Below are 111,315 nucleotides of genomic sequence, written 5' to 3' on the forward strand. Positions count from 1 at the left end.
GAACGGGCAACGTTCAGTTCGATTGCGATTTCGACTTCGCCGTGCAGGGCCAGCGTAACGCTGTGCAGGCCGATGGTCTTGATCGGGGTGTTCAGCTCAACCTGGCTGCGGCCGATGTTGAAGCCTTCTGCAGCGAGGATGTCGACGACGTCGCGAGCAGCGACCGAGCCGTACAGCTGGCCGGTTTCGCCAGCCGAGCGGACAACGTTGAAGGACTTGCCTTCGAGAACGTCGGCAACCTTCTGGGCTTCGCTCTTGCGCTCCAGGTTACGGGCTTCGAGCGTTGCGCGTTCAGCTTCGAAACGGGTCTTGTTGGCGGCGTTGGCGCGAAGAGCCTTGCCGAGTGGCAGCAGGTAATTACGGGCAAAGCCGTCGCGGACTTTTACGGTCTCGCCCATCTGGCCGAGCTTGGGAACGCGTTCGAGAAGAATGACTTGCATCGTGGTATCCTTTCAATGTCAGGTTTTTGGATCGGGTTTGTTCGAGGCATTCGCATCCTTGTTCGGGGTCAGTGCGATCGCCTTGCGGGTATCGGACAGGCCGAGAACGAGGATGAAGAAGATTGGCAGCACCATGGTGGCCGCCAGGTAACAGAGGATAAGGACCGGCAGCTGCCAGTCCTTGCCGCGTGTCTTGAAGTGGAGCGTCGAGAAGCCGGCGAGCACGAAGCCGGCGCCGAAGGCTCCGAACACGGTTGCGCCGACCATGGCAGGAATTCCGCCGGCAAAGCAGGCAACGAGGCCGGCCAGAAAGATGAAGATCGCATTGCGGTTCATCCTGAGCGCCGAAGGCACATCCTCCCGCGGCCGGAAATTGCGGCCCGAGGCGGTGACGATCCGGGTTGCAATGTAGTAGGCGGCAAACAGCATGATGACCCAGATTGCCGCCTGCAGGGCGGGCAGCATCAGGACGATCAGCGATTTTGTCTGGGCGGTGGCATCCGGGTCCGGCTGGAAAGACGGCTCCTGTGCCGAAAGCGCCGTCATCAGCGCATCCACCATCTTGTCGGTGAGCTCAGGTCCGTAGCCGATCATCACGCCGACGGCGATGACGCCGATGGTGACGAGCCCGCAGAGCTGCACCAGCATGTCGGAGAGAGGATACCAGGCCAACAGGTGGTCCGGTCCGCCGAGTTCGTTGGCGGGGCGGGCAAGATTTGCCAGATGGCTGATCCAGCCGGCCGGCACCAGCGTCACCAGCGCCATGACGAAAGCAAACGATGGCGATATGGCGACCGCGCCGAGCACGAAGGCGGTAAGGATCGAGACGATGGCGGCAATATTGCCCCAGCCGAGGCCGGCAATCAGAATTGGGAGGGCAGACGCAGCGTAAAGGACAGCACTGAATGACGGCTGCGCATTCGCGGCCAGCACAAGCAGGGTCGCGGTAATGCCGGCGAGCACGCCGGTCAGCATCAATCGTGAGTTCAAGGTCTTCAAGTCGCTGTCCTGCTTGTTCAAGCAGTTAGAGGTTCGTAACTGAATAAAATCTCAGCAGCGCAGCCCCAACATGGGTTTCAAACGGTTTCGATCCACGCCCACCGTGGAAGGAAGAAGGGAAGGCATCGCTGCCTTCCCTCATGTCTCGATCAGTCAGCCGCGATTAAGCGACGACGTAAGGCAGCAGGCCGAGGAAACGGGCGCGCTTGATGGCCTGGGCCAGTTCGCGCTGCTTCTTCTGGGAAACGGCCGTGATACGCGAAGGAACGATCTTGCCGCGCTCGGAAATGTAGCGCTGCAGAAGGCGAACGTCCTTGTAGTCGATCCGCGGTGCGTTGGCACCGGAGAACGGGCAGGTCTTGCGACGACGATGGAACGGACGACGGACCTGCGACGAGGAGGAAGCTTCAGACATATTCAGATCTCCTTAAACGCGGTCTTCGCGCGGACGGCGCGGACGGTCTTCGCGATCACCACGATCCGGGCGCGGGCCACGGTCGCCGAAGCCACCACGATCCGGACGGTCGCCATCACGACGCGGACGATCGTCACGGTCGCGCTTCTGCATCATGGCAGACGGGCCTTCCTCGTGCTTTTCGACGGCAATCGTCATGTAGCGCAGGACGTCTTCCGAGATGCGCATCTGGCGTTCCATTTCCTGCACGGCGGCAGGAGGAGCGTCGATGTCCATCAGGGCGTAGTGAGCCTTGCGGTTCTTGTTGATGCGATAAGTCAGGGACTTGAGGCCCCAGTTCTCGATACGCCCGACTTTGCCACCGTTAGCTTCGATGACACCCTTGTACTGTTCTACGAGGGCATCAACCTGCTGCGCGGAAACGTCCTGTCGGGCAAGGAATACATGTTCGTAAAGAGCCATGATGAGCTTTGCCTTTCTTGCGTTTGTGAAACCCGGTATCGGCGGCTAAGCCTCAACGACTGCTCCTGTAAGGGCGAACCCAAGCAAGAAAGCGTTAATCCGAGACGGTCGAGAGCGGAGACACGGGAGGCTGGAACGCTTCCGTTCCGAACGATTTCCATTTGGAAACCGGCCCTCCGTTCAGCCACCAGCCAGATGACCGGGTTTGCGAACAGGGCGGCTTATACGGGATTCTGGCGGAAAGGCAAGGGAGAGGTGAAGGAATATGAGGAAGTGGCTGTGTCTCCTTCTCCCCGCCGGGGAGAAGGTGGCCCCGAAGGGGTCGGATGAGGGGGCGCTCCTCACGCGGTACACGGTATGCCGCGCGTCCCCCTCATCTGCCCTGGCGGGCATCTTCTCCCCCGGTGGGGAGAAGAGAAATCTTCAGATCGGCATCGGGTATTGGCGATGAACCTTGGCTATCTCGGCCAACACCCCGGGCGACAGCGTCAGGTCTGCGGCGCTGATATTAATCTTCAGCTGCTCCATCGTGGTCGCCCCGATGATGGCTGCTGCCATGAACGGGCGGGTAAGGCAGAAGGCGATGGCCATCGCCGACGGATCGAGGCCGTGCTTGCTGGCGATTTCGAGATAGGCCTTGACGGCCGGCTCCTGGAGCGGCTGCAGGCGGCCGCCGAGATCGCCATTGATGGCCGCGCGGGAGCCCTCTGGCTTGGCCCCGCCGACATATTTGCCGGTGAGGAGCCCGGCTGCGAGCGGCGAGTAGGCCAGCAGCCCGACATCTTCGTGATGCGACAGTTCGGCAAGGTCGAGATCGAAATGGCGATAAAGGAGGCTGTATTCGTTCTGGATACTGGCGACGCGCGGCAGGCCCTTCTGTTCGGCCAGCGTCAAATATTTCTGCGTACCCCAGCTTGTCTCGTTGGAAAGGCCGATTGCGCGGATCTTGCCTTCCTTGACGCATTCGCCAAGCGTCTGGAGGATGTCCTCGATGTTGGTAATGACAGCGGCGCGGTCCTGGGTGAAGGGATTGTAGTTCCAGCTCTGGCGGAAGTGGAAATGGCCGCGGTTCGGCCAGTGGATCTGGTAGAGGTCTATATAGTCGGTTTTCAGGCGCTTCAGGCTGGCCTCGAGCGCCAGGCGGATATTGGCGGCGTCGGCGCCCTGGCCTCCGCGCAGATAGGAACGTCCGTTTCCGGCAACCTTGGTGGCGAGCACGATATCCGTGCGCTTGCCGGTCTTTTCGAACCAGGTGCCGATATGCTCCTCAGTGCGCCCCTGTGTCTCGGCAGACAGCGGGGTAACGGGGTACATTTCAGCAGTATCGAAGAAGTTGATGCCCTTCTCGACGGCGAAATCCATCTGCTCGTGGGCCTCGGCTTCGCTGTTCTGTGTGCCCCAGGTCATGGTGCCAAGGCAGATTTGCGAAATCGAAATGCCTGTGCGGCCTAAATTCTGATATTTCATGGGAAAACCTTGGATCTGGCGGGGATGCATGTCCGGGAGGACGGCGGGAATTTAGGTCTAATTCTCGCAAGTGCAAGAAAAATTCGTGAGCCTTAGCATCCGCAAAAGCCCGGTGCCGTCAGGCCTGCGCTCTTGACTCCGGGGGCAAGAATGCCGATTGGGAAGCCAAACAAGGACGCCAAACAATGACTGTTGCTTTCACATTCCCGGGTCAGGGAAGCCAAGCCGTCGGCATGGGCAAGGATCTGGCCGAGCAGTTTCCCGAAGCCCGCGCGGTCTTTGCCGAGGTCGATGACGCCCTTGGCGAGGCTCTTTCCGAGACGATATTCAACGGCCCCGAAGACAAGCTGACGCTGACGGCCAATGCCCAACCGGCGTTGATGGCCGTATCGATGGCCGCTTTTCGGGTTCTGCAAGCCCGGGGACTCGATCTCAAGGGTAAGGTCGGCTATGTCGCCGGCCATTCGCTCGGCGAATACTCGGCGCTCTGTGCTGCCGGCACCTTCACGCTCGCCGACACCGCCCGTCTTCTGCGCATCCGCGGCAACGCCATGCAGGCAGCTGTTCCCGTCGGCACCGGCGCGATGGCTGCCATCATCGGGCTCGAGCAGGCGGACGTTGTTGCCGTCTGTGAGGAAGCATCGGCGCTCGGCGCCTGCCAGATCGCCAATGACAATGGTGGCGGCCAGATCGTGATCTCGGGCGAGAAGGCAGCCATCGAGAAGGCGGCGGCACTGGCGACCGAAAAGGGCGCCAAGCGGGCGATCCTGCTGCCTGTCTCCGCACCCTTCCATTCCAGCCTGATGGCACCGGCCGCAGACGCGATGCGCGAAGCGCTCGCCAACGTCAAGATGTCCGATCCTATCGTACCTGTCATCGCCAATGTCCGTGCTGCTCCCGTCACCGATGCCGGCGAGATTGCCGCGCTCTTGGTCGAGCAGGTCACAGGCCAGGTTCGCTGGCGCGAGACGGTTCAGTGGTTTGCCGCAAACGATGTGACGACGCTCTATGAAATCGGTGCCGGCAAGGTGCTGACCGGGCTTGCCAAGCGCATCGACAAGTCTGTGACCGGCATCGCCGTCAATTCGCCCGCTGATATCCAAGCAGCGCTTGCCGGCCTCGTCGGCTGACCGAGTGCGCTACCAAGCACGCAACATCCAGGAATGAGGAAACTCACATGTTTGACCTGACTGGCCGCAAGGCCCTGATTACCGGCGCCACCGGCGGTATCGGCGAGGAAATCGCCCGCACGCTGCACGCCCAGGGTGCCATCGTCGGCCTGCACGGGACTCGTGTCGAAAAGCTCGAGGCACTGGCAGCCGAACTCGGCGATCGCGTCAAGATCTTCCCGGCCAACCTTTCCGACCGCGCCGAAGTCAAGGCGCTCGCCGCCAAGGCCGAGGCAGAACTCGAAGGCGTCGATATTCTCGTCAACAATGCCGGCATTACAAAGGACGGCCTGTTCGTGCGCATGAGCGACGAAGACTGGGATAATGTCATCGAGATCAACCTGACCTCGACATTCCGACTGACTCGCGAACTCACGCATCCGATGATGCGCCGCCGCTACGGCCGCATCATCAACATCACGTCGATCGTCGGTACGACCGGCAATCCGGGCCAGGCGAACTACTGCGCCTCAAAGGCCGGCATGATCGGCATGACAAAGTCGCTGGCCCAGGAAATCGCCACGCGCAACGTCACCGTCAACTGCGTCTCGCCGGGCTTCATCGCCAGCGCCATGACCGACAAGCTGAACGACAAGCAGAAGGACGGCATCATGGGCGCCATCCCGATGAAGCGCATGGGCACCGGTGCCGAGATCGCTGCGGCCGTCGCCTATCTCGCATCCAGCGAAGCTGCCTACGTGACGGGGCAGACGCTGCACGTCAACGGCGGCATGGCCATGATCTGAAATGGAAATTGCGGTTGGGGAGAGAATTTGTCCCCAACAGCTTGTCGGGCGGGCCCGTGGGGTTGATTTTCAGGCTTTGCGACAGAGATAAAGCATGTTAATCGGGCCATGACTGTGAACAGTCGTCCCGAATACGCAGATTCTACATGCCGTTATTGCGCGGTTTTGTGGTATCTCAAGCCGGGTTGAACGGGTTTGCCAACGGTGCTCCGATTGAGTGCTGCAGGTTGAAAACAGGGTAGGGGTGCCAGACGGCATTCTGATCAGGAAATAAGGTCGAGGAAACCGACATGAGCGATATCGCAGAACGCGTTAAGAAAATTGTTGTTGATCATCTTGGCGTCGACGCCGACAAGGTTGTTGAAGGCGCCAGCTTCATCGACGACCTGGGTGCGGACTCGCTCGACACTGTCGAACTGGTCATGGCATTCGAAGAAGAATTCGGCGTTGAAATCCCGGACGATGCTGCCGATTCCATTCTGACGGTTGGTGACGCTGTAAAGTTCATCGAAAAGGCCCAGGCTTAACAGCTTGGCAATATCAAAGGGCGGGCTCATGGTGTCCGCCCTTTTTCGTCCGGTCATGCCGGACTTTCCATATATTATGCATGGCATGCGCGAAGACAGGGGCTGAGGGCGATGAGACGTGTCGTTATCACGGGTACCGGCATGGTATCTCCTTTGGGGTGTGGCACGGAGGTGTCCTGGACACGCTTGCTCGCCGGCCATAACGGCGCCCGTCTGATCACCGAATTCGAAGTTTCCGACCTGCCTGCCAAGATTGCCTGCCGGGTTCCCGTCGGCGATGGTAGCGACGGCACGTTCAATGCCGACGACTGGATGGAGCCTAAGGAACAGCGCAAGGTCGATCCCTTCATCATCTACGGCATGGCCGCCGCCGAAATGGCGCTGAACGATGCCGGCTGGCACCCGAAGACCGACGAGGACCAGATCGCCACCGGCGTGATGATCGGCTCCGGCATCGGTGGTCTTGAGGGTATCGTCGAGGCCGGCTACACGTTGCGTGACAAGGGGCCACGGCGTATCTCACCGTTTTTCATTCCCGGCCGTCTGATCAACCTCGTGTCCGGTCAGGTGTCTATCCGCCACAAGCTGCGCGGCCCCAACCACGCCGTCGTCACAGCCTGTTCCACCGGGGCCCATGCCATCGGCGACGCCGCCCGTTTCATCGCCTTTGGCGATGCCGACGTGATGGTTGCCGGCGGTGCCGAGGCTCCTGTATGCCGCATTGCAATGGCTGGATTTGCCGCCTGCAAGGCGTTGTCGACCCAGCACAACGACGATCCACAGAAGGCTTCGCGCCCTTACGACAACGACCGTGACGGCTTTGTCATGGGCGAGGGTGCCGGCATCGTCGTGCTCGAGGAACTCGAACACGCCAAGGCGCGCGGCGCCAAGATCTATGCGGAAGTGGTCGGCTACGGCCTGTCCGGCGACGCCTACCACATCACCGCACCTTCCGAAAACGGCGAGGGCGCTTTCCGCTGCATGACATCTGCCCTGAAGCGTGCGGGCGTCACGGCAGCCGATGTCGACTACATCAACGCCCACGGCACATCGACCATGGCCGATACGATCGAGCTTGGCGCCGTCGAGCGACTGGTCGGCGCCTCCGCTTCTAAGATCTCGATGTCGTCCACCAAGTCGGCGACCGGACATCTTCTCGGAGCGGCCGGTGCAATCGAGGCGATTTTCTCGGCGCTGGCGATCCGCGACAATATCGTGCCGCCGACGCTGAACCTCGACAATCCGGAGCGGCCGACCGCGATCGATCTGGTACCGCACACCGCGCGCAAGCGCGATGTCAACATTGCGCTGTCGAACTCCTTCGGATTTGGCGGAACCAACGCGTCGCTCGTTCTGCGCCGCTATGAGGCATAGAGGCAGGTAACGGCTGATTTTTCGCGCGCGACGTGTGCGCGGAAGATCCTGAACCTGTTTTTGCCGCATTGCTTGGTCAAGAGCGGACAAAGACAAGAAGAAGGGACTGCCGGTGAACGACACGAACCAGAACGGGGATACGCCGGCGGGGCAGAAGGGACCGATCATTCCTAAATCGCCAAACGAGGCATTGCGTCCCGAACGCGTGCCGGAGCCACCGAAGCGGTCCCGCAAGGCCCGCAGCCAGATGGTCATATTCCTGAACTTCCTGATGACGCTAGTCGTATTCGTCATCGCGCTGGGCGTTATCGGCTTCTACTATGTCGTCTCGACCTACCAGTCTCCCGGACCGCTGACCACCAATGCCAACTTCATCGTCCGTAACGGAGCGGGTCCATCCGAAATCGCTTCTCGGCTGGAGGCCAGCAACATCATTTCTGATGCGCGGATATTCAAATATCTGGCGGCCCGTCAACTCCGCGACGGCGATACGCTGAAGGCCGGCGAATACGAGATCAAGGCCGGCGCGTCCATGAAGGACATCATGGAGTTGATGGAGTCCGGCAAGTCCATTCTCTATTCCGTCACGCTGCCGGAGGGCCTGACAACTCGCCAGATCTTCAACAAGCTTCAGGCCGATCCCATACTCGAGGGCGAACTGCCGTCTGCCCTGCCGCCGGAGGGAAGTCTCGAGCCGAACACCTACAAGTTTTCTCGCGGCGCGAAGCGTGCCGAGATTGTCGACCAGATGGCTGCGGCCCAGAAGAAGCTGGTCGACCAGATCTGGGAAAAGCGTGACGCCAACCTGCCATTCGCCAGCAAGCAGGAACTCGTCATACTGGCGTCGATCGTCGAAAAGGAAACCGGCCTTGCCGACGAGCGTGCACATGTAGCGTCGGTATTCATCAACCGCCTCGCCAAGAACATGCGCCTTCAGTCTGATCCAACCGTGATCTACGGTCTGTTTGGCGGGGACGGCAAGCCGACAGACCGGCCGATCTACCAATCGGACCTGAAGAAGGAAACGCCGTACAACACTTACATCATCAAGGGTTTGCCGCCGACGCCGATTGCCAATCCCGGACGCGATGCACTCGAAGCCACGGCCAACCCCTGGAAGTCGCAGGATCTCTACTTTGTAGCCGACGGCAGTGGCGGGCATGTCTTTTCCGCGACGCTGGAAGAGCATAACGCCAACGTCAAGCGCTGGCGCAAGATCCTGGCCGACAAGGGCGTAAACAGCACCGATATCGTTGTCGATGGCCAACCTGAAGAAAATGGTACTGTGACGCCGGCAAAGAAGAAGTAACCCGAAGCAAAGCACGGAGACGCTGATGGCACTGCAGTCCATGACAGGATTTGCCCGGCGTGAAGGCACCAGCGGTCGCTACCGCTGGGCCTGGGAACTGCGCTCGGTCAACGGCAAGGGGCTCGACTTGCGCCTGCGCCTGCCGCCCGGCTTAGAGCGTCTGGAACTCGACATCCGGCGCCTTGTTCCGCTGCAGTTTTCCCGTGGCAACATTCAGGCAAGCCTGTCGATCTCGGCCGACGAGAACCGCTTCGAGGCGGTCGTCAACCAGGCAGCGCTCGCCACCGTACTTGCCATGCGCGATCAGCTGGCCGGCATCATCGATCCCGCGCCGCTGAAGCTCGATACGCTGATGGCGATCCGCGGCATCATAGAGTTTCGCGAGACCCCCGAGGGTGACGATGCAGTCGCCAGCCGCGACGCCGATATCATGGCGGGGCTCGAGGGTGCGCTTTACGACCTCAAGGCCATGCGGGAACAGGAAGGGCAGGCGCTGGCCCGAGTCCTGCTAGATCAAGTGGCCACCATCGAGACGCTGACGGATACCATAGAGCGCGATCCCTCGCGGTCGCCGGCTGAAATCGCCACGAGGCTTGCAGCCCAGGTCGCCTTGTTGATGGATGCAGCCTCCGGGCTGGATCGCGACAGGCTTCACGCAGAAGCGGCGCTCATCGCCACAAGAGCGGATTTGCGCGAGGAGATCGACCGGCTGAAGGCCCATGTTGCCGCTTCTCGCGAATTGATGAGGAAAGGTGGCCCGATAGGGCGCAAGCTCGATTTTCTTGCACAGGAATTTAACCGCGAATCGAATACCGTCTGTTCGAAATCGAATGCCGCAGCCGTTACCAACGCCGGCATCGAATTGAAGGTGGTCATCGACCAGTTTCGCGAACAAGTTCAGAATTTGGAGTGAACGATGAATACGGCGACCTCGCCATCGTTGCCAATCGCCCGACGCGGTCTGATGCTGGTCATCTCCTCGCCATCGGGCGCCGGCAAATCGACGATTGCCCGCACGCTGCTGGCAGACGACAAGCAACTCAGCCTTTCCGTCAGCGTCACCACGCGCCAGCGTCGCCCGAGTGAAATCGCCGATGTCCACTATCACTTCGTCTCGCAGCGCGAGTTCGAGCGGATGCGGGATTCCGATGCACTTCTGGAATGGGCAGAGGTTCACGGCAATTTCTACGGCACGCCGCGCGAGCCTGTCGAGACTGCCATGGCCGAGGGCCGCGACATGCTGTTCGATATTGACTGGCAGGGCGCCCAGCAGTTGCAAGACAAGATGGCGGCAGACGTCGTCTCGGTCTTCATCCTGCCGCCAACCATGACGGAACTTCAGTCCCGCCTGCATCGCCGTGCCGAAGACTCGGAGGCGGTGATTGCGACGCGGCTGCAGAATTCCCGCGCCGAAATCGAGCACTGGCGCGAGTACGATTACGTTCTGGTCAACGAGGATCTGAACACAGCCTTCGATTCGGTGCAGTCGATCGTCAAGGCCGAGCGTCTGCGCCGCGACCGTCGCCACGGTATGTTCGATTTCATTCGGGGCTTGCTGGAAGAAGTGCCGAAACTTTAGAGGCAGTTCGCCAGCCGGCAGAACTCTTCCACGGACAACGTTTCAGCCCGCCTTGTCGGGTCGATGTCGGCGCGCGCCAGCAGCGCTTCCCCACCGAGCGATTTGACACTCTGGCGCAGCATCTTGCGGCGCTGGCCAAAAGCCGCCTCGGTAACACGCTCGAGCTTTGCGACGGAGCAGGGGATCGGGTTTTCGCGCGGTGTCAGGTGGATCACCGACGAGGTGACCTTGGGTGGCGGCGTGAAAGCCTGCGGCGAGATATCGAAAGCAGCATAGGCCTCCGTGCGCCAGCCACAGATCACGCCCAGTCGTCCGTAATGATTGTCGCCCTCGGCAGCGACGATCCGCTGGCCGACTTCCTTCTGGAACATCAGTGTCAGCGATTGCCAGAACGGGGGCCAAACGGCTGGCAGCAGCCAGTTCAGCAGCAACTGTGTGCCAACATTGTAGGGGAGGTTGGCGATGACGCGCACGGGGCCATCTGTCGCCAGCGCGGCAAAGTCGATCTTCAGCGCATCGCCTTCGATCACCTCCAGCCGGCCGGGATAATGGGCAGCAATCTCGGCTAGCGCCGGCAGGCAGCGCGGGTCGCGCTCGATGGCTATGACCTTCTTGGCACCGAGCGCTAAGATTGCCCGCGTCAGTCCCCCGGGACCGGGCCCGACCTCTATGACGGTAATGCCCTCGAGGTTACCGGCCGTCCGCGCCACGCGCTGCGTCAGGTTGAGGTCGAGAATGAAATTCTGTCCCAGCGCCTTGCGTGCATCCAGCCCAAACCGCTCGATGACGTCGCGAAGGGGAGGCAGCCCGTCGAGAGCGGCCATCAGGCAGATATCCTGTCGACACGGGCAAGGTCGGCAGCAAGCTTCAGGGCCGCCACGAGACTGTCCGCCTTGGCAATGCCCTTGCCGGCAATGCCGAAGGCGGTGCCGTGGTCCGGCGATGTGCGAACGAAGGGAAGGCCGAGCGTCACGTTGACGGAGTCGTCGAATCCGAGCGCCTTGGCCGGGATCAACGCCTGGTCATGATACATGCAGATAGCCACATCGTAGCGATGGCGTGCGTCGTCGTGGAACATTGTGTCGGCCGGCAGCGGCCCGAAGGCGTCGATACCCTCGGCGCGCAGCACCTCGATGGCGGGGTGGATGATGTCCTTGTCCTCGCTGCCGAGCGTCCCGTCCTCGCCGGCGTGAGGATTGAGGCCGGCCACCGCGAGCCGGGGGCGGGGAATGCCGAAACGGGCCTTGAGATCCGCGTGCGTGATCCGGCAGGTTTCGATGATGATGTCTGCTGTCAGCGCTGTCGGCACATCTTTCAGGGGAATGTGGATGGTCACAGGTATGGCCCGCAATTTCGGGCCGGCCAGCATCATCACGGGCATGAAGCGCTTGCCGCTGTGGCGGCCTGCAAGGTCCGCAAGAAATTCCGTATGACCGGGAAAGCCGAAGCCAGCCTCGTATAGCACGGACTTGGCAATCGGGTTGGTCACGACAGCCGCAGCCTCTCCGGCCATTGTCAGCTGTACGGCAGTCTCGATCGCAGCGATGGTGCCGCGCGCGGTCGAAACATGCGGCACGCCAGCAGCCACGTCCACACCCGAAGCCACCGGCAGAACCGGCAGCGCGGTGGCGAAGATCGAGAAGGCAGTCGCAGCATCGCATTCGCGAAGGGGAATGTCCCGTCCCAGCAACCGGGCGCGCACTGCAAGGGCAGCCGGGTCGCCGATGAACAGGAACGGCGCCAGCCCCAGCTCCGTGCGGCGCATCCACGCATCAAGCGTTATGTCGAGGCCTATGCCGGCAGGGTCGCCCTGGGTAAGCGCCAGTGGCCGGGTGTGGAGCGCTGTCATCCGCAGAGATCAGCGGTAGATGATCTGCGCCTTGGAGCGCAGTTCATCCACGTATTTCTTCTCGTTGCCGGTGGCCTCGCCCTGGGCGTTCTTGCCAAGATCTTCCTGGCGGAAGACGGCGGCGGCGGCGACATCGTCGCTGACCTGACGCTTGGAGCAAATGGCCAGATACTCGACGCCACGGTCCGTGACGATGGAGGACGTTGTGTTGCCGGTCGCGCCCTCGACCAGCGGCTTCCACTGGGTTGGCAGTTCCGGCGCAAGAACGCGGCCGAGGTCGCGCACCGAGACGTCATGCATCGTGGCGGCAAACACCTTGGCCTGCTCGCATCCCGGGAATTTCGCGCGCGAGGCATCCGCCTCCGCCTTGCGCTTGGCTTCCATCGTTCCCTTTTTAGCGGCGGGCACCACGAAGATGACCTGCTTGAGGAAATATTCCGTGGTCGACGTGTTGTTCTTGTTCTGCGTCATGCGAGTGATGAGCTCGTCGGGCGAGAGCTTGCCGCTGGCGCCGAAACGGGCATTGAGCACGCGCGGCCAGCTCATCTGGATGGCGATATAGGCTTTGAAATGCGCGGGCGTGACGCCGGTCTTTGTGAGGACCTCGTTCAGCTGTTCCGTCTTCATCTTGTTGCTTGCGGCAAAGCGGGCATAGGAAGCATCGACATCCGTGGTAGACACCGACATGCGAACGCGCTGGATTTCCTGGCGCTTCAGCAGTTCCGTGACCAGCTGCTCCTTGGCGAGCTTGGGCAAGTCGCCCGTCTGGTGCTGCAGGCGCATGAAGTTGATACGCTTGGCGATGTCGCCGCTGGTGATGACTTCATTATTGACGAGGACCTTGACCTCGCTGGTGCCCGATGCGACGGCCGGAGGAGCGCCCCGCTGTTGTGGCGCAGCCTGGCCCGAGATCGGCAGGGATGTGGCAATGGCCAAGGCGACAGCGCCGGTTAAAATGGCGCGTACCGGGTTCTGTCCAGCAAACATCGACTATCCCTCTCAAAGGTCCCAGCGGTTGGCCGCTCCTGTCCCGGACGTATCCGGACGGGCCAACATTTCCTGCCGACCATCTACAGCAAGGCTATGGAATTGCACAATCCTTGCGGCGAAACAATGACACGGATTTTGCACGGAATGGGATCTTTGGGCGGCGATATCACGGTGACCGGATGGAAATCCGGTCACCGTGCGCTTGCTGCTAGAAGGTGGTGTCCGACGCGCTGCCGACATTGATGTCGCCGAGGGTGCGGAAGGTGATCTTCGCACCGATAGACCAGTCGCTGGCAGTCTGGTCCACGCTGTCGCTTTTCGACAGGTAGGAGATGCTGAAGATCGTGCATTCGTCGCTGTAGGACAGTCCGACGCCGCGACGGGTCACATCGTTGTTGTTCAGGTCGTAGCTGACTGTCCCGAAGATCGCCCAGTAGTCCTTGAAGTTGATCTGGGCGCGTGTCTGGATTTCGTCGTTGTCGGAGGTGAAGCCGTATTCGGGCTGCGCCTTGATATGCGTGTAGGTTACCGAGGTCTGGAAGTCGGCATTCGCATACCCCAGCGTCGAGTCACCACGCTTGAACGACATGTCCTTGTGATCGAGGCGGTAGGAGCCCGTCAACGACAAGCCCTGCGGTGTCGATAGAGACGCCATGGCGACATAGTCGGAAACACTGTCTTCGAGGCCAGACTCGGCGCCGGCGTTTACAAGATCCGCCGTGTCGAAAGAGTTCTGTCCTGCCAGCTGGTAGGACTGGCCGACAATGCTCGTCAGCTTGTAACCGCTGTCGAAGCTGCCGGTGTAGCGGATACCGAGATTGGCGCGCGTGCCGCCTTCGATCCGGTCAAAGCCCGAGAATTTGTCGCGATTGAAGAGGTTGCTGGCGTCGAAGACGAAGCTCTGCGCGTCTTCATTCGGCAACCGGCCTGCCAGCGTTTCGTTCGGACGAACGTAAAGCTGTGCAATCGGCTCGAACACGTGTGTGCTGTTCGCCGTCGAGACCATGATCGGATATTTCGCTTCGATCCCGGCCGTCAGCATGCCCTGTGCGGCCGTGCTGCTGTCGTCGTAGTTGCCGGAATAGCTGTAGTTGGTGCCGATCGAATTCGGCGAGTCCATGCCGAGGCCGTACGCATCGCCGCGTGCTGCCATCAACGGGGTGAGGAGGAGGCCACCCTGCGTCGCGAAAGTCCGCTGCCATTGCAATTCGGTCGTCAGGCGGCTGGTGTCGCCCTTCAGTCCCTCAAACCGATCCTTGGTCGTCAGGTCGCTGAGGTCGCGCGCAGCTACTTCCTGGCGTGAGATGTTGGTGAAGTTCATCGTCGCCGAAAGTTCACCGCCGTAGACAGGCTTGGGATCGACATAGTGGTAATCGATGACAGGGGCAGCGATCGCCTGCTGCTTCTCGCTGTCGCTGTTTTCGGTGGCGTCCTGCACGTCGTAATAGAAGCCGCGCATGTCGAAATAGTTGCGCTTGCCGAGGCCCGTCAAATAGACCTCGTTGGTGTGGGTGCTCTGGTTGAGACCCTCGATGCCGTAGGTACGGGCAAAGTTGTTGTCCGTCTGCGCCATCACATCCCAGCCGAACGTCCAGCGTGGATTGATCTGGAAGTCGCCCTTGGAGGCGATCAGCGCACGGGTCTTGGATTCCGCGTCGCTCGTGCCTGCAGTGAAGGCATCGGGCTTGTTCTGGTCGATGCCGGCAGCCCGGATGGTATAGGTGCCGTTTTCAAGCCGCTGGCGGAATTCGCCTTCGAGCAGGAAGCCCTGCGTGGTGTACCCCGTCGCACTGACGGTGGCGTCCATGCTCGGCGATATGACGTAGTAATAGGGAACCTTGGCGCCGAAACCGAGGTTTTGCGAGACGCTGAAGGTCGGGAACAGGAAGCCAGACTTGCGCTTGACCGTGTTGTCCGGAACTTCGATCCAGGGAATGTAGGCAATCGGCAGGCCGAACAGTTCGAACCGGGCGTGCTCCAGGCGAACCGTGTGCGTCACGCCATTCTGCACGACGCGCTGCGCCTTCACCTGCCACAGCGGTGCCTTGCCGAGCTTGGTGCAGGCGAGGCAGGCCGTGTAAATGCCTTTGGTCAGGATCATCTGCGTACCGCCAACCCGCTCGGCCTTTTCGGAGGCAAGGCGGGTGTTGTCCGGCATTTCGATGCGCAGCGAATCGACGAAGCCATCCGAGAAACTGTCGGTAACGTCCATCTTGTCGCCGTACATGCGATTGCCGTCGGGCGTGATGAGCTCGACATTGCCGAGCGCCATCATCCGGCCGGTCTTCTGGTTGTAGACGACCTGCTGGGCGACCATCTTGTAGCCGCCATAGTTAATCTGCACCGCGCCGTTAGCGGTGACGACCTGTGTGTCCTTGTTATAGATCAGCTCGTTCGAGGACAGCACCAGCTTCGAATCAGCCGGTACATTGACCTTCGCGGTTTTCATTGGCGAGCCGTCCTGGCCGAATACGGCAGGCGACGTCGCGACGTAGGCACTCAGTGCTGCCAAGACGACAGCCGAGAGCTTTCTGATCTGTTTGCGGTTAGTGACCGCCACTAGCCATCCTCCTGATGAAGCAGGATCGTTGCGCCCAAAGCCAAGGCGACGACCACGGGTATCCATGTCGCCACGAAGGGAGGCACAACGCCACTACTTCCGAATGCCTTTACAAGCACGTTGACGACATAAAGCACGAAGCCTGCGAGTATTCCACCCAGAATCACGGAACGTGACTGGTTGAAACGGCTGAATTTTAGAGACACGGTTGCGGCAATGAGAGTCATTGCCACCATGAGGAAGGGTTGTGAAAGCAGGGAGTTAAACTGCGTCTCCAACGCCTTGGTAGATATACCAAAGCTTCGTGCGATCTCAATTCGATTAGAAAGATCATAAAAAGCAATGGTTTCAGGCTGCGCCAGCCGTTGGGACACGAAATCCTGTTTCAAATTCGTACGGACGCGCACCGTAGCCTTGTGCGCAGGGATCTCCCCCGGAGCACGCTCCACAACGCCGGTAAGAAGCCAGTAACCATCTTCCAACTTAGCCGAGTTTGCGTCCTGCCGAAGCACCACGTCGCCCTGTGGATTGAAGTGGATGAAAACGGCGTTCATCAGCGTCATGCCGTTGTCGACAACGGTTTTCGCGCCAATGATGACATCGTCGTCGCGGGCGATCTGGCGCAGCCACGGCACGGAGAGCCGGTTGTGATAGGAGGGGTCGCCGCGCAGGTCCGCCTCGAGCGCATCCGCCTGTCGCTGGCCGGCCGCCGCTATCGGGTTGAGCACCAGCATTGTCAGCAGCCCGACGATAAACGCGCCGAAAATGAACGGCGCCATGAATTGCCAGACGGAAATGCCGGCGGCGCGGGCAATCACCAGTTCGTAGCGACGATTGAGCGCGATCAGCGTCGTCATGCCGACGAACAGCACGAGAAACGGCATCGTCTGCTGCAGGATGAGCGGCAGGCGAACGGCAGTCATCAGCAGCCCGATGGCGACGGTGTAGCCGGGAAGGCCGGACAGCCGGCCGGCATTTTCGCTGAAATCGGCGAGGAAGACGATGGCCGTCACACCGACGAAGAACCAGCCGGTGGTGATGGCATAACGGAGGAAGAAATAGCGGTTCAGGGTGCCGAAAATCATGCGTTGCCTCCGCTCGATTTCCCACCGGATGCCGGCATTTTCGCCTGCGCCCGCAGCCACCATCCGCTGATGCGATTGCGCAAGGTCGTTGGCATGGTCCGCTTCTTCGTGCGTGACAGCAGGAAGATGCAGATCAGGATCGAACCGATGTTGATTGCATAGAGAACGCCGATGAAATAGGGCGCGGCTTCGATCTGGTTGGCGGCATAGAAATCCGCCCAGCGCAGGCCGAACGAGATGGTGAGCGCAGACACCATCGGATGCAGGCGTGCCTCACGATGGGACCGGGCATCGCCGGCAATGACGAGGGAGATCAGCGCAAAGATCGCCGGCAGCATCCAGTCCGTCAGGCGGCGGTGAAGCTCGGCGCGGTAGCCTGTCGGCTTCGCCTTGTAGTCGGCATCGTTTGGATCTGGATGCAGCAGGAATGGCAGGCTTCTGTCGCCGGAGCGAAGATTGGCCTGGCCACGGCTCTGGCTAAGATCCGAGAGGTCGAATGAATAGCTGTCGAACTTGATGACCGAGACGTTGCCGTCGACGGTTTTGCGGTGCACTTCGCCGTCATGCATCAGCAGCGACTTGCCGCTCGGATCGACGGCGCCTTCCTTGGCGTAATAGATAAGGTCGAAGGCCGGGTCGCGGGAATCGGCGACGAACAGGCCCTTGAGGATACGCCCCGACATCCGCTGAGAGATCTCGACATAGAGACCGTCTTCGATGCGGCGGAAGTTCTTTTCCTCGATGACCGTGGACAGAAGGTCGGCATAAGCTGCAGCGACCATGTCGCGCGCCGCGACACGCGCCTTTGGCTCAACCATATTGTCGACGGCAAAGGAGAAAATGCTGACTGCGACGGCCAGAAGCATGATCGGGCGGATGATCACGATCCGGTTGGCACCCGCAGCCTCCATCACCGTCAATTCCGAATCGGTGTTCATGGCAGTTAGCGTCTGCGTGATGCCGATCACCAGGGCGAAAGGCAGCACGACGGGAATGATCGTTGGCAGGATGAGGGTGGCAAGCGTCGCGAACGACCCCATCGACTGGCCGCTGTCCGTCACCAGATTGATGCGCTGCAACACCTGAGTCGTCCAGATGATGGCAAGAACCGGCAGCAGCGCCACCAGAAACATCAAACCGACACGCCGGGTAATATAGGATTCAAGTAGTTTCATGCCGGCCCTTGATGCGACGCGTCTCCGAAAGCCCTCAGGCCTCGCAGTTCCAATTCCTCTACGCTGTTTGTTATTTTTTTGCGACAAGCGGCACGCGAAAATTTCGTTAATTTCTCGAAATATTTCCATGGTGTGTCGTTTGTGATCGGAGGTGGGCGACAGCCGCTTTGCAGACCCGGCAACCATCCCCTTCGCGCTGCCGATTTCCCATGGATATAAAGTGTAGGGGTATGGGGCGTGCTACGACTGGTACGCGCAGTTTGCTGCGAACTAATGCAGGCTTTGTGGCCCTTAAGCTTGTATTCAATGGGGAAACCCTAAATGATCCCACATCAAAGACCCGGCATCGGGCACATCGTGGAGCTGACATGTCTGTGAAATTCGAAATCTCCTTTGCACCCTCGGCACGGCCGACGACGGGACTGGCTGTCCTCCTCCAGGGTATCGGCAGCGAACGACCGGCCGGCGCGGAGCACGTCGATCCTGCTAACACCGTTGCCAAGGCAACCCGCATCGCCGGCTATTCTGCAAAGTCGCTGAAGACCCTCGATATCGTCGCGCCGGAAGGGTCACCCGTCGAGAGGATCCTGGTGATAGGGACGGGCAAGCCGGCCGATACCACGCCGCATGACTGGTTGAAGCTCGGCGGCGTCGCTGCAGCGCGCATGAAGAAGGTCGAGACCGTGACGGTTTTCGTCGACAGCCCGGGTGCCGACGTCACCCCGCAGAATGCTGCCGATTTCGCGCTGGGCATGCTGATGCGCGCCTACAGCTTCGATACCTACAAGACCCGCAAGGGCGAAGACGACGAGAAGACCAGCAAGGCAATCAAGGTGACCATCGTCACTGCCAAGGCTGCGCAAGCCGATGTCCTGTTCGGCGATTCGGAAGCGATTGCGGCCGGCGTCAACCTCGCCCGGGACCTGGTCAACGAGCCGCCAAACGTCCTCGGTCCCGTCGAATTCGCCGCCAAGGCCATGGAGTTGGAAAAGCTCGGCGTTAGTGTCGAAATCCTCACCGAGCGCGACATGCGGACCCTCGGCATGGGCGCGCTGCTCGGCGTAGCCCAGGGGTCCGTCCGCCCGCCGCGTCTGGCGATCATGCAGTGGAACGGCGGCACGCCCGGCGAGGCACCGATCGCCTTCATCGGCAAGGGCGTCGTCTTCGATACCGGCGGCATTTCCATCAAGCCATCGGCCGGGATGGAGGACATGAAGGGCGACATGGGCGGCGCCGCTGCCGTTATCGGCCTGATGCACACGCTGGCGGCACGCGGCGCCAAGGCCAATGTCGTCGGCGTCCTCGGCCTGGTCGAGAACATGCCCGACGGCAACGCCCAGCGCCCCGGCGACATCGTCACGTCCATGTCCGGCCAGACGATCGAGATCATCAACACCGATGCCGAAGGCCGCCTCGTTCTCGGCGACGCCATCTGGTACACAAACGACCGGTTCAAGCCGCAATTCATGGTCAACCTGGCGACGCTCACCGGCGCCATCGTCGTCGCTCTCGGCAGCCAGCATGCAGGCCTGTTCTCCAACGACGACACGCTTGCCGAACGCCTGACGGCCGCCGGTCTTGCCACCAACGAGCGCCTGTGGCGGATGCCGCTCGGCAAGGATTACGACAAGCTGATCGACAGCAAGTTCGCTGACATGAAGAACAGCGGCGGCCGCCAGGCCGGATCGATCAGCGCCGCCCAGTTCATAAAGCGCTTCGTCAAGGATACGCCTTGGGCCCATCTCGATATCGCAGCCACCGCCCTCGGTTCGCCGCTCGACGAGATCAACCAGTCCTGGGGTTCCGGCTTTGGCGTCCGCCTGCTCGACGAACTCGTGCGCCAGCACTACGAGCAGTGATCGGTAGAAACGGGATCGCCCGATGACCGAGGTGCTGTTCTATCATCTGACGGAATCAAAGCTGGAGGACGCCCTGCCGCCATTGCTCGACAAAAGCGTCGAGCGTGGCTGGCGGGTGGCGGTGCAAGGTCGGGACCCGGCGCGGCGCGACCTGCTCGACAGCCATTTGTGGACATTCCGCGAGGACAGTTTCCTGCCTCACGGCACCGATGCCGGCGAGGCGCCGGAACACCAGCCGGTGCTGCTGACGCTGTCGCCGGACAATGTCAACGATGCCAAGGTCCGCTTCTTCGTCGACGGTGCCGAAGCTGAAGAGATCGACACCTACGACCGCGTCGTATTCATGTTCGACGGCTACGACCAGTCACAACTGGAAGGTGCCCGGGCCCAGTGGAAAAAGCTGAAAGCCGAGGGCCACAAGCTCACCTACTGGCAGCAAACCCAGGAAGGTCGCTGGGAAAAGAAGGCCTGACCTGAAGATTTAGGTAGTCGAGGCGAGGGGTCACCCGTTCCCGACTACCTTGTCGATGAAAGCTTTCTTCGCGTCCGTATAGGCGGCGCGGTCCCCGGAAAATTTGGCTGCAAGAGAAATCTTAAGATCTTCATACTCAGACGCCAGGACGGCATTGGTGCGGAGTTTGTCGCGAAACAGCAGGTTTCGCCTCCAATGAAAACCTTGATGTTCTACAATATGCACGAGATGGGTGCGCGTCTGCTGCTTGATACCACGTCCGAAAATATGGTCATCCGGAACGATATCTGCACCGGCATAATCGTAGCCAATGGATTCCATCGGCTTGATACACTCACTACCGTCTTCGAAACGACGGATGCCGACGATGATATCGATAACGGGCTTCGCTCTGATGCCCGGTATCGAAGTGCTTCCGAAGTGTTGGATATCGATCGCCCGTACGCCCAGGACGAGCCGTATGCTTTCGGCTTCCTCGGCGTAGGCCTTAGGCCATCGGTCGTCGGGTTCCGCGAGCACGACGAGCTTATGTTTGACGCCAAGACCGTAGGCTGATTCTTCATTCCGCTGCATTTTCGACCCCGGAATTAATGCGAACACTACCTCTTATTCAAGCGCCTTCGCACGCATCTGGAACCCGCAGATCAATCGTGGAACGCTTCCACGAACTTGCGCTTGCCGAGCATGAAGGCGTCGGCGACGTGGCGGAGGGGGGCGAGATCGACGTCTGATGTTCCGGCCCTGACGATTTCGGCAAAGCGGCGGTACAGCGACGGGTATTCCGCCTCCGGTTCGGCGAGCTTCAGTTCTTCGTCGACGAAAAGCTTGGCGCCGCCATCGGCCAGCCGCATCGTGCCGGCCTCCGTCTCGACGATGATATCCCAGCTCTGCTTGCCGGTCTGGCGCCAGTCGAATTCAGCGTGGACGGGCACTCCGGTGGCATCCTTGAAGTGCAGGTCGGCAGCGATGGGTGCGTCGCGGTTTTCCGGGAACTCTAGGGTTGCGCCGGTGAGGAAGATGGCGCGAGGCAGGATGTGGGTGACGATCGACAGGGCGTTGATGCCGGGATCGAACACGCCGAGCCCGCCGGCCTGCCAGATCCAGTCCTGGTTCGGATGCCAGTGGCGCACGTCTTCCTTCCAGATGACATGCATGCTCTTGATGGTCGTCGCGGCAAGAAAGTCCTTTGCGGCCTCGACGCCCGGTGCGTAGCGCGAATGCCAGCTTGCAAACAACGACACGCCCTTGGCCTTCGCCAGCGCTTCGAGATCATGGACTTCGCTCAGTGTCGCGCCCGGTGGCTTCTCGAGAAACACGTGCTTGCCCGCCGTCAGCGCGTTGTGGGCGGCCTCATAGCGGTATTGCGGCGGCATGCACAGCGACACGGCGTTCATCGCAGGAACAGTGGCAATCATCTCGTCGATGGTCGTGAAACTCTGGATGCCGTCGACAGTGCCGTTGCGGCTGGCCGTGGCGATCAGGTTGTAGTCCGCATTGGCCGCGATCGACGGCAGATGCTGGTCGCGGACGATCTTGCCGACGCCGACGATGCCAAGCTGGATGGGGGCGGAGGGATTGGAAGACATGGGCTTGCTCGCGTTCCGGTGTTTCACTCAAAAGTATGATTATTTTTGAGGTGTTTGTATCAGAATGCGGGCCGCGAGCAAGGCCGGGCTTGGTGCGAGCGGCGCCTAACGGCTCATTTTCAGATCGGCCATGGCAATGACGTTGCTTGGTGCCGCGTCACGTCCGTAACGGAGCGTCACCACCTTGTAGCCCTCCTTCTCAAGTCTGTTGAGCAGGCCCGGCAGCATGATCGCAGTACGTTGGTGGATATCGTGCATCAGGATGATGCCGCGACCGCGCCGATGCAGCTCCTCCATGGTCCGCTCGAGGACGATAGCCGGCTTGACGGTGAAATAATCCTTGCTGTCGATATCGACATCCATGACGATCATGTCGCGCTGGGCAATCGCCGAGCGCAGGCTTTTCGTGTCGGCGAGATAGGGGAAGCGGAAGAAGTTGACATCGGTACCGATGGCCTTCGAGACGGCATTCTCGCCTTTGACGACCTCGGCTATGGCCATGTCGAAGCTCATCCTGGCGAGATCCGGATGGCGGTAGGTATGGCTGCCGATGGCATTGCCGTCGTCGAGAACCTTGCGGGCAATCGCCGGATGGGCGGCGGCCATTTCTCCGACCATCATAAAGGCACCCTTGACGCCGAACTGGTCGAGTGTCGCAAGAATTTTCTCGGTCTTTCCCGGCATCGGGCCGTCGTCGAAGGTGAGGATCACTTCCTTGTCGGCAAGCTTGAGGTCGTGCAGGGACGAGACCGTCAGTGTCCGACCGGCAAGATGGTGCCAGTAGCCTCCCCAGGCGGTCGGCTCCATGGCAATGGGATCGTGGGCCTTGAGCGGTGCAGTGACAGTAGCGCCCGGCGCGTAGGAGGTTTTCAGCGACATCTCTGTCGTCGGTTTTGTCGCGCAGCCGGCGAGCATCAGGCTGGCCAGAAGGCCGGCGACAACGGGACGTGAGAACATGGGAATCGCTCAATCAAGGGAGGAATATTGAGACGATATTTTCTGATTATGGTTAACGAGGTGTTGACGAAGGCGGTTCGCCCGCAGATGCCGTCGTGGTCCCGGCGCGCATGTTGGCGACTGTTGCCGATCGGCATCAACGTTGGGTTGATCGCGACCGTGAGCCGAGCAATCCGTCCTTTAGACAGGGGACGGAGGCGGGAAAGCAAACAGGCTACATCGAGGTTGCGCCTGCTTGCCTGGAGGAAATACGACGCTGGCGGTCAACCCGCCATCGCTGCCTCGTATTCGTCCGAGAGCAACATCCACTGCTCTTCGCTCTTGGCAATCTTGGCCATCAGGTCGGCGCGTTCCTTGACCTTGGCTGCGGCCTTCTCAGGAAACTTGTCGTAGATCTCCTGATCTTCCAGTTCGCGGTCGAGAGCCTGAATCTGCTTCTGCAGTTTCTGGGTCAAAGCCTCGACATCGTTGATCTTTTTCTTCAACGGTGCGTTTGCGGCGCGCTTGTCGGCATTGGCCTTGCGCTGTTCGGCCTTGTTGGCCTTGTCCTCGGGGCTGCTCTTGCCCTTGCCACCCTTGCCGCGCGATGCGGCGACGATGGTGTTGCGATAATCCTCGAGGTCGCCGTCATAATTCATGACGGTGCCGTCCTTGACCAGCCACAGCCTGTCGGCGGTGGCTTCGATCAGATGGCGGTCATGCGAGATCAGGATGACGGCGCCGGAATATTCGTTCAGCGCCTGGATCAGCGCGTTGCGGCTGTCGATATCCAGATGGTTGGTCGGTTCGTCGAGGATCAGCAGGTTCGGCGCGTCGAAGGCGGCAAGCCCCATCAGCAGGCGTGCCTTTTCGCCACCCGACAGATCCTTCGCGGCGGTTTCCATCTTGGCGGTGGCAAGCCCCATCTGCGCAACGCGCGCCCGCACCTTGCCTTCGGTGGCGCCCGGCATGCGGCGACGCACGTGCTCGACAGCCGTCTGCTCGGGAATGAGGTCGTCCAGCTGATGCTGGGCAAAAAAGCCGATCTTCAGGCCGGATGCGGTCTTTACCGAACCCGGCGAGCCAGGAAGGCGGCCGGAGATGAACTTGGCGAAGGTCGACTTGCCGTTGCCGTTCGAGCCGAGCAGCGCGATGCGGTCGTCGGTGTCGATGCGCAGGGTCAGGTGCTGCAGGATCGGCTTGCCCGGCGCATAGCCTACGGAGCCGCTCTCGATGGCGATGATGGGGGAGGCGGCTTCCTTCTCGGGATCGGGGAACTTGAAGCCCTGGACATTGTCCTCGATGACCGAGGAAACGGTGCCCATGCGCTCCAGCGCCTTGACGCGGCTCTGCGCCTGGCGGGCCTTGGAGGCCTTCGCCTTGAAGCGGTCGATGAAGGACTGCAGATGCTTGCGCGCCGCATCGTTCTTGACCTTGGCCTTCGTCTGCAACTCGTTGGCTTCGGCCCGCTGGCGCTCGAACTGGTCGTAGGAGCCGCGATAGAAGGTCAGCTTCTGCTGGTCGAGATGGACGATGGCGTTGACGGCCGTGTTGAGCAGGTCGCGGTCATGGCTGATGATGATCACGGTGTGCGGATAGCGGCTGATATAGTCTTCCAGCCACAGCGTGCCTTCAAGGTCGAGATAGTTGGTGGGTTCGTCCAGCAGCAGCAGGTCTGGCTCGGAAAACAGCACGGCGGCAAGCGCCACGCGCATCCGCCAGCCGCCCGAAAAACTCGAGGCCGGACGCATCTGCGCCTCGGCGTCGAAGCCGAGGCCGGCAAGGATGCTGGCAGCCCGCGATTCTGCCGAATGCGCGCCGATATCCGAGAGCCGCATGTGGATTTCGCCGATACGGTTGGGGTCGGTCGCGGTCTCGGCTTCGGCTAGCAGAGCTTCGCGCTCCTTGTCGGCCTTCAGCACGATTTCCAGCAGAGGCTCTTCCGTACCCGGCGCTTCCTGCGCGACCTGGCCGATGCGGGCATTCTTCGGAATGGAGACGTTGCCCGTCTCGCTTTCCATGTCACCGGTAATGATCTTGAAGAGCGTCGACTTGCCGGCACCGTTCTTGCCGACGAAGCCGGCCTTGATGCCGGCCGGCAGGGCGATGCTTGCCTGGTCGATGAGAAGGCGCCCGGCGATGCGGGCGGAAATGTTGTTGAGCGTGATCATGGGGCGGTTTTGACCGAACTTGCCCTTGAAGGCAAGAGTGTGCGCTGCAATACGGCTCGCGCGATGGCAAACAGTCGGTCGAGGGTTTAATGGCGCGCGTCGTGGCTGAACAGCTGTATCGGCTGGCGGCGGTTGCCCTGCGCGCGGGCGAGTGCTGCTTCTGCATGGGCCATCAGCTGGGCTGCCGAGGGAGCGTCGGTGCTGAGCGCAATGCCGGTAGAGACGCTGAGACGGCCCGGATCGCTCTTGTCGGAAGTCGCATAGACCAGCGTTTCCTCGACCGATGTCCGAAGCCTTGTAGCGATTGCCCGGGCGCCCTCGGTATTCACGTCTGTCACCAGGAAGCAGAAGTCGTCGCCTGTCATGCGAACGACGAGATCGTTCTTCTTGATGCTCTTGCGGAAAAGGCCCCCCAGCTTCTTCAGCAGGTGATTGGCGGCCTGCGGCCCGAACCTGGCGTTGAATGCACCGAAATCGTCGATGTCGACCATGATCAGCGCAATCCCCTGGGCGCTATCCTCGTCGTACAATTCTATCAGCCGGTTGATGAGGGCGATCTGGTTTGGCAGCCCGGTGATGCGGTCTGTGGCAACGGCGGTGCGCATTGCCGCGTTGCCCTTTTCCATTGTGTCGATCCTGTCCATCTGGTCGGTCAGCTTTTCCGTCAGCCCGGTCTCGTAGATCATCAGGTTGGTCAGCGAGGCGTTGAGGAAATCCATCTCGGCGGAAAATGCAGCAAGGCTCTGCATCGGGTCTTCGTTGACAGACTGTGTGATCGTTTCGACGGCTTGAACGAAACTCTGCTTGTGCCTCAGGCCCTCGGCCAGTTGCCCGGCGACGTCGCGCAGCATCCGTGCTGTCTCTGACTGGGTATTCTCGGCGACCAGTCCGCAATGGCTGACAAGGCGGTACCTGAGGCCGATCTCGTCGAGCATGGCCTGCGAAGGGTGGCTGCCGAGAAGAGCGATCTCGTTCGATAGGCTGCGGTCGGCGCCGAACAGTGCCTCATGGAAAAGCTGGTAGTTGCGCGGCAACCCGCGGACGTTGAGCTTGGCCATGGCGTGGCCGACCTTCTGGAGATCGACCGGGCCGAGCATCGAATTGGCCGGAGTAGCGACAGCGCCTGGCGTCGGGTGTTTCATCGCTCTGTCCTGTTCGAGGTCGCCCTGCGCCCGTCCGTTTGGGAAGTCGCCCTCGATTTGCGGCCTGCCGGGTTAAAACGGCTTTAAGGTAGCCCGGCATGGCGCCATTTTTCGAGGGTATCGGCTGGCGGGGTTAACGGGCGGTTGCAGCCAGGCGACTGCGACGGTCCCGTGAAATTGCCGCATCCCCCTTGTTTTCAGGCGGGCAGGCGGGTAAAGACCGCCAACTTTTGCCGTAAAACGAAGGATTTGAACCATGGCCACTGAACGCACCTTTTCGATGATCAAGCCTGATGCAACCAAGCGCAACCTGACCGGCGCGATCACCAAGATTCTCGAAGATGCCGGCCTCAAGGTCGTTGCTTCCAAGCGCGTCTGGATGAGCAAGCGCGAAGCCGAAGGCTTTTACGCCGTGCACAAGGATCGTCCTTTCTTCGGCGAACTCGTTGACTCCATGACATCTGGCCCGACGGTCGTTCAGGTTCTCGAAGGCGAAGGCGCCATCCTCAAGAACCGCGAAGTCATGGGCGCAACCAACCCGGCTAACGCTGCCGAAGGCACGATCCGCAAGCTGCACGCCCTGTCGATCGGCGAGAACTCGGTTCACGGTTCGGACGCTCCCGAAACCGCTGCCGAGGAAATCGCTTACTGGTTCTCCGGCACCGAAATCGTCGGCTGAATCAAGCTCTTGGCATCTTTGCCGAAGTCATTGAAGTAATTGTTGAAAGCCGGGTCGTTCGCGTCCCGGCTTTTTCGTGCCTGCGATCAGCCGGTGGGGCACTTTTCAGGTGAGAAGTCGATGCTGCCATCCGGTCTTACCAGGTCCGGATTGACGGTGTAGCCGGGCCCTACGACCAGCGGCCTTGCTGTCAGCACCGATTGGTCGACATCCGATATGACCTGCGTCTTGATGGTCTGGAATGTTTTGCCGTCGCCATCCACCAGCCGGATGTTGACGGCATAGGGCCGATCCTTGCGGACGCAGTGGACGGCGGGGCTTTGCAGCGTGATCTTGTCCCAGAGCGGAAAGATCTTCTCCCTCACCACCAGCGGATCGCCACCCATCGGGTTTTCGAATTCGGCAATGGCAAAGCTGCCATCCGGGATCGGCGCCTTCAGCGCAAGATTGACGAGGTAGGTCGCAGTCGAGACGCGGTAGTTGAAGACGAAGTGCCGGCCGTTCAATTCGGTCGGACCGTCGCTGTCCTGCCTCTGGCAGCCGCCCAGCGCCAAGAGGGCCATGGTGACTGCGAATATCTCTGTGGTTCTCATGACGGCACCTCCTGCTTCTTGCGCCTGTAGTGCCGGCTGGCCTTTGCCCGGTTGCCGCAGACGGCCATGTCGCACCAGCTGCGGCTACGGTTCTTGCTGCGGTCGACAAACAGCCAGCCGCAATTGCCGCAGATCTTCATGCGGTCCTGTTCCGGGTTCGCGAGCAGCCGCAGCGTCGAATGTACGGTCGCGCTGGCAAGACTGTCCGGCGTGGTGGCACCGCGCAAGCATGTTGCCATGGCCGCGAGCAGATCGGCCAGCAAAGCATCCGATGTCGCACCCAGCACCACCGCCCGGAAATAGTCGTCGATCGCTTCCCTCAGATTCAGGAATGCAGGCGCCTCCGAGGGTCTCAGCGGCTTGATATCGCCGAACAATGCCCGTTCGGCGCAGAACTGCATTGCCGCAGGCGCAAAGTCTTCGAGATGTTCCGGTGTCGCAAAACGGTCGATGCTGCGTGTTGCGTCGTGTCGCAGGATGACACTGTTGGCGACATCGAGCGCAAGGGCGCCACCGGAAAAGCGATGAGGGGTCCAGGAAAAGCTCATGCCGCAAATAATAACTGGTAAAAGCTATTTTGCCAGTTATTATTTTAGCCGTGGGGAGGGGTGGCATGGCCTATCTGTTGCAGCAACTGGCGAACGCTGTGCCGCTCGCGGCACTCTACGCCGCCCTGGCTTTCGGCTATGCCATTGCCTTCGGTGTCACCAGGCGGCCCGATATCACCTATGGCGCGCTGTTTGCCTTTGCTGGCCAGATGCTGCTGCTGTTCAGCGATATCGGCTACAACCGCCTCATCCTCGTGCTACCCGCAGCACTGGCATTCGGAGCGGTGCTTGCCTTCGTCTACACGCTCGGGGCGGGTCTGCTCATTGGTCGCTCCGTTATCCAGCCGCTGGCAAAGACATCGCCGAACACGGTGATCGTCGCTGCCTTCGGTGTCCTGATCGTGCTGATGGAAACCGCGTCGCTGGCGATGGGCGCCCGGCCGCGCTGGCTGCCGCCGTTCCTCAATGCACCGGTGGTGCTCTGGAACGACATCAGCTTCCCGGTGACGCTGACGGAAATCCAGCTGCTGGACACGGCCCTCATGTCAGCGATTGTCCTCAGCGGCGCGGCGGTGCTGCGCTACACCGCCTGGGGGCGCATCTGGCGCGCCGTCAGTGAGGAGCCGCTGGCCGCCCAACTTTGCGGCCTGTCGACCAGCCGGGTCTTTCTCACGGCCTATGGCAGCGCAACTCTGATTGCCACGGTCTGCGGGCTGCTGTCGACATCCTACTACGGCACCATGGATTTCGGCGCCGGTATGATGTTTGGATTGAAGGTGCTGCTGATTGCTTCGGTCGGCGGCTACGGCAATCCGCTGAAATCGGCGGGCGGCGCAGCGGCACTGGCGTTTGCGGAGACGCTGTGGAGCGCCTACGGGCCGCTCCTCTGGCGCGATCTCATGGTGTTCACACTGCTGGTCGTTTTGCTGGTCATCAGCCGGAGGGAGCGGGTCATTCCCTGAGCGTCACCTGTCTGCGGTCCATCTCGTCCGCGCCGCATCATCCGCATCGCGGGCCGCCACCCAGTCTCCGGCCTTGCCGTCGGCGGCATGGTCTTTTTTCCAGAAGGGGGCCGCCGTCTTCAGGAAATCCATAACAAAATTGGCGCCGTCGAAGGCGGCCTGCCGATGGCTCGAGGCGGCAATGACGAGCACGATGTTTTCGCCGGGGAGGATGCGGCCGAAGCGGTGGATGGCCGTCAGGCCGCGCAGTTGGAAGCGTTCAATGGCAGCGGTGGCGATTCTCTCCATCTCGGCCTCGGCCATGCCAGGATAATGTTCGAGTTCCAGCGCCGCGAGACTGGCACCTTCGTCCCGGCAGAGGCCAGAGAAGGTGACGACCGCGCCGATCTCGTGGCGTCCTCGCGACAGCTTCGCCACCTCCGCCTGCAGGTCGAAATCCTCACGCTGGACGCGGATCGTTGGCAGGATGGGAGGAACGTCGGCCATCTCCGTCAGCCGCCTGTCATCGGCGGAAACAACGCAATCTCCCGCGCGCCGACGATGCTCTCATCATGCTCGACATGTTCCATATTCACGGCAATTCGGATGGCATCCGGAAATTCCAATGCCATCTCGTACTCTTCGCCCAGCGTCTTCAAATGATTGAGGAGATCTGCACCGGTAATCACATCGGCGGGAAGAACCAGTTCGTCCTCGCCCCGGCCGATCCGTTCGCGCACCCAGGCGAAATAGACGAGTTTGGTCATCCCTCGTCGTCCACGATGTGCTTCAGCCCGACGCGGAAATAGTCGTAGCCGGAATAGATCGTCAGGATCGCCGAAATCCACAGGAGCGCAATGCCGATCTCGGTCGTGTGCGGCAGGATTTCCTCGCCGGCGGGGCCCGCGAGCAGGAAGGCGATGGCCACCATCTGCGCCGTCGTCTTCCATTTGGCGATACGCGTCACCGGCACGCTGATGCTGACCTTCAACTGCGCCAGATATTCACGCAGTCCCGACACCAGAATTTCGCGGCAGAGGATGATGATCGCCGCCCACAGCGACCAGCCGGCAATCGTCTGGTCAGCTGCGACCAGCAACAGGATCGAGGCGATCAGCAGCTTGTCGGCGATGGGATCGAGCATGCGGCCGATATTCGATGTCTGGTTCCATATCCGCGCCAGATAACCATCCAAGAAATCGGTGATCGAGGCGATGATGAAGATCCACAGCGCGACCCAGCGCGCCGTGTTGCTGATCGAAAGCTTTCCCTCGACGAAAAAGCAGATGACGATGAGCGGCACCGCCAGGATGCGTCCGTAGGTGAGGAGATTCGGAATGTTATATGCGCGCGATGCCATGAAAATCGTTTCGTTTGGAGCGTCCGGGTAGAATGACGGTCATTGTTCTATAGCGTCAATATTGTTTCAGTTTTTCCGCCGTCATTGCGTAGAATTTGCGACCTGCCGCTTTTATTTCGCGGCGTCGTCGTGAAAGTGATTGTAGACGAGCTTCGCCACGGTCTCGGAAATCCCCTCGACGGCGAGCAGGTCGGTGTATCCGGCCCGCGATACGGCCTTTGCCGTCCCGAAGTGCTGCAGCAGAGCGCGTTTGCGGGAAGGCCCGATGCCGCCGATCTCGTCGAGCGGGTTTTTGACGAACTCCTTCTTGCGTCGTGACCGGTGCGATCCGATCGCAAACCGGTGCGCCTCGTCGCGCAGGCGCTGGATGAAATAGAGAACCGGGTCGCGCGGTGGGAGGGTGAAGTTATCGCCGGACGGCGGAAAGAATCGCTCTCTGCCCGCCTCGCGGTCGACGCCCTTGGCGACGCCGATGGCAATGACGCTGTCCGTGATGCCGAGTTCGTCGAGGATGGCGCGCACCGCCGTCATCTGTCCCTGGCCGCCGTCGATCAGGATGACGTCGGGCCAGGCTGGGAAGGGCAGGTCGGCCGCATCTTCGCTGATCGCCTTGGTCCGGTCCGGCAGGCCTTCCTCTTTCAACAGGCGCGAAAAACGCCGCATCATCACTTCGCGCATCATGCCGAAATCGTCGCCGGGGGTGATCTCCGTCGATTTGATGTTGAACTTGCGGTACTGGCTTTTGACAAAACCTTCCGGTCCGGCAACGACCATGCCGCCGACGGCATTGGTGCCCATGATGTGCGAGTTATCGTAGATCTCGATGCGCTGCGGCACATAGGGCAGCTTGAATGTTTCCTTGAAGCCTTCGAGCAGCCGCGACTGCGAGGCGGTCTCGGCCAGCTTGCGACCGTGCGCCTCGCGGGCATTGCCGACGACATGGTCGACCAGGTCCTTCTTCTCGCCGCGCTGCGGCACCAGAATGGCGATCTTGTAACCGGCCTTTTCCGAAAGCGCGGCTGCCAGAAGCTCGATTTCCTCGACGGTCTCCGACAGCAGGATCTGGCGCGGCACCGGCTTGTCGTCGTAAAATTGCGCCAGGAACGAATTCAGTACCTCGGCGCCTGACAGCGACGGGTCGGCGCGCGGAAAATAGGCCCGGTTGCCCCAGTTCTGGCCGGTGCGGAAGAAGAACACCTGGATGCAGGATATGCCGCCCTCGTGGTGGATGGCGAAGATGTCCGCTTCTTCGACGCCGGCCGGGTTTATGCCCTGATGGCTCTGCACATGCGACAAAGCCGAAAGCCGGTCGCGATAGACGGCGGCACTTTCGAAATCGAGGTTCTCGGCCGCCAAGTTCATGGCATCGGCAATGTGCGATTTGACGTTCTGGCTTTTGCCCGAGAGAAAATCCTTGGCCTCCTGCACCAGCTCGCCATAGCCGTCGTCGCTGACTTCGTGGGTGCAGGGAGCGGAACAGCGCTTGATCTGGTGCAGCAGGCAGGGCCGTGTGCGCGTCTCGAAGACGCTGTCCGTACAGGTGCGGATCAGGAAGGCGCGCTGCAGGGAGTTGATCGTCCGCCCGACGGCGCTGGCCGAGGCAAAGGGGCCGAAATAGGCGCCCTTGCGGCTGCGCGCGCCACGATGCTTGAAAATCGCCGGCGCCCGGTGATCGCCGGTAATAAGGATATAGGGAAAGGATTTGTCGTCGCGTAGCAGCACGTTGTAGCGCGGCCGCAGCCGCTTGATGAGGTTGGCTTCCAGAAGCAGCGCTTCTGTTTCGGTGCGGGTCGTAACGAACTCCATGTTCGCCGTCTCGCGGATCATCTTGGCGATGCGGTTCGAGTGGCCACGACCGAGAGCGTAGTTGCTGACGCGCTTCTTCAGGCTGCGGGCCTTGCCGACATAGAGCACGTCGCCCGCCTCGTTGAACATGCGATAGACGCCCGGCGCATTCGGCAGCCGCTTGACGAACTCGCCGATAAGCTCGGCGCCCTTCAGCCCGGTCTCGTTCTTTCCGCCTTCGTTCCAGTCGACGGCCACCGTCAGGGCAGGGACGGCGATGCCGCCGCCCTCGACCTCGATGTCATCGTCGGTATCGTCCGATTCGTCGTAGAGAACGCCGCCCTCGGGCAGCTTTCTGGCATTCATTCAGCAGTCTCCGGTACGTCAGGCGTCTCCCAGGCCAGATGCTGGCCTCCATCCAGGGCAATCATTTGGCCCGTGATCGAAGGCGTGTCAAAAAGAAAGCGGACGGTCCGGCCGAATTCATCGAGCCCGGGGCCTGCCTTCAGCAGCAGCCCGTCGATCTGCGCCTGGAAATCCTCCGGCGCCTGCCGGCTGCTGGCAAGTGTCGGGCCAGGCCCGATCGCGTTTACCCTGATTCGCGGCGCAAAAGACTGGGCGAGGGTTTGAGTGGCCGTCCAGAGAGCCGCTTTGGAAAGCGTGTAGGAATAGAAACGCGGATTGAGAGCCCAGACCCGCTGGTCGATGATGTTGACAATCAAGCCGGGCACGCTGTCCGGGAGTTGTCGGGCAAATTCAGCCGCCAGAATGGAGGGTGCCCGCACATGGACGGCGAAATGCGCCTCAAATGCCTCCGCATCGAAAGCGTCTGCCGTGTCCGAGCGGAAGGTCGAGGCATTGTTGATCAGCAGATCCAGTGGCCCGAGAGCCGAAACCGTCCTTTCGACAAGGGTCGAGACCTCGAAATTATTTTGGAGGTCGGCCTTGACGGCAATTGCCTTGATGCCGCCAAGCCTCAATTCCGCCGCCAGGGCTTCCGCCTCGACCATCGATGTATCTGCGTGAATTGCAATATTGAATCCGTTAGACGCGAGATCCCGGGCCATTGCACTGCCTATCCGGCGGGATGCGCCGGTGATCAGCGCGGTTCGGAGTTTGTTATCGGTCAAAATGTCGCCTTTTCACTGCGTTGGTCGGATTAGCACTTATATAGGGAGCCGATAGACCATAGGAAGCCACTCCGATGCAGGGGCAGGGGCAACAAATGTTCTATGTAGATCTTGAGATATATTTGAGTAAAATTAAGTATAGTCTCTTTAATAATTTGTTATGGTTAACGATTGTCCTGTGGCGTTAAAGCAACATCGAATTTCAGCCATTCGGTTGCCACAATGATTTCACAATTTAGCTCTTCCAAATCCGCAATTGCATTCCAATTTACAGTCATCCGGGAGGGAATATCCAGGAATTGCTCGGACCGTTCGAACGCTAGGACAGTAGGCGACGGAACGAGATTATTAGGAGAATAAAAGTATGCGTAACATCATCACGACCCTCATGGCTTCGGCTTTCGTTATCGGTGGTTTCTCGGCTGCTATGGCTGCCGACGCTGTCGAACAGATTCCTCAGCCTCCCGTCGCTCAGGACGCTCCCCAGGTCAGCAACTGGGCCGGCTTCTACCTCGGCGCGGCTGGCACCTACAACATGGGCAAGATCAAGGGCCAGGGCGGCAGCGCTGACGCTTTTGGCGGCCAGGTCTACTCGGGCTACAACTGGCAGGACGGCCAGATCGTATACGGTATCGAAGGTGACGTAGGTTACTCCGGCGCCGACAGCACGAAGAACGGCATCACAGGCAAGAACGAAACCAACGGTTCGGTTCGCGCTCGCCTCGGCTACGACTTCAACCCCTTCATGCTGTACGGCACGGCCGGTGTCGCTGCTGGCCAGAACAAGATGTCTGACGACACTTCTTCTGACAAGAAGACGGCTGTTGGCTGGACGGTTGGTGCTGGTGCCGAAACGATGGTCACCAACAACATCTCTGCCCGCCTCGAATATCGCTACACCGACTACGGCAAGAAGAACTTCGATCTCGACTCCGGCAGCGTATCGCGCGGCTACGACGAAAATAGCGTCAAGGTCGGTATCGGCTACAAGTTCTAAGACTTGGTCTGATGTTACGGAAGAAGCCGGGTTCGTCCCGGCTTTTTTCGTTTCTAGGCCTGTAGAAAGGCGAGGTCGGCAACGAAACCCTGCCGTTTGCTATCGCGCCAGCCAATCTTGACCGGAGCGGCGGCGTCAAAGCCTTCTACTGCGGCTTCAGTTCCGGAAAGGCCGGGAATCGCTTTTCGAAGTCCCGCAGCCAATAGACCAGTGCCTTGTGATCGTCTTCCCACTCGCCGGCGAATCGCAGTTGCAGGTAACCCAGCATCGCCGCCATGGCAAAATGGCCGCCGTTCAGCTTGCGACCGATCTTCGGCGTGTCCTCGTTGAGGTAGGCAAGCGCTGGCTGGGCTTTTGCCCACTGGCGGTCGATCCAAGGCTGGAACACCTTTTCTTCCGTGCGGAAACGTCGCTCGTAGATGATCGACAGCAGGCAGTCGCATGTGCCGTCGCAAAGGGCCTCGAGGACATCGGCCTTGGTACGCTTGGCCTGGCTGCCGGGATAAAGCCGTTTGCCTTCCATGCGGCCGAAATAATGGTTGATGCCACGGCTGTCGAAGACGGAAAGGCCGTCGTCGGTAATCAGTGTGGGAATTTTACCGAGCGGGTTGTTGTCGAGGAGAATTGCAGGGCCGGCATTGGTGTCGACGCTGATTTCTGTAAGCTTGATATCGAGATAGCGTGCCGCCATCCTGACCTTGGACGAGTACGGCGATGTAGACGAGCAGAGAAGCTTCATGACTGTCTTTCCAAAACGGGAAGGTGAACTCTCAGATGTCTTCGTTGGCATCGGGCTTGCGGCTCGGCTGTTCGCCGCGCAGCCAGAAGGCCCGGTTTGAGGAGAAACGGTCCTGCGCCAGGATATCCTTCAACACCGGCAGCAGGGTGTGCAACTCGTCCTTGAGCGTGAAGGGCGGATTGACGATGATCAGGCCGGAGCCGGACAATCCGGTGAAATCGCGTTCGGTGCGCACGGCAAGTTCGGCACACAGCATCTTCGGGATCTCCAGCGCCTGAAGCGCCTCGTGAAACGCCTTGATCGGCGCATCCTTCTTCAGCGGATACCATAGGCAATAGGTGCCGCCCGGAAAGCGGCGATAGGCGCGCGCCAGACCGTCGACCAGCCGGTCATATTCGCCTTCGATTTCAAATGGCGGATCGACCAGCACGATGCCGCGCTTTTCTTTCGGCGGCAGGTGAGCGCCGAGCGATAGCCAGCCGTCGAGTTCCGTCACGCGCACCTGGTGGTCGCCCTCGAACAGCCGGTGCAGCCGGCTGGCGTCTTCCGGGTGCAGTTCCATCGCCGACAGGCGGTCCTGCGGCCGGAACAGCAGGCTCGCCAGCTTCGGCGAGCCGGGATAGAATTGCAGGCCACCGTCAGGATTGAGCGCATTGACGGCGGTGAGATAGGGCTCGAGCAGTTCGGCTGCCTGCGCTGGCAGGTCGGCGGCCATCACCCGGCCGATGCCATCCAGCCATTCGCCGGTCTTCTGGGCCTCATCCGACGACAAATCGTAAACGCCGATACCGGCGTGGGTGTCGAGCAGCCGGAAGGCCTTGTCTTTCGTCTGCATGTAGCGGACAAGCCGCGCCAGGACCGCGTGCTTGAAGACATCGGCGAAATTGCCCGCATGGTAGATGTGCCGATAATTCATTTTCGGTGATGCCTGCATGAAATGTTGCGATGCACCGGTTTTGCTCTTTTTGCCGGCCTCGCCTTGAAATATACAGTTGCGATGAACATTGCGACCCCCATTCCGGCAAAAGCGAGAATCGGCCACACGGCTTGTCCGCACGACTGTCCATCCACTTGTGCCCTCGACATCGAGATTTCCGAGGACGGCCGCATCGGCCGCGTTCGCGGGGCCGGCGATCACTCCTATACGGCCGGCGTCATCTGCGCCAAAGTCGCCCGCTATGCCGAGCGCCTCTACCATCCGGATCGCCTGATGAAGCCCGTCCGCCGTCTCGGTGCCAAGGGCGAGGGGCGCTGGGGGGATATCTCGTGGGACGACGCGCTGGACGAAATCGCCAACGCCTTCGTCAAGGCGGAAGCCAGGGACGGTAGCGAAGCTATCTGGCCCTATTTCTACGCCGGCACGATGGGCTGGGTGCAGCGCGACTCGATCGAACGCTTGCGCCACGCAAAGCGCTATTCCGGGTTCTTCTCGTCGATTTGCACCAACCCGGCCTGGACCGGTTTTACCATGGCGACCGGCGTGCTGCGCGGTCCCGATCCGCGCGAGATGGGGCGTACCGATTGCGTGGTCATCTGGGGCACCAATGCGGTCGTCACCCAGGTCAATGTCATGACCCACGCGATCAAGTCGCGCAAGGAACGTGGCGCAAAGATCGTGGTCATCGATATCTACGACAATCCGACGATGAAGCAGGCCGACCTTGCGCTGATCGTCAAGCCCGGCACCGACGCGGCGCTTGCCTGCGCAATCATGCATATCGCCTTCCGTGACGGCTATGCCGACCGCGCCTATATGGCGAAATACGCCGACGACCCGGCGGGCCTCGAGGCACATCTGAAGACCCGCACCCCGGCATGGGCCGCCGACATCACCGGTCTGACGGTCGAGGAGATCGAGGCTTTCGGGGCGCTCGTCGGCCGCACGAAGAAGTCCTATTTCCGCCTCGGCTACGGCTTCACCCGCCAGCGCAATGGCGCCATCGCCATGCATGCGGCAGCCTCGATCGCCACCGTGCTCGGCTCCTGGCAATACGAGGGCGGCGGCGCCTTTCATTCCAACAGCGATATCTTCCAGATGAGCAGCGCCGAGCTGACGGGCCGCTCCATGAAGGACGAGGATATCCGGATGATTGACCAGTCGCAGATCGGCCGGGCGCTGACGGGAGATGCCGAAGCCCTTCGCCATCGCGGCCCGGTGACCGCGATGCTGATCCAGAACACCAATCCGGTCAACATCGCGCCCGAGCAGCGGCTGGTGAAGCGCGGCTTTGCCCGCGACGACCTGTTTGTCGCCGTCCACGAGCAATTCATGACCGACACGGCATCGATGGCCGATATCGTACTGCCGGCGACGATGTTCGTCGAGCACGACGACATCTATCGCGCCGGCGGCCAGAACCACATCCTGCTCGGCCCAAAACTGGTCGAGCCGCCGGAAACGGTGCGCAGCAATCTGTTCGTGATCGAGGAGCTGGCCAAACGCCTCGGCGTTGCCGACCGCCCGGGTTTCGGCTTCACCGCTCGTGAAATGGTCGACCGCATCCTGGCCGACAGCCAACTTCCGGATTACGACTATTTTCTCGAGCACAAGTGGTTCGATCGCCAGCCGGATTTCGACAAGGCGCATTTCATCGACGGCTTTGCCCATCCCGACGGCAAGTTCCACTTCCGGCCGGACTGGAGCAATCAGCCGGCGCCGAATCGTCCGCCCAAGTCCATCGGCCTGCTCGGTCCACATGCGGAATTGCCGACCTTTCCCGATCAGGTCGACGTGATCGAGGTCGCTGACGCCGAGCATCCGTTCCGGCTGGCGACATCGCCGGCCCGAAACTTTCTGAATTCCAGCTTCGCCGAGACCAAGACCTCGCGAGAGAAGGAAGGTCGCCCGGAAGTCATGATCAATCCGAGAGATGCGGAAGCCCATGCGATCGCTCATGGCGACCTCGTGCGTATCGGCAATGTCAGGGGCGACATCCACCTTCATGCCCGCATAACCGCAGAGGTCAAACCGGGCGTGCTGATCGCCGAGGGGCTTTGGCCGAACACCGCGCATGTGGACGGCGAGGGCATCAATGTCCTGACCGGCGCCGATCCTGTCGCGCCCTATGGCGGCGCTGCCGTCCACGACAACAAGGTCTGGCTGCGCAGGGATGCCCAATGACGAAATTTGAGAAAGCCGGCGTGGCAATCGTCGCGCAGACCACGCTGTCGAAGGGCTGGACCGAGCTCAGCAGCTATGACATCGACTACACCGCCTCGGATGGCGCGACCCACCGCCTGAAGCGCGAGATTTACCATCGCACCCCTGCGGCGACGATCCTGCTCTACGATCCCCGCAAGGAGACTGTCGTGCTCGTTCGCCAGTTCCGCCTTGCTGCCCATCTGAACGGCGACCCCGGCTGGATGATAGAGACGCCGGCCGGCCTTCTCGACGGGGAGGAGCCGGAAGCAGCCATTCGCCGAGAAGCGATGGAAGAAACCGGATACCGCGTCCGCGACGTCAGATTCCTGTTCAAAGCCTATATGGCGCCGGGTGCCGTAACCGAGGTCGTCCACTTCTTCGCTGCAGTCATAGACACCGGCGATCGCCTGTCGGAAGGCGGTGGACTGGTCGAGGAGCACGAGGATATCGAGGTCATGGAAGTGCCGCTATCGGAGGCGCTGTCGATGATAGAGGCCGGCGCGATCATCGACGGCAAGACGATTATGATGCTGCAATGGGCCGGGTTGAACCGCGACCGTCTCGCCTGAGCGCTCCCGGTCATTCGGTCGCCAACGTTCATGCAACGGTCATCGACCACGGTTAAGGGCTGCGCCTTGACATGCCGGCATACGCCAAGGAGGTTCCCATGTGGCTCAACAATTTCAAGCTCGTCCTTGCCGATGAAGTGATCGACAACGGCGCCGTCCGGATCGACGACGGGGCGATTGCCGAGATCAGGGCGGAACCTGTGGCGGAGGCCACCTTCGAGGGCGGCGGGCGGTTGCTGATGCCCGGATTTGTCGACCTGCACGGCGACATGATCGAGCGCGAGATCGCGCCGCGGCCGAATGCGATGATGCCGATCGATTTCGGCATCCACGAACTCGACAAGAAACTGGCAGCCTCCGGCATCACCACGGCCTACGCCGCGCTGTCATTCGCGACCGAGAGCGTCTACGGCCATATCCGCTCGTTGGAAAATACCCGTACCATCATCGAAGGCATCCACCGGCTGAAGGCCGGCCTGCTGGTCGATCACCGCGTCCATGCCCGCTACGAGATCACCAACCTTGCAGCCTCACCGGTGCTTGAAAAGCTTATCGAGGACGATCTCATTGACATGGTATCGCTGACCGACCACACGCCGGGTCAGGGACAGTACAACGACGTCGAAGCCTATAAGGAGCGGATGTCGGCGCAGCGGGGAATTTCGGCAGAGGCAGCGGCCGAAGTCGTCGCCCTTCGCGTGGAACGCCGCAACAACCCCGAGGTTGACAAGCGGCTGCGCGAGATCACCGATCTATCACTGAAGCACCGCATCTCGCTCGCCTCCCATGATGACGACAGTGCTGCCAAAGTCGTCGAGATGAACGGTTTCGGCATCACCATCAGCGAGTTTCCGGTGACGCTAGAAGCTTCAGAGGAAGCCCGTCGGCTCGGGCTGTGGACGCTGATGGGTGCCCCGAATGCGCTGCGTGGCCTGTCGATGATCGGCAACCTCAGTGCGCTCGACGCCGCCCGCGCCGGGCTGCTGACCATCATCGCTGCCGATTATCATCCGGCCGCGTTCCTGTCGGCGACCTTCAAGATTGCCGATGCGCTGGATGGCGACCTTCCTGCAGCCGTCGCAATGGCAAGCCGCAATCCGGCGCGCGCAGCGGGTTTGATGGACCGGGGAGAGATCGCGGTCGGACAGAAGGCGGATCTGATTGCCGTTGAGCCCGGCGACGTGCCGCGCATCCGTGCAACATTCCGCAATGGCCGCGTGGTTTACAGCGACGGCACGCTGCATCCGCTCCATCTGCATCCGGCGCTGGTCGCCTGAAAGCGGGAAAAGCCGCCTGTCAGGCCTTGTCGGGATCGACCAGCAGGCCGATCAGCTTCTTCAGCGCGGGAGGGATCAGCGTTCCGCCGGCCTCGTTGGTGGTGACGGTGACGCCTTTTTCCATCCGCACCTTGCCCTCGGCAATCAGTCTGAGTGCGAGGGGATAGAGCTGGTGCTCGATGGTGAGCACCCTGGCAGCCAGTGTCTGGGCATTATCGTCGACCAGCACCGCGACTGAACCCTGGCCGATGACCGGGCCTTCATCCATGCCTTCGGTGACGAAATGCACGGTACAGCCGACGATCTTCATACCGGCGTCCAGCGCCCGCTGGTGGGTGTTCAGGCCGGGAAACAGTGGCAGGAGGGAGGGGTGGATATTGATGATCCGCCCCTTGTAGCGCTTGATGAAATCACCGGTCAGCAGCCGCATGTAGCCGGCAAGGCAGATGATGTCCGGTTGAAGCTCGTCGAGCCGCTTAAGAATGGCCGCTTCATGGGCTTCCTTGCTTTTGAAGTCGACACGCGGGATGGCGAAGGCCGGGATACCTTCCGCTTGCGCCTTGGCAAGGCCAGCGGCCTCGGCCCGGTCGGAAATGACGCCGACAATTTCGGCAGCATAGTCAGGCGCCTGTGCCGCCTTGATCAGCGACATCATGTTGGAACCGGTGCCGGAGATGAAGATGACGGCGCGTTTGCGCGTTTCGCTCATAGGGCGAGGGTTCCTTTGTACACGGTGCCTGCCGCGCCCTCGGCACGACCGATCATCCGGCCGAGAACGATGACGCTTTCACCTTCAGCCTCGAGGGCTTGCGTAACGCGATCGACATTCTCTTTGGCAACGACGACGATCATGCCGACACCGCAGTTGAAGGTGCGCAGCATCTCGTTCGCCTCGACGCCGCCGGTCTTGGCCAACCACGAGAAGACGGGCGGCACCCTGACGGCGGAAAGATCGATCTCGGCGGCAAGGTTCTTCGGCAGCACGCGCGGTATGTTTTCCGGAAAGCCGCCGCCGGTGATGTGAGCCAGCGCCTTCAGCGCACCGGTCTCGCGGATCGCCTTCAGCAGCGGCTTGACGTAGATGCGGGTCGGCGTCAGCAGCGCCTCGCCGAGAGCCTTTCCCTCTGCAAACGGGGCAGGCGCATCCCATGCTAGGCCGGACAGCGTGACGATCTTGCGCACTAGCGAGAAGCCGTTCGAATGGACGCCGGAGGAGGCAAGTCCGAGAATGACGTCGCCTTCGGTGATGTCGCGCGTCGGCAACAATTGGTGGCGCTCGGCAGCACCGACTGCAAAGCCCGCCAGATCGTAGTCACCGTCGGAATACATGCCCGGCATTTCCGCCGTCTCGCCGCCGAGCAGAGCGCAACCTGCTTCGCGGCAGCCGGCAGCGATACCTTCGACGATGGCGGCTCCCTGGTCGGTGTCGAGCTTGCCGGTCGCAAAATAATCGAGGAAGAACAAGGGCTCTGCGCCCTGAACGACCAGATCGTTGACGCACATGGCGACGAGATCGATGCCGACGGTGTCGTGATAATCGGCGTCGATGGCGATCTTCAACTTGGTGCCGACGCCGTCATTGGCAGCCACCAAAATGGGGTCGGTGAAGCCTGCGGCCTTCAGGTCGAACAGGCCGCCGAAACCGCCGATTTCGCCATCCGCGCCGGGCCGGCGCGTCGAGCGCACCGCGGGCTTGATTTTCTCGACGAGGAGGTTGCCGGCATCTATGTCGACGCCTGCGTCGCTATAAGTAAGGCCGTTTTTTCCCGACTGGCTCATGCTGCGGTCTCCGGTCGGCGCTCTTGCGCCCTGGCAATAGGGTTTTGACCGGGTCGCCATTGCATGGCAAGTCTCTTTATGCAAGGCGTTGGCGATCAAACCCCCGATTTTCACCGACCGTCGCTCGCTCGCGCCATTGCCCCTTATCATCTTGACGCTAGTTGAGCGGCTATCCTATGTGCTAATTCAACGTCACCAGCAGCAAAGATCAGGAATATCATGGAGCAACAACCATCGAGCGTCACCGATCTGAAGCGGCAGGTCTTTTTCTGGCTCGCGATCCTGGCTTTCTTCATTGCCTTCCTTTTCCTGTTCAGCTCGATCCTGCTGCCCTTCATCGCCGGCATGGCCATCGCCTATTTTCTCGATCCGGTCGCCGACTGGCTTGAGCGTCGCGGTCTCAGCCGAACCATGGCGACCCTCGTCATCCTCGTTGTTTTCGTGCTGATCTTTGCGCTGGCGCTGACGATCCTGATCCCCATCATCGTCAACCAGTTCAACGACTTTCTCCAGCATTTGCCCGGCTACGTGGAGCAGTTCCAGCAGTTCATCACCAACACCCAGAACTCGATCGTGCCGCAGTGGATCCGCAATCAGGCAGGCACGATCAAGGACAACATCTCGACGATCATGTCGGATGGCGTCAGCTTCGTTGCCGGACTTTTCGGACAGCTCTGGAGCTCCGGCAAGGCGCTGGTCAACATCGTCTCGCTGATGGTCGTCACGCCCGTCGTTGCCTTCTACATGCTGCTCGATTGGGATCGCATGATCGCCAAGGTCGATGCCTGGATCCCCCGCGAGCATGTCGGTTCCGTCCGCCAGATCGCCCGCGAGATCGACCAGGCAATCGCCGGCTTCATCCGTGGCCAGGGCTCGCTGTGCATCATTCTCGGCGTCTACTACGGCGTCGGCCTGTCGCTGGTCGGCCTGAACTTCGGCCTGCTGATCGGCATGTTCGCGGGGATGATCAGCTTCATTCCCTATGTCGGTTCCTTGGTGGGCCTGTTTCTCGCCGCCGGCGTCGCGCTGGTACAGTTCTGGCCCGACTATCCCTGGATCGCGCTGGTGCTTGCCGTCTTCTTCACGGGCCAGTTTCTCGAGGGGAATATCCTGCAGCCGAAGCTGGTGGGCTCGAGCGTCGGCCTGCATCCGGTCTGGCTGATGTTTGCGCTGTTTGCCTTCAGCATCATGTTCGGCTTTGTCGGACTGCTGATCGCCGTGCCGGCAGCGGCGGCCTGTGGCGTGCTTGTCCGCTTCGCCCTTTCACGGTATCTTGAGAGCGACCTTTACCATGGACGCACGCTGATCCTGCCGGCGCGCAAGGTTATCGACAGCAACATCGAGAAATAAAGCGACCATGAGCGATGTGAGGAAGGCTGATCCGAGGCGCCGCGGCGCCGAGCAGCTGCCGCTGGCATTCGTTCACGATGCCGCCAGCGGCCGCGACGACCTGCGCGTATCCGCACGGCTGCAGGCAGCCGTTGCCATCGTCGACAGCTGGCCCGCCTGGCCGTCGCCTGTGGTCATCCTCGCGGGTCCCGTCGGCTCCGGAAAATCCCACCTTGCAAGCATCTGGCGCGAGCAGAGCGGCGCCGTCGAGATTCACCCCGTCAAGGGGGGCAATGCCGCGCCTGCAGCGGCTTCGGGACCGGTGATCTTCGAGGATGCGGACAGAGTGGGCTTCGACGACACCGAACTCTTCCATGTTATCAACAGCGTCCGCGAAAACCGCACCAGCCTGATGATCACAAGCCGGTTGTGGCCGATCTCCTGGCCGGTAACGCTTCCAGACCTGATCTCGCGTCTCAAGGCGGCAACGACCGTCGAGATCGGCGAGCCCGATGAGGAGTTGCTGTCGCAGGTCATCGTCAAGCTGTTCGCCGACCGCCAGCTTTATATCGATGACAAATTGGTCCTGTATATTGTCGGCCGCATGGAGCGTTCGCTTGGCGCCGCCCAGACCATTGTCGATCGGCTGGATCGCCTGGCGTTGTCTCGCGGTACCCGCATCACGCGAGGACTCGCGTCTGAGGTATTGAATGAATTGGGCAATTTCGATTCAATGTGATTGACTGTGACAGTTTCTTCGTCAAATTGATGTCCAACGCAGATAAACAGGGGCAAGTGCATATGGAGTCTTCAGTCGCAGAACTTCCGGAGGAAGGCGAACCGGAGATCGTTGCGAAGCCGCCGATCAGCGATCTGATGAACAGCCCGGAGCGCTTTATCAACCGCGAGTTTTCGTGGCTGCAGTTCAATCGGCGCGTCCTTGAAGAAACCCTGAACACCGCCCATCCGCTGCTCGAACGCGTCCGCTTCCTGTCTATCTCGGCCGCCAACCTCGACGAATTCTTCATGGTCCGCGTCGCCGGCCTCGAAGGCCAGGTGCGCCAGAACATCGTCGTGCGCAGTCCCGACGGCAAGACCCCTGCCGAGCAGCTGAACGACATCCTGAGGGAGATCGACAACCTGCAGATGGAGCAGCAGGCCTCGCTCGCCGTCCTGCAGCAATACCTTGCCAAGGAAGACATCCTCATCGTCCGATCAGCGGCTCTGTCCGAGGCTGACCGCCAGTGGCTTGCCAACGAATTCGACCAGTCGATCTTTCCCGTTCTGACGCCCCTGTCGATCGACCCGGCCCATCCCTTTCCGTTTATCCCCAATCTCGGTTTCTCCATTGCCCTGCAATTGAACAGCATGCGCGGCCACGAGGCCATGACGGCGCTGCTGCGCCTGCCGCCGGCGCTTGATCGCTTTATCCGTCTGCCGGACGCCAATGGCGTCATTCGCTACATCACGCTCGAGGACGTGGTGAACATCTTCATCCATCGTCTTTATCCGGGCTACGAGGTGCAGGGATCCGGCACATTCCGGCTTATCCGTGACAGCGACATCGAGGTCGAGGAAGAGGCCGAAGACCTGGTGCGGTTTTTCGAAACGGCGCTGAAGCGCCGCCGTCGCGGTTCGGTCATCCGCATCGAAACCGATTCCGAAATGCCTGCCCCGCTGCGACACTTCGTCGTCACGGCGCTCGGTGTTCCGGACAATCGCGTTGCTGTCCTGCCCGGTCTACTGGCGCTGAACACGCTGTCCGAAATCACCAAGGCTCCGCGTGAAGATCTGCGCTACCAACCTTACAATGCCCGCTTCCCGGAACGCGTGCGCGAGCATGCGGGCGACTGCTTTGCCGCCATCCGCGAGAAGGACATGGTGGTTCACCACCCTTACGAATCCTTCGACGTCGTCGTCCAGTTCCTGATTCAGGCGGCGCGCGACCCGGACGTGCTGGCGATCAAGCAGACGCTATACCGTACCTCCAACGACAGCCCTATCGTACGCGCCCTCATCGACGCTGCCGAAATGGGCAAGTCGGTGACGGCGCTGGTCGAATTGAAAGCCCGCTTCGACGAAGAGGCCAACATCCGCTGGGCGCGCGACCTGGAGCGTGCCGGCGTGCAGGTCGTCTTCGGCTTTATCGAATTGAAGACCCACTCCAAGATGTCGCTGGTCGTCCGTCGCGAGGAGGGCAGGCTGCGCAGCTACTGCCATCTCGGCACCGGCAACTACCATCCGATTACCGCCAAGATCTACACCGACCTGTCCTACTTCACCTGCAACCCGAAGATCGCCCACGACATGGCGAACATCTTCAATTTCATCACCGGCTATGGCGAGCCTGCCGAGAGCATGGAGATCGCGGTTTCGCCCTACACGCTGCGCTCGCGTATCCTCAAGCACATCGAGCAGGAGATCGTCCACGCAGGCGAAGGGCGTCCGGCTGCGATCTGGATGAAGATGAATTCGCTGGTCGATCCAGAGATCATCGATGCGCTCTATCGCGCCAGCTACGCCGGCGTCGAGATCGACCTCGTCATTCGCGGCATCTGCTGCCTCAGGCCCCAGGTGGCCGGGCTTTCCGAGAATATCCGCGTCAAGTCTATCGTCGGCCGCTTCCTCGAGCACAGCCGCATCTTCTGCTTCGGCAACGGCTATCGCCTGCCGTCGGACAAGGCGCTGGTCTACATCGGATCTGCCGATATGATGCAGCGAAATCTCGACCGGCGCGTCGAGACTCTCGTGCCTCTTCTTAACCCTACGGTACACGAGCAGGTTTTGTCGCAGATCATGCTCGGCAACCTGATTGACAACCAGCAGAGCTACGAGATATTGCCCGACGGTACCTCCAGGCGCATGGAAGTGCGCAAGGGGAAAGAGCCGTTCAACGCGCAGCAGTATTTCATGACCAATCCGAGCCTGTCCGGGCGCGGCGAGGCCCTGAAGTCCAGTGCGCCGAAACTCATTGCCGGCCTGTTGTCGCGCCGGAAGTCATAGCTGGAATCGCATGGTGGAATCAGAAGCTCAGGGGCGCCTTCCCGGAATTGCCCCCGTTTCCGTCGTCGACATCGGCTCAAACTCCGTGCGGCTTGTCGTCTATGAAGGCCTGTCGCGTTCGCCGACGATCCTGTTCAACGAAAAGGTCCTCTGCGGCCTCGGCAAGGGTCTTGCCCTGACCGGCAAGATGGACGAGCAGAGCGTGCTGCGCGCGCTGGCGGCGCTGCACCGGTTTCGGGCTCTCTCAGACCAGGCCCGCGCCCGTACAATGTATGTGCTGGCGACAGCGGCTGCTCGCGAGGCCAGCAACGGTCCCAACTTCATCCATCAGGCGGAAACAATTCTGGGCCGCAAGGTGCGCGTGCTGTCGGGCGAGGAAGAGGCGCTTTTCTCCGCCTATGGCATCATCAGCGGTTTCCACGCTGCGGACGGAATTGCCGGTGATCTCGGCGGCGGATCGCTGGAATTGATCGATATCAAGGGAAACAAGTTCGGCCAGGGGATCACCCTGCCGCTCGGCGGATTGCGACTGTCGGAATATGCCGACGGGTCGCTCGCCAAGGCGCATTCCTTTGCCCGCAAGCACGTCCGTACCGCAAAACTGCTGGGCGGTGGCGAAGGACGCACCTTCTATGCGGTCGGCGGCACCTGGCGTAACATTGCCAAGCTGCACATGCAGGTGCGCGATTATCCGCTTCACATGATGCAGGGCTATGAATTGCCGCTCGACGAGATGCTGCGCTTTCTCGATCAGGTGGCCGTCGCCAAGGACAGCAAGGACCCGATCTTCCAGTCCGTCTCGAAGTTTCGGCGCTCGCTGCTGCCCTATGGCGCCATTGCGCTGCAGGAAGTCCTGCTGGCAATGAAGCCGGCGCGCGTCTCCTTCTCGTCGCAGGGCGTGCGCGAGGGCTATCTCTATTCGCTGCTCAACGAGCACGAGCGCCACGCCGACCCTCTGCTGGCCGCTGCCGGAGAACTCGCCATCTTGCGCGCCCGTTCGCCGGAGCACGCGCGGGAGCTTGCGGACTGGACGGGTCGCATGATGCCTTTCTTCGGGGTCAATGAGACCGAGGAAGAAAACCGCTACCGCCAGGCTGCGTGCCTGGTGGCCGACATCAGCTGGCGTGCCCATCCCGACTATCGCGGCCTGCAGGCGCTCAACGTCATCGCCAACTCCTCCTTCGTCGGCATTACCCATGCCGGTCGTGCCTTTCTCGCCCTCACCAGCTATTACCGCTACGAGGGCCTGAGCGACGACAGCGCCACCGGCCCGCTGGCGACGATCGCTACGCCGCTCTTCATCGAGCGTGCCAAGCTGCTCGGCGGCCTTCTGCGCGTCGTTTATCTGTTCTCGGCCTCGATGCCCGGCGTCGTCAGGAACCTCACATTCCAGCGGTCCAAAGATCCGGATGTCGACCTCGACTTCGTCGTTCCCCCGGAATATCGCGATTTTGCCGGCGAGCGCCTCGACGGACGCCTGCAGCAACTGGGCAAACTCACCGGCAAGCGCCTGGCGTTCCGCTTCGAATAGCCCGAGCATCTAACTTCTGCCCTTGCGGGAGAAGTGCCGAGCGAATGCGAGGCGATGAGGGGACGACACTTCCGGACCGTCCCCTCATCTGTCCTTCGGACATCTTCTCCCCGGTGGGGAGAAGGCGGGTTCAACTTACTTCGCGTTCAGGAACTCGCCGACCTCGAGAAGTACGAACTCGTTGTCGTCAGCCTTGCCGAGTGTCCGGCCGGAAGAGAACGGCAGGTTGTTGTCGTTGCCAACGATGATATGGGTCGCATCGACGCGGTCGACATTCTCGATGGTCACGAACGGCATGTCGTAGAAACCTTCGCCGCCGCCCTGGCGCTTCTTGTTGTTTGGGTCGGCGATGTGCATCAAGTCGATATAGCCGATCTTGCGCACGGCCTTTCCGACGTTTTCTTCGGTCATTTCGATCTTGTAGACGCGCTTGTGCTTGGCGGCGACGGCAAAGCAATCGGGCTTTGGCGCCTTCGGATCGGCGCAGACCTTGTCGCCGGTGCCGGCACCGTTGTCGCGTTCGATCACCAGCCCGGTGCTGGCATCGAGCATGTTGAAATCGCCGATCGATTCGCCGCCGGGCGAGAACGGATAGAGCCAGGAACGTCCGGTCCAGTTTTTCGCAGCAACGTCGAGTTCGATGATCCGCAGTGCCGGCTGACCGTCGACCTTCTCCACAGACCCGTCGTCCTGATAGAGCGCGCCTTCCAGCAGAGCATAAAGCTTTGTGCCGTCCGGCGACTTCGCAAGCCCTTCAAAGCCACGCGAGCGAGCGAGATTGAAGGCTGGCAGCTTGAGTGTGGGGTTGGCCGGCAGCGAGATCGTCGGATTGTCGGGGGATTTGACCGGCTTGCCGTTGACGACGGTGGCTATCACGTTGGTCAGTCGGCCCTCGGTGTCGAAATGCAGCATGTAGGGACCGAATTCCTCGCCCGTCCAGAAACCGTCGGCCACGGGCTGGATCGATTCGACGTCGAAATCGGCACCGGTGAGGTAGCGCTTCTCTGCGCCTTCGAGAACGATCGGGAAGGGCGCCTTCTTGTCCGGGTCGGAGAGGAAGACTGTTTTCAGAACCTCGACCTTGCCGCTATGCCAGTCGAATTTGAGGTGGTGATACATTAGCGCTGCATCGCTGGAATTCGCCTTCGAGCCAAATCCGTTGTCGGAGAGGCTCCAGAAGGTGCCGTCCGGCATGGTCTTGATGCCGGAGAAACCCTGCACGGCCTGACCATCGAAGGGCAGCGCGAGATCGGTTTTCACCAAGCCGTCCATGCCGGGGACGCTGCCGAGAACGGTGGCGCGCTTACGGTCGGGAGTGGTGAATTTACCGGCCGTCTTCAGGAAGTCCGGCGCATCGGCAGGCGCTGCAATGATCGTGTTGGCAGGCAGAATGGCCTGTGCGGTCAGGGTTGCCGGAAAGGCCTTTTCCTCGGCGAAAGCCTGAGACGACATCAATAGGGAAAGCGCCACGGAGGCGTAAAGGATTTTGGTCATGATTCTCACCAGTTCCGGTCGGGATTGACGCCCGAGGAGTTACGGCGGGATCGTGTCTGTGAGATTATGCTCGGATTAAGTTTTGATGACAGCGAAGCACAACTTCAGGACGCTTTTCCGAGATTGAGCGAAAGCTGCGATGGCGGGCGCGCAATTCCGTCGCCAAGGTCGGTCAGAGCGACGACCCCGACCTCCCGGCCACGTCCCTTGACCGCGTGGTTGCCGAGATATTCCGCATGGATGCCTTTGGGCAATGTCATGAGGTCGGCAAGGTCGGACGAGATGAGGACATGCCTTTCCAATGTCTTCGAAAGACCCTCGAGGCGGGCAGTGGTGTTCACCGTGTCTCCGAAATAGGTGATCTTGTGACGATCGACGCCGATTTCCGCCGTGATCACCGACCCGCCGTGCAGGGCTGCGCGCAGACGCGGGACCTGGCCGTAGACCTTCAGCCAGACATCCTTGTTCTTCTCGATGTTTGCAAAGATATCGAAAATGCAACGGACGCAGCAGCCGTTCTTGATGCCGCGTTGCAGCGGCCACGTGACGATGGCGGCATCGCCGATGTAATCGTCTATGGCACCGTTATGGCGACGGATCTGTTCGGCGAATGTCCCGAACAGCGAGCCGAGATACTGCTGCGTCCTGAGGTCGCCGTGCTGCTCTGCAAATGCCGTGGAGCCGACCAGATCGATAAACAGAAAGACCCGTTCCTCCGGCACCGGATTACGGTAGCGGCCTGTCAGCAAGCTTATGAAGACATCGCGGCCCAGCAGCTCGCGGACACGCATGATGAAAACCATCAGGGCGGTAACCGACAGCGCATAGACCAGAACCTCGGCGGACAGGATGGTCGCCTCCGCCCAGCTCGTGTTGGTTATGCCCATGATTTTCAGCAGGCTGCCAGAAATCGCATAGCCGACGCTGATGAGCGCAAGGTCGATCAGCAGCGCGATGGGAATATAGGCCGGTGTCGGCAGCCGATGGACGCGATAGTAAAGACCGGGCAGCACCAGTCCACGCTCAAAGACCAGCACAGGCATGCCGGTCGTCAGGGCAAAGATGGCTCCGATATAGAAGTGCGATTCGGGATAGAAAGCCGCGCCGTAAAAAACACCGGACAACGCAACGACGGCAGCGATAGCAAGCCAGTTCAACGCCGTGGGCAGAGTTCGCATGGTTCGTTCCGACAGGCAGATGACAGACGTCTGCCGTTATTGATCCCGCCCAACTGCTGCGGTCAAGCCTTTTCGGTCCGAAGACGGTTCCCGCTAGATGGCGATCGTCTCCACCTTCTTGTCTACAAACCGCAGCGCGACCTCGCCCTTGATGAGTTTCAGCGCGGTATCGCCGAACAAGTCTCGACGCCAGCCGGAAAGGGCCGGTACGTCGGCCTTGTCGCCTTCTGCAGCGATCCGTTCGATGTCTTCGCTGTTGGCGATCACCTTAGGCGCCACGGCGTTCTTTTCCGCAATCAGCTTCAAAAGCACCTTGAGCAACTCGGCAGCGGCAGCGGTCCCTTCCGGGGCCTGCGTATGGCGCGGAACATGCGGCATGTCGGCCTTCGGCATGTCCAGAGCGGCGTTGATAGCCTCCAGCACTGCGCCGCCGGCCGATGAGCGTTCCCAGCCCTTCGGAACGGTGCGCAGGCGGCCGAATGCCTCCACGTCACGCGGCTGCTGCTGGGCGATCTCGTAGATCGCATCGTCCTTCAGCACCCGCGAGCGCGGCACATTGCGGCTGCGGGCCTCGCGCTCGCGCCAGGCGGCGACGTATTTCAGCACGGCCAGTTCCTGCGGCTTGCGCAGCCGCATCTTCAGCCGCTGCCACGCATCGTCCGGATGCAGGTCATAGGTGTCGCGCGATTCGAGGATCGCCATTTCCTCAGCAAGCCAGGAGGCGCGGCCTTCGCGTTCCAGTTCGTCACGCAGGAAAATATAGACGTCGCGCAGGTGGGTAACGTCGGCAAGCGCGTAGTCGAGCTGCTTTTCCGTCAACGGACGGTGTGTCCAGTCGGTAAAGCGCGAGGTCTTGTCGATCTGGATATTCTTGATACGGCTGACAAGCTGGTCATAGGAGACCGAGTCGCCGAAGCCGCAGACCATCGCAGCAATCTGCGTGTCGAACACCGGATGCGGGATCAGGTTTCCGCGATTGTAGATGATTTCGATGTCCTGGCGCGAGGCATGGAATACCTTCAGCACCGAGGTGTCGGCCATCAGCGCGAAAAACGGCGCAAGATCGATGCCGGGCGCCAACGGATCGACAATGACCTCGGTTGTCGGGCTCGCCATCTGTATCAGGCAAAGCACCGGCCAGAAGGTCGTCTCGCGAAGAAATTCGGTATCGATGGTGATGAATTCTGACTTGGCCAGCTCTTGGCAGGCCGCCTCTAATTCGGCGGTAGTTACGATCATTTGGACACATTCATACGAAATTAGTTCTTGAACCTTCCTTTCCCTTTCGCTTCGATATGTCAATAAGCTGACGAGCCCGAAGGCTAAACGACCCGCAGATAGCTGGTCATGCCAGTCTTTTGATGCTCGATGATGTGACAATGCAGCAGCCAGTCGCCGGGATTGTCTGCGACGAAGCCAAGCTGGACCTTTTCGTTCGGCTGAATGAGATAGGTGTCGGAGACGAATGGCTGGACAGCGCCGGTTGTCGAGGAAAGCACCGTGAAGCTCATCCCGTGAAGGTGTATGGGATGGGAGTGCGGCGTCAGGTTTTCCATGTCGAACACATAGCTCTTGCCAAGCTTCAGTTCCGCCAGCGGCGCCGTCGGGTCCGGCGTGTCGCCCGGCCATGGCACCTTGTTGATGGCCCAGAAACTGTAGCCGAGCGAGCCGCAGATGCTGTCGGTCGACGTATCCTCCGCCGTCGCGCTGAGGATGATCGGGATATGCTCCGCGGCCCCGACATCGGCCTTGGCCACCGGGTTTGCGGCCAGCGGCGCCAGATCGCCCATGTCGCGCTTGAGCGAGCTACCGACCGCCTTCAGCGTCGCCAGCGTCTTCGGGCTGGTACCATGGATATCCTCAAGCGTGACAAGCGCCCCTTCGCTGTCCGGCATGCGGATGGCCAGTTCCAGCCGCTGGCCCGGCCCGAGTTGCAGCACGTCGAGAGGAAAGCGCTTTGGCACCGGGTTGCCGTCGATGGCGATGACTGCAGCCTCTGCGCCAGCGATCTTGAAGGAAAATATCCGCGTCACGTCGGTAATCGCCAGCCGCAGCCTGACGAGGCCGCCGGCGGGCGCGTCGTATTGCGGTTCGATCTGCCAGTTGGCCGAACGTACCGTGCCGTAGGTTCCGGACCGTGCCGAGTCGCGCGGCTTGAACTGGGCGATGAACTGTCCGTCGCCACCAAGCCGCCAGTCGCGCAGGTTGACGACGATCTCGGCATCGAATTGCGGATCCTTCGGATTATCGACGACGATCACCCCGGTCATGCCGTGGCCCATCTGGATCAGAGTGTTGCAATGGGGATGATACCAGAAGGTGCCCGCATCCGGCGGCGTGAAGGCATATTCGAATTTTTCGCCGGTATAGACATAGGGCTGTGTCAGGAATGGCACCCCGTCCATCGCATTGGGGATACGCATGCCGTGCCAGTGGATGGTCGTCGGCTCGTCGATGCCGTTGATCAGTCTTGCGGCAAAGGGTTCGCCCTGGCGCATGCGCAACACCGGCGGCATGCCATCGGCGCCATAAGTCAGCACGTCCCTGGTCATCTCGGTGCCGGTGATGTTGGCCTGGATCTTGTTTGATTTCAAGATAACCGGTTCCGGCGCTGCCTGGGCACGTCCGAAGCGACCCGCCAGACCCATGCCGACACCGTAAACGCCGGCTACGGCTGAAGCCTTGATGAGATTGCGGCGGGTGAAAACGGCCATGCTATGCTCCGGACGGGGTCTAACCGGTCCTGTTTAAAGTTGAGCGCACTATTCAGCAATAGCACCTGTTTGGCCAAACTGCCGCAGTCACCTATTGTTTATCGCGCTCGGAAGGCGGCGTGGCGAGCTTGTTGAAATAGGTCGAGGTCCGCAGCAGATTGCGAAACCGCATGCTGCGCCGCTCCGTCGGCACGCCCTCGCGCACCGTCATCCGCTGCAGTGTGTAGAGCATGAAGAAAAATAGCACGGCGGCCATGTAAATAAACAGCACGCGCGGGCCGAACCTGTCGAGCATGAAGGCTGCAAACATCGGCCCGACGATGGCGCCTACCGACCAGAAAAACAGCGTGCCTGCCGAGACCAGGGCATGTTGGCCCTTGGCGGCGTGATCGTTGGCGTGGGCCGAGCAGAGCGAGTAAAGCGGCATGCAGAAGGCGCCGAACATGAAGATGCCGACGAAATTGCGCCATTCGCTGCTGCCCGCGACAAGCGCCAGGAACAGGCAGCCGATCAGCGCGCCAACGGACGAGACGAGGATGATGAGCCGCCGGTCGAGCCTGTCGGAATAGGCTCCGAGCGGATATTGCAGCACGATGCCGGCAAAGATCCCGACGCTCATGAAGGTTGCGATCCCCGTCACCGACAGGCCGATGCCCTGCGCATAGACCGGACCCAGCGAGCGGAACACCGAGTTCGTCAGCCCGACGACGACACAGCCGACAGTGGCGAGCGGCGATATCCGCCATAGCGTCTTGATATCGAAGCGGATGGCCTCAGGTGCGCCCGGGCTCGAGCGGTCGGCAAAGGAGATCGGTACGAGCGACAGGCTGAGCGCCATCGATATGATGGCAAACAGCTGGAACCCGTCGATGCCGACGGACGGGATCAGGTATTGCGCCAGCGTCACCGAGCCCAGGTCGACGAAACGGTAGACCGACAGCGTCCGAGCCCGGTTGGAGTTGGTCACGCGGGCGTTCAGCCAGCTTTCCACAACGGCAAAAAGCCCTGCAAAACACAGGCCCTGCACGAGCCGCATGCTGAACCAGAACCATGGCACGATCAGCAGCACCATGGCGATCGAGGCGGCCGATGCGATTGCGGCCAGCGCAGAGAAGGCGCGGATATGGCCGATAGAGCGGATGATGCGGGTGACATAGACGCAGCCGATGGCAAAGCCGATATTGTAGCCGGTGCCGACGAGCCCGATGGTCGAGGCCGAAAACCCCTCGTGCAGGGCGCGCAGCGAAATGAACGTCGCCTGCAGGCCGTTGCCACCGATCAGGATACCGGCCGTGACGAGCAAGGGAATAAGGGGTCGGATCTGGCTCATCGGGGAGGGCCTGCAAACGAATCGAACCATGACCGCGAGCGGCCCGGCAACATGGCTGTCTTTCTAGGCGGGGTTTGGCTATAAAGACAACCTCAAACGCGACGAGGCGTGGCAAGTCTTGACAAATGAGGCAGGCCATGCGCTTTTCCGCCCGATTTTCTCGACGGGGAGATCGCGGCATTTCGACCGCTTCTGCCACCGTCCGCCAAGCCCAGGAATGATAAAATGCATCGCTATCGCAGCCATACATGCGCCGCTCTCAGCAAGTCCGACGTCGGGTCGACCGTGCGCATCTCCGGCTGGGTCCACCGCGTCCGCGACCACGGCGGCCTGCTGTTCATCGACCTTCGCGACCACTATGGAATGACTCAGATCGTTGTCGATCCGGATTCACCTGCCTTCAAACAGGCTGAACTGGTCCGCGGCGAATGGGTCATCCGCGTCGATGGCCTCGTCAAGGCACGCACCGAGGACACCGTCAACAAGACGATGCCGACAGGCGAGATCGAGCTCTACGCACAGGAGATCGAGATCCTGTCCGTCGCCAAGGAACTGCCGCTGCCAGTGTTCGGCGAGCCCGATTATCCGGAAGACGTGCGTCTGAAGTACCGCTTCCTCGACCTTCGCCGCGAGACGCTGCACAAGAACATCGTCAAGCGCAGCCAGATCATCTCCGACATCCGCAACCGCATGACGTCGGCCGGCTTCGGCGAATACACGACGCCAATCCTGACGGCCTCGTCGCCGGAGGGCGCGCGCGACTTTCTGGTTCCGTCACGCATCCATCCCGGCACGTTCTTCGCGCTGCCGCAGGCGCCGCAGCAGTACAAGCAGCTGTTGATGGTGGCCGGCTTCGACCGCTACTTCCAGATCGCGCCCTGCTTCCGCGACGAAGACCCGCGCGCCGACCGCCTGCCGGGCGAATTCTACCAGCTCGACATGGAAATGAGCTTCGTCACCCAGGAAGATGTCTGGGACACGATGGCGCCGATCATGACATCCGTCTTCGAGCAGTTTGCTGAAGGCAAGCCCGTCACCAAGGACTGGCCGCGCATTCCCTACGATGTGTCTATCCGCAAGTATGGTTCCGACAAGCCCGACCTGCGCAACCCGATCGAGATGCAGGCCGTCACCGAGCATTTCGCCGGCTCCGGTTTCAAGGTTTTCGCTGGCATGATCGCGTCGAACCCCAAGGTTGAAGTCTGGGCGATCCCGGCCAAGACCGGTGGCTCGCGCGCATTCTGCGACCGCATGAACGTCTGGGCCCAGTCGCTCGGCCAACCGGGCCTCGGCTACATCTTCTGGAAGGAAGAAGACGGCAAGATCGTTGGATCCGGCCCGCTTGCCAAGAACATCGGCGAGGAGCGCACCGAAGCGTTGCGCATCCAGCTGGGCCTGGAAGCCGGCGACGCCAGCTTCTTCGTCGCCGGCGAACCGGCCAAGTTCTACAAGTTTGCAGGCGAGGCGCGTACCAAGGCTGGCGAAGACCTGAACCTCGTCGACCGCGACCGCTTCGAGCTGTGCTGGATCATCGACTTCCCGTTCTACGAATGGAGCGAGGAAGAAAAGAAGATCGACTTCGCGCACAACCCGTTCTCGATGCCGCAGGGTGGCCTCGAGGCGCTGCAGACGCAGGATCCGCTGTCGCTGAAGGCCTACCAGTACGACGCCGTCTGCAACGGTTTCGAGATCGCCTCGGGCTCGATCCGTAACCAGTCGCCGGAAGCCATGGTCAAGGCCTTCGAACTGGTCGGCCTCAGCCAGACCGATGTCGAGGAACGTTTCGGTGGCATGTACCGTGCATTCCAGTACGGCGCCCCTCCGCACGGCGGTTGCGCCTTCGGTATCGATCGCGTCGTGATGCTGCTGCTGGGTGCGAAGAACCTCCGCGAAATCACGCTGTTCCCGATGAACCAGCAGGCCCAGGACCTGCTGATGAACGCGCCTTCGTCGGCAGCACCGAAGCAGCTCATGGAGCTGTCCCTGCGCGTTATCCCGCCGATGAAGAAGGACTGATCTCGGTCTTCAGAGCGTTGCAAATTGGAACCCGGTGGCGAAAGCTGCCGGGTTTTTTGCAACAAAAAACCCGGCGATACAATCGCCGGGTTGCATTCAGGCAATCGACACTGACGATCAATCGTTCGCTGATACCTTCAGCCCGATGACCTTCGGGATGGTGTTCGGGGCCCCCATGGCGGCGCCGACGATCATCGGGAAGGGGACCGGCTTCTCCGGGGAGGCATTCAGCGTAAAGCTCTGCGGATTGTCGAGGTAGCTGTTGATCGCGGCGGATACCGAGTTCTGCAGTTCCGGGATGTTCAACTGCGCTAGCATGATTGGCGCCAGGCCCTTCAGCGTGTTGGCCATCTGGGCGCCAGAGACGTTTTGCGTCGAACCGGCATAATCCAGCAGGCGCTTGGTGATGGAGGCGTCCTTGAAGTGGATCTCGGCGCTGTCAAGCGTCAGCTGCTGCATCAGCCCCATCATGGCAAGGCCGGTGGCCTGCTGGGCTGCCTGCTTGTCAGGGTTTGCCTGCGCAGCCTTTGCGGCCTCCTGCAGCGATTTCATGAATTCCATCGTGTAGCCGGAGATCGCCAGCGACAGGTCGAGGCGGCCGATATTGTCGAGGTCGAGGCCGAGATCTTCCACTGTGACGGTGCCGGGCTTGATATCCCAGCTGCCCTTCATCGTCAGGGCGCCGGAAACGTGCTGCAGGGCAAGTTTGTTGATGGTGTCCTGCGATGCCGGGTCCTTGACGTCTGACAGGTCCGCCTTGATGGCGTTGACGTTGCCCGTAAATTCGAAACCGGAATCGTCATGGGTCGGCGTCAGCGCGAAATCCATGTCCTTAACCGACAAGACTTCCTTGCCTTCCTTGGTGACCGCCAGCGGACCCGTATGGGCTTTGGAATAGAGCAGCATTCCGTCGATGCCTTCGGCATTGGCGTCGCCCGGCACTGTTACTCCACCCAGGAACATGTCGCTTGCGGTGTAGGTCACGCCCTCGTTGGTCACCGAAATATCCGGAAACGTCACTTTGTCGATAGCGTAGCCGCCGTCACTTTCTTCCGTGACATCGCTCATCGTCACCTTGCCGAGGGGAACGCCCTGGCCGCCGGACAGCGGCTTGAACGAAGCGCCCTTGAGCGTCACCGTCGTGTCGTCGACATCGACGCTGTCAGCTGCAAGACTGACGCCCTGGATAGCGTAGGCAGCGTTCATCTTCTTCAGCAGATCGTTGCCATCGAGAGCGAAGGCCGAGCTTGCGAGCGAAAGAATGGCGGCGCTGGACAGCATCAGCCGGGTTGTCCGGTAAAAAGTCATGTCGGGCTTTTCCTCATTGGCCAAGTGACAAATAGATATGCAGTGTAGACGTATGAAGCCGGGTTTGTATCGCCCGTGTCTAAAATTCTGGTGAATTGCAATAGGGAAATGCGCTCCAAGTCTCTTCACTGTTGCATTGCGGTCAATCTAGGGCGCTGTGCGGCTTAATCCACAGGCTGATACCCCTGTATTCCTTGCCGGACATCAGCTTCTCCGCTAGGCAAAGCCTATGGGACAAGAGATTTTGCCGCCTTCTGGCGGGGGCGATGACAGTATTCTGCCGATTGATCTGAAGGCGGCGCTCGAGGAGCGTTACCTTGCCTATGCGCTGTCGACGATCATGCACCGGGCGCTGCCTGACGTGCGCGATGGCCTGAAGCCCGTCCATCGCCGCATCATCCACGCGATGAGCGAAATGGGCATCCGCGCCAACTCGTCGTTCAAGAAAAGCGCCCGCATCGTCGGTGACGTCATCGGTAAGTTCCACCCGCACGGCGACCAGTCTGTCTACGACGCTCTCGTCCGTCTGGCCCAGGATTTCTCGCAGCGCTATCCCATCGTCGATGGCCAGGGCAACTTCGGCAACATCGACGGCGATAGTGCCGCCGCCTATCGATACACCGAAGCCCGCATGACCGATGTTGCGACGCTGCTGCTCGAAGGCATCGACCAGGACGCAGTCGACTTCCGTCCGACCTACAACGAGGAAGACAGCGAGCCGGTCGTCATGCCCGGCGCCTTCCCGAACCTGCTCGCCAACGGCACGTCGGGCATTGCCGTCGGCATGGCGACATCCATCCCGCCGCACAACGCCCATGAGCTCTGCGACGCAGCATTGCACCTGATCAAGCATCCGGATGCCACGGTCGAAGACCTGATGGCCGATCCGAACAATCGCGAGAAGGGTGGCATAGAGGGTCCCGACCTTCCGACCGGCGGTATCATCATCGACAGCCGCGAAAGCATCGTCGAGGCCTACAAGACGGGGCGCGGCGGTTTTCGCGTTCGCGCCAAATGGGCGGTCGAGGATCTCGGTCGTGGCGGCTACCAGATCGTCGTCACCGAAATTCCGTTCCAGGTGCAGAAGTCGCGTCTGATCGAAAAGCTGGCCGAGCTGCTCAACGCCCGCCGCCTGCCGCTGCTGGAAGACGTGCGCGACGAATCCGCCGAGGATGTCCGGCTCATCCTGGTGCCGAAGAGCCGCACGGTCGACCCGACGATCCTGATGGAATCGATCTTCAAGCTTTCCGAGCTCGAAAATCGTATTCCGCTCAACATGAACGTCCTCTCCATGGGGCGCATTCCGCGCGTCATGGCGCTGAACGAAGTCCTGCTGGAATGGCTCGCCCACCGCAAGGACGTGCTGATCCGTCGCTCGAAGTTCCGGCTCGCAGCGATCGATCGCCGGCTCGAAATCCTCGGCGGCCTGCTGATTGCCTATCTCAACCTCGACGAGGTGATCCGGATCATCCGCGAGGAGGACGAACCGAAGCCAGCCTTGATCGCGCGCTTCGGCGTTACCGACATCCAGGCCGAAGCCATCCTCAACATTCGGCTGCGCAACTTGCGTAAGCTCGAGGAGTTCGAGATCCGCACGGAATTCGACGCCCTGTCTAAGGAGAAGGCTGAGATCGAGGCGCTGCTTGCCTCCGACGAAAAGCTCTGGGCGACTATTGCCTGGGAGATCGGCGAGGTCCGCAAGAAATACGCCAAGGCCACAAAGCTCGGCGCTCGTCGTACGGTTTTCGCCGATGCACCTGAAACAGATCTTGAAGCCATCCAGCAGGCGATGATCGAGAAAGAGCCCGTCACTGTCGTTATCTCGGAAAAGGGCTGGATCCGGGCGCTGAAGGGTCATATCTCCGACACGTCAACGCTGACCTTCAAGGAAGGCGATGCGCTGCGCCTGGCGTTCCCGGCCCAGACCACCGACAAGCTGCTGATCGTCACGACCGGCGGCAAGGCCTACACGCTCGGCGCCGACAAGCTGCCCGGCGGTCGCGGCCACGGCGAACCGCTGCGTCTCATCGTCGAGATGGAAAACGACCAGGACGTACTGACCGCCTTCATTCATGATCCACATCGCAAGCTGTTGATCGTCTCGACCGAGGGCAACGGCTTTATCGTTCCGGAAGCGGAGATGGCTGCCAACACCCGCAAGGGCAAGCAGATCATGAATGTATCGATGCCGGCAGAGGCCAAGCTGCTGGTGCCGGTCAAGGGCGATCATCTTGCAGTCGTCGGCGAAAACCGCAAGATGGTGGTCTTCCCGCTGGCGCAGATCCCCGAAATGTCGCGCGGCAAGGGCGTACGCCTGCAGCGCTACAAGGATGGCGGCATTTCCGATGTCCGTTGCTTCAGCCTTGCCGATGGGCTGACCTGGGCAGACAGTGCCGGCCGCAGCTTCATGAGATCGAAGGACGACCTGATCGAATGGCTCGGCGACCGCGGCGCTGCAGGCAGAGCCGTACCGAAGGGCTTCCCCCGTAGCGGTAAATTCTCGGGCTAGCGAGGCCACCTGCCGGGGTCACTTTGGCAGGGGCACGCTCATATCACGCAAAAAGCGCGTCGCGCCGTCCTCGTCGATCTCGCCGGCGGCGACGCCGAGGACGAATTCGATTACCATCACCTCTTCAGCTTCGATCAAGTGACCGTTGATGTAAAGAAATGTGAAGGCTGCGAGAAAGCCCGTCCGCTTGTTGCCGTCAGAGAACGGGTGGTTTCTTGTCAGGCCATAAAGGTAGGCGGCCGCCAGAGCGAAAATATCGTCTTCGCCATAAGCCGCCTTGTGAAGCGGACGGGCAAGCGCTGCCTCCAGCGCATTCTCGTCTTTTAAACCAGCAAGCCCGCCATGCTCGGCAAGTTGCTCATGATGCATGATTTCAATGGCTTTGCGGCTCAACCATTTGAGCTCGCTCACTTTGCCAGCTCACGAAGAGCAATACGATATTTCTGCATGCCGATGCGGGCCGCACGCAGTTGCTCAGCTAGATCGGGCTTCTGGTGGACCAACTGGAAGCCGTTTTCGACTTCCCGTAATTCGAGGCTGTCGCCGCTCTTCAGGCCGAGGCTCTGCAGCGCCTCCTTCGGCAGAATCACACCTTCAGAATTGCCGATCTTGCGAATGATGACGTTCATAGCTCTGGCTCCGATGTTGTAACTACGTTATAACACGAACTAAAGTCGGCCGCAACGCCGCGTCTTCATCCAGCCAGCGCTGCTTGACGACCCTTCGTTCGGGCCTGCCAGAGCGAGTGGCTCGCCAGCGCGACCATCATGATGGAGCCGCCGATCAATGTCATCGGGCGCGGTGTCTCCTCAAAGATCATCCAGATCCATACAGGTGCAAGGATGGTTTCGAGGAGGTAGAACATCGCCACCTCAGGACCGGACAGGTAGCGGGGGCCTGTGGCAAGGCACCAGAAGGCGAGCGGCATCATCAGGCCGCCGTCGAGAAGGATCCAGAACGGGTGATCGACAACCAGCCCTGCGGGCAGGGCATAGGATAGCCCGATGGCCGCCGGGATGACCGTCGCCAGCAGCGGCATGAAGCCCATTCCTCGCTTCGAGCCCCGGCCAATGGTGATGGCGCAGGCGGTGGTCAGCGCCGAAATGGCCGATAACAGGTCGCCGAGCCAATGTCCGCCGCCGATGCCATCGCCAACGATCAGCCCTACGCCCACCAGCATGGCCAGCATCGTGGCTATGGTGACGTTCGACGGTCGCTCGCCAATCACGAACCATGCAAGAAGGGCCGCGAGCATCGGATTGAAGGCGAGGATGAATACGACATTCGCGGCGCTGGTGTAATAGACCGCGAGGATGAAGGTGACAGTGCCGATACCATAGAACAGGCCAACCCAGAGGCCGGTTGCGCCCGGCAGCAGCAGGCGCCATGGCCGTCCGCCCGCCCTGAGGACCAGCAGCAGGATAATGCCGACAGAAAGGGTAACGATATTGCGCAGGCCGAGGATCGACCAGGCTTCACCGCTGGAAAGACGAATGAGCGGGATGTCCATCGATAGCGCGAGGCCGCCGATGGTCGTCAGCAGGAGGCCCTTGCCATGGTCGGATAAGGCTGAAAATCCCATTCAGACAGCGCTGGGGTCGAGGGAGGCCGGGTCGAACCGTTCCCATCCGCGCGGCGTCAGATGCTCCTGCGGCTGGTAGCGCGTCTTGTAGTCCATCTTGCGAGAGCCGTTGACCCAGTATCCGAGGTAGACATGCGGCAGGCCGAGCAGCTTGGCGCGGCGGATATGGTCGAGGATCATGAAGGTGCCGAGCGAGCGCTTGTCGAGCGCTGGATTGTAATAGGAGTAGACCATCGAAAGGCCGTCGCTCATCACGTCGGTGAGAGCTGCGGCCATGAGTTCGCCGGTCGGACGCTCCTGCAGGCCAGAACCTTCCTCGCGGCGGCGATACTCGATTATGCGTGTATTGACATGGGTATCCTCGACCATGATGGCGTAGTCGAGAACCGTCATGTCGGACATGCCACCCTGCTGGTGTCGGTCATCGAGATAGCGGCGAAACAGCGAATATTGCTCGCTCGAGGGCTGGGCCGGAAATTCCGTCGCGATGATGTCCTCGTTTGTCGCCACGACGCGGTTCATGGATCGTGTCGCTTGGAACTCCTGGGCGAGGATACGCACGGAGACGCACGCACGGCACGCCTCGCAAGCCGGGCGATAGGCAATGTTCTGCGAGCGCCTGAAGCCGCCCTGGGTGAGGATGTCGTTCATCTCCGTGGCGCGCGCGCCGACCAGATGCGTGAACACCTTCCGCTCCATTTCGTGCGGCAGGTAAGGGCAGGCAGCCGGAGCGGTCAGATAGAACTGCGGAGATGGCGTTGTCTGCGTGTTCATCAGCCGAAAATCGACCTCTCGTCAGTCGTCAAAAGTGTGCCCGTTCAAGCATGGCGAAAGAATGCGAAACGTCAACACCGGGAATTGCTCCCGGCTGACGTTTTGTCGCTTCTGCGAAACAAACTTCAATTCTGCAATGATATAGGCCCGATCTGTCTCAAATCGAGCGTACGGTCACCGTGCCGATCAGCAGGTCGTGCAGGAGCCTGCTGCGATCGGTGAACAAGCCGACGAGCAGCACCAGCGGCGTCAGTACCGAGTTGAGGATCCAGAACAGCACGAGATGGACGATCGCCGTCATGAAATCGATGCGCTGCCCGTCGATGCGGCGCATGCCGATGCCGACCGAGCGCATCCCGAGCGACGCCTGCGCTGGCCCGCCGACAGTCATGCCGAAGTACAAGCCTGCAACGATGACGAACAACGCCGGATACAGGAAGAACCCGAGCCCAAGCGTGGCTACCGAGACGATGAACAGAAGGATGCCGGCCAGAATGCACAGCAGGGCAACGATGAAATAATCGAGGATGAACGCGAACACGCGGCGGCTGAGAACGCCACTGTAGGTGCGCCAGTCGTCCTGTACGGCGGGAATTGGGCTAGGGTTCAACGACATCATCGTGCTCCGCGGTTACGTCGTCAGAGATATGGTATGGCCGCCGGGAAATCGCAAGAGCGCCAAGAAAACCGCCCCCGCAATAAGGGCGAGGATGAGGGGCATGCCCCTCTAGCGTCATCGCGACGCCACAGCAATCAGCGGCCCCTCCCGACAGTCAGACCGCGCTCACCTCTTGGCAAGCGCCTTGGCGACGTCGATGGCGAAATAGGTCAGGATGCCGTCGCATCCGGCGCGCTTGAAGGAGAGCAGGGTTTCCATCATGGCCCGGTCGCCGTCGATCCAGCCGTTCATCGCCGCCGCCTTGATCTGCGAGTATTCGCCAGACACCTGGTAGGCATAGGTCGGCAGGCCGAACGCCTCCTTCAGCCGCCAGCAGATATCGAGATAGGGCAGGCCGGGCTTGACCATCAGCATGTCGGCGCCTTCCTCGACGTCCATCGCCGCCTCGCGCAGCGCTTCTGTGCCGTTGGCCGAGTCGATGTAATAACTCTTCTTGTCGCCCTTCAGCAGGCTGCCCGTGTTGATCGCCTCGCGGTAGGGGCCATAGAACGCGGAGGAAAACTTCGTCGCATAGGACATGATGCCGACCATCTGGTGGCCGTGCGCGTCCAGCGCGCGACGGATCGCCCCGATGCGGCCGTCCATCATGTCTGACGGGGCGATAATGTCGGCGCCGGCATCGGCCTGGACGATGGCCGCCCGGACGATTTGGTCAACCGTCTCGTCATTGATGATCTCGCCATCGCGCAGGATGCCGTCATGGCCATGGCTGGTGAAAGGGTCGAGCGCCACGTCGGTGATGATACCGATGTTGGGAACTTCCCTCTTGATGGCCCTGGTTGCGAGATTGATCAGGTTGTTCGCCTCAAGGCTCTGTGAGCCCGTCTGGTCGCGCAGTGCCATCTCGACGTCTGGAAAGGTGGCAATCGCCGGAATGCCGAGATCGGCGGCCATCCTGGCGGCCTCGACCGCCTTGTCTATCGTCATGCGGTTGACCCCGGGCATGGCCGTGATCGGATCGACGATACCGGTACCTGGAATGAGAAAGATCGGCCAGATGAGATCGTCGACTGTCACCCGGTTTTCCTGCACCATGCGACGGGTCCAGTCGGCCTTGCGATTGCGGCGCATGCGCCGATGGCCGGTGATCTCGTCCACCAGGTGGGTCTTGTCCGACATGTCGGTCGTCCTTTATCTCTGTCCTTGTATAGGCCGCTCATTAGCATGGTGGCGATGCAAAATAAAACCAGACGAAAGGCCGCAGCCATCAAGCCGCTGGCGAGGTGCCGATTGCCTGCCTATGATTTGCCCATGAAACATGATTCTTCCGCCATTCCGAAACGCAGCGTCCTGGACATCCTGTTCATCGTCTTCCTGCGCCTGATCGCCGTGTCCTGCCTATGGTTCGGGCTGCAATACTGGTCGATGCTGGTGGGCTATTCTCTGGCTGGCCAGGGCCGCTTCGATTTGCTGAGTCTGCCCTGGAAGGTCGCCGGAGCAGGCCTTGCCGTCGTTTTTCCCGTTGCAGCCCTCGGCCTGTGGCTGACGGTGTCCTGGGGACCGGTAATCTGGCTCTGCGCTGCGGGCGGCCAAGCGCTGATGTACGGGGTATGGCCGCAGGTGTTCGGCAGCAATCCGCTGGTGATGATCCTGCATGCCGCAGTGGTCATTCTCTACTGCATTTTTCGCGTCATGCTCTACGTGGAGAAGCGGCAGCGCCGCAAAAGTGTAACCGTTGATTTACCCTGAGACACATCGGGCCTTTGGTAAGGTGCTGTTAAGCCTGCAGTTTAAGTAGAATTTTATGTGTATTCGATAGTGTCTGTCTCAAGGCGGGAAGAAAACCAACACCGCCAAACAAAACAGTGAGGCAGTCATCATGAACACGAAAATCAAGCCGCAGGCCGTGTCTCCCGTCCAGGACGTCAAGGTCGAAGCCATCCGCGATCTCTACATGGAATCGCTGCACCTGGTCGAGCGTCTCCACCGCCGTCTCCTCGATGTCATCAAGGACGAGTTCGACCGCCAGGGTCGCAGCGACGTCAACGCCATCCAGGCACTTCTGCTTTTCAACATCGGCAACTCGGAACTGACCGCCGGCGAACTTCGCTCACGCGGCTATTATCTGGGCTCGAACGTTTCCTATAACGTTAAGAAGCTCGTCGATCTCGGCTTCATCAATCACCAGCGCTCGCGTATCGACCGCCGCTCTGTCCGCATCAGCCTGACCGACAGCGGTCAGGACATTGCCGAGACTGTCGCCAAACTCTACGAGCGCCACATCGGCTCCATCGACAAGGTCGGCGGCATCGGCACCGACGAATTCACTCAGATGAACAAGCTCCTGCAGCGCCTCGACCGCTTCTGGAACGACTCGATCATGTACCGCCTGTAAAATCTGCCGGGCCGTTATCCCAGATGGCCCGACCGAGACCTCCAGTTGGTCATGAAGGCGCAATCATGCGGTGACGCACGATTGCGCCTGCTGGCGTTTGTGGGAAAGACGCGATCCCGATAGACTGAGGCCGATGGACTTCGCTGTCAGAGCGACAAGGTTTTCCGTGCCTCCGCGGGCATGGCTGCGAAGATTGCCGAAATGCTTTCTTCGACGGAGAGGCGGGCGGTGTCGAGGCTGAGGTGCGGACTATCCCATGGCTCGTACTGATGTTGCGCAACATCTTCCCAGGTCGGCAGCTTCAATCCTTCGACAGTTGACGGTCGGCTTTCCACACGATGCCGATGCATCTCCGGGTCGGAACATACGACCTCGACCTCGATGAAGCTCACTTTTACCTCTGCTGCGATGTCCCTGAATGCTGCACGGGTTATTTCGAAAGGATTGACAGAGTCGGCAATCACGAATTGGCCGAGGGCGAGATTGTCTGCAGCGAGGCGGTAGCTCGTCAAATAGCCGGCCGGACCCACATCCTTGCCTTGCGGTAAAATCTCGGCAGAACGAATTGCCTGCTCAATGGAGTCTATGCGCAGGTAAACCGCCTTGGTCCGGCTTGCCAAGGCTTGGGCGATGGTGCTTTTCCCGCTGCCGGGCAATCCGCCAAAGATAAAAAACATCCGACAATTCTCCGTCGTTCGCATACGACTCCAGTCGGCCACAGGTCTCCTGGTAGCATTGGCGATATTTACCGCTGCCACTGCGACAGATTTATATCGCCTCTCGATTGTTCGCGAATTCCAAATGCAGCGTTTTACCTTTCGCCGCCAGATCGTCACAGAAACGTAACGAAAACAATGCTATCTCGACGTCGGACTGATCACGTGCCATCTGCAAATTTTGACGGGCCGTTATCCCAGATGACCCGGCAGAGACCTCCAGTTGGTGCCTGAAGGGCGCGGCGGTGCAGGGATGTGCGGTCGCGCCCGCAGGTGTTGACCCGGCGCGACCATCTTTTCGCAAAATGTTATCGGGCAGTCTTGGTCATCAGGGCGCGACCGGCATTGCGGATGGTCAAAGCCGAATCCGCCATCGGTGCGACGAGGCCGGCGGCGATGGCAGACGTCAGGGCTTCTGCGTAATCTTCGCCTTCGAGGCCGTGCTTCTTGGAGTGATTGAGGACAGCGCCGCGGGTGGAGGTCGGCGAGGCGCCGAAACGGCTGTTCTGAAAGGCGTTTACGATGATCAGGTATTTTTCGTCCAGGGTCATGATAGCTCCGATGCGGTTCCGGTGGTGCTACCAGTAAGCGAGGCCAAGCGATACCTTCGTTCTGCACGGGTGGCAGAATTCTTGCATTATCTGGCTGTACGGCCGATTTTTTGTGCTTTTTTCGGCCGGCTCTGACACTGTTTGCCCCAATCTGCAGCTAGCCACGCCGGCGCGATTTCGGTCTGGATGCCAATTGGTCGAGGGCGCCGGAATGGGCTTTTCCCCAGTTATACAGCATCTCGATCGGCTCGACGAACTCGATGCCGAGAGGCGTCAGGCTGTATTCGACGCGGGGCGGGACAACGTCGAACACCTGCCGCGTCACCAGCCCGTCATGTTCCATCTCTCGCAGCGTCTGCGTCAGCATCTTCTTGCTGATGCCGGGCAGGCTGCGCTGCAGAACGCCTGTGCGGCAGGTTCCGCCGTGCAGCGTATGCAGTGCGTGCAGCACCATGCTCGTCCACTTGACGCTGAAGAGCTCCAGCACCCGGCGGGGCGCGCAGTCTTCCTCGTGGGTCGGTATATCGTCTTTCATGGGCACCTCCCGGTGGCTATGGCACTTAACGGTGCCTTCTAGCAGAGCCTGCGTAAATTGCCTATTTCCTCTTCAGCAAAAGGAGTTTGGAAACATGACGAAATCAGCCCTCATCATTGGCGCCACCGGCATTGTTGGCAATAACCTCGCCCGCCATCTCATCGACAAGGGTTTCGAGGTCGCAGGCCTCGCCCGCAATCCGGCAAGCGACATTGCCGGCCTGCGCCCGGTTGCAGCCAACCTGCTCGATCCCGAAAGTCTTGCCTCCGCCGTGCGCGACCTGAAGCCGAGCCATGTCTTCTTCAGCACCTGGTCGCGCCAGGCGACTGAACTCGAAAACATCCGCGTCAACGGCGCGATGGTGAAGAACCTGCTCGATGCGCTCCGGCCACACAAGTCGGTGGAGCATGTGGCGCTGGTCACCGGCCTGAAGCATTATCTCGGACCTTTCGAGGCCTACGGCAAAGGCGTGTTGCCGGCCACACCGTTCCGCGAGGAGCAGGGTCGTCTCGAAGTCGACAATTTCTACTATGCACAGGAAGACGAGGTTTTCGCCGCCGCCAAGACCGATGGCTTTAGCTGGAGCGTCCACCGCCCGCACACCATCATCGGCTACGCACTCGGCAACGCCATGAACATGGGCGTGACGCTTGCCGTCTACGCCTCGATCTGCAAGGCGACCGGCCGTCCCTTCATCTTCCCGGGCTCGCCGATGCAGTGGAACGGCTTGTCGGACATGACCGACGCCCGCCTGCTCGCCCGCCATCTGGAGTGGGCCTCGACCACGGACGCAGCCCGGAACAAGGATTTCAACGTCGTCAACGGCGATGTCTTCCGCTGGAGCTGGATGTGGCAGCGCATCGCCGCATGGTTCGACATCGAGCCACAGCCGCTGCCATCCGAAATGACGACGCTCGAATCGCAGCTCGCCGATGCTGGCCCGATCTGGGCGGACATCGCCGCCAAGAACGGTCTTGCGGAACATGACATCAACAAGCTCGCCTCCGCCTGGCACACGGACGCCGATCTCGGCCGCCCCATCGAGGTGATGACAGACATGAGCAAGAGCCGCAAACTCGGTTTCCTCGACTACCAGGCTACCGACGACAGCTTCACGGACCTCTTCACCCGCCTCCGGGAAGCCCGCATCATCCCCTGAGTGAGGACAGCACCGCCGGGGATGGGCATGGTTTCGCCCCCGGCAGTGCTCTATATCATCCCTGGCCAGGTAGCTTGTAATCCTTGGCCCCGTCGCTCGTCATCCTCGGGCTTGACCCGAGGACCACAACCTCCGAGCATCCTCGGGTCAAGCCCGGGGATGACGAACTCTGGAGGCTCTTCCACCACCATCACGCCACCCACCATCACCGCCCGCGATAGACGAACGGTGGCGGGACCGCCAGCGAATCGGCTTTTGCCTGCGCTGTCAGCTCACCGCGCAATGGAGAGAAGGTGCAGACGGGGTCTGTCGCTGCTGGGTCGCCAGCGAGCGCCATGGCCTGGCAGCGACAGCCGCCGAAATCGATGTGCTTGCGGTCGCATGAGCGGCAGGGTTCCTGCATCCAGTCGTCACCGCGATAGGCGTTGAAGGCGGCGCTGGCGTACCAGATTTCGGCAAGCGGCCGCTCCGTGGCGTTGTCGAAGGTGAGGCCGGCGATGGTCTCTGCCGCATGGCAGGGCAGCACCTTTCCTGAAGGCGTGACGTTGAGGCCGATGCGCGCCCAGCCGCCCATGCAGGCTTTGGGGAAACGCGCATGATGGTCGGCCGGCACATAGTCGATGACCAGCGTGCCTTCGAGCCGCTTGCGCGATGCATCGACGAAGGCGTTGGTCGCTTCCACCTGCTCCAGCGTCGGCATCAGGGCCTGCCGGTTGCGCTCCGCCCAGCCATGGAACTGCACCGTGGCAATCTCGATGCGCCGGGCGCCGAGCGCGATGGCGAGATCGAGCATGCCGCCAATCTCTTCCATATTCTGCTTGTGGCAGACGGCGTTGACCGTCAGCGGGATACCGGCTGCGCGCGTCCATTCCGCAACTGCCATCTTGCGCGCATAGCCACCCCTGTAGCCACCGACCTGATCGGCTTTTTCAGGCGTGATGCCCTGGATCGATAGTTGCAGGTGGTCGAGGCCGGCATCCGCCAGTTCGGCGATGCGAGCCTCGGTGAGGCCGACGCCCGATGTGATGAGATTGGTGTAGAGCCCGAAGCCGGCTGCAGCGCGGGTCAGCTCGACCAGATCGCGCCGCGACGCTGGCTCGCCGCCGGAGAGGTGCAAGTGCAGCACGCCCATCGCCGCCGCCTGGCGAAAGATCTCGATCCATTGTTCGGTGTTGAGCTCCGCATTGGCCCGCACCAGCTCCAGCGGGTTGGAGCAATAGGGACAGGCGAGCGGACAGCGGTGCGTAAGCTCGGCCAGCAGCGCCATCGGCGGTGGAGCTGCAATGCGGCGTGCCTCCGACATCGATTTGTCCGCTGAGAAGACGACGGTCATTGGACGATCTCCAGCATCCGGCGATTGGCGAACTCCTGCGCAAAGGCGATGATGTCGGCCAGAACCTGGTCCTTCGGAGCACCGAAATCGCGGGCAAAGCCGTCAGCGATCTGATCGAGGCTCTTCACGCCATCGAGTGCGCGGACGATGGCGACAGCGATCTCGTCGAGCGCCAGCGCCCGCTCCGGCGCAAGCAGTACCATCTGCTTGCGCACAGGATCTTCATGCAGACGCACGCCGCGTGGGAGCTTGATGACGGTTTCGGCGGTGATGGTGACTGTCTGTCGGTCGCTCACAGGCGCGGTCCTTTCGGGAGGTCGTCATCCGGCGAAAAGGCAATGACCGCCTCGCGGCCATCCCATCCGCCGGGCGGTATGCGGCCGGGCGTTACATAGGCGGAATAAAGCGCGTCGAGTTGAGACCAGAGCACATCGGTCTTGAAGGTCAGTGCCGCTGCGGCCGCATCCTGCTTTTCCAGCGTATCGGCATGGTCGAGTACATAGCCGAGCCCGAAGGCTACCTCCTCTGGTGCTTCGTTGAGACGCTGGCGAAAATAGGCGAGTGCCCGATCGTCGGCAAAGGCATAGTGCTTCAGCAATCCGGCAATGCGGTCGGCGTGGATTTTCGGTGCAAACATCTCTGTCAGCGACGAGGCGACGGCTTCCAGCATCGGCTTTTCGCGCACGAAATGCAGATAGGCGTCGACGGCGAAGCGGGTTCCGGCCAGCACACCCCTCGTCGATGCAACATAATCCGGATCGAGACCGACGGCTTCGGCAAGCTTCAGCCAACGGCGGATACCACCGCCTTCCTCGATGCCGCCATCATGATCCTCGATCCGCCGGCGCCAGGCGCGGCGCAGATCGGGGTTGTCCGAGCGAGACATGAAAGCGGCATCCTTCATGGGGATGCGGCTCTGATAGTAGAACCGGTTGATCACCCAGGCGCGCACCTGTGTCAGGCTACATTCGCCGCCGTGCAGCATGATGTGGAAAGGGTGTTTGTCATGGTATCGCTCCGCGCCGATGGCCCGCAGGCGATCTTCGAAACTGTGTCGGTCAGGTGTTTGTTGCAAGATTGATCTCCATGCCGTCATGGCCGACCTCGAAACCCGCATCATAGACTTTGTCGCGGGCAGGGCCTTGTCGCCAGATCGGATTGGTATTGTTGATATGGACGTAAATCGTTCGTCCGATGGTGACGCTCGAGAGCGCCTCCAGGCTGCCGCCGACGCCATAAATCGGCATATGACCCATGCGCCGGCCGGTCTTCTGGCCTGTACCGCTGACGAGCATCTCGTCGTCGGTAAACAGCGTGCCGTCGAAAAGCAGCAGATCGGCGCCATCGATACGGGACATGAGCTTTTCCGTGAGCGCAGCGCAGCCGGGGATGTAATAGGCGCGCTGGTTTCCTGACTTAAGTTCGATGCCGACGGTCTGTTCGCCTTCGAGGCCGACCTCCGGATTGTCGTCCTCCAGGAATAGCGGCACCTTGCCCGGCACGGGGAACAACTCCGCCGTCAATCCCGGGAGAAGCTGGAAAGGGGTGTCGAGAGCGATCGTTTGCCGCTGGACGAAAGCGGGATCGAGTGCCGAAAAAACCGGATTGCCAGACAGGATGTCGGCCAGGGCTTCCGTCATGAAGAGCCCGAATGCCTGCTTTTCCCGCAGGACAAGCAGCCCTGCGATGTGGTCGATATCGCCATTGGTGACGACAACGCTGCGGATGGGGGAGTGCCGGAGTTCGCGGGGGTGCAGGGCGCGGTTGTCCGCTATCTGCTGACGGATATCCGGCGAGGCATTGAGTATAGCCCAGTTTTCACCGTCGACGCTGACGGCAACGGAAGACTGGGTCTGCGGGCTCAGTCCGGATCCCTTGACCCGGGCCAGCCTGCAGTTTTCGCAGCCGCAATTCCATTGCGGCAGTCCGCCGCCGGCTGCGGTCCCGAGCACGAGAAAGCGCATATCTGTCAAACCCGTGCTCCGGATGCTTCAGTCCTAGAACAGGACGGGTTCGCTGCCGTCGGCCGGAGCGTAACGGTTGATTTCCATGCCGCAGCTAACTTCGATGAATTTTGGTGCATGCCATTTCATGATGGAATCTCCTGTTCGTGAATGTGAGGGCAGGGCAATCTGCTCCCAACCTTAAACTTCGCCCGGCCCGTTTCCGTTCCGAGCGACCGTGTCGAAAAAGGCAGGTCTTTCACCATCTTGGTTCACTTACCCGTGACAGGATTCCAAGTGTCCGGCTGATATAGCGTGACGCCAACGCGCCTGTCGGGTTCTGAACCAGAACCAAAAGACGACTGCCGGTGACAACTCTGACGGCAAGCGATCAAAAAGTAAATTCAAATCGATAGGGAGGCTAATAATGTCACCGCGACGCCTCCGACTTTGCCGGCAGTCCGCTGGCTACTGGAGTATCAACCGTTCTATTCCAGCGCACCGTCCGGCAGTGGGGCAGGCGTTGCCTTCTTCGGCGCGACCTTCTTGCGCACGGTCTTTGCCTTGCTGGCCTTGCTGACTTTCAGCACCCGGCCGGCTGCCTTTGCTTGTTCCAGCATCATCTCGATCTGGATTTGCTGGATCTCGGTCAGCCGCTCCCACTGGCGATTGAGCAGGTGGTCGACTTTTTCATGCAGGTGGCGGATTTCGAGCTCGGCCTTGAGGTTGACCTTGTAGTCGTTGAGCGCCCGCAAGCGGTCTTTTGCCTCCTGCCGACGCTGGCTCATCATGATGACCGGAGCCTGCAGGGCCGCGATTGTCGAGAGAATGAGGTTGAGCAGAATGAATGGATAGGCGTCAAAGGCCTGGGTGGCGCCCATGACGACATTGATGAGCATCCAGATGGCGAGAAACGCGCAGAAGGAGATGATGAAGGTCCAGCTGCCGCCGAAGGAGGCGACGACGTCGGACATGCGATCGCCGATGGACCGGTGGTCCTCGTAGTCCTCTTCGATATTCTCGGCCAGCGTGTCGTGTGTCTTCAGGCTCTCGACGACTTCGTCTTCCAGCGTCGACAATTCGCCGCGCTCGTCCTTCAGCAGTTCGGCGATGTACTGGCCGCGGTATTCGTCCATCGCCTTGCGGCTGAGATAGTCGTCGGAGCGAATGCCCGGATGCTTCTGGCGGACGAAATCGGCGAGCGACGGGCGCAGGTCGTCGAAATGCACGGCGTCCTTCTTCTTCAGGGCCGCGCCGGTAATCGCGTCGATCAGCTTGACGGATTTCGCCTTGGCCTGCGCGAGGCTCCGCGTGTAGTCGTCCATCTCGACGGTCGCGGCTTCACCCTGACCGGCGTCGAAATCAACCATGCCTTCTTCCGTCTCGATCGCATTCTCTTCAGCCATGGCGAATCCTTTCTTCGATTGTTTGTCCGTCTAGACAGGCTTCTGAACAGGATTGTGACCGAAGTCCCTCGTGCGTCAGCTCTTGATACGAGTGATGAGCACGATTTCCAGGCGACGACAAGAGGCGATGCCAACCATTGCCTGCTGTGGATTTTCTGCCACGCCGGCGACCTTGTTTCGAATGCAACCATGAGGGCCGCGCGTCGCTGATTGACGCCTGTGCCGGATGCACTATGAGCATGCGGACCGTCTTGTTTCAGCAACACTGAATGATCATTTTTCGCCGTCGGACCATGCAAGCAAGTTCCGTGCCTGACGACACGAATCGGCCATATTGGTATGACAGCGAAACGGGATGGCAGACGTGCGGCCTCCGGCCCGAATGCCTTGTTTGCCAAGGCTTTGACCTCTCAAAATTGTGATGGTCAAAAATGAGGTTCGGACCGGTGTGGACGCAACAGATCGCTGCGTGCCGCGTTATGCAGTGCGAGTGTTTCCAGAATTTCGCTTTTGGCCGCAGACGATCATCGTCGCCGGCGTGGAATGGTAGGGTTATGTCGAAGAAAAACGGAATTGTAGACTTCTCACGCCGCGCCTTTTTGCGGTCGGCAGCAACCGTCGGCGCCGTCGCTATGGCAGGCCCGGTATTTGCTCAGTCGGCAATGGACGATATCATCAATGCGCCGCGGCGCGGCTCTTGGGATGATCAGTTCGACGCCAAGTCCGCCTCCCGCACGGCCGCCGCAATGGTATCGAACACCCCGATCCTGAGTCCGGACTCGGTTTCCAACATCCAGCAGGCGATTGCCCAGTATCAGGCGATTGCCGCAAACGGCGGATGGCCGCAGATCGACGTCGGCGATAACAAGCTGCAACTCGGCGTTTCCGACCCCATCGTCGAAACGCTGCGGCAGCGCCTTGCCATCACCGGCGACCTGCCGCGCGAGGCCGGCATGTCGCCGGCGTTCGACTCCTATGTCGACGGCGCAGTGAAGCGTTTCCAGGCCCGTCACGGCCTGCCGCCAGATGGCCGTCTCGGCGAATACACCGTCAAGGCACTCAACGTGACGGCAAACGTCCGCCTTCAGCAGCTGAACACCAACCTGATCCGCCTCCAGACCTTCCCGGCAGACCTCGGTCGCCGCCACGTGATGGTCAATATTCCGGCGACCTATGTCGAGGCCGTGCAGGACGGCCAGGTGGCGCTCCGTCACATGGCGATCGTCGGCCGTATGGCGCGCCCGACCCACATCATCAACTCGAAGATCTTCGAGGTGATCCTCAATCCCTATTGGACCTCGCCGCGCTCGATCGTCGAAAAAGACATCATGCCGATCATGCGCAAGGATCCGACATACCTGGCGAAGAACAACATCCGCCTGTTCGACCCCAAGGGCACCGAAGTCGCGCCGGAATCGGTGGACTGGAATGCCGACAAGGCGCCGAACCTGATGTTCCGTCAGGATCCGGGCAAGAACAACGCCATGGCGTCTGCCAAGATCAACTTCTACAACCCGAACAACGAATATATGCACGACACGCCGGAGCAGGGCCTGTTCAACAAGCTGATGCGCTTCGACAGTTCGGGCTGTGTGCGCGTTCAGAACGTCCGCGATCTCGTCGTCTGGCTGCTTGCCGAGACGCCGGGATGGCCGCGCCAGCATATTGAAAGTGTGATCGCCAGCCGTATCAACACGCCTATCAAGCTACCCGAGGAAATTCCGGTTTATTTCGCCTATATTTCCGCCTGGGGTGCGGGCAATGGCGTGGTGCAGTTCCGCGACGACATCTATCAGCTGGACGGCAATTCCCAGCTGGCCCTGGATACGACGCAGGGCATGGAAAAGCCGGTTCAGTAAGCTCCACGATGCAATATCCGACGAAAGCCGCGCTCTCTAGCGCGGCTTTCGTGTTTCTGCGGGCAGGACACCGCGGTTTGCCCAGCAAATGTCGCGGATCGTCTTGCCCTCGCAAGGCCGCGACGCTAAGACGTCATGCATTCCAGATCCGGAGATTTGACGATGACCCATCCTTCCACCGAACCGTTCTTCAATCGCCCGCTGTCCGAGGCCGATCCTGAAATCTTCGGCGCGATCACAAAGGAACTGGGTCGTCAGCGACACGAGATCGAACTGATTGCATCCGAAAACATCGTGTCGCGCGCCGTGCTGGAAGCGCAGGGCTCGATCATGACCAACAAGTATGCCGAGGGATATCCGGGCAAGCGCTACTACGGCGGCTGCCAGTTCGTCGACATCGCCGAAGAACTGGCCATCTCGCGCGCCAAGCAGCTGTTCGGCGTCGAGTTCGCCAACGTCCAGCCGAACTCCGGCAGCCAGATGAACCAGGCTGTCTTTCTGGCGCTGCTGCAGCCGGGAGACACCTTCATGGGCCTAGACCTCAATTCGGGCGGTCACCTGACGCACGGTTCGCCGGTCAACATGTCAGGCAAGTGGTTCAACGTCGTTTCCTACGGCGTGCGCGAAGGCGACAACCTGCTCGACATGGAAGAGGTCGCCCGCAAGGCCGAAGAAACCAAGCCGAAGCTGATCATTGCCGGCGGCACGGCCTATTCCCGCACATGGGACTGGAAGCGTTTCCGCGAGATCGCAGACTCTGTCGGTGCCTACCTGATGGTCGACATGGCCCACATTGCCGGCCTCGTAGCCGGTGGCCAGCATCCGTCGCCGTTCCCTCATTGCCACGTGGCGACGACCACGACCCACAAGTCTCTTCGCGGCCCGCGTGGTGGCATGATCCTCACCAATGACGAGGGTCTGGCAAAGAAGTTCAACTCGGCCGTATTCCCGGGCCTGCAGGGCGGGCCGCTGATGCACGTCATTGCCGCCAAGGCCGTCGCATTCGGCGAAGCGCTGAAGCCGGAATTCAAGGAATACGCCGCCCAGGTGGTGAAGAACGCCAAGACGCTCGCTGAAACGCTGATGGCAGGCGGTGTCGACGTCGTCTCCGGCGGCACAGACAACCACCTGCTGCTGGTGGACCTGCGCAAGAAGAATGCCACCGGCAAGCGCGCCGAGGCAGCCCTTGGCCGCGCCTACATCACCTGCAACAAGAACGGCATCCCTTTCGATCCCGAAAAGCCTTTCGTCACCTCCGGTGTCCGTCTCGGAACGCCAGCCGGCACGACGCGCGGTTTCAAGGAAGCCGAATTCAAGGAAATCGGCAATGTCATCATCGAGGTGCTCGACGGCCTGAAGGTCGCCAACTCCGACGAAGGCAATGCCGTAGTCGAAGCTGCCGTCCGTGAGAAGGTCCTGGCCCTCACCAATCGCTTCCCGATGTACGACTACATCGGCTGAGGGATTTAAATGCGCTGCCCATATTGCGGGACCGAAGACACCCAGGTGAAGGATTCGCGTCCGGCGGAGGATAACACCTCCATCCGCCGGCGGCGCATCTGCCCGGAATGCGGCGGTCGCTTCACGACCTTCGAGCGCGTGCAGTTGCGCGAGCTGATGGTCACCAAGAAGACCGGCCGCAAGGTTCTGTTCGACCGCAACAAGCTGGTTCGTTCCTTCGAGATCGCGCTGCGGAAGCGCCCGGTCGATCGGGACCGCATCGAGCGCGCAGTCTCCGGCATCGTCCGTCGTCTGGAAAGTTCCGGCGAGACCGAGATCTCGTCCGAGCAGATCGGCCTGCAGGTTCTGGAAGCCCTGAAGACGCTCGACGATGTCGCTTTCGTCCGCTACGCGTCTGTCTATCGGGACTTTTCCCATGCCGAGGATTTCGAAAAGGTCATCGCCGAGATCAACGCGAAGATCGCCCGCGATCCACTGGACGGCTGAGCGATGACTGGCCCAAAGTCGGCAACCGATGAATTCTTCATGGCCGAGGCCATCGCCCTCGGGCGTCAGCATCTCGGCCAGACCAGCACCAACCCTTCCGTCGGCTGTGTCATCGTCAAGGATGGCAGTGTTGTCGGCAGCGCGGTGACTGCTCTCGGCGGCCGACCGCATGCAGAGCCGCAGGCTCTGGCCGCAGCAGGCGAGGCGGCCCAGGGCGCTACGGCCTACGTCACGCTCGAACCCTGTTCCCATTACGGTCGCACGCCCCCCTGTGCCAATGCGCTGATTGCAGCAGGCGTTTCGCGCGTTGTCGTCAGCGTCGGTGATCCCGATGCCCGCGTCGCGGGTCGCGGTCTCCAGATGCTGCGGGCCGCCGGCATTACTGTCGAGACCGGCGTATTGGAGACGGAGGGCCGCCGGTCGATGGCTGGCTACCTCATGCGGCAGACTCAAGGCCGACCCTATGTCACTGTCAAGCTTGCAGTTTCCGCCGATGGCATGATCGGCAAGGCAGGCGCGGGACAGGTTGCGATCACAGGCCCGCAAGCCCGCGCCGCAGTCCAGCTTCTGCGCGCCGAGAGCGATGCCATCCTTGTCGGCATCGGCACCGCCATTGCAGACGATCCGCTGCTGACCTGCCGGGCGCCGGGTCTCGAACACCGCTCTCCTATTCGGGTGGTGCTTGATCGGAGGCTTGAACTGCCGCTGTCCTCGAACCTGGCAAAGACTGCCGGGGAGGTACCTGTGATTTCGGTTGGGCTCGTCAATGACGAGGACCGGCGCGCGGCTCTCCGGGATGCAGGGATCGAGATCCTCGATCAGGATCCGACAGATCTGGCGATGCTGCTGACGACGCTCGGCGGTCGCGGCATATCCTCGCTGCTGGTGGAGGGCGGCGCTAAGACCATCCGCAGTTTTCTCGCGGCCAGCCTCGTCGACCGCATCCTGCTATTTCAAGCACCCATCACCATCGGTAAGGGCGGCCTTGCATCGCCGGTTCAAAGCACCGATATCCCTGCAGGCTTCACCCATGTCGGCACCGAAGTCTACGGCGACGATCGCTGCGAAACCTATGAGAGAGACATCTGATGTTTACCGGAATTGTCACCGATATCGGCACCGTCGAAGAAGTTTCCCCCATGCAAGAGGGCATCAAGCTTCGCATCGCCACCATCTACGATCCGCAGACCATCGCCATGGGCGCATCGATCTCCCATTCGGGCATCTGCCTGACGGTGACCGGTCTTCCCGAAGGCGGAAGCAACGATCGCTGGTTCGAGGTGGAAGCCTGGGAAGAGGCCCTTCGCCTGACAACGGTTGGCACCTGGACGGCAGGCACCCGCATCAATCTCGAGCGCTCCCTGAAGATCGGTGATGAGCTCGGCGGCCACATCGTCTCCGGCCATATCGACGGCAAGGCCGAGATCTTGTGGGTTACAGAGGAGGGCGAGGCCACCCGTTATCGCCTGCGCGCACCAGAGCACCTCGCCAAATTCGTGGCGCCGAAGGGCTCGATTGCCCTAGACGGCACATCGCTCACCGTCAACGCCGTCGATGGCACCGATTTCGATGTTCTGCTCATCCGCCACACGCTCGAGGTCACCACCTGGGGCGAGCGCAAGGCCGGCGATTTCGTCAATTTCGAAGTCGACACCATGGCGCGATACGCCGCGCGACTGGCCGAGTTTCCGGCAGCGCAAGCGGGTTGAGGCCTGCGGCCATCATCAAACCGCTACCTTTTCGCTGCATTTTCGTAATCTTGGCGTAAGAAAGCTGCGTTAGGCGCTGCGGGTGCGCGAGATCAACGCGCACTTTTGAAAACTGCGGCATCGATGGGATCCGACCTTTTGCATCCATGTCTGCCTCATCTGCGTCGTAGCGTCGACGCCGTGTAACGGAAAAGCAGGAAATTCAATGTCCATCGAATCCTTGTCACCAGTCCGAGCCGGTCGCGCTATGCGATACGACAGCTGGACCATCGCCCTGCACTGGTTCTCGGCATTGCTCGTCATCGCCCTGTTCGCCTCGGCCATCACCTGGGATTACCTGCCGAGGGGCACGCCGCTTCGTAAATCGCTGCAGTCCCTGCATATTTCGATGGGCATCCTGCTCAGCGTCATCTTCATCGCGCGCGTCTTCTGGCGTTCGACCGGTGGCCGCAAGCTCGCCGCGCTGGAAACCGGTATCCAGCGCATCCTGTCGAAGAGTGTCCACCATCTGCTCTACCTCCTGCTGGCGGCGCAGATTGTGCTCGGCTATCTCTTCCGGTGGGCGCAGGGCGAGCCGTTCATGTTCTTCGGCCTGTTTTCGATCCCCAATCCTATCGGGGAGAACAAGGAACTGGGCCACTGGTATTCCTCGACACATTATTACGTGGGCTGGACGATTATCATCCTTGCATGTGGACACGCCGTTGCTGCTCTCGCGCACCATTACCTGATGCGCGACGGTGTGCTGAGACGGATGTTGCCGGCACGTGTCTGAGCCTTAAAGGCGGCGCGCACGTTCCAGCAGCGTGACCTCGGAGCCGAGGTAGGAAGTGGTGGTGACCTTTTCGAAACCGAGCTTCTCGGCCACCCGCAGGGAAGCACCGTGCTCCAAAGCGATGATGCAGGTCATGCGCTGCTCGGGGAAACGCTCCCGGCCCCAGGCCATCATCGCCGAGACCGCCTCGGTCGCATAGCCCTTGCCATGAAAGGCGGAGTTCAGCACCCAACCTGTCTCCAGCGTTCCCGCGATCGACGGTGTCATGTCACGCATTGCCTCCAGGAACCCGGCTTCGCCGATAAACACGCCGCTTTCTTTTTCTTCGATGGCCCAGAAGCCGAAACCCAGCATCTGCCAACTCCCCGCATAGCGAAGCAGCCGCGCCCAGCTTTGCTCACGCGAAAACGGCACCCCGCCGATGAAGCGGACCACGGCAGGGTCGGCCCACAGTGCGGTACAGGCCTCGAGATCGTCGAGCCGGTGCGCCCGCAGGACCAGACGCTCGGTGACCATCACCGGCACATTGCCATCAGCGGCCGCCATGCTCATGCGCCGGGGTCCCCGTCCCAGTAATCCACATGGCTCTCCTCCCGGCCGACGAAGCGGAAGCTCTTCGTTATGGCGTCGCCGGCCCGCGTCTTTGCCATGAACTTTCCGGAATCGGGATACTCGCAGATCTCGGTCCTCGCCATCGTCGACACAGCGATGAAGACGAGGGGCACGTCGCCGGTGTTGATCAACTGGTGCGCCGTTTCCGGGCCGCCCGCTGGAGCTCCAAGCACGTCGCCGGCCTTGACCGTAATCCGCCGCGCACCGAACCGGTAGTCGCCCTGACCGGACAGGATGATGAACGCCTCGTCCTCGACATGGTGGTTGTGGAACGGGCAGCCGGACTTGCCGGGCGGGACGATGTTGTAACTCATGCCCAGTTGCTTCAGCCCGATTATTGCCCCGAAGGAAGCGTCGCTGCCGCCGTAATATTCGCCCTGTTGCCAGTCTTCCAGCGGCAGCGCGTCGAGGCTGACGGCAACCTTGTCTGTGTCTGTCATACATAACTCCCTGTGGTGGACCAGATTAGCTGAACCCGTTAAGAGCGGGAAGGGCAGTCTTGCGCGGTTCCGGGCGCTCTATTGCCTGTCTGAGACCGAAAAACACTTGCCAACCGCGATACGGCATGGTTTGACGCCCGCCATGTCAGGCGTTCGCGCCACTCAAGATCCAGGTGCCGTATGTCCAGCTCATCCAATGCTCATATTCTGATTATCGAAGCCCGCTTCTATGACGATATGGCCGATGCGCTTCTCGACGGCGCCAAGCATGCGCTCGAAGAAGCCGGCGCAACCTACGACATCATCACCGTGCCCGGCGCGCTGGAAATTCCGGCGACCATCGCCATGGCGCTTGACGGCGCCGACAATGGCGGCACGGCCTATGACGGTTTCGTTGCGCTCGGCATGGTCATTCGTGGCGAAACCTACCATTTCGATATCGTTTCCAACGAGTCGTCGCGCGCATTGATGGATCTGTCCGTCAGCGAGTCGCTCGCCATCGGCAACGGCATCCTCACCGTCGAAAACGACGAACAGGCCTGGAGCCGCGCTCGCCGCAGCGACAAGGACAAGGGTGGCTTTGCCGCCCGCGCCGCCTTGACGATGATTTCCGTCAAGCAAAAGCTGGGTGCCTGAGCGATGAGCAACGAGGAAGTCGAGCGCCCGGTCAAGACCGCCAACCAGCGTGGCGCCGCGCGTCTTGCCGCAGTACAGGCGCTCTACCAGATGGATATAGGCGGCAGCGGCGTGCTCGAGGTCGTTGCCGAATACGAGGCGCATCGCCTCGGACAGGAAGTCGACGGCGAAACCTACCTCAAGGCCGATGCCTCCTGGTTCCGCTCGATCGTATCGGGTGTGGTACGCGAGCAGACGCATCTCGATCCACTGATCGGCCAGGCGCTGCAGGACGACTGGGCCTTGTCGCGTCTCGACAGCACGGTGCGTGCCATCCTGCGTGCAGGCACATTCGAAATCGTCGATCGCAAGGATGTACCGGTGGCCGTCATCGTCACCGAATACGTCGAGATCGCCCAGGCATTCTTCGGCGACGACGAGCCCAAGCTCGTCAACGCGGTGCTCGACCGCATCGCCAAGCAAGTCCGGGTCGAGACGAAGAAGTGATTCTCGCCTGAGTCGCCGTAGTAGTTCGAAAATCTACCCCTGCGCGCCGCTTCTTCGTCATCCCATCCGGCTTTTTCAGCCCTGATTTGGCTCGCTTTGCAGGATCGTCGGCGCTCCCGTGCATAACGACGGCTGTTTTTGCCACCCATGGCTTTTTGCCTACCGCCCGTCTTGACGCGCGGTTGTCCCGCACGCAATCTCGCCTTCCGCAAAGGCCGCTATCCTTGGAGGAGGTGGCGACCGATGCCTTTTGCGGCCGGGGGAGACAAGCGCCGGCTTTTTGGGAGGGAAGATCGAATGCTTATACTTTTTGGCGTCATTGCATGTGGGGTGCTGTCGCTGCTCTATGCGGGATGGGCGACCCGCTCGGTGCTTGCCGCCGACCAGGGCAATGCGCGAATGCAGGAAATTGCCGGCTATATTCGCGAAGGCGCGCAGGCCTATCTGACGCGCCAATATAAAACCATTGCCATCGTAGGCCTCGTCGTCTTCTTCGCCGCCTGGTGGCTGCTTTCGGGCGAGGCGGCGATCGGCTTCCTAATCGGCGCAGTGCTCTCCGGCGCCGCCGGCTTCATCGGTATGCACGTCTCGGTGCGCGCCAATGTCCGCACCGCACAGGCGTCGTCTGTTAGCTTGTCGGCAGGCCTCGATATCGCTTTCAAATCCGGCGCGATCACCGGCATGCTGGTGGCCGGTCTCGCTCTGCTCGGCGTCTCCGTCTACTATGGCGTCCTCACCGGCATTCTCGGTCACGATCCCGGCTCGCGAGATGTCGTCGATGCGCTGGTCGCACTCGGCTTCGGCGCCTCGCTGATCTCGATCTTTGCCCGCCTCGGCGGCGGTATCTTCACGAAGGGCGCCGATGTCGGTGGCGATCTTGTCGGCAAGGTGGAGGCCGGCATTCCGGAGGATGACCCGCGCAATCCCGCGACCATCGCTGATAACGTAGGCGATAATGTCGGCGATTGCGCCGGCATGGCGGCCGACCTGTTCGAGACCTATGCCGTCTCCGTCGTCGCCACCATGGTGCTGGCTTCGATCTTCTTTGCAGGCAGCGCCATCCTGCCGGTCGCCATGGTCTATCCGCTCGCCATCTGCGGCACCTGCATCATCACCTCGATCATCGGCACTTTCTTCGTCAAGCTCGGCCCCAACGGTTCTATCATGGGCGCGCTCTACAAGGGCCTGGTTGCCACCGGGCTGCTGTCGATCGCAGGGCTCGCCGTCGCGACATCGGTCACCATCGGCTGGGGCTCGATCGGAACAGTCGGCGGCGTCGATGTCTCCGGCCTCAACCTCTTCTACTGCGGTCTCGTCGGTCTGCTTGTTACGGCCCTCATCGTCGTCATCACCGAATACTACACCGCGACAGGCAAGCGCCCGGTGGTCTCCATCGCCCAGGCGTCGGTGACTGGTCACGGAACCAACGTCATCCAGGGACTGGCTGTTTCGCTCGAATCGACGGCGCTGCCGGCCATCGTCATCATCGGCGGCATCGTTGCCACCTACCAGCTCGGTGGCCTTTTCGGCACCGGCATCGCCGTCACGGCAATGCTGGGCCTCGCCGGAATGATCGTCGCGCTCGACGCTTTCGGTCCGGTCACCGACAATGCCGGCGGCATTGCCGAAATGGCCCATCTGCCGCCTGAGGTCCGCAAATCTACCGATGCGCTGGATGCGGTCGGCAATACGACCAAGGCCGTCACCAAGGGCTATGCCATCGGATCTGCCGGCCTCGGCGCCCTCGTGCTGTTTGCCGCCTATTCCAACGACCTGAAATATTTCGCCGCCCATGGCGACCTGTTTCCCTACTTCGCCAACATGGGGGCGATTTCCTTCGATCTCGCCAATCCCTACGTTGTCGCCGGACTGCTCTTCGGCGGCATGATTCCCTACCTGTTCGGCGGCATCGCCATGACAGCGGTCGGCCGCGCCGCCGGTGCCATCGTCGAGGAAGTACGCCGGCAATTTCGCGAAAAGCCCGGCATCATGCTCGGCACCGAGCGCCCGGATTACGGTCGGGCCGTGGATATCCTGACGAAGGCGGCCATCCGCGAGATGATCGTCCCTTCGCTGCTGCCGGTGCTGGCGCCAGTCGTGGTCTATTTCGGAGTGCTGCTGATATCGGGGTCGAAGGCCTCGGCCTTTGCGGCGTTGGGTGCCTCGCTGCTCGGCGTCATCATCAACGGCCTGTTCGTCGCCATCTCGATGACATCGGGCGGCGGGGCATGGGACAATGCCAAGAAGTCGTTCGAGGATGGTTTCGTCGACAAGGACGGTGTGCGGCACATGAAGGGGTCGGAGGCACACATGGCCTCTGTGACTGGCGATACCGTTGGCGATCCCTACAAGGATACGGCCGGTCCCGCCGTCAACCCGGCGATCAAGATCACCAACATCGTCGCCCTGCTGCTGCTGGCGGTGCTGGCTCGGTCAGCCTGATACAACAAAAAGCCCGCGGCGCATGAGTGCGTCGCGGGCTTCGTCTTGTTTGGTGGGCTTATTGGCCCGGGTTGACGGTGTTCAGCAGGTTCTTGGCGCCATTGGCACCCGTGCCGCTGCCCATCAGGACCTGCTGCAGGAAGGTCATGTCCTTGCCGCCTGTTGGCGTCGTGCGCGAAATCATGTCGAACGGCTTGCCGTCCTTCAGCGAGTAGTTCGCCCGCTGCTTCACGACACCGTCCGTGTCGAAGTAGATCGCCAGGATCGACTGGGCGACCAGGTGCGGCTTCATGAAGGCCACCGGGCGCGTACGCTTCTGGGAGATGTAATAAAACACCTCGCCGTCGAACGTCGCCGTCGTCGATGGCGTGCCCAGCGACAGCAGCACCTGCTCGCGGCTGGAACCGACCGGCACCAGATCGAGCGACTGCTGGTCGAAGATGTAGCCGCCATTCATGACGTCACCGGTCTGGCAGCCTGCAATCCCTGCGGTGGCAATCAGCAGGGCGATGGTGGCGCCCCGGATGAAAGTTCTGTCCGACTTGAAATCCCGTCGCGTCAACGACATCTCCCTATCTATCAATCCTGCGGCCGACCGCCCGGAACACTTGCTGCGCACATCATTATGGCGTTTCCGCGATATGCGGAAAATCCGGTGATGGACGAATGGCCCTGAAGCGACTGTCGTGGCACCAGGGCCGGACAGATCGGGCGGTTCCCGCAAGGGCACCAACGGCATTGCAATTCGCGCCTGCTTCGGTAAACCAGCTTTTTGACGGATGCAACAAGGGCCGGCGCCATGCGGCGCGCCGAATGGGCCAATTCTGGGAAATTCGATGATCTTCGGGCTCTTTGCCAAAAAGAATCACAATCGGACGATCGTCGAGCGGCAATATGCGGCCCTGACCGCTGCAGCCCGCCAGCCCGGCTTTTATGCCGTGCTGGACGTCCCGGACACGGTGATGGGCCGTTTCGAAATGCTGTCGGCCGTCATGATCCTGTTTTTTCGCCGCACCCGGTCGTCTCGGACCAGCGGCCAGGAGATTGCCCAGGAAATTGTCGATGCATTCTTCCAGGATATCGACTATTCGATCCGGGAACTCGGCGTCGGCGACAACGGCGTGCCGAAGCGGATGAAGAAACTGGCCGGCATGTTTTACGGTCGTCTCGAATCCTACGCTGCGGCGATGGACAGCAACGATCGTGAGGCACTCGCGCAGGCGCTACGCCGCAACATATATCCCGAACCGCGCGACGATGCGCCTGACATGCTGGGATTGGCCGACTGGATGATGTCGGCGGAAAACCATCTGTCGGGCATTTCGGAAGCGGAAATTGCCACAGGCTCGGCGTCACTGCCGGTGCCGGCATAGGAGGCAAAGATGAAGAACAAGACGGCGACAGCCGAAAACCCGTTTTCCTACAACGTCAAGGTTGGGCATATTTCGCTCAATCCGATCGAGGTGCGTCTCGAAGCCGACGAGGCTGAACGCACGGGCCTGGCTGCTCTGTGGAATGTCGTCTCGGTCGACGATCTCAAGGCCGAGCTGAAGATCTCCCGCTGGAAGCGCGATGGCGTCAGGGTGAGGGGCACTGTCAAGGCGCGGATCGTTCAGGAGTGCGTCGTGTCGCTCGACCCGGTCGCATCCGAGATCGACGAGGAGTTCGACCAGCTGTTCGTTCCAGAGGGATCGAAGCTCGCCCGCGTCCCGGTTCAGCCCTCAGGCGAATTGGTGCTCAACCCCGACGGTGACGACCTGCCCGAGACCTTTGTCGGCGATGTCATCGATGCCGGCTCTATCGTCACGGAATTTGCTGCAATGGGCATCGAACCCTATCCGCGCAAGCCCGGTCTGGACTTCGAGGACCATATCGAGGATACCGCCGACAATGACGTCAAACCGTCAGCATTTGCTGCTCTAAAGAACTGGAAGAAGGAATAGGCTTCCGCGGCCCCTTCGGCACAATTCAGTTGTAAGGCAAATGAAAAACGGTATTTTGGCCGAAATTTCGCCAAATGTGGCGGAAAAAAAGGATCAGTCAGGCGTGATCAGAATTTCTCTCGACCTTATGGGTGGCGACTTCGGCCCTGGAGTTGTCATCCCCGGTGCTGCCAAGGCGCTGGAAAGGCACCCGGAAATCTCCTTCCTGCTCTATGGCCGGAAAGACCTTTGCCAACCGCTGATCGACAAGTTTCCCAAGCTCAAGGCAAAGTCCGTATTCTACGATTGCGAAGTCGCAGTCGCCATGGACGAGAAGCCCAGCCAGGCGCTGCGTCGCGGTCGCAATGTCTCGAGCATGTGGCGCTCGATCGAAGCGGTGAAGCTCGGCGAGGCCGACGTTATCGTGTCCGCCGGCAACACCGGCGCGCTGATGGCGATGTCGAAGTTCTGCCTGCGCACCATGGCCAACATCGAACGGCCCGCTATTGCTGCGATCTGGCCGACGCTGCGCGGCGAGAGCATCGTACTCGACGTCGGCGCGACCATCGGTGCCGATTCGCAGCAGTTGCTGGATTTTGCCCTGATGGGCGGCGCCATGGCGCGTGCGCTGTTCGAGGTGGAACGACCGACGGTCGGGCTGCTGAACGTCGGTGTCGAGGAGATGAAGGGACAGGAAGAGGTCAAGGATGCCGGCCGCCTGATCCGCGAGGCCAATCTCGAATCGCTGGAATATTTCGGCTTCGTCGAAGGCGATGACATCGGCAAGGGCACCGTCGACGTCGTTGTGACCGAGGGCTTTTCCGGCAACATCGCCCTGAAGACGGCGGAAGGAACAGCCAAGCAGATCGCCGGCTATTTGCGCTCGGCGATGAACCGGACCCTGATGGCCCGCATCGGCTATCTTTTCGCCAAGGGTGCTTTCGACATGCTGCGTGAAAAGCTCGATCCGAGCAAGGTCAATGGCGGCGTGTTCCTCGGCCTCAACGGCATCGTCATCAAGAGCCATGGCGGCGCCACCGCTGACGCCTTCGCAGCAGCTATCGACGTCGGCTACGATATGGCCAAAAACGGCCTCACTCAGAAAATAGAAAACGATCTCAAGAGATATCATGCCATGCGTCTGCCGCCCATCGGGCCGGAAGCTGTCATGAGCGACGAGGTATAATCAGCATGATCCGTTCAGTAGTCCGCGGCTTCGGGGCAGCGCTTCCGAAGCGCGTGATGACCAATCGCGAAATGGAAACCGTCGTCGATACGTCCGATGACTGGATTGTCCAACGCACCGGCATCCGCCAGCGATACATCGCCGGAGATGGTGAGACCACCGCATCGCTCGGCGAAGCCGCTGCCCGTGCTGCGCTCGACAATGCCGGCCTGACGGTCGCTGACATCGACCTGATCATCCTTGCCACCTCGACGCCGGACAACACCTTTCCAGCGACTGCGGTCAATATCCAGAACCGTCTGGGCATGCACCACGGCTTCGCATTCGACCTTCAGGCGGTCTGCAGCGGTTTCGTCTATGCCGTCACCACTGCCGATGCCTACATACGCGGCGGCCTTGCCAACCGTGTGCTGGTGATCGGTGCAGAGACCTTCTCGCGCATCCTCGACTGGAACGACCGCACCACCTGCGTGCTGTTCGGAGACGGGGCAGGCGCGCTGATTCTGGAAAAGGCTGAAGGCGAGGGCACTGTTGCGGATCGCGGCGTGCTGACTGCCAGTCTGCGCTCTGATGGGGCACACAAGGACAAGCTCTTCGTCGACGGCGGGCCATCCTCGACGGGCTCCGTCGGCAAGCTGCGCATGGAAGGCCGCGAGGTCTTCAAATATGCGGTCGGAATGATCACCGATGTCATCGTTGCCGCTTTCGAGGCCACCGGCACCACTGCCGACGATCTCGACTGGCTGGTGCCGCACCAGGCCAACCGCCGCATCATCGACGGTTCCGCGAGGAAGCTCGGCATTCCGCCGGAGAAGGTCGTCATCACCGTCGATCTTCACGGAAATACCTCGGCTGCCTCCATTCCGCTGGCGCTTGCGACTGCTGCCGGAGACGGGCGGATCAAGAAGGGCGATCTGGTGATGCTGGAAGCCATGGGCGGCGGGTTTACCTGGGGTGCGGTGTTGCTGCGTTGGTAGCGGCCAAACCCAAATTCCGATTCCGAACAAGAGCTTGACCGTTCGGCGCAAGGGCAATACTCTCTCGCGGCGACCACAATTCCAGAACACGATGGGCGGGGAACCATGACCGGTAAGACAGTCACGCGGGCAGACTTGGCAGAGTCGGTGTTCCGGAAGGTCGGCCTGTCCCGTACCGAATCCGCGGAACTGGTCGAAACCGTGATCGACGAGATCTGCAACGCCATCGTGCGGGGCGAAATCGTCAAGCTTTCGTCGTTTGCGACGTTCCAGGTGCGCGACAAGAACGAGCGCATCGGCCGCAATCCGAAGACGGGCGAGGAAGTGCCGATATCGCCGCGCCGGGTGATGACATTCAAAGCATCCAACGTGCTGAAGACCCGCATCCTCAAGGCCCATACGAGCCGCAAGACCAAGGTCAAGCCCGCAGCGCCCGTGGCCTGAACGGGCTAACCGCTTTTGCAGCGGGCATCTTCGATCAATTTTCCAACACATATTTTCGCATAATGCTGGTGTTCATTGTGTAACACCCGCAGACTGCACTTGAAATGCGTGTCGCAAACCTTTGAAATATAGCGATTCGTTACCAGATGGCGAGAATGGTCGTGCAGGGAGAGTGACGTTGGACAAAAGCCCGGATGCTTTCCGCACCATCAGCGAAGTCGCTGACGATCTCGATCTCCCCCAGCACGTTCTTCGCTTCTGGGAAACCCGCTTCCTGCAGATCAAGCCGATGAAGCGGGGCGGCGGCCGCCGCTATTACCGGCCGGAAGACGTCGATCTGCTAAAGGGCATCCGCCATCTTCTCTACGACCACGGCTACACGATCAAGGGCGTCCAGAAGCTTCTGAAGACGAATGGCAACAAGTTCGTGATCGCGGTCGGCAGTGGCGACCTTGCCAGCGTCGAGGCGCTTGCTGCTGCGGTACAGGAGCCGGCTCCGTCCGAACCACGGGTCAGCACCGCCGAGGAAGACCAGATCGTCGGCCGCGCCAAGACTCCGACCAGCCGTCGGTTCTTCAATTTCGGAGGCGGCGAAGAGGGCGCTCCGGAGATTTCACTGGGCGGGTCGACTGTGGGCAAGGAAGATCGTGCGCTGTTGCAGGAAGCGCTGTACGATCTGCTGGAATGCAAGCGTCTACTCGATCAGGTTCGCTGACCGGAGGCCTCAGCCGATGTTGAGGCTGGTAAGGGCGGCTTCCAGCTGGTGTAGCTGGTAGGGCTTGTTGAGCAGCTGACGACCGCTGCCTTCCATGCCCTCGGGCAGGACGCCGTAGCCGGTGGCAAAGATATAGGGCTTGTTCTTCTCATCGAGCAGACGTGCAACCGGCAGCGAGCTCTTACCTGCCAGAGACACGTCGAGAATAGCTGCATCGAAGGCGCCACCCTTCGCCATTTCAAGCGCGTCTTCCAAATCCGCTGCCGTACCGGCAACCGCGTAGTCGAGTTCCGAAAGCATATCTTCCAAAAGCATGGCGATGAGCGCATCGTCTTCTACGACCAGAATTCTGCGGTGTGTCACGAATATGTGTTCCCCTGTTCAACCCTACCAGCAGCTTATTTGGCTTGAAACGACGGGGTGTCAAGGTCCGTTAGCGGACCGTCTGCTTTTTCGGTGGCACACATCTATGTCATGTAGCGGAGCTATGCCCCGCCTGGAACGAAATGCTGAGCCGGAATACCGCCTCGAAAACAAAACGGACGCCTTAGGCGCCCGTCGCAAACTGTCGCGGATTTCACTCTACCGGAAAACCGGGCGCCGCTGGGCGTTCATCAGCAGTTCGTGTTCGAGCGCGAAGGGCCCTAGAAGCGCCAACAACTTGTCTTCCTCAGTCTTGTCCAGCCGGTAGCGCCGGGCAAATTCGGAAACGCTCCACACGCGCCTGTTGGCGGCGTTCTCGATTGTCTTGCTGTCGATATAAGTGCTCATGGTACCAGTCCTCCTGTAGCCCACCTCGCTAACGTCGAATCCTGGGGAATGTTCCTGACGGGAGGCGACGAATTCCCCCGTTGCCGCCGGGCTTGCACCCCGTGGAGGCCTATGGCATCCGTGGACCATGACACTGGAAACTGTAAGACGCTTTTTCGAAGCCAATGCGCCAGACCTGACGATTATCGAAACGGCCGAAAGCTCCGCTACCGTTGCCATGGCCGCTGCTGCTCACGGCGTGGAACCTGGCCAGATCGCCAAGACGATTTGCCTGAGGGTCGGCGACAAGGTCATCCTTGTCGTCATGAGCGGTACTGCGAGGCTGGACAACAAGAAGAGCCGCGAGGCGCTCGGCGCCAAGCCCCGGATGCTGGATTTGGAAGATGTGGCAACACTGACGGGACATCCCGTCGGTGGCGTCTGCCCGTTTGGTCTCGCAACGGACTTGCCCATTTACTGCGATGTATCGTTGCAGGCCTACGCGGAAGTTCTTCCGGCGGCCGGGGCGACAAACTCGGCAGTGAGATTGTCGCCGCAGCGAATGGTAGATCTCACCGGTGCTCAGTGGGTCGACGTCTGCCAGTAATTTGGTTGTTGCCTAGTTAGCGCCAGAAGCGCTGGCGGCTGTTAACGCCGGAAGAGTGTCCGAGCGCGTAGCCGAGACCGAATGCGATGGCACCGATGGTCACCAGCAGCGCAGTCGCCGTGTGCGGGTGTTCGACCGCCGCTGCTGATACGGCGCTTGCCTCGTCCTTCAGGCCAGAAACGACAGCCTTTGCCTTTTCGGCGACGCTGTCGGAAGGCTCTACGGGCGTGCCGGTAAAGCCGGCGTGGAGGTCTTCGTCGTTCTTTGCCATCTTCTTCTCCTGTGTTGCAGAAAAACAGCCAAGTGGCTGCGAAGTTCCGATAGCAACGTCATTCGGCAACGTCATTCGATGGACTGCCCGCGCGAACGCGGGCAGTCCGGGCGATTAACGGCAAACGCGCGTCTTGCGGACTACTAGCTGGCCATGGTGACGCACTTTTGTCACCTTGACGTAGCAGTGACGGCGTGGGGGATGATGCCAGCCGCGGTGCATCGGCCGTTCGCGCGTCGTCACGGTGGTGACCGTGTCGGCATATGAGGCCGGTGCGAATGACACGATGGAAGTCACTGCGATTGCAGCAGCTATGATCAGGTTTTTCATGGGATTTCCTCCATTTGGATTGGCGACGGGAAACGCGGGCCTGGCCTCGTTCGTTCCCCCTCGCGAGTGGATTTTATGCGACGATCTCAGTAGTCGTCGTAGTGGCGGTGGTGGTGCCATCTCCGGTCACCCCAATAGGGTGGCGGCGGGCGATGGTGACCGTAGAAACGCGGTGGCGGTGGCGGCAAACGGCGCCAGCCGTTGCGTCGGCAATCGCCCCACGGCGTCTGGTGGAAGCCGGGACCGCAGACGTAATCCACCTGCACGACGACGGTCGGGGCCTTGGCGATCGAGACCGCAGGCATTGCGCTCGCGCCTGTCGCGAACAAACCGCCGACCAGAATTGCAGAGGCAATAATCATGTTCTTCATCAAACTTCCTCCTATTGGACGGCTTATTTAGCGACCGCAGGTCTGAACGGCTGATGAACCGAGTTAGGCCATTTCCGGGCAAAAATCGGGCATTCTGGGAGCGCCCTGATACGGCTGCCGACAGGAATCTCGCGCCCCTCACAAATTCATTCGGCACCCGGCATTTTTTCGCTTGCGTCCAGAAAGTCGAAAGACTAATCAGACCAAGCCTTTTAGGCAGGTCGGGGCGTAGCGCAGCCCGGTAGCGCACTTGACTGGGGGTCAAGGGGTCGCAGGTTCAAATCCTGTCGCCCCGACCAATTATCTCCTTGATATCCCTGGTAAAATCACAAAAAAACCTCAGGCTGGCTGCTTCACCGTAGCGCGGTCCATGCCATGCCGGCGAGCGCGCAGGCTATCATCGTCGTGACAACGGAAGCTTTGAAGCGGAAAATCGCGATGGCCGCTGCCAGCGACAAAGTCATGGCGGGAATGGCTGCCGAGGCTAAAATCGGGATTTCGAGGCTGACAGGGCCGATGCCTGCCCGGACTGCTCCGAAAAGCGTATGGACGGCAAACCAGATCGCCAGGTTGAGGATGACGCCGACCACTGCAGCTGTTATCGCCGACATGGCGGCGGAAAGAGCGACATTGCTGCGCATGCGCTCGATGAACGGCGCACCGAGGAAGATCCAGAGAAAGCACGGCACAAAGGTTACCCACGTCGTCAGAATGGCGGCCAGCGTTGCCGCGAGCATTGGGTTCAGGCTCCCCGGATTGCGCAGGGCGCCCATGAAGCCGACGAACTGTGTCACCATGATCAGCGGGCCTGGGGTCGTTTCGGCCATGCCGAGCCCGTCGAGCATTTCCCCGGGTTTCAGCCATCCGTAGTGCTGCACGGCCTCCTGTGCCACATAGGCAAGCACCGCATAGGCGCCACCGAAGGTGACGACCGCCATCTTGCTGAAGAAGACGCCAATCTGGGTAAAGACATTGTCCGCGCCCAAGAGGACATGAAGAAGGATCACCGGTCCGAGCCACAGGGTGAGAAAGACGATGGCTATTCGCAAGGACCAGCCGACGTCAGGACGTGCGTGCTCTGGGGTGTCCTCCCCAAGCGCGGAGTCTGCATCCGGCATAACCCGCCCGGAGCCCGATCGGTGGCCGCTATCGATCCGGAACCAGCCAAGTCCCGCCCGTGATCCGGCATAGCCAGCGAGGCCGGCCGCAACGATGATCAGCGGGAACGGCACATGGAAGGCTGCGATCGCCACGAACGCCGTGGCAGCGATGGCGATCATTGCGGGGTTTTTCAGCGCCCGTCCGCCAATCCGCAGGACTGCCTGGACGACGACCGCAAGAACCGCCGCCTTCAGGCCGAAAAACAGGCCGGCCACCATGCCGGCATCCCCGAAGGCGGCGTAGAGATAGCTGAGGCCAAGGATTGCCACGAAACCGGGAAGTACGAACAGCGTGCCTGCGACAAGCCCGCCAGCCGTGCGGTGGAGGAGCCAGCCTAGATAGATCGCCAATTGCTGTGCTTCCGGGCCAGGCAGCAGCATGCAGTAGTTCAAGGCATGCAGGAAGCGCGCTTCACCGACCCAGCGTTTCTCCTCGACGATAATCCGGTGCATCAGCGCAATCTGTCCGGCCGGGCCCCCGAAGCTCAGGGCGGCGATCCGAGCCCACACCAGCAGCGCCTCGCCAAAGGCAATGCCGTGCGCTGGGGGACTGTCGGGAGCCACGACTATGACGCGATCTGCCAAGGTTCAACTCTTCCGGCAGCGTATGGCGATAGAGGTGCCGGCAAGGTGGGACCCTTGTCTCCGCCCAATGATCCAGATCTGCAGGGGTAACGGCATGACGCGTCCTGACGGGATGTGTTTGCCGTGGACATCGCTCCAGAGCACGCCGCGTTGCGTTACGCAGCCCGCACATCAGTGGCAGCGGCACAGGGCGGCTGTCAAGCGGGTGAGGCGTTGCCGGCTCCGGGAGGCTGCCGCTTGCGTGTCACAGGCGACGGTGCGCCGCCTGTAACTTCAGTTCGAGGCACACAAATGCGCCTGAAAGCCTAGACCGTCATGATGACGCGACCGATGCGGCCGCGTTCTTCTGCCCGTCGGTGCGCGGCGGCTGTCTCGGAGAGGGGGAACGTGGCATCGATCGGGACATTGAGGGAACCGTCCTTGGCCATCGGGAACAGTTCCTCGATCAGCCTGCGTGCCTGGGGATCGGTCATTGCCGTACCGAGGAGACAACCGATGATGACGTGGCGGTGCATCAGGATCTGGCCCGCATCGATCATCGTGCTGCGGCCGCCGAAGACGCCGATCAACACAGCCTTGCCGCCGTCCTTCAACACCTTGAGAGAATCGACCAGTGCGTCGCCGCCGACATTGTCGATGATGAGATCGACCTCGTTGCCCCCGAGAAGCGCACGGACGTGTTCGCTCGCCGGCTGGTCAGCGGTGACGATTGCGTCCGTGAGGCCATAGGCCTTGAGCTTTGCGAGGCTCTCTGCCTTGGTGCCGGTGCCGATTACCCGTGCGCCGGCCTTGGCGGCAAGCTGGACGGCGGCAAGACCGACGCCGCCGCTGGCACCGAGGACGAGGACGGTCTGGCCGCTCTGCAAATCACCGAGCTTGAGCGCATAGGCGGCCGTGCCGGGGCCGACCGGAATGGCGGACGCTACTCCTATGTCGAGGCCGTCTGGAACGATGAAGCAATTTGCCGCCGTAACCGCGCGAAGAGTGGCATGCGATCCCTTCCATTGGAAAGTTGCAACGCGCTGCCCGACGGATAGCCCTGTCACAGCCTCGCCAACCTGCAGGATCGTGCCTGCGGCCGCATAGCCGACCACTTCGTCGGCACCCTGGCGCGTCAGCGCCCGGTTGATCAGGTCGCCGCCCTCGATGCTGATAGCCTCGACGCGGATGAGCACTTCGTCGTCGGCTGGAACAGGATCGGCAACCTCACCATAATGAAAAACATCCGGCGTGCCTGGTTCGCTGTAGATTGCAGCTTTCACTGGCTTTTCTCCTTGTGGGATAAGCCGCCATGGGGCGACAGACCGCGCAGATGTAGTGTGCCCTACGCCGCAGACAAGCGCATGAGGACGTCATTGCGTAGCAGGCCTAATGATTTTGGTGGCTTTGTATCGACTGTAGAGGTGGGTGAAGAGGGGAGCGACTGAACTTGAGCGCTGTCTCAGACAGTTGCTGATACTGTACAGCCTGAATTCAGGGTGGAGGCAACTGTGGGTCATCCAAGAGGGGAACGTTATCATAACGGAGTGCGGGGTCGGCAGCGTCGAGAGAAGCGACCGACCCCCGCCGGTCATTTCTGTTCGACTGAAACGCCGTTCTTGCCGATGGTGAGTTCGACACCCTCGGGTTTCTGCTTTTCGTGATAAACATAGGCGCCGAGGCCGATGACGGCGACGATCAGTGCGCCGATAATGAGATAGAGCCCGTTGCTGCGATTCAAGATGTCCCCCTGAGCGTAATGCGGGAGCAGAATGCGCGACTGCCGCTTTTGTTCCGTGCGTTGCAGGAATTGTTGCGCTGCCGTGGAAATTGTGTCGAAAGGAGAAATTCAGTCGTCGTTGGTGGAATTGAGGTTTTCGGGGCGTGTGCCTTCGTCGCCGTGGGTGTGTTTCAGTCTAAGGCCGGCGCCGCCGCCATCCTGGCTACCATCGGCGAGAAACTGTATGCCGCTGGCCTCGAGCGCGGCGCGGATGGCCGAGACAGCGTGGCTGTTGGCGGGTTCAGTGCCGGTTTCGATGGCTTCGACCTCGGCTGAGCTGAGCCTGGCGGCGTCCGCCAGCTGTTGCAGTGAAAGGCCGGTCATGGCGCGGGCGGCGCGGATTTGTGCTGCTGTGATCATGCCTTCAACTCTAGGGCATTCTCCGGCGTTCTCAAGAGGGTGGGCAACTGATGGCCGAGCAATTCGAAATAGATTTCCTCGGTTTCGTCGGCCATCCCTGACAGCGTGTATCGGTTGCGGCGCCGCTGCGCCTCGGCCGTGAAGATCGTTCTGGTCTCCGGCTCTGCAGCGCTGACCATCGCGGCCGCCAACTCTGCCGGATCGTCGCTGTTGGCAATCCTGATGCCGTTGCGGCCGTCTTCGAGCACCGTGCTGACGCCGCCGACGTCGGTCAGGATCAGTGGCTTGGCACCCGATGCTGCCTCCAGCATGACGTAGGACATGGCCTCGTAGCGGCTCGGCATGACGACGATATCGAAAGCGTCGATGGCGACAGGGCCGTGGATGCTGCTGTCGAGATGCGCACGGTTTCCGAGGCCGGCCGCAGCCATACGCTGCCTGACCTCGTCTTCGAGCTCGCCGCTGCCGATCATCAGCAGCTTGGCGGAAGGCAGCTGTTCGGCCACGCGCGCAAAGGCGGCGACAAGCCGTTCCGGCGCCTTCTGGGCCGAAAGCCTGCCGACGAAGCCGAAGAGGATGTCGTCCGGAGCAATGCCGAAGCGGGTACGAATTGCCTGGCGTTCGCCGACCGGCGGTCGGGCGACGCCGTTGTAGACGACCCGTAGCCGGCGTCTCGGAATGCCGATGGAGACGGCATGGTCGTATTCGTCGCGCGAGACGCAGATCACCCGGTCGGAAAAGAACGCGCCGAGAAGCCGCTCGATGCTGCCGAAGACGAAGCGCGGCTTTGCTCCGAGCGAGGGGTCCATCGTCCGGAAGGCGTGCGGCGTGTAGAGCACCGGCGTCTTCGACCACGGGAACCGAAGCCGCGCGAGAGCCCCGGCCTTCGAACTGTGGCCATGGATCAGGTCGAATGGACCATGCGCGGCGATGAGCCGGCGGATTTCCAGCCAGGCGGTGAGGTCGGCCGGGCCGAGAGCCCGCTTCATGCCGACGGAATGCACGGCGGTGAGGCCCATGCCCTCAAGCTCGTCGACGAATTTTTGTTCGGCGCGCACCGGTGAATAGATCGCCGTCACGGCATGGCCACGGTGCTGCATGGCCCGGCAGAGGTCGAGGAAATGCCGGCCGGAGCCGCCGCCGCCGGGCTCGAGGATCTGCAGCATCGACAGGTGCGTAATCGCGGTGCTGACGTTCATGCCGCGATTTCTCCCCGGGCAAGCCGATGCTGGTGGCGAACTTCGAGCGCACCGCAGCCCCATACGATCCCGATCAGCATGTAGAGATGGCGCCAGTGATCCGTGTCGATGACGTTACCGATGCCGACATGGCCGAGGACGACGATCCAGGCAATCATCAGGAACGGCTGCCAGGGCCGTTCCTTCAAAACGTTCTTGAAGCCGATATAGATGGTCCAGCAGATCATGCTCACCCAGCAGAAGAAACCGATCCAGCCGTAGGTCGTCAAAGTCTTCAGCCAGATATTATGTTCGTCCTCGCGGAACATCGTCGCAAACACAAGCGGCCCGATGCCGAGCGGGCGCTGCATCGACAGCAGGAAGCCGATCCGATGGCGCTCGAAGCGCCCGAGGTGCCCTCCATCGTAGTCCTGCACCAGCTGGGTGCGGGTCGAGAACAGGTCGCTGACCTGGTGGAACTGCAGGGCGACCAGGAGGGCTGCGCCAAGCAGCAGGATTGCCGTCAGCGTCATGACCAGGATGCGCAGGCGAAACGTATTGCTGCGGTGCTTGAGCAGCATGAAGAACACCAGCGCCACCGACGAGAAGGCGAACAGGCCCCAGGCGGCGCGCGAAAACGACAGGAAAATGCCGAGTGCAAGGATCGTCAGTCCGATTGCCTTCAGGGGCGCCTTGCGGAGGTCGCCGATGATGACGCCATGGATGAGATAGAGCGTCGGCGCCACCAGATAGGGGCCGAAGACGTTCGGATCCTGGAAGGCACCCATCGCCCGGTCGTAGCGAGTGAACATGCCGGCGCCGGGGAAGGCATGGAAATAGCCGAGAATGCCGAGCAAGGCCGTGATGATGGCGGCAGCCACCCAGACCTTGAACATGAGCTTCAGCACGTTCCCGTTGTGCTCGATGATGGCCGCATAGAACACCGCGCTGAGGGCAAGAAAGGTGGAGACGGCGATATAGATCGGTGCGTCCATTTCTGCGCTGCCGAGATCGCGCATCTGCGTCATCGACAGCATCCCGCCGATGTTGAATGTCAGAAACAGCATGAGCAACGGCGCCACGCTGCGCGAGATGCGCAGGCCGAGCATGAACCAGAGGCCGATCAGCATCGCCATCCACAGTTCGTACGGCGCCGGTTCTGCGACGACGAAGCCGGAGAGGAAGACGCCGAACGCAACGCAGCCGGTGCCGATCAGCCGCAGCGCGGCGAGCTGCGGTTGGGTGACCTGCGGTGATGGGGTGGCGAACGTGCTCATCGGGCTCAATAGGCGTTTTCGGTGTTGAACAGGCGGATCGGCGTCAGGAATAGGATCTTGAGATCGAATAGCAGCGACCAGTTCTCGATGTAATAGAGGTCGTAGGCCGTGCGGAATTTGATCTTGTCGTCATTGTCGATCTCGCCGCGCCAGCCGTTGATCTGCGCCCAGCCGGTAACGCCCGGCTTGACGCGGTGGCGGGCAAAATAGCCCTCGACAACATCGCCATAGGATCGGTCATGGCTGGCGGCGGCAACCGCATGGGGGCGTGGGCCGACCAGCGACAGTGTGCCCAGCAGAACGTTGAACAACTGCGGCAGTTCGTCGATGGACGACTTGCGGATGAAGCGGCCGACGCTGGTAACGCGCGGATCGCCCTTGGTGACGGCATTGCGGGCGGTGGGGTCGCTCATGTCGGTATACATGGAGCGGAACTTGAAGATCTTGATGATCTCGTTGTTGAAGCCGTGGCGCTTCTGCATGAAGAACACCGGGCCCTTGGAATTGAGCTTGATGGCAATCGCCGCGCCGACCATCACCGGCCAGAGCAACAGCAGTGCCAGCACGCTGAAAAACACGTCGAACACCCGTTTTGCGACAGAATCCCAGTCCGGGATCGGCTTGTTGAAGATGTCCAGCATCGGCACAGAGCCGACATGCGAATAGGCGCGCGGCCGGAAGCGCAGCTTGTTTGCATGGGCGGCGAGCCGGATATCGACCGGAAGCACCCACACCTTCTTGAGAAGCTGCAGGATACGCTCCTCCGCAGATATCGGCAGGGCGATGATCAGCATGTCGATACGGGTGACGCGGGCAAATTCCACGAGCTCGGCGACTGTGCCGAGTTTCGGATAGCCGGCGACGACGACGGGCGATCGTCTTTCTCCCCGGTCATCGAAAATGCCGCAAATGCGGATATCGTTGTCGACCTGATCCTCCAGCGCCCGGATCAATTCCTTGGCAGGTTGACCGCCGCCGACGATGACCGCGCGACGTTCCATGATGCCGTTGCGCGCCCAGCGGCGAATGCCCCAGGCAAACAGCAGCCGCTCCGCAAACAGGAACGCCATGCCGATCAGGCACCAGCTCATGATCAGCCGCGGCGGGAAGGTCGGCAGCATCTTCAGGGCAATCGCAAACAGCGGCATTGCGACGAACGGCAGTGCCCAACCGAGAACAATGCGGCGGAGGTGGCGCGTCGGCGCGCGCAGCACCGGTATCTGGTAGGTGTCGAAAACTTGCAGCGAGAGAATATTGATCCCGGCGACAAGCACCGTGATTGGGACCTGGATCAGCGCTTCATAGGTCGGACTGCCGAAACGCAGGTAAAGCAGCAGCAGTCCCAGCGCCAGTAACGACACGAACTCGAACAGCATGAACTGGCCGATGATGATCGACGGCGTGTAATTGCCTTCGCGAAACTGCTCGGCGATCTGCCGCGCAAACGGATTGAGCTTGACGGTGCCCTCGGCCTCGACCTTTTCGTCGGGACTGCGGGCACGGATTTCCGAGACGCTCTTGCGAATTTTGTCGAGGTCGAAGTCATCAGGCTTTTCGATATTCGTCATCGCTCTCGATCCGTCTCACTGACGTATCAATTTCTATCGAAAGGCCCCTAAGGATGGCTTAGTAAGGTAGGTTAAATTTTAGGAACTGGCCTGTAGATCCAGTATGTCTGTATACAGCTTCAGAACTTCGCCGGCCATAACGGGCGCCGAAAATCTTTTGTGTATCATTTCAAGACCGGGCATGGCGCGGATACGCCAGTCCGGTTCCGTGATCGAGGCGGCCATGATGCGCGCAAGGTCGGCGACGTTGCCGGCCTTGGCGAGACCCTCGCTGGTTGCGCCCAGTACTTCGGGAATTCCACCGACTGCCGATGCGATGACGCCCTTGCTGGCCGCCAGTGCCTCGAGCACGATATAGGGCATGGATTCGGCGCGGGAGGGAACGACGACGGTCTGCGACATCGACAGGGCGTCCTCGATGCGCATGGCGGGGAGAATGCCGACGCGCGGATAAAGTCCGCCCGCGACTATCATCCTCATGTATTTTTCCCGGTCCTGCCCATCGCCGATCAACAGCGCCGACAATGGCCGACCGACCAGCCTCTCGGTCTGCCCAAAGGCCTCTATAAACAGATCGGGACCCTTGAGGTCCCGAAGCATGCCGATATAGACGAAGTCGACGGAGTCTGATCGGGTTGGAACAGTCCTGAAATCCCGCTCGTTGATGCCGTTGTAGACGAGCCTCGACATGGGGGAGGGAGGGCCGACCTTCGCCTCGTAGGCGTGTCTCTCGAAATCGCAGATGAAAATCAGCGCGTCCGTCAGGCGTTCCTGCAGGCGTTCCATCGTGAACACCGCGCGTCCCTTGAGAGACGCCTTTGAAAAATGCAGGCTGCCTCCATGGGCGGTATAGACGCGGGCAACGCGATACTTGTTCACCCGCAACACTGTGCCGATGACGCGCGCCAGCATGCCGCCCTTGGCGCCATGTCCGTGCAGCACGTCCGGCCGCAAACTCTTGATCGTCCTGTAGCCCCGCCAAATCGCCGGCATGTCCGCGAAGCTCACCGAACGGCGGATCGGCATGCGCGTCAGGCCGAGTGTCAAGAACGGCTTTATTTCGTCAAACAGCGCATCCTCATGCGCTCCGCCTGTCAGGCTGTCGCAGACGATCCCGACGTGATGGCCGGCCCGGCTGTGCTGCTCGGCCAGATCGCGCACATGCCTGAAGATCCCGCCAACGGGCGACCTGAAGCAATGGATAATGCGCAAAGGCTTCGCCATTGATAATCAGAACAGCCTTTCGCGGACGTAGATTGTGTCGCCTGCAAGCACCGCATCGGAAATTCCGACGCGCCCTGTCATCACGTGGCCGTTGATCTTGCGGGTAACGTCCGTATTGCCCTGATAGGCGCGCGGCGTAAAGCCGCCGGCGGCTGCCACCGCGTTCTGGATCGTCATGCCGGGGACATAGGAGTATTGGCCTGGCTGGCCGACTTCGCCCATGACATAGATCGAGCGATAACGGTCGACGTCGATGGAGACGTCCGGGTCGCGCAGGTAGCCCTGCTTCAGCTTCGACGCGATCTCGCCGGACAGTTGCTGCATCGTCTTGCCACGAGCGGTCACCTGGCCGATCAGTGGCACCGAGATATAACCGGCCTGATCTACCGTATAGGTATTCGTGAGAGCCTGCTGCTCGAAGACGGTCACACGCAGGCGGTCGCCGCTATCGAGCCGGTAAGGCTGGATAGTCGCGGCGCTGAACGCCTCCGGCGCTGGCTGATAGCTCACGCAGCCGCTCAGGGCGGTGCCGAGGACAACCATGCTCAGGACGAAGACGATGTTACGCTTAGCGAAAGACATCCGCGTGCTCACAAAGGAATAAAATCATGAACCCGTTATCAGTCTGTTAGGGTTAACAGACGGTAAATCGGGACGACAAATTGCGCATAATGGGCCGGTTCAGCAGAAGAGGGGCCTTAACCCTTGCGTTACCATAGTCGTTTACGGTTGCCGCCAAACGAGTATCGGAGTGCGGTATGCCCGGCGTAAACAGCAGCCAGCAGGATGTCGACATTGATTTGAGCCAGCTTTTCCGGGCCGTATGGCGTCGGCGGCTGCGCGTGGTGCTGATCGTCACTGCCGCTGCTCTTGTCGCCTTCGTAATCGCCAAGGTCGTCTCGCCCGAATATCGCAGCGAGACGAGGGTGCTGATCGAGCCGCGCGCTGCGGCTTTTGCCACCACGAGCAACCAAGCAAGCGCCGGCAGCAACGATGCGTCTCTGCTCGATGAACTCAATATCGCCAGCCAGGTGCAGATCCTGCAGTCGGCCGACCTTATCAAGCAGGTGATTACCCAGCTGAAGCTCTACGACCTGCCGGAGTTCGAGGACAGTGCGCGGTCGTCGGCGCTGTCCGGTCTGCTGGTCACCCTGCATCTGAAAAAGCCTTCATCCGACAAGGCACCGGAGGAGCGCATCCTCGATGCCTTTACCGAGCGGCTGCAGGTCTACCAGATCAACACGTCGCGCGTCATCGGCATCCAGTTCACCTCGCGGGATCCGAAGCTCGCCGAAAGCGTTCCGAACGCCATGGCTTCGGTCTATCTCTCGATGCAGAGCGGCGCCAAGCTCGATTCCAATGCCGAGGCAACCCGCTGGCTGGAGCCGGAGATCGCCAACCTGCGCATCAAGGTGGCGGAAGCGGAAAAGAAGGTTGCAGATTACCGCAGTGCCAATGGCCTGCTGCAGACCAACGACACCACCAGCTTTTCCAACCAGCAACTGACCGACATCTCGACGCAGCTTGCCCAGGTGCGCGGCGAAAAGGCGAATGCCGATGCCCGTGCCCAGGCCGTACGTAACGCCCTGGCCTCCGGCGGCCCCACCGACACGCTGAACGACGTCAGCGGCTCGCAGACAATGCAGCGTCTGAAGACGACCGAGTCCAGCCTCGAATCGCAGATTTCGGACCTTTCGACGACGCTGATGGACGGTCACCCGCGGCTGAAGAGCCTGCGCGCCCAGCTGGCCGACATCCGCTCGCAGATCACCCGCGAGACCCGCAAGATCCTGACCGGCATCGACAACGAGGCAAAGATCGCCGCGATGCGCGAGCAGCAGCTGTTGGCGCAGTCGAAGCTCCTGAAGGCGGACAGCGCCCGTGCCGGCGAAGACACCGTCGGCCTCAATGCGCTTGAGCGTGAGGCAACCGCCGAGCGGCAGCTGCTCGAGACCTATCTCGCCCGCTACCGCGAAGCTGCCTCCCGTTCCGACAAGAATTCCAGCCCTGCCGATGCCCGGATCGTGTCGAGTGCGGTCGAGCCGGTTGACCCCTACTTCCCCAAGGTCGGGCCGATCGTGGTCATCGCCGCCGTTGCAGCCTTCGTGCTCAGTGCCATTGTCATCATGCTTATGGAGCTGTTCAGCGGTCGCGCCCTGCGGCCGGTGGGCTTGCCCAATGACGGTGCGCGCCGTGCGACCATGTTCGAAGACGATGGCCTGCCGAGTGCGACAGCCGCGCCGCTCCGCCGTGCGGTAGTGCCCGCAAGCCTGCTGTCGGCAACACGCAGAGTGCAGGCGCCCGAACGGGCTGCCGTTCAGCCGGAGACAATTATGCAGCCCCCGGCAGCGGCTGTCGTCGCTGAGCCTGAAGCGCTGCCTGCCGCCACTGTCGAGGCGGTGGAGGACTTCTCGATCCCATCGGTCGCCGAATACTTCATCGATGCCAAGGTGCCGATGGCAATCGCAGTCTCGCCGGATGGTGACGCGGGTTCGACTGCCACCGTCATGCTGGCCCGCACCATCGCCGACAGCGGCCGCCGCGTGGTCCTGGTCGACATGACCGGCACAGCCTGCCCGACGCGCCTGATGGCCGACAAGCCGGGACTTCCCGGCGTGACCGACCTTTTGTGCGGTGAAGCAGCGTTTGCCGACACCATCCATCCCGACCGCCTGTCGGACGCCCATCTGGTGCCGCTCGGAGCAAGCGATCTTGCAAGCGCCATGCGCGGAGCCGACCGGCTTTCGCTGATCCTCGAAGCACTCGTGTCGGCCTATGATCTGGTGCTGGTCGAATGCGGTGCGGTCAACGTCGACGGGATTGCGAAATTGACGCGCAGCAAGGATATCGAGATCATCCTCTCCATGCCCGTGCCGGATGAGGCGAAGTTCGTCGCCGTCATGCATGATTTCCAGCAGGCCGGCTACGAGCATCTCGTGCTGATGTCCGGCATCAGCAGCGACGGTGACGAGGACCGGCACCGCACCGCCGCCTGAGGCTTGCTTCAGGCTCCGTCCAGCGTTGCCGCCTGCTGGCGGCGAGCCCTCAGTTTCTGGATGGCACTGTACAGGCGCGGGTTACCCTTGATCAGCGCCTTTGCCCGCGTCAGACTTCTCTGCCCGAAGGCGGCGACCCTCCCGAGTGGCGAGACCGGCAGCAGGATATCGTGCTGCACCGTCTGCACCGGGCACCACGAGCGCTTGTAGAGCTGGTCGCCGATGCCGAAGTCGAACAGCGCGATGCCGGATTCCTGGCACTTCTCGATCATCACCCAGAACAGCAGTTCGCCGGGGCTGGCCTCCGGGACCACGCTCTCGTCGATTGAGGCAAACTGGCAGATGACGTGGTCTCCCTTGCGCGAAAGGGCTGCAATGGCCGGCAGATGACCGTCATGCCGTCCCTTGAGCCTGATGGCGTGCAATTCGAGCGCGATGCTGTCGCCCTCGATATTTTTCGTCGCGAGCAAGCGTAGCAGGAAGTCGCGGGCGTCGCTCCCCTGGAAGACATCTGGCAGCCCGGCCGCTCTGAACCGTTCTGCCTTCTGCTGCAGGAAAAGATCGAGCATCTGTCGCTTTTCCTCCGGCGTCGTGGCGACGACATGCTCGAAGCCACCGATTTCGTTGAGAAACTTGGTCTGGGACCGATACTTCTTGCGACGCCGTTTCGCATTGACTTGGCTGAGCGTTTCCTCGAATGAGCCCAGCAGAGGCAACTGGAAGGCACGGTTCTGGTTTTCGACGGAGGGCAGGGACGCGAGCGGGCTGACACGACCGCGCCATGCCAGCGGCAGGTTCGACAGCAACAGCAGATCGGCATGCCCGCGCAACGCGGCAGCGATGGCCGCCCGAACACCTGCCGAAAGGGTTGTGACGTCGGCAAGAAATTTCGCGGAGAACAAGCCGGTATTAATGTTGCTGCGAGGAGCGCCGATGAAGCGTGCGGTTCTGACGCCATGGCTGCGGACGATCTCTAGCGGCAGAATGAAAGCCACTTCGGAGCCGATGCTTGCGCGCAGGATGGCAAGCGTCGGCCGATAAGTCTCGACCCAGGCCGTGCACCACCCGAAACTCTGGTGCAGGGATGTCAGCCTGTCTCGCTCTAGCCCACGCCATTCCGCTTCCAGAGGCGCCATGCTGTCGCTGACGGTGATCGTCAGCGAGCCGCTGCCGGCCTGCAGCGGCGCTGCTGGTCGAGGCTGCACCACGACGCCGGTTTCGCCATCGGCTGATGTTCCGGTTTCGCCTGTCGCCGTCCGCACTTTTGGCCTCCGCGCCTGTTCTGCAGGCGCACGCTAGGGGCGAGGCCGTCTATTTTCGGTTTAAGTGCAGGTTTGGCCGGTGTCTTCCGGCGATCATGCTTATCCGGCGGTTAACTCCGGCAGGCAGCTATCCCTGCTTCGGTCCAGACATCCATTTGATCAGCCCCATCGCCGGCAGGATCCATAACAGGCCGGTGAGGAAAAAGTAGGTGAGGTGCACCCACCAGGGGGAGGCTCCGAGCGCATTGACTGCCACCGTCGTAGCCAGCAGAGCGTAGCCGAGCACCAGCACGACCAACAGAATGGTGCCGATGAATTTGCGCAGGCGTATGGGCATGGTGGCACTCTCCTCGGCAGTCGATTGCGGGGATGGGGAGTTGCGACCCCATGCCGCAAAGGCGCAGCCCTTGTTTTGCACCGCTCGCTGGGGCAAATCAACAGGCAGATTGAAGGAGCCCACCATGGCTGTTGCACATTTTTCCACCGAACAGGTCGTTCGCGGCGAGGTCGCCCGGCAGGAGCGCAATCGCCGTGCCGTCCGCATCTGGCTCGGCTTCGTGCTGCTGTCACTGTTCTGTCTGGTTCTGGTCGGCGGCGCGACGCGGTTGACCCAATCCGGACTGTCGATCACCGAGTGGAAGCCGATCCACGGCGTGATCCCGCCTTTGAACGCCGCCGAGTGGCAGGATGAGTTCGATCGCTACAAGCAGATCCCGCAATTCAAGCTGCTGAACAGCGACATCACGGTCGATGATTTCAAGAGCATCTTCTGGTGGGAGTGGGCGCACCGGTTGCTCGCGCGCGCAATGGGCGTCATCTTCGCCGTGCCGCTGATCTTCTTCTGGGCGACCGGCCGGATCGAGAAAAGCCTGCGGCTGCCGCTGGTGGGTATCTTTGCTCTCGGCGGACTGCAGGGCGCAATCGGCTGGTGGATGGTGTCGTCGGGCCTTGAAGCCCGCACCGACGTCAGCCAGTACCGGCTTGCCACGCATCTTGTCACCGCCTGCCTGATCTTTGCCGCCTGTATGTGGGTGATGCGGGCGCTGACCCCGCATTCGGACGACGCGCCTCCGAGTAGCCATTCCGGCCGGATTGCCGGTCTGATCGCCCTGATGGCCTTGTTCCAGATCTACCTCGGTGCGCTGGTCGCAGGCTTGCATGCCGGCCTCAGCTACAACACCTGGCCGTTGATGGACGGCGCCGTCGTTCCCGGCGATCTGTTCGTCCAGAACCCGTGGTGGATCAATTTCTTCGAGAACCCGAAGCTCGTGCAATATGTCCATCGTCTCGGGGCCTACGCGCTGACTGCCGTGGTGCTGGTCAACATGATCGTCTGCCTGCGTGTTACACCCGGCAGCACCCATACCCGCCGCGCCGTGGTGCTGGCGTTTCTGGTGCTTTGCCAGGCCGGGCTCGGCATCGCCACGCTGCTGATGCAGGTGCCTCTGCATCTGGCTCTCGCGCACCAGGGCGGTGCCCTTGTCGTGTTCGGGTTTGCTGTGGCCAACTGGCGGGGTTTCTACGGCGAATATCCGCGCGACACCACGGTGGTCGTTGGCGCCTGACGCTGCCGGCGATCATGCCACGCGAAGTCATTGGCCGAATCGGCAAATAGTTGCATTCTGCGCAAAAGCGATGGGATGCAGATGAACTGGCAGCTACAAGACGAAAACAGCGGCGGCAAAATGCCTCTGCTGTCGCTGGCGGTGCCTTTCTACAATGAGGAAGAGATGGTTGCGGCTTTCTTTGCCGCCGTTGTCCCGGCTCTGGAGGACATTCCTGCGCTGCGCTTCGAGATCGTTTGTGTCAACGATGGTAGCCGCGACGACACCCTGCGCCTGCTCTTGGCTGCTGCCCGAAGCGACCCTCGCATTCGCGTCATCGATCTCACCCGAAATTTCGGCAAGGAGGCCGCCCTCTCAGCTGCCATCGACGAAAGCCGCGGCGATGCTGTCGTTCCTTTCGATGCCGACCTGCAGGATCCGCCCGAACTGATCGCAAGGCTGGTAGAGCGCTGGCGTGAGGGATATGACGTCGTGCTCGCCCGTCGCACGGATCGCCGCTCGGACGGCGCTGCCAAGCGGCTGACGGCATCCTGGTTCTATCGTCTTCACAACGCCGTCTCGGATGTGCAGATTCCGGAAAACGTCGGCGACTTCCGGCTGATGACGCGTGCGGTCGTTGAAGCTGTCAAGCAATTGCCGGAATCCCATCGCTTCATGAAGGGCCTGTTCGCCTGGGTCGGCTATGAGACGGCAATCGTCGATTACACCCGCGAGGCGCGCGTCGCCGGTCAGAGCAAATTCGCCGGCTGGCGCCTGTGGAATTTCGCCCTCGAGGGCATTACCAGCTTCAGCACGCTGCCGATGCGTATCTGGACCTATCTTGGGGTCGCCGTAGCGCTGGTCGCCATCGGCCGCGCCGCTTTCCTCATTCTGCGAACCTTGATCGAGGGCGTCGATGTGCCAGGCTACGCGTCGCTGGCGACAGCAATCCTCCTCCTCGGCGGCATACAACTGATCGGCATCGGAACGCTCGGGGAATATATCGGCCGCATCTATCTCGAGTCGAAGCGCCGGCCCATCTACCTCGTCAAGCGTCGCCATGAGGTCGTACCCTCGGAACTGCCGCTTGCTACGGTGCACCAGCACCATGTCTGAGGGACGCGCGGATGCCGGCCGGGCGCGGGGTAGGATTGGGATGTCGCCGATGGGATTGCTCGACAGGGATGCGCCCCTCGGCACCCGCATATTCTGGATTGCCTGCGTCGCGATAACCCTGCTCGGCCTTGCGTTGCGGCTGCCCAACCTGGCTACCCGGTCGCTGTGGCTGGATGAGGCCTATACTGCATGGTTTGCCGCCCAGCCGCTGCGTGCGCTGTGGACCGACGTGCCGCTCTACGAAACCCATCCGCCGATGTACTATACCCTCCTCAAGGGCTGGACGATGCTGTTCGGCAACTCGGAGGCCGCCCTTCGCATGCCGTCGGTGCTGGCAAGCGTCGCCACCATCCTGCTGGTGGCGGGAGCCGGTCGCATCCTCAATGCCGGTCCACGTGGCGACCGGATTGCACTGCTGGCGGCGCTGCTTCTGGCGATCAACGCGGGCAGCATATACTATGCGCAGCAGGCGCGGCCCTATGCGCTGGAAACCTTTGCCGCATCCATTGCCATTCTCTCGGCGCTGGTGCTGCTGCAGCGGCTGCGGGCCGGGGCTGAACAGTCTTTTCTCCTGCGCCCTCTCGTGTCACCGATTGCAGCGCTGGGTCTCTCTACGGCCGCAACCATGTGGCTGCACGACACCGGTATCCTGGTCGCCCTCGGGATATGGGTCGGGCTGATAACGTCGCTGCTTGTCTTCATTCCCGGTTGCCGGGCAGGGCAGGCACTGGCTGTCGCCTTGCCGGGCGTCCTGGCGCTCCTGCTGTGGTCGCCCTTCCTGCCGATGTTCATCCGGCAAAATTCCGGCATGGCATCGCTTGCCTTCTGGATCACCTTCTCACCCTGGGATCTCTTGACCGCCTGGTTCCTGATCGCAGGCGGTTATCTGCCCTTCATTCCCGCCGTGCTGCTGTTCTTCGCCGGTATGGCGTCGGTCTGGCGCAATCAGCGGCCACTGGCAGCGCTCATCTTGGTCGTGGTGCTCCTGCCCTGGGCGACAATGCTGGCGATCAGCTATTTCATAAAGCCTGTCTACATCGACCGCCTGTTCGAATGGATGGCGCCGACCGTGCTCGGATTGATCGCCATCGGCATGCTGACCAGAAGCCGCTGGTCAAGCCTGCGACTGGTGACGGCCGTGCTGTTCATCGGCATGTGCCTGATGTCGACCAACGCAGTCTATCACCTCGATACAGAGGACTGGCGCGGCCTCGTCGCATCCATCGCGGCAGATGCCGAGCCCGGCGATCTGGTCATAGCCTCCCCGAACGAACTCGATGCTCCCATGCGGTATTACATTGCCCGCACGCAGCCATTCCCGGATCTGATGGTGCTGCCGGCGCCGTTTCCAGCGCTCGGTATGCCACGCGTCTACGTCAGCAATCGCGGCGCGCCGAAAATCATGCCCGAGGATCGTCAAAAGGTTAGGGCAGCTCTGGAGACGCACCGACGCGTCTGGCTGATCGAGCGGGCAACCGATCTATACGATCCGCAGGGCCTGATCCGCGCCGAGATCATGGCCAGCCGCCACAAGATATCGTCGCGCATCAGCGACAGCATCTCGCTCGATCTGTTCGAATGAGCGATGCAATCTGCTTCCCCTACCGGGATGTCCAATTAATGAAGCTAGAAACCGTCGGCTCACGAAGGATTGACTCGCCTGTTTACGAAATATGCTCCGAATCGCTCTATCGACTGTGTTTGACGGCTCGCTGCATGCTAGGGGCGAGCCCTGATTCTCTAGGAGTGCTTAGTACGTGCGGTTGCCTTCGACCTTTCGGACCATCGGCCAGACCATTGGCGTCTTCAGCATTGCGGCGCTCCTCGGCAGCGCCGTGCCAGCCTCTGCCGTCCAGCAGTCGGGCTCCTTCCCGTCCTGGCTCGATGCCCATGTCGGGCTCGGGCCGGGCCAGATTGCGCGACCTGTCCTGAAGCGCGCCCGTGCTCTCTACCAGCAGCGCGTCAGCGAAGGCAGGGTCCGGAACCCATGCTATTTTGCGATGGATGCCACCAAGCCGAACGATCCCGGCAGCGAAACTTCCGGTGGCCGCTTCTACATCATCTGCGAGGCCAGCCAGTCGTTTCGCGCGATCGCAGCCGGCCACGGCAGCGGTACGAAGCTTCCAGGCGTCGTCGATTTCTCCAACGGCCGGGAATGTGCCCGCAATTTCGGCAACGCCATGGACTCCAACCTGACGACGGGTGGCTCCTATGTCACCAGCGAGGTGAAGACGTCCTTCAAAGGATATTACAAGTCATCGGGCGTCAAGGACGCTGTCTTCATGCGGTCCTTCCTCCAGTTCGACGGCGAGGGGGATACGGCGAATGCGCGCGCCCGCGTTATCGGCGGTCACGCAGCCGCGAAGGTGGCCGCCATGTGCATGATGAAGGCCCCGGCGAGTCCCTACGCCAACAAGGACGGCTATGTGCCGTTCGGCAATCTGGTCAACTACGCCGGCGGCCGCAGCAATGGCTGCACCAGCTGGTCGCCGACGGATGCCAACCAGGTCATCTCCATGGTTAAGGACAACCCGACGACGCTTTATATCTATCCGGAATCATCGGATATATCAGCCGTTGCCAAGGCTGCTGCGTCCCATGCATCGCTGTCGCAAGCGGGGCTGTACTGGAACGATCAATGCCTGCAGAAGATCGGCACCCCGAAATTCTGGTCGAAGACAACTCTCGAGCCAGTTATCGCCAAGTACAAGGCCGATAATCCCCCGAAGCCCGGAAAGCCGCTTCCCGTCTGCGCACCGCAATAAACGGTTACAGGAAACGGTGGACCTGAGGTCCGTGGGGCTTCCAGTCTAGCGGAAGATGCCATCCAGCGCCGGCATGCCGAGCACGGCGGAGGTGCCGATCAGCGCATAGCAGATCCATCGGAAGGTGCTTTCGCGGGCGAGGCCGAAGAGCCTCGTTCCACCGTAAAGCCCGAGCACATAGCTCGGCAGGATCACAACCGTCAGCGCGAACACCTGCGCCACGAACAGGCCGCTGGTATAGTAGCTGACGACGCTGAGAATGGTCGAGATCGAGAAGTACAGGATGATGTTGGAACGGACGCGGGTAAAGTTGCTCTTGCCACCGAGCCAGAAGGCGACGACCGGCGGCCCGCCAAGCTGGGCCGCACCACTGAACAACCCGGCAATGAAACCGACCGCCGCCGTCAACGGCCGCGTAGGCTCGCCATGGTAGCGCCAGCCGGATACCAGCAGCGTCAGCAGGCAGGCAGCGATTGCAGTGATCAGCCAGCGCAGCAGGAGAGGATCCATCAGCGCGAGAACGGCAGTGCCGAGCGGTACCCCGATGATAGCCCCGACCGCCATCGTCACGACCTCGCGCCGGTTTGCCAGATGAAAGGCCGGACGTACCATGCCAAGCGTCGCCAGCCCGTCGACCACCAGCAGCACCGGTGAGATCAATCTTGGGCCAATCAGTGCACCACCGAGCGGAATGAGGATCAGCGCCGCGCCAAAGCCCGAAAATCCGCGCGCAAGACCGGCAACGAGGGCGATGGCGACAAGCGCC

113 protein-coding genes and 1 tRNA gene (2 of these 114 running past the window's edge) are annotated in these 111,315 nt (G+C 61.1%); 46 read left to right on the forward strand and 68 right to left on the reverse strand.

Annotated elements, in window-relative coordinates; all coding sequences use genetic code 11:
* From rplI to J5289_RS08325, 5 genes are all read right to left on the reverse strand, one after another.
* A protein-coding gene (gene rplI / locus J5289_RS08305) for a 50S ribosomal protein L9 (RefSeq protein WP_142829700.1) crosses the window boundary here: on the reverse strand, window positions 1–440 show its 5' portion. 136 nt of this gene lie to the left of the window's left edge; only the first 440 of its 576 coding nucleotides appear in the window; it begins with the start codon at window positions 438–440; its stop codon lies off the left edge, out of view.
* A gap of 18 nt (window positions 441–458) precedes the next feature.
* Entirely contained in the window at window positions 459–1,415 is a 957-nt protein-coding gene (locus J5289_RS08310; RefSeq protein ID WP_374108283.1) for a DUF2232 domain-containing protein, read from the reverse strand.
* 187 nt (window positions 1,416–1,602) lie between these two features.
* Window positions 1,603–1,854: a 30S ribosomal protein S18 gene (gene rpsR / locus J5289_RS08315; RefSeq protein WP_111220447.1), complete on the reverse strand. Its 252-nt coding sequence runs from the start codon at window positions 1,852–1,854 to the stop codon at window positions 1,603–1,605.
* Between the two features lie 12 nt (window positions 1,855–1,866).
* Window positions 1,867–2,316, reverse strand: coding sequence for a 30S ribosomal protein S6 (gene rpsF / locus J5289_RS08320; protein WP_111158624.1), 450 nt, complete (start codon window positions 2,314–2,316; stop codon window positions 1,867–1,869).
* 423 nt (window positions 2,317–2,739) lie between these two features.
* On the reverse strand, window positions 2,740–3,783 hold the full coding sequence (locus tag J5289_RS08325) for an aldo/keto reductase (RefSeq protein ID WP_209183330.1): 1,044 nt from the start codon (window positions 3,781–3,783) through the stop codon (window positions 2,740–2,742).
* A 185-nt stretch (window positions 3,784–3,968) separates the two neighbouring features.
* On the opposite strand from J5289_RS08325, the gene fabD reads away from it, so the two are divergent.
* The 7 genes from fabD (at window position 3,969) to gmk (ending at window position 10,487) form a co-directional block, all read left to right on the forward strand.
* Window positions 3,969–4,913: an ACP S-malonyltransferase gene (gene fabD / locus J5289_RS08330; protein ID WP_209183331.1), complete on the forward strand. Its 945-nt coding sequence runs from the start codon at window positions 3,969–3,971 to the stop codon at window positions 4,911–4,913.
* A gap of 47 nt (window positions 4,914–4,960) precedes the next feature.
* Window positions 4,961–5,698 (forward strand): 3-oxoacyl-[acyl-carrier-protein] reductase, encoded by a 738-nt coding sequence (gene fabG, locus J5289_RS08335; protein ID WP_209183332.1) that lies wholly within the window; start codon window positions 4,961–4,963, stop codon window positions 5,696–5,698.
* 290 nt (window positions 5,699–5,988) lie between these two features.
* Window positions 5,989–6,225 (forward strand): acyl carrier protein, encoded by a 237-nt coding sequence (locus J5289_RS08340; protein WP_027675866.1) that lies wholly within the window; start codon window positions 5,989–5,991, stop codon window positions 6,223–6,225.
* 111 nt (window positions 6,226–6,336) lie between these two features.
* Window positions 6,337–7,599, forward strand: a complete 1,263-nt coding sequence (fabF, locus tag J5289_RS08345; protein WP_209183333.1) for a beta-ketoacyl-ACP synthase II — start codon at window positions 6,337–6,339, stop codon at window positions 7,597–7,599.
* A gap of 106 nt (window positions 7,600–7,705) precedes the next feature.
* Window positions 7,706–8,908, forward strand: a complete 1,203-nt coding sequence (gene mltG / locus J5289_RS08350; RefSeq protein WP_247749061.1) for an endolytic transglycosylase MltG — start codon at window positions 7,706–7,708, stop codon at window positions 8,906–8,908.
* A gap of 25 nt (window positions 8,909–8,933) precedes the next feature.
* Window positions 8,934–9,821 carry a YicC/YloC family endoribonuclease gene (locus J5289_RS08355; protein ID WP_209183335.1) on the forward strand — a complete coding sequence of 296 codons (888 nt, stop codon included), beginning with the start codon at window positions 8,934–8,936 and terminating at the stop codon, window positions 9,819–9,821.
* A 3-nt stretch (window positions 9,822–9,824) separates the two neighbouring features.
* Window positions 9,825–10,487 carry a guanylate kinase gene (gene gmk, locus J5289_RS08360; protein WP_111220453.1) on the forward strand — a complete coding sequence of 221 codons (663 nt, stop codon included), beginning with the start codon at window positions 9,825–9,827 and terminating at the stop codon, window positions 10,485–10,487.
* Here gmk and rsmA read toward each other — a convergent pair.
* The 6 genes from rsmA to J5289_RS08390 all read right to left on the reverse strand — a co-directional run bounded on the left by rsmA (window position 10,484) and on the right by J5289_RS08390 (window position 18,146).
* Window positions 10,484–11,311 carry a 16S rRNA (adenine(1518)-N(6)/adenine(1519)-N(6))-dimethyltransferase RsmA gene (gene rsmA, locus J5289_RS08365; RefSeq protein WP_209183336.1) on the reverse strand — a complete coding sequence of 276 codons (828 nt, stop codon included), beginning with the start codon at window positions 11,309–11,311 and terminating at the stop codon, window positions 10,484–10,486. The genes gmk and rsmA overlap by 4 nt on opposite strands.
* Window positions 11,311–12,336, reverse strand: a complete 1,026-nt coding sequence (gene pdxA / locus J5289_RS08370) for a 4-hydroxythreonine-4-phosphate dehydrogenase PdxA (RefSeq protein ID WP_209183337.1) — start codon at window positions 12,334–12,336, stop codon at window positions 11,311–11,313. The genes rsmA and pdxA overlap by 1 nt, the downstream gene beginning before the upstream one ends.
* A gap of 9 nt (window positions 12,337–12,345) precedes the next feature.
* The gene (locus J5289_RS08375; protein WP_209183338.1) at window positions 12,346–13,323 is read right to left on the reverse strand and encodes a peptidylprolyl isomerase; all 978 of its coding nucleotides are present in this window, start codon (window positions 13,321–13,323) and stop codon (window positions 12,346–12,348) included.
* Window positions 13,324–13,534: 211 nt separating this feature from the next.
* The gene (locus J5289_RS08380; RefSeq protein ID WP_209183339.1) at window positions 13,535–15,886 is read right to left on the reverse strand and encodes an LPS-assembly protein LptD; all 2,352 of its coding nucleotides are present in this window, start codon (window positions 15,884–15,886) and stop codon (window positions 13,535–13,537) included.
* The gene (gene lptG, locus J5289_RS08385) at window positions 15,886–16,971 is read right to left on the reverse strand and encodes an LPS export ABC transporter permease LptG (protein ID WP_143122967.1); all 1,086 of its coding nucleotides are present in this window, start codon (window positions 16,969–16,971) and stop codon (window positions 15,886–15,888) included. The genes J5289_RS08380 and lptG overlap by 1 nt, the downstream gene beginning before the upstream one ends.
* Window positions 16,968–18,146, reverse strand: coding sequence for an LptF/LptG family permease (locus tag J5289_RS08390; protein ID WP_209183340.1), 1,179 nt, complete (start codon window positions 18,144–18,146; stop codon window positions 16,968–16,970). Before J5289_RS08390 ends, lptG begins: the two co-directional genes overlap by 4 nt.
* 368 nt (window positions 18,147–18,514) lie before the next feature.
* On the opposite strand from J5289_RS08390, the gene J5289_RS08395 reads away from it, so the two are divergent.
* On the forward strand, window positions 18,515–20,005 hold the full coding sequence (locus J5289_RS08395; RefSeq protein ID WP_209183341.1) for a leucyl aminopeptidase: 1,491 nt from the start codon (window positions 18,515–18,517) through the stop codon (window positions 20,003–20,005).
* A 22-nt stretch (window positions 20,006–20,027) separates the two neighbouring features.
* Window positions 20,028–20,477 (forward strand): DNA polymerase III subunit chi, encoded by a 450-nt coding sequence (locus J5289_RS08400; RefSeq protein ID WP_209183342.1) that lies wholly within the window; start codon window positions 20,028–20,030, stop codon window positions 20,475–20,477.
* A gap of 30 nt (window positions 20,478–20,507) precedes the next feature.
* Here J5289_RS08400 and J5289_RS08405 read toward each other — a convergent pair whose 3' ends face one another.
* From J5289_RS08405 to J5289_RS08425, 5 genes are all read right to left on the reverse strand, one after another.
* The gene (locus tag J5289_RS08405; RefSeq protein ID WP_209183343.1) at window positions 20,508–21,050 is read right to left on the reverse strand and encodes a GrpB family protein; all 543 of its coding nucleotides are present in this window, start codon (window positions 21,048–21,050) and stop codon (window positions 20,508–20,510) included.
* A 71-nt stretch (window positions 21,051–21,121) separates the two neighbouring features.
* Complete coding sequence (locus J5289_RS08410; RefSeq protein ID WP_209183344.1) at window positions 21,122–22,063, reverse strand: Gfo/Idh/MocA family protein; 942 nt, start codon at window positions 22,061–22,063, stop codon at window positions 21,122–21,124.
* A gap of 105 nt (window positions 22,064–22,168) precedes the next feature.
* Window positions 22,169–23,020: a polysaccharide deacetylase family protein gene (locus J5289_RS08415; RefSeq protein WP_209183345.1), complete on the reverse strand. Its 852-nt coding sequence runs from the start codon at window positions 23,018–23,020 to the stop codon at window positions 22,169–22,171.
* Between the two features lie 263 nt (window positions 23,021–23,283).
* Window positions 23,284–25,170 (reverse strand): ABC-F family ATP-binding cassette domain-containing protein, encoded by a 1,887-nt coding sequence (locus tag J5289_RS08420; protein ID WP_209183346.1) that lies wholly within the window; start codon window positions 25,168–25,170, stop codon window positions 23,284–23,286.
* 86 nt (window positions 25,171–25,256) lie between these two features.
* Window positions 25,257–26,312 carry a GGDEF domain-containing protein gene (locus J5289_RS08425; protein ID WP_247749026.1) on the reverse strand — a complete coding sequence of 352 codons (1,056 nt, stop codon included), beginning with the start codon at window positions 26,310–26,312 and terminating at the stop codon, window positions 25,257–25,259.
* Between the two features lie 256 nt (window positions 26,313–26,568).
* On the opposite strand from J5289_RS08425, the gene ndk reads away from it, so the two are divergent.
* Window positions 26,569–26,991, forward strand: a complete 423-nt coding sequence (gene ndk, locus J5289_RS08430; protein WP_111220465.1) for a nucleoside-diphosphate kinase — start codon at window positions 26,569–26,571, stop codon at window positions 26,989–26,991.
* An 86-nt stretch (window positions 26,992–27,077) separates the two neighbouring features.
* Here ndk and J5289_RS08435 read toward each other — a convergent pair whose 3' ends face one another.
* Together J5289_RS08435 and J5289_RS08440 are read right to left on the reverse strand one after the other, a co-directional pair.
* Complete coding sequence (locus J5289_RS08435; protein ID WP_209183347.1) at window positions 27,078–27,584, reverse strand: hypothetical protein; 507 nt, start codon at window positions 27,582–27,584, stop codon at window positions 27,078–27,080.
* A complete protein-coding gene (locus J5289_RS08440) occupies window positions 27,581–28,132 on the reverse strand; it encodes a CGNR zinc finger domain-containing protein (protein WP_209183348.1) in 552 nt (183 codons plus the stop codon). Before J5289_RS08440 ends, J5289_RS08435 begins: the two co-directional genes overlap by 4 nt.
* A 65-nt stretch (window positions 28,133–28,197) precedes the next feature.
* On the opposite strand from J5289_RS08440, the gene J5289_RS08445 reads away from it, so the two are divergent.
* Entirely contained in the window at window positions 28,198–29,094 is an 897-nt protein-coding gene (locus tag J5289_RS08445; protein ID WP_209183349.1) for a branched-chain amino acid ABC transporter permease, read from the forward strand.
* 3 nt (window positions 29,095–29,097) lie between these two features.
* Here J5289_RS08445 and J5289_RS08450 read toward each other — a convergent pair whose 3' ends face one another.
* The 5 genes from J5289_RS08450 to J5289_RS08470 form a co-directional block, all read right to left on the reverse strand.
* Window positions 29,098–29,580 (reverse strand): molybdenum cofactor biosynthesis protein MoaE, encoded by a 483-nt coding sequence (locus J5289_RS08450; protein WP_209183350.1) that lies wholly within the window; start codon window positions 29,578–29,580, stop codon window positions 29,098–29,100.
* A gap of 5 nt (window positions 29,581–29,585) precedes the next feature.
* Window positions 29,586–29,840, reverse strand: a complete 255-nt coding sequence (moaD, locus tag J5289_RS08455) for a molybdopterin converting factor subunit 1 (RefSeq protein ID WP_142829650.1) — start codon at window positions 29,838–29,840, stop codon at window positions 29,586–29,588.
* Complete coding sequence (gene pgsA, locus J5289_RS08460; RefSeq protein WP_111220794.1) at window positions 29,837–30,433, reverse strand: CDP-diacylglycerol--glycerol-3-phosphate 3-phosphatidyltransferase; 597 nt, start codon at window positions 30,431–30,433, stop codon at window positions 29,837–29,839. The genes moaD and pgsA overlap by 4 nt, the downstream gene beginning before the upstream one ends.
* A gap of 111 nt (window positions 30,434–30,544) precedes the next feature.
* Complete coding sequence (uvrC, locus tag J5289_RS08465) at window positions 30,545–32,584, reverse strand: excinuclease ABC subunit UvrC (protein WP_209183351.1); 2,040 nt, start codon at window positions 32,582–32,584, stop codon at window positions 30,545–30,547.
* A complete protein-coding gene (locus J5289_RS08470; RefSeq protein WP_209183352.1) occupies window positions 32,581–33,348 on the reverse strand; it encodes an SDR family oxidoreductase in 768 nt (255 codons plus the stop codon). The genes uvrC and J5289_RS08470 overlap by 4 nt, the downstream gene beginning before the upstream one ends.
* A 364-nt stretch (window positions 33,349–33,712) precedes the next feature.
* Here J5289_RS08470 and J5289_RS08475 point away from each other — a divergent pair, with 364 nt between their 5' ends.
* Window positions 33,713–34,345: an outer membrane protein gene (locus tag J5289_RS08475; protein ID WP_142829644.1), complete on the forward strand. Its 633-nt coding sequence runs from the start codon at window positions 33,713–33,715 to the stop codon at window positions 34,343–34,345.
* Window positions 34,346–34,490: 145 nt separating this feature from the next.
* Here the strand turns inward: J5289_RS08475 and J5289_RS08480 are convergent, their stop codons facing one another.
* Together J5289_RS08480 and J5289_RS08485 are read right to left on the reverse strand one after the other, a co-directional pair.
* Window positions 34,491–35,084, reverse strand: coding sequence for a glutathione S-transferase family protein (locus J5289_RS08480; RefSeq protein ID WP_209206592.1), 594 nt, complete (start codon window positions 35,082–35,084; stop codon window positions 34,491–34,493).
* Between the two features lie 31 nt (window positions 35,085–35,115).
* Window positions 35,116–36,000 (reverse strand): 23S rRNA (adenine(2030)-N(6))-methyltransferase RlmJ, encoded by an 885-nt coding sequence (locus tag J5289_RS08485; protein WP_209183355.1) that lies wholly within the window; start codon window positions 35,998–36,000, stop codon window positions 35,116–35,118.
* 21 nt (window positions 36,001–36,021) lie between these two features.
* Between J5289_RS08485 and J5289_RS08490 the strand changes: the two genes are divergently transcribed.
* The 3 genes from J5289_RS08490 to J5289_RS08500 all read left to right on the forward strand — a co-directional run bounded on the left by J5289_RS08490 (window position 36,022) and on the right by J5289_RS08500 (window position 40,072).
* Window positions 36,022–38,205, forward strand: coding sequence for a molybdopterin-dependent oxidoreductase (locus J5289_RS08490; RefSeq protein ID WP_209183357.1), 2,184 nt, complete (start codon window positions 36,022–36,024; stop codon window positions 38,203–38,205).
* Window positions 38,202–38,795 (forward strand): NUDIX domain-containing protein, encoded by a 594-nt coding sequence (locus J5289_RS08495; RefSeq protein ID WP_209183359.1) that lies wholly within the window; start codon window positions 38,202–38,204, stop codon window positions 38,793–38,795. The genes J5289_RS08490 and J5289_RS08495 overlap by 4 nt, the downstream gene beginning before the upstream one ends.
* 98 nt (window positions 38,796–38,893) lie before the next feature.
* Window positions 38,894–40,072, forward strand: coding sequence for an alpha-D-ribose 1-methylphosphonate 5-triphosphate diphosphatase (locus J5289_RS08500; protein WP_209206591.1), 1,179 nt, complete (start codon window positions 38,894–38,896; stop codon window positions 40,070–40,072).
* A 19-nt stretch (window positions 40,073–40,091) separates the two neighbouring features.
* On the opposite strand, the gene purN is transcribed toward J5289_RS08500, so the two are convergent.
* Together purN and purM are read right to left on the reverse strand one after the other, a co-directional pair.
* On the reverse strand, window positions 40,092–40,781 hold the full coding sequence (purN, locus tag J5289_RS08505; RefSeq protein WP_209183363.1) for a phosphoribosylglycinamide formyltransferase: 690 nt from the start codon (window positions 40,779–40,781) through the stop codon (window positions 40,092–40,094).
* On the reverse strand, window positions 40,778–41,851 hold the full coding sequence (gene purM, locus J5289_RS08510; protein ID WP_209183365.1) for a phosphoribosylformylglycinamidine cyclo-ligase: 1,074 nt from the start codon (window positions 41,849–41,851) through the stop codon (window positions 40,778–40,780). The genes purN and purM overlap by 4 nt, the downstream gene beginning before the upstream one ends.
* A 219-nt stretch (window positions 41,852–42,070) precedes the next feature.
* On the opposite strand from purM, the gene J5289_RS08515 reads away from it, so the two are divergent.
* From J5289_RS08515 to ppx, 4 genes are all read left to right on the forward strand, one after another.
* Window positions 42,071–43,201, forward strand: a complete 1,131-nt coding sequence (locus J5289_RS08515) for an AI-2E family transporter (RefSeq protein ID WP_111220480.1) — start codon at window positions 42,071–42,073, stop codon at window positions 43,199–43,201.
* Between the two features lie 7 nt (window positions 43,202–43,208).
* Window positions 43,209–43,919, forward strand: coding sequence for a DnaA regulatory inactivator HdaA (gene hdaA / locus J5289_RS08520; RefSeq protein ID WP_209183367.1), 711 nt, complete (start codon window positions 43,209–43,211; stop codon window positions 43,917–43,919).
* A 62-nt stretch (window positions 43,920–43,981) separates the two neighbouring features.
* Window positions 43,982–46,183 carry an RNA degradosome polyphosphate kinase gene (locus tag J5289_RS08525; protein ID WP_142829626.1) on the forward strand — a complete coding sequence of 734 codons (2,202 nt, stop codon included), beginning with the start codon at window positions 43,982–43,984 and terminating at the stop codon, window positions 46,181–46,183.
* A gap of 10 nt (window positions 46,184–46,193) precedes the next feature.
* On the forward strand, window positions 46,194–47,714 hold the full coding sequence (gene ppx / locus J5289_RS08530; protein WP_209183369.1) for an exopolyphosphatase: 1,521 nt from the start codon (window positions 46,194–46,196) through the stop codon (window positions 47,712–47,714).
* Between the two features lie 135 nt (window positions 47,715–47,849).
* On the opposite strand, the gene J5289_RS08535 is transcribed toward ppx, so the two are convergent.
* The 5 genes from J5289_RS08535 to J5289_RS08555 all read right to left on the reverse strand — a co-directional run bounded on the left by J5289_RS08535 (window position 47,850) and on the right by J5289_RS08555 (window position 54,430).
* Window positions 47,850–49,208, reverse strand: coding sequence for an esterase-like activity of phytase family protein (locus tag J5289_RS08535; protein WP_209187380.1), 1,359 nt, complete (start codon window positions 49,206–49,208; stop codon window positions 47,850–47,852).
* A 104-nt stretch (window positions 49,209–49,312) separates the two neighbouring features.
* The gene (locus tag J5289_RS08540) at window positions 49,313–50,386 is read right to left on the reverse strand and encodes an adenylate/guanylate cyclase domain-containing protein (RefSeq protein ID WP_209183373.1); all 1,074 of its coding nucleotides are present in this window, start codon (window positions 50,384–50,386) and stop codon (window positions 49,313–49,315) included.
* A gap of 93 nt (window positions 50,387–50,479) precedes the next feature.
* Complete coding sequence (gene rnd / locus J5289_RS08545; protein WP_209187381.1) at window positions 50,480–51,625, reverse strand: ribonuclease D; 1,146 nt, start codon at window positions 51,623–51,625, stop codon at window positions 50,480–50,482.
* An 83-nt stretch (window positions 51,626–51,708) separates the two neighbouring features.
* Window positions 51,709–53,100, reverse strand: a complete 1,392-nt coding sequence (locus J5289_RS08550; RefSeq protein WP_142829616.1) for a multicopper oxidase family protein — start codon at window positions 53,098–53,100, stop codon at window positions 51,709–51,711.
* Between the two features lie 91 nt (window positions 53,101–53,191).
* Complete coding sequence (locus J5289_RS08555) at window positions 53,192–54,430, reverse strand: MFS transporter (protein WP_142829614.1); 1,239 nt, start codon at window positions 54,428–54,430, stop codon at window positions 53,192–53,194.
* Between the two features lie 225 nt (window positions 54,431–54,655).
* Between J5289_RS08555 and aspS the strand changes: the two genes are divergently transcribed.
* Window positions 54,656–56,446, forward strand: coding sequence for an aspartate--tRNA ligase (gene aspS, locus J5289_RS08560; protein WP_209183379.1), 1,791 nt, complete (start codon window positions 54,656–54,658; stop codon window positions 56,444–56,446).
* Between the two features lie 117 nt (window positions 56,447–56,563).
* On the opposite strand, the gene J5289_RS08565 is transcribed toward aspS, so the two are convergent.
* Window positions 56,564–57,754, reverse strand: coding sequence for a hypothetical protein (locus tag J5289_RS08565; RefSeq protein WP_209183381.1), 1,191 nt, complete (start codon window positions 57,752–57,754; stop codon window positions 56,564–56,566).
* Window positions 57,755–57,983: 229 nt separating this feature from the next.
* On the opposite strand from J5289_RS08565, the gene parC reads away from it, so the two are divergent.
* A complete protein-coding gene (gene parC, locus J5289_RS08570) occupies window positions 57,984–60,263 on the forward strand; it encodes a DNA topoisomerase IV subunit A (RefSeq protein WP_209206590.1) in 2,280 nt (759 codons plus the stop codon).
* 18 nt (window positions 60,264–60,281) lie between these two features.
* On the opposite strand, the gene J5289_RS08575 is transcribed toward parC, so the two are convergent.
* The 6 genes from J5289_RS08575 to hemB form a co-directional block, all read right to left on the reverse strand.
* Complete coding sequence (locus tag J5289_RS08575) at window positions 60,282–60,674, reverse strand: type II toxin-antitoxin system death-on-curing family toxin (protein ID WP_209183385.1); 393 nt, start codon at window positions 60,672–60,674, stop codon at window positions 60,282–60,284.
* Window positions 60,671–60,892: an AbrB/MazE/SpoVT family DNA-binding domain-containing protein gene (locus J5289_RS08580; protein ID WP_142829605.1), complete on the reverse strand. Its 222-nt coding sequence runs from the start codon at window positions 60,890–60,892 to the stop codon at window positions 60,671–60,673. Before J5289_RS08580 ends, J5289_RS08575 begins: the two co-directional genes overlap by 4 nt.
* Window positions 60,893–60,957: 65 nt before the next feature.
* On the reverse strand, window positions 60,958–61,845 hold the full coding sequence (locus tag J5289_RS08585) for a DMT family transporter (RefSeq protein ID WP_209183387.1): 888 nt from the start codon (window positions 61,843–61,845) through the stop codon (window positions 60,958–60,960).
* Window positions 61,846–62,619 (reverse strand): arginyltransferase, encoded by a 774-nt coding sequence (locus J5289_RS08590; protein WP_142829601.1) that lies wholly within the window; start codon window positions 62,617–62,619, stop codon window positions 61,846–61,848.
* A 157-nt stretch (window positions 62,620–62,776) separates the two neighbouring features.
* Window positions 62,777–63,235 (reverse strand): RDD family protein, encoded by a 459-nt coding sequence (locus tag J5289_RS08595; protein WP_209206589.1) that lies wholly within the window; start codon window positions 63,233–63,235, stop codon window positions 62,777–62,779.
* A 168-nt stretch (window positions 63,236–63,403) separates the two neighbouring features.
* Window positions 63,404–64,417 carry a porphobilinogen synthase gene (hemB, locus tag J5289_RS08600; RefSeq protein WP_209183388.1) on the reverse strand — a complete coding sequence of 338 codons (1,014 nt, stop codon included), beginning with the start codon at window positions 64,415–64,417 and terminating at the stop codon, window positions 63,404–63,406.
* Window positions 64,418–64,549: 132 nt separating this feature from the next.
* Here hemB and J5289_RS08605 point away from each other — a divergent pair, with 132 nt between their 5' ends.
* Entirely contained in the window at window positions 64,550–64,987 is a 438-nt protein-coding gene (locus J5289_RS08605) for a DUF6163 family protein (protein WP_209184090.1), read from the forward strand.
* 130 nt (window positions 64,988–65,117) lie between these two features.
* The gene (ldtR, locus tag J5289_RS08610; protein WP_142829595.1) at window positions 65,118–65,633 is read left to right on the forward strand and encodes a transcriptional regulator LdtR; all 516 of its coding nucleotides are present in this window, start codon (window positions 65,118–65,120) and stop codon (window positions 65,631–65,633) included.
* 146 nt (window positions 65,634–65,779) lie between these two features.
* Here the strand turns inward: ldtR and J5289_RS08615 are convergent, their stop codons facing one another.
* From J5289_RS08615 to J5289_RS08625, 3 genes are all read right to left on the reverse strand, one after another.
* Complete coding sequence (locus J5289_RS08615; protein ID WP_209184091.1) at window positions 65,780–66,310, reverse strand: AAA family ATPase; 531 nt, start codon at window positions 66,308–66,310, stop codon at window positions 65,780–65,782.
* Between the two features lie 347 nt (window positions 66,311–66,657).
* Window positions 66,658–66,900 carry a hypothetical protein gene (locus J5289_RS08620; RefSeq protein WP_209183390.1) on the reverse strand — a complete coding sequence of 81 codons (243 nt, stop codon included), beginning with the start codon at window positions 66,898–66,900 and terminating at the stop codon, window positions 66,658–66,660.
* A gap of 157 nt (window positions 66,901–67,057) precedes the next feature.
* Entirely contained in the window at window positions 67,058–67,435 is a 378-nt protein-coding gene (locus J5289_RS08625) for a helix-turn-helix domain-containing protein (protein ID WP_209183392.1), read from the reverse strand.
* 94 nt (window positions 67,436–67,529) lie between these two features.
* Between J5289_RS08625 and J5289_RS08630 the strand changes: the two genes are divergently transcribed.
* Window positions 67,530–68,594: an SDR family oxidoreductase gene (locus J5289_RS08630; RefSeq protein ID WP_209183394.1), complete on the forward strand. Its 1,065-nt coding sequence runs from the start codon at window positions 67,530–67,532 to the stop codon at window positions 68,592–68,594.
* Between the two features lie 205 nt (window positions 68,595–68,799).
* On the opposite strand, the gene pqqE is transcribed toward J5289_RS08630, so the two are convergent.
* The 6 genes from pqqE to J5289_RS08660 form a co-directional block, all read right to left on the reverse strand.
* Window positions 68,800–69,927: a pyrroloquinoline quinone biosynthesis protein PqqE gene (gene pqqE, locus J5289_RS08635; protein ID WP_209183396.1), complete on the reverse strand. Its 1,128-nt coding sequence runs from the start codon at window positions 69,925–69,927 to the stop codon at window positions 68,800–68,802.
* Window positions 69,924–70,223 carry a pyrroloquinoline quinone biosynthesis peptide chaperone PqqD gene (gene pqqD / locus J5289_RS08640; RefSeq protein ID WP_209183398.1) on the reverse strand — a complete coding sequence of 100 codons (300 nt, stop codon included), beginning with the start codon at window positions 70,221–70,223 and terminating at the stop codon, window positions 69,924–69,926. The genes pqqE and pqqD overlap by 4 nt, the downstream gene beginning before the upstream one ends.
* Window positions 70,220–71,023, reverse strand: a complete 804-nt coding sequence (gene pqqC / locus J5289_RS08645; protein ID WP_374108275.1) for a pyrroloquinoline-quinone synthase PqqC — start codon at window positions 71,021–71,023, stop codon at window positions 70,220–70,222. Before pqqC ends, pqqD begins: the two co-directional genes overlap by 4 nt.
* Window positions 70,986–71,891 (reverse strand): pyrroloquinoline quinone biosynthesis protein PqqB, encoded by a 906-nt coding sequence (gene pqqB, locus J5289_RS08650; RefSeq protein WP_209184092.1) that lies wholly within the window; start codon window positions 71,889–71,891, stop codon window positions 70,986–70,988. The genes pqqC and pqqB overlap by 38 nt, the downstream gene beginning before the upstream one ends.
* A gap of 33 nt (window positions 71,892–71,924) precedes the next feature.
* Window positions 71,925–72,020, reverse strand: a complete 96-nt coding sequence (gene pqqA, locus J5289_RS08655) for a pyrroloquinoline quinone precursor peptide PqqA (RefSeq protein ID WP_111220508.1) — start codon at window positions 72,018–72,020, stop codon at window positions 71,925–71,927.
* A gap of 338 nt (window positions 72,021–72,358) precedes the next feature.
* Window positions 72,359–73,276: a DUF1003 domain-containing protein gene (locus tag J5289_RS08660; protein WP_209183402.1), complete on the reverse strand. Its 918-nt coding sequence runs from the start codon at window positions 73,274–73,276 to the stop codon at window positions 72,359–72,361.
* Between the two features lie 554 nt (window positions 73,277–73,830).
* On the opposite strand from J5289_RS08660, the gene J5289_RS08665 reads away from it, so the two are divergent.
* From J5289_RS08665 to J5289_RS08690, 6 genes are all read left to right on the forward strand, one after another.
* Window positions 73,831–75,135, forward strand: a complete 1,305-nt coding sequence (locus tag J5289_RS08665) for a murein L,D-transpeptidase (protein ID WP_142829584.1) — start codon at window positions 73,831–73,833, stop codon at window positions 75,133–75,135.
* 162 nt (window positions 75,136–75,297) lie between these two features.
* Window positions 75,298–76,596, forward strand: coding sequence for a serine hydroxymethyltransferase (gene glyA, locus J5289_RS08670; protein ID WP_209183404.1), 1,299 nt, complete (start codon window positions 75,298–75,300; stop codon window positions 76,594–76,596).
* A 9-nt stretch (window positions 76,597–76,605) separates the two neighbouring features.
* The gene (gene nrdR, locus J5289_RS08675; protein ID WP_111220512.1) at window positions 76,606–77,082 is read left to right on the forward strand and encodes a transcriptional regulator NrdR; all 477 of its coding nucleotides are present in this window, start codon (window positions 76,606–76,608) and stop codon (window positions 77,080–77,082) included.
* 3 nt (window positions 77,083–77,085) lie between these two features.
* Complete coding sequence (gene ribD / locus J5289_RS08680) at window positions 77,086–78,171, forward strand: bifunctional diaminohydroxyphosphoribosylaminopyrimidine deaminase/5-amino-6-(5-phosphoribosylamino)uracil reductase RibD (protein WP_209183406.1); 1,086 nt, start codon at window positions 77,086–77,088, stop codon at window positions 78,169–78,171.
* Window positions 78,171–78,791 carry a riboflavin synthase gene (locus tag J5289_RS08685; protein WP_209183408.1) on the forward strand — a complete coding sequence of 207 codons (621 nt, stop codon included), beginning with the start codon at window positions 78,171–78,173 and terminating at the stop codon, window positions 78,789–78,791. Before ribD ends, J5289_RS08685 begins: the two co-directional genes overlap by 1 nt.
* 205 nt (window positions 78,792–78,996) lie before the next feature.
* Window positions 78,997–79,566 carry a cytochrome b gene (locus tag J5289_RS08690; protein WP_209183410.1) on the forward strand — a complete coding sequence of 190 codons (570 nt, stop codon included), beginning with the start codon at window positions 78,997–78,999 and terminating at the stop codon, window positions 79,564–79,566.
* Between the two features lie 3 nt (window positions 79,567–79,569).
* Here J5289_RS08690 and J5289_RS08695 read toward each other — a convergent pair whose 3' ends face one another.
* Window positions 79,570–80,118 carry a GNAT family N-acetyltransferase gene (locus J5289_RS08695; RefSeq protein ID WP_209183412.1) on the reverse strand — a complete coding sequence of 183 codons (549 nt, stop codon included), beginning with the start codon at window positions 80,116–80,118 and terminating at the stop codon, window positions 79,570–79,572.
* Entirely contained in the window at window positions 80,115–80,618 is a 504-nt protein-coding gene (locus J5289_RS08700) for a cupin domain-containing protein (protein WP_209183415.1), read from the reverse strand. The genes J5289_RS08695 and J5289_RS08700 overlap by 4 nt, the downstream gene beginning before the upstream one ends.
* A 180-nt stretch (window positions 80,619–80,798) precedes the next feature.
* Between J5289_RS08700 and ribH the strand changes: the two genes are divergently transcribed.
* From ribH to J5289_RS08715, 3 genes are all read left to right on the forward strand, one after another.
* Window positions 80,799–81,254, forward strand: coding sequence for a 6,7-dimethyl-8-ribityllumazine synthase (gene ribH / locus J5289_RS08705; RefSeq protein ID WP_142829572.1), 456 nt, complete (start codon window positions 80,799–80,801; stop codon window positions 81,252–81,254).
* 3 nt (window positions 81,255–81,257) lie between these two features.
* Window positions 81,258–81,740, forward strand: coding sequence for a transcription antitermination factor NusB (gene nusB / locus J5289_RS08710; protein ID WP_111220519.1), 483 nt, complete (start codon window positions 81,258–81,260; stop codon window positions 81,738–81,740).
* A 297-nt stretch (window positions 81,741–82,037) separates the two neighbouring features.
* Window positions 82,038–84,182 carry a sodium-translocating pyrophosphatase gene (locus J5289_RS08715; protein ID WP_209183417.1) on the forward strand — a complete coding sequence of 715 codons (2,145 nt, stop codon included), beginning with the start codon at window positions 82,038–82,040 and terminating at the stop codon, window positions 84,180–84,182.
* A 58-nt stretch (window positions 84,183–84,240) separates the two neighbouring features.
* Here J5289_RS08715 and J5289_RS08720 read toward each other — a convergent pair whose 3' ends face one another.
* The gene (locus J5289_RS08720) at window positions 84,241–84,750 is read right to left on the reverse strand and encodes an outer membrane protein assembly factor BamE (RefSeq protein WP_209183419.1); all 510 of its coding nucleotides are present in this window, start codon (window positions 84,748–84,750) and stop codon (window positions 84,241–84,243) included.
* Window positions 84,751–84,961: 211 nt separating this feature from the next.
* On the opposite strand from J5289_RS08720, the gene J5289_RS08725 reads away from it, so the two are divergent.
* From J5289_RS08725 to J5289_RS08750, 6 genes are all read left to right on the forward strand, one after another.
* Window positions 84,962–85,555, forward strand: a complete 594-nt coding sequence (locus tag J5289_RS08725) for a ubiquinol-cytochrome C chaperone family protein (protein WP_209183421.1) — start codon at window positions 84,962–84,964, stop codon at window positions 85,553–85,555.
* A 9-nt stretch (window positions 85,556–85,564) separates the two neighbouring features.
* Window positions 85,565–86,125 carry a DUF177 domain-containing protein gene (locus J5289_RS08730; protein WP_209183423.1) on the forward strand — a complete coding sequence of 187 codons (561 nt, stop codon included), beginning with the start codon at window positions 85,565–85,567 and terminating at the stop codon, window positions 86,123–86,125.
* 103 nt (window positions 86,126–86,228) lie between these two features.
* Window positions 86,229–87,290, forward strand: coding sequence for a phosphate acyltransferase PlsX (gene plsX, locus J5289_RS08735; protein ID WP_142829565.1), 1,062 nt, complete (start codon window positions 86,229–86,231; stop codon window positions 87,288–87,290).
* Between the two features lie 5 nt (window positions 87,291–87,295).
* Window positions 87,296–88,267, forward strand: coding sequence for a beta-ketoacyl-ACP synthase III (locus tag J5289_RS08740; protein WP_209183425.1), 972 nt, complete (start codon window positions 87,296–87,298; stop codon window positions 88,265–88,267).
* A gap of 105 nt (window positions 88,268–88,372) precedes the next feature.
* Window positions 88,373–88,711, forward strand: coding sequence for an integration host factor subunit alpha (locus J5289_RS08745; protein WP_111220525.1), 339 nt, complete (start codon window positions 88,373–88,375; stop codon window positions 88,709–88,711).
* A 172-nt stretch (window positions 88,712–88,883) separates the two neighbouring features.
* Window positions 88,884–89,426, forward strand: coding sequence for a MerR family transcriptional regulator (locus J5289_RS08750; protein ID WP_142829561.1), 543 nt, complete (start codon window positions 88,884–88,886; stop codon window positions 89,424–89,426).
* Window positions 89,427–89,435: 9 nt separating this feature from the next.
* On the opposite strand, the gene J5289_RS08755 is transcribed toward J5289_RS08750, so the two are convergent.
* Entirely contained in the window at window positions 89,436–89,741 is a 306-nt protein-coding gene (locus J5289_RS08755) for a response regulator (protein WP_247749066.1), read from the reverse strand.
* Between the two features lie 267 nt (window positions 89,742–90,008).
* Window positions 90,009–90,197 carry a hypothetical protein gene (locus tag J5289_RS08760; protein WP_209183427.1) on the reverse strand — a complete coding sequence of 63 codons (189 nt, stop codon included), beginning with the start codon at window positions 90,195–90,197 and terminating at the stop codon, window positions 90,009–90,011.
* A 127-nt stretch (window positions 90,198–90,324) separates the two neighbouring features.
* Here J5289_RS08760 and J5289_RS08765 point away from each other — a divergent pair, with 127 nt between their 5' ends.
* The gene (locus J5289_RS08765; protein ID WP_209183428.1) at window positions 90,325–90,783 is read left to right on the forward strand and encodes a YbaK/EbsC family protein; all 459 of its coding nucleotides are present in this window, start codon (window positions 90,325–90,327) and stop codon (window positions 90,781–90,783) included.
* Between the two features lie 16 nt (window positions 90,784–90,799).
* Here the strand turns inward: J5289_RS08765 and J5289_RS08770 are convergent, their stop codons facing one another.
* The 3 genes from J5289_RS08770 to J5289_RS08780 form a co-directional block, all read right to left on the reverse strand.
* Entirely contained in the window at window positions 90,800–91,054 is a 255-nt protein-coding gene (locus tag J5289_RS08770) for a hypothetical protein (RefSeq protein ID WP_209183430.1), read from the reverse strand.
* A gap of 114 nt (window positions 91,055–91,168) precedes the next feature.
* Entirely contained in the window at window positions 91,169–91,384 is a 216-nt protein-coding gene (locus J5289_RS08775) for a hypothetical protein (RefSeq protein WP_209183432.1), read from the reverse strand.
* Window positions 91,385–91,470: 86 nt separating this feature from the next.
* Complete coding sequence (locus J5289_RS08780; protein ID WP_209183434.1) at window positions 91,471–91,755, reverse strand: GCG_CRPN prefix-to-repeats domain-containing protein; 285 nt, start codon at window positions 91,753–91,755, stop codon at window positions 91,471–91,473.
* Between the two features lie 222 nt (window positions 91,756–91,977).
* Between J5289_RS08780 and J5289_RS08785 the strand changes: the two genes are divergently transcribed.
* A tRNA-Pro gene (locus J5289_RS08785) sits at window positions 91,978–92,054 on the forward strand.
* Window positions 92,055–92,108: 54 nt separating this feature from the next.
* On the opposite strand, the gene chrA is transcribed toward J5289_RS08785, so the two are convergent.
* From chrA to J5289_RS08830, 9 genes are all read right to left on the reverse strand, one after another.
* Window positions 92,109–93,500 carry a chromate efflux transporter gene (chrA, locus tag J5289_RS08790; protein ID WP_209206588.1) on the reverse strand — a complete coding sequence of 464 codons (1,392 nt, stop codon included), beginning with the start codon at window positions 93,498–93,500 and terminating at the stop codon, window positions 92,109–92,111.
* Window positions 93,501–93,805: 305 nt separating this feature from the next.
* Entirely contained in the window at window positions 93,806–94,762 is a 957-nt protein-coding gene (locus J5289_RS08795) for a zinc-binding alcohol dehydrogenase family protein (RefSeq protein WP_209183438.1), read from the reverse strand.
* A 308-nt stretch (window positions 94,763–95,070) separates the two neighbouring features.
* Window positions 95,071–95,220: a hypothetical protein gene (locus J5289_RS08800; RefSeq protein ID WP_162854771.1), complete on the reverse strand. Its 150-nt coding sequence runs from the start codon at window positions 95,218–95,220 to the stop codon at window positions 95,071–95,073.
* 108 nt (window positions 95,221–95,328) lie between these two features.
* Window positions 95,329–95,619: a helix-turn-helix transcriptional regulator gene (locus tag J5289_RS08805; protein ID WP_142829543.1), complete on the reverse strand. Its 291-nt coding sequence runs from the start codon at window positions 95,617–95,619 to the stop codon at window positions 95,329–95,331.
* Window positions 95,616–96,818 (reverse strand): glycosyltransferase family 4 protein, encoded by a 1,203-nt coding sequence (locus tag J5289_RS08810; RefSeq protein ID WP_209183440.1) that lies wholly within the window; start codon window positions 96,816–96,818, stop codon window positions 95,616–95,618. Before J5289_RS08810 ends, J5289_RS08805 begins: the two co-directional genes overlap by 4 nt.
* Window positions 96,815–98,074: an O-antigen ligase gene (locus J5289_RS08815; RefSeq protein ID WP_209206587.1), complete on the reverse strand. Its 1,260-nt coding sequence runs from the start codon at window positions 98,072–98,074 to the stop codon at window positions 96,815–96,817. The genes J5289_RS08810 and J5289_RS08815 overlap by 4 nt, the downstream gene beginning before the upstream one ends.
* 5 nt (window positions 98,075–98,079) lie before the next feature.
* Window positions 98,080–99,642, reverse strand: a complete 1,563-nt coding sequence (locus tag J5289_RS08820) for an undecaprenyl-phosphate glucose phosphotransferase (RefSeq protein ID WP_142829540.1) — start codon at window positions 99,640–99,642, stop codon at window positions 98,080–98,082.
* A gap of 78 nt (window positions 99,643–99,720) precedes the next feature.
* Entirely contained in the window at window positions 99,721–100,866 is a 1,146-nt protein-coding gene (locus J5289_RS08825) for a glycosyltransferase family 4 protein (RefSeq protein WP_209187383.1), read from the reverse strand.
* 6 nt (window positions 100,867–100,872) lie between these two features.
* Window positions 100,873–101,448, reverse strand: a complete 576-nt coding sequence (locus J5289_RS08830) for a polysaccharide biosynthesis/export family protein (RefSeq protein WP_209183446.1) — start codon at window positions 101,446–101,448, stop codon at window positions 100,873–100,875.
* Between the two features lie 176 nt (window positions 101,449–101,624).
* Here J5289_RS08830 and J5289_RS08835 point away from each other — a divergent pair, with 176 nt between their 5' ends.
* On the forward strand, window positions 101,625–103,862 hold the full coding sequence (locus J5289_RS08835) for an exopolysaccharide transport family protein (RefSeq protein ID WP_209206586.1): 2,238 nt from the start codon (window positions 101,625–101,627) through the stop codon (window positions 103,860–103,862).
* A gap of 8 nt (window positions 103,863–103,870) precedes the next feature.
* Here J5289_RS08835 and J5289_RS08840 read toward each other — a convergent pair whose 3' ends face one another.
* Both J5289_RS08840 and J5289_RS08845 read right to left on the reverse strand, forming a co-directional pair.
* Window positions 103,871–105,124, reverse strand: a complete 1,254-nt coding sequence (locus J5289_RS08840; protein WP_257625431.1) for a GNAT family N-acetyltransferase — start codon at window positions 105,122–105,124, stop codon at window positions 103,871–103,873.
* Between the two features lie 127 nt (window positions 105,125–105,251).
* Window positions 105,252–105,461: a DUF2842 domain-containing protein gene (locus tag J5289_RS08845; RefSeq protein ID WP_209183450.1), complete on the reverse strand. Its 210-nt coding sequence runs from the start codon at window positions 105,459–105,461 to the stop codon at window positions 105,252–105,254.
* Between the two features lie 124 nt (window positions 105,462–105,585).
* Between J5289_RS08845 and J5289_RS08850 the strand changes: the two genes are divergently transcribed.
* The 4 genes from J5289_RS08850 to J5289_RS08865 all read left to right on the forward strand — a co-directional run bounded on the left by J5289_RS08850 (window position 105,586) and on the right by J5289_RS08865 (window position 110,549).
* Window positions 105,586–106,689 (forward strand): COX15/CtaA family protein, encoded by a 1,104-nt coding sequence (locus J5289_RS08850; RefSeq protein ID WP_209183452.1) that lies wholly within the window; start codon window positions 105,586–105,588, stop codon window positions 106,687–106,689.
* An 81-nt stretch (window positions 106,690–106,770) separates the two neighbouring features.
* Window positions 106,771–107,784 carry a glycosyltransferase family 2 protein gene (locus J5289_RS08855; RefSeq protein ID WP_247749028.1) on the forward strand — a complete coding sequence of 338 codons (1,014 nt, stop codon included), beginning with the start codon at window positions 106,771–106,773 and terminating at the stop codon, window positions 107,782–107,784.
* 49 nt (window positions 107,785–107,833) lie between these two features.
* A complete protein-coding gene (locus tag J5289_RS08860; protein WP_209183453.1) occupies window positions 107,834–109,366 on the forward strand; it encodes a glycosyltransferase family 39 protein in 1,533 nt (510 codons plus the stop codon).
* Window positions 109,367–109,595: 229 nt separating this feature from the next.
* Window positions 109,596–110,549, forward strand: a complete 954-nt coding sequence (locus tag J5289_RS08865) for a murein L,D-transpeptidase catalytic domain family protein (RefSeq protein WP_257623403.1) — start codon at window positions 109,596–109,598, stop codon at window positions 110,547–110,549.
* A 45-nt stretch (window positions 110,550–110,594) separates the two neighbouring features.
* On the opposite strand, the gene J5289_RS08870 is transcribed toward J5289_RS08865, so the two are convergent.
* On the reverse strand, window positions 110,595–111,315 hold the 3' portion of the coding sequence (locus J5289_RS08870; RefSeq protein ID WP_209183455.1) for a sulfite exporter TauE/SafE family protein. It continues 71 nt past the right edge of the window; 721 of the gene's 792 nt are visible here — the last part of the coding sequence; the start codon falls outside the window, past its right edge; the stop codon is at window positions 110,595–110,597.

This window comes from Rhizobium sp. B230/85, assembly GCF_019355735.1.
GTDB classification, from domain to species: domain Bacteria; phylum Pseudomonadota; class Alphaproteobacteria; order Rhizobiales; family Rhizobiaceae; genus Rhizobium; species Rhizobium rhododendri.

What these genes read in the sequence shown, in the direction of transcription:
- J5289_RS08475 (WP_142829644.1), top strand. Translation starts at nt 33,713, where the DNA reads ATGCGTAACATCATCACGACCCTCATGGCTTCGGCTTTCGTTATCGGT.
- J5289_RS08700 (WP_209183415.1), bottom strand. Translation starts at nt 80,618, where the DNA reads ATGACAGACACAGACAAGGTTGCCGTCAGCCTCGACGCGCTGCCGCTG.
- gmk (WP_111220453.1), top strand. Translation starts at nt 9,825, where the DNA reads ATGAATACGGCGACCTCGCCATCGTTGCCAATCGCCCGACGCGGTCTG.
- J5289_RS08805 (WP_142829543.1), bottom strand. Translation starts at nt 95,619, where the DNA reads ATGATCACAGCAGCACAAATCCGCGCCGCCCGCGCCATGACCGGCCTT.
- J5289_RS08630 (WP_209183394.1), top strand. Translation starts at nt 67,530, where the DNA reads ATGACGAAATCAGCCCTCATCATTGGCGCCACCGGCATTGTTGGCAAT.
- pqqC (WP_374108275.1), bottom strand. Translation starts at nt 71,023, where the DNA reads ATGACGGCATGGAGATCAATCTTGCAACAAACACCTGACCGACACAGT.
- J5289_RS08490 (WP_209183357.1), top strand. Translation starts at nt 36,022, where the DNA reads ATGTTGCGATGCACCGGTTTTGCTCTTTTTGCCGGCCTCGCCTTGAAA.
- J5289_RS08585 (WP_209183387.1), bottom strand. Translation starts at nt 61,845, where the DNA reads ATGGGATTTTCAGCCTTATCCGACCATGGCAAGGGCCTCCTGCTGACG.
- purN (WP_209183363.1), bottom strand. Translation starts at nt 40,781, where the DNA reads ATGAGCGAAACGCGCAAACGCGCCGTCATCTTCATCTCCGGCACCGGT.
- J5289_RS08390 (WP_209183340.1), bottom strand. Translation starts at nt 18,146, where the DNA reads ATGAAACTACTTGAATCCTATATTACCCGGCGTGTCGGTTTGATGTTT.
- J5289_RS08620 (WP_209183390.1), bottom strand. Translation starts at nt 66,900, where the DNA reads ATGACCCTGGACGAAAAATACCTGATCATCGTAAACGCCTTTCAGAAC.
- J5289_RS08850 (WP_209183452.1), top strand. Translation starts at nt 105,586, where the DNA reads ATGGCTGTTGCACATTTTTCCACCGAACAGGTCGTTCGCGGCGAGGTC.
- J5289_RS08325 (WP_209183330.1), bottom strand. Translation starts at nt 3,783, where the DNA reads ATGAAATATCAGAATTTAGGCCGCACAGGCATTTCGATTTCGCAAATC.
- J5289_RS08740 (WP_209183425.1), top strand. Translation starts at nt 87,296, where the DNA reads ATGATCCGTTCAGTAGTCCGCGGCTTCGGGGCAGCGCTTCCGAAGCGC.
- J5289_RS08780 (WP_209183434.1), bottom strand. Translation starts at nt 91,755, where the DNA reads ATGAAGAACATGATTATTGCCTCTGCAATTCTGGTCGGCGGTTTGTTC.
- fabF (WP_209183333.1), top strand. Translation starts at nt 6,337, where the DNA reads ATGAGACGTGTCGTTATCACGGGTACCGGCATGGTATCTCCTTTGGGG.
- J5289_RS08830 (WP_209183446.1), bottom strand. Translation starts at nt 101,448, where the DNA reads ATGTCTTTCGCTAAGCGTAACATCGTCTTCGTCCTGAGCATGGTTGTC.
- J5289_RS08725 (WP_209183421.1), top strand. Translation starts at nt 84,962, where the DNA reads ATGCAACAAGGGCCGGCGCCATGCGGCGCGCCGAATGGGCCAATTCTG.
- J5289_RS08435 (WP_209183347.1), bottom strand. Translation starts at nt 27,584, where the DNA reads ATGAGAACCACAGAGATATTCGCAGTCACCATGGCCCTCTTGGCGCTG.
- fabG (WP_209183332.1), top strand. Translation starts at nt 4,961, where the DNA reads ATGTTTGACCTGACTGGCCGCAAGGCCCTGATTACCGGCGCCACCGGC.
- moaD (WP_142829650.1), bottom strand. Translation starts at nt 29,840, where the DNA reads ATGACCAAACTCGTCTATTTCGCCTGGGTGCGCGAACGGATCGGCCGG.
- J5289_RS08450 (WP_209183350.1), bottom strand. Translation starts at nt 29,580, where the DNA reads ATGGCCGACGTTCCTCCCATCCTGCCAACGATCCGCGTCCAGCGTGAG.
- J5289_RS08745 (WP_111220525.1), top strand. Translation starts at nt 88,373, where the DNA reads ATGACCGGTAAGACAGTCACGCGGGCAGACTTGGCAGAGTCGGTGTTC.
- J5289_RS08415 (WP_209183345.1), bottom strand. Translation starts at nt 23,020, where the DNA reads ATGTTCTCACGTCCCGTTGTCGCCGGCCTTCTGGCCAGCCTGATGCTC.
- J5289_RS08690 (WP_209183410.1), top strand. Translation starts at nt 78,997, where the DNA reads ATGTCCATCGAATCCTTGTCACCAGTCCGAGCCGGTCGCGCTATGCGA.
- J5289_RS08720 (WP_209183419.1), bottom strand. Translation starts at nt 84,750, where the DNA reads ATGTCGTTGACGCGACGGGATTTCAAGTCGGACAGAACTTTCATCCGG.
- J5289_RS08770 (WP_209183430.1), bottom strand. Translation starts at nt 91,054, where the DNA reads ATGGCAAAGAACGACGAAGACCTCCACGCCGGCTTTACCGGCACGCCC.
- J5289_RS08375 (WP_209183338.1), bottom strand. Translation starts at nt 13,323, where the DNA reads ATGTTTGCTGGACAGAACCCGGTACGCGCCATTTTAACCGGCGCTGTC.
- J5289_RS08580 (WP_142829605.1), bottom strand. Translation starts at nt 60,892, where the DNA reads ATGAACGTCATCATTCGCAAGATCGGCAATTCTGAAGGTGTGATTCTG.
- J5289_RS08730 (WP_209183423.1), top strand. Translation starts at nt 85,565, where the DNA reads ATGAAGAACAAGACGGCGACAGCCGAAAACCCGTTTTCCTACAACGTC.
- nrdR (WP_111220512.1), top strand. Translation starts at nt 76,606, where the DNA reads ATGCGCTGCCCATATTGCGGGACCGAAGACACCCAGGTGAAGGATTCG.
- J5289_RS08395 (WP_209183341.1), top strand. Translation starts at nt 18,515, where the DNA reads ATGTCTGTGAAATTCGAAATCTCCTTTGCACCCTCGGCACGGCCGACG.
- J5289_RS08605 (WP_209184090.1), top strand. Translation starts at nt 64,550, where the DNA reads ATGAAACATGATTCTTCCGCCATTCCGAAACGCAGCGTCCTGGACATC.
- J5289_RS08495 (WP_209183359.1), top strand. Translation starts at nt 38,202, where the DNA reads ATGACGAAATTTGAGAAAGCCGGCGTGGCAATCGTCGCGCAGACCACG.
- ribH (WP_142829572.1), top strand. Translation starts at nt 80,799, where the DNA reads ATGTCCAGCTCATCCAATGCTCATATTCTGATTATCGAAGCCCGCTTC.
- J5289_RS08590 (WP_142829601.1), bottom strand. Translation starts at nt 62,619, where the DNA reads ATGAACACGCAGACAACGCCATCTCCGCAGTTCTATCTGACCGCTCCG.
- rpsR (WP_111220447.1), bottom strand. Translation starts at nt 1,854, where the DNA reads ATGTCTGAAGCTTCCTCCTCGTCGCAGGTCCGTCGTCCGTTCCATCGT.
- J5289_RS08515 (WP_111220480.1), top strand. Translation starts at nt 42,071, where the DNA reads ATGGAGCAACAACCATCGAGCGTCACCGATCTGAAGCGGCAGGTCTTT.
- J5289_RS08765 (WP_209183428.1), top strand. Translation starts at nt 90,325, where the DNA reads ATGACACTGGAAACTGTAAGACGCTTTTTCGAAGCCAATGCGCCAGAC.
- J5289_RS08625 (WP_209183392.1), bottom strand. Translation starts at nt 67,435, where the DNA reads ATGAAAGACGATATACCGACCCACGAGGAAGACTGCGCGCCCCGCCGG.
- ppx (WP_209183369.1), top strand. Translation starts at nt 46,194, where the DNA reads ATGGTGGAATCAGAAGCTCAGGGGCGCCTTCCCGGAATTGCCCCCGTT.
- J5289_RS08715 (WP_209183417.1), top strand. Translation starts at nt 82,038, where the DNA reads ATGCTTATACTTTTTGGCGTCATTGCATGTGGGGTGCTGTCGCTGCTC.
- J5289_RS08615 (WP_209184091.1), bottom strand. Translation starts at nt 66,310, where the DNA reads ATGTTTTTTATCTTTGGCGGATTGCCCGGCAGCGGGAAAAGCACCATC.
- J5289_RS08835 (WP_209206586.1), top strand. Translation starts at nt 101,625, where the DNA reads ATGCCCGGCGTAAACAGCAGCCAGCAGGATGTCGACATTGATTTGAGC.
- J5289_RS08425 (WP_247749026.1), bottom strand. Translation starts at nt 26,312, where the DNA reads ATGAAACACCCGACGCCAGGCGCTGTCGCTACTCCGGCCAATTCGATG.
- pqqB (WP_209184092.1), bottom strand. Translation starts at nt 71,891, where the DNA reads ATGCGCTTTCTCGTGCTCGGGACCGCAGCCGGCGGCGGACTGCCGCAA.
- J5289_RS08500 (WP_209206591.1), top strand. Translation starts at nt 38,894, where the DNA reads ATGTGGCTCAACAATTTCAAGCTCGTCCTTGCCGATGAAGTGATCGAC.
- J5289_RS08310 (WP_374108283.1), bottom strand. Translation starts at nt 1,415, where the DNA reads ATGCTGACCGGCGTGCTCGCCGGCATTACCGCGACCCTGCTTGTGCTG.
- J5289_RS08420 (WP_209183346.1), bottom strand. Translation starts at nt 25,170, where the DNA reads ATGATCACGCTCAACAACATTTCCGCCCGCATCGCCGGGCGCCTTCTC.
- pqqE (WP_209183396.1), bottom strand. Translation starts at nt 69,927, where the DNA reads ATGACCGTCGTCTTCTCAGCGGACAAATCGATGTCGGAGGCACGCCGC.
- lptG (WP_143122967.1), bottom strand. Translation starts at nt 16,971, where the DNA reads ATGATTTTCGGCACCCTGAACCGCTATTTCTTCCTCCGTTATGCCATC.
- J5289_RS08815 (WP_209206587.1), bottom strand. Translation starts at nt 98,074, where the DNA reads ATGAGCACGTTCGCCACCCCATCACCGCAGGTCACCCAACCGCAGCTC.
- J5289_RS08535 (WP_209187380.1), bottom strand. Translation starts at nt 49,208, where the DNA reads ATGACCAAAATCCTTTACGCCTCCGTGGCGCTTTCCCTATTGATGTCG.
- purM (WP_209183365.1), bottom strand. Translation starts at nt 41,851, where the DNA reads ATGAGCCAGTCGGGAAAAAACGGCCTTACTTATAGCGACGCAGGCGTC.
- J5289_RS08860 (WP_209183453.1), top strand. Translation starts at nt 107,834, where the DNA reads ATGGGATTGCTCGACAGGGATGCGCCCCTCGGCACCCGCATATTCTGG.
- J5289_RS08775 (WP_209183432.1), bottom strand. Translation starts at nt 91,384, where the DNA reads ATGAAAAACCTGATCATAGCTGCTGCAATCGCAGTGACTTCCATCGTG.
- J5289_RS08845 (WP_209183450.1), bottom strand. Translation starts at nt 105,461, where the DNA reads ATGCCCATACGCCTGCGCAAATTCATCGGCACCATTCTGTTGGTCGTG.
- J5289_RS08485 (WP_209183355.1), bottom strand. Translation starts at nt 36,000, where the DNA reads ATGAATTATCGGCACATCTACCATGCGGGCAATTTCGCCGATGTCTTC.
- pqqA (WP_111220508.1), bottom strand. Translation starts at nt 72,020, where the DNA reads ATGAAATGGCATGCACCAAAATTCATCGAAGTTAGCTGCGGCATGGAA.
- J5289_RS08695 (WP_209183412.1), bottom strand. Translation starts at nt 80,118, where the DNA reads ATGAGCATGGCGGCCGCTGATGGCAATGTGCCGGTGATGGTCACCGAG.
- aspS (WP_209183379.1), top strand. Translation starts at nt 54,656, where the DNA reads ATGCATCGCTATCGCAGCCATACATGCGCCGCTCTCAGCAAGTCCGAC.
- J5289_RS08355 (WP_209183335.1), top strand. Translation starts at nt 8,934, where the DNA reads ATGGCACTGCAGTCCATGACAGGATTTGCCCGGCGTGAAGGCACCAGC.
- hdaA (WP_209183367.1), top strand. Translation starts at nt 43,209, where the DNA reads ATGAGCGATGTGAGGAAGGCTGATCCGAGGCGCCGCGGCGCCGAGCAG.
- J5289_RS08410 (WP_209183344.1), bottom strand. Translation starts at nt 22,063, where the DNA reads ATGTCTTCCAATCCCTCCGCCCCCATCCAGCTTGGCATCGTCGGCGTC.
- J5289_RS08540 (WP_209183373.1), bottom strand. Translation starts at nt 50,386, where the DNA reads ATGCGAACTCTGCCCACGGCGTTGAACTGGCTTGCTATCGCTGCCGTC.
- rpsF (WP_111158624.1), bottom strand. Translation starts at nt 2,316, where the DNA reads ATGGCTCTTTACGAACATGTATTCCTTGCCCGACAGGACGTTTCCGCG.
- J5289_RS08755 (WP_247749066.1), bottom strand. Translation starts at nt 89,741, where the DNA reads ATGCTTTTGGAAGATATGCTTTCGGAACTCGACTACGCGGTTGCCGGT.
- ndk (WP_111220465.1), top strand. Translation starts at nt 26,569, where the DNA reads ATGGCCACTGAACGCACCTTTTCGATGATCAAGCCTGATGCAACCAAG.
- J5289_RS08685 (WP_209183408.1), top strand. Translation starts at nt 78,171, where the DNA reads ATGTTTACCGGAATTGTCACCGATATCGGCACCGTCGAAGAAGTTTCC.
- hemB (WP_209183388.1), bottom strand. Translation starts at nt 64,417, where the DNA reads ATGTCGGACAAGACCCACCTGGTGGACGAGATCACCGGCCATCGGCGC.
- J5289_RS08855 (WP_247749028.1), top strand. Translation starts at nt 106,771, where the DNA reads ATGAACTGGCAGCTACAAGACGAAAACAGCGGCGGCAAAATGCCTCTG.
- J5289_RS08665 (WP_142829584.1), top strand. Translation starts at nt 73,831, where the DNA reads ATGTCGAAGAAAAACGGAATTGTAGACTTCTCACGCCGCGCCTTTTTG.
- pdxA (WP_209183337.1), bottom strand. Translation starts at nt 12,336, where the DNA reads ATGACAGCGCTCCACACCCGGCCACTGGCGCTTACCCAGGGCGACCCT.
- J5289_RS08550 (WP_142829616.1), bottom strand. Translation starts at nt 53,100, where the DNA reads ATGGCCGTTTTCACCCGCCGCAATCTCATCAAGGCTTCAGCCGTAGCC.
- J5289_RS08340 (WP_027675866.1), top strand. Translation starts at nt 5,989, where the DNA reads ATGAGCGATATCGCAGAACGCGTTAAGAAAATTGTTGTTGATCATCTT.
- rsmA (WP_209183336.1), bottom strand. Translation starts at nt 11,311, where the DNA reads ATGGCCGCTCTCGACGGGCTGCCTCCCCTTCGCGACGTCATCGAGCGG.
- glyA (WP_209183404.1), top strand. Translation starts at nt 75,298, where the DNA reads ATGACCCATCCTTCCACCGAACCGTTCTTCAATCGCCCGCTGTCCGAG.
- J5289_RS08525 (WP_142829626.1), top strand. Translation starts at nt 43,982, where the DNA reads ATGGAGTCTTCAGTCGCAGAACTTCCGGAGGAAGGCGAACCGGAGATC.
- J5289_RS08400 (WP_209183342.1), top strand. Translation starts at nt 20,028, where the DNA reads ATGACCGAGGTGCTGTTCTATCATCTGACGGAATCAAAGCTGGAGGAC.
- nusB (WP_111220519.1), top strand. Translation starts at nt 81,258, where the DNA reads ATGAGCAACGAGGAAGTCGAGCGCCCGGTCAAGACCGCCAACCAGCGT.
- J5289_RS08825 (WP_209187383.1), bottom strand. Translation starts at nt 100,866, where the DNA reads ATGGCGAAGCCTTTGCGCATTATCCATTGCTTCAGGTCGCCCGTTGGC.
- J5289_RS08445 (WP_209183349.1), top strand. Translation starts at nt 28,198, where the DNA reads ATGGCCTATCTGTTGCAGCAACTGGCGAACGCTGTGCCGCTCGCGGCA.
- rnd (WP_209187381.1), bottom strand. Translation starts at nt 51,625, where the DNA reads ATGATCGTAACTACCGCCGAATTAGAGGCGGCCTGCCAAGAGCTGGCC.
- fabD (WP_209183331.1), top strand. Translation starts at nt 3,969, where the DNA reads ATGACTGTTGCTTTCACATTCCCGGGTCAGGGAAGCCAAGCCGTCGGC.
- J5289_RS08440 (WP_209183348.1), bottom strand. Translation starts at nt 28,132, where the DNA reads ATGAGCTTTTCCTGGACCCCTCATCGCTTTTCCGGTGGCGCCCTTGCG.
- J5289_RS08595 (WP_209206589.1), bottom strand. Translation starts at nt 63,235, where the DNA reads ATGTCGTTGAACCCTAGCCCAATTCCCGCCGTACAGGACGACTGGCGC.
- J5289_RS08405 (WP_209183343.1), bottom strand. Translation starts at nt 21,050, where the DNA reads ATGCAGCGGAATGAAGAATCAGCCTACGGTCTTGGCGTCAAACATAAG.
- J5289_RS08555 (WP_142829614.1), bottom strand. Translation starts at nt 54,430, where the DNA reads ATGAGCCAGATCCGACCCCTTATTCCCTTGCTCGTCACGGCCGGTATC.
- ldtR (WP_142829595.1), top strand. Translation starts at nt 65,118, where the DNA reads ATGAACACGAAAATCAAGCCGCAGGCCGTGTCTCCCGTCCAGGACGTC.
- J5289_RS08820 (WP_142829540.1), bottom strand. Translation starts at nt 99,642, where the DNA reads ATGACGAATATCGAAAAGCCTGATGACTTCGACCTCGACAAAATTCGC.
- uvrC (WP_209183351.1), bottom strand. Translation starts at nt 32,584, where the DNA reads ATGAATGCCAGAAAGCTGCCCGAGGGCGGCGTTCTCTACGACGAATCG.
- ribD (WP_209183406.1), top strand. Translation starts at nt 77,086, where the DNA reads ATGACTGGCCCAAAGTCGGCAACCGATGAATTCTTCATGGCCGAGGCC.
- J5289_RS08760 (WP_209183427.1), bottom strand. Translation starts at nt 90,197, where the DNA reads ATGAGCACTTATATCGACAGCAAGACAATCGAGAACGCCGCCAACAGG.
- J5289_RS08810 (WP_209183440.1), bottom strand. Translation starts at nt 96,818, where the DNA reads ATGAACGTCAGCACCGCGATTACGCACCTGTCGATGCTGCAGATCCTC.
- J5289_RS08565 (WP_209183381.1), bottom strand. Translation starts at nt 57,754, where the DNA reads ATGACTTTTTACCGGACAACCCGGCTGATGCTGTCCAGCGCCGCCATT.
- J5289_RS08660 (WP_209183402.1), bottom strand. Translation starts at nt 73,276, where the DNA reads ATGGCTGAAGAGAATGCGATCGAGACGGAAGAAGGCATGGTTGATTTC.
- J5289_RS08480 (WP_209206592.1), bottom strand. Translation starts at nt 35,084, where the DNA reads ATGAAGCTTCTCTGCTCGTCTACATCGCCGTACTCGTCCAAGGTCAGG.
- parC (WP_209206590.1), top strand. Translation starts at nt 57,984, where the DNA reads ATGGGACAAGAGATTTTGCCGCCTTCTGGCGGGGGCGATGACAGTATT.
- pgsA (WP_111220794.1), bottom strand. Translation starts at nt 30,433, where the DNA reads ATGGCATCGCGCGCATATAACATTCCGAATCTCCTCACCTACGGACGC.